Source organism: Pseudoclavibacter sp. VKM Ac-2867 (assembly GCF_015351275.1).
In the GTDB taxonomy this organism is placed as follows: Bacteria; Actinomycetota; Actinomycetes; order Actinomycetales; family Microbacteriaceae; genus Pseudoclavibacter.
Genome location: NZ_JADKSL010000010.1, coordinates 1 through 114,785, shown reverse-complemented (window position 1 = coordinate 114,785; position 114,785 = coordinate 1). Strand labels below are relative to the sequence as shown.

Below are 114,785 nucleotides of genomic sequence, written 5' to 3'. Positions count from 1 at the left end.
TTCGCGAGTGCCGTCCGGACGGAACAGGCGGGGGAGCCTGATGTGCGCTTGCAGGTATCCGAGGATCGCGAGGAGTCGCTCCTCGTCGGTGTCGGGGGCGTCGAGTTCTCCCGATTCACGTCGCTCCCACTGCTGCGGATGGTCGGTCATGAGCATGTGGACCAGCCACGACTGCTCCTCCGTCAGGGTTCTCGACTGGACACGCCGCTTCGCGATCACGGAGCGGAGCCACTGTCCGAGGTGGCACTCTTCGGGCGAGAATCCCGGAGCGATCCTCTGCCGCGGAAGCCCACCGCGGGTGTACGCGAACCCCTGAGCTTTCAGAAGGTGCGCTTCGAAGGATTCGGTGCATCCGCGCTTCGCGTCGGGGCAGTGATTGATCGTCATGCCGGATATATGCGGGCGTGCGGTCTTGAGGCCTCCCATACCGCAGCAGATGCGGAACGACGCGTCTCTCCACGTGGGGAGCGTGTTCAGAACTCTCCGCGCGGGAAATGTCGGTGGCCGCGCTTACCTTCCTGGCATGACCAACATTCGCACGCTCATGCGCCGCCACGAGTTCGACCTCAGAAGGTTCCGCGGCCAACTCCGCGCGTCTGATTCGTCCGACTGGCTCGAGTCAGATGCGCCGGTGTCCCAGGAGACCGCCCCGAAACTGCCTGCCTTGGGGCCGGTTCGCTCGATGACAAACCCGCACGCCAACCTGACGATCGTCGGCCAGGTCACCAGCCAAGCCGCGCACTGCCACGATCCGGAACTGGACGGCTTCGTCGTGACCATCTCCGTGGCGGCACACCATCGACTCCTGGGGACCCGGCTCCCGATCGACGAGGGCGACGCCGCAGTGTGGGTCCGGGCGGCACTCGGCGACGAATGGTCACCGCACGTGTTCACGGCTGGTGCGCTCAGCACGACCACAGACTCGGCGGACACCGAGCGCATCCAGCTGACGACGCGGTTCTACTACGTCTTCCTCGGCAGCGACCGGAAGCCGCAGAGCGCACCCCAGTCGATGACTGTGCCACTCACCGCACTCGCCTGACTGAGTAGGTGCGGGCCCGCCGCGGGCCGAGCACGCCCGGTGGGGGCCCGCGCATATGCTGGCGCGGAACGCGACCGGCGAGGTGTCGAGTCTGCTGATGAAGCCGCCGCGGATCGCTCGTGCCGCGCTCACCGACGGAAGGCCAACGCATGTCCCTGACCGAGCACCTCAAGGATCTGCGTTCACCCCTACGCATTTACCTGGAGCATGTTGCGCCTGAGCTCGGCGAAGTCGAGGAATTCGAGGCTGTGGAGCGGCTTCGTGCCGACGCTTGGGGACTCACCCGCCTCCTGGAGACGCGGACGGTATCGCCGAAGCTCCCGCAGGTGGACGGCCCCCGTGCCGGCACAGCCATCGATCTGCGCATGCGGATGGCACTCGGCGACTTCGACCTGCTGCGGTCAACTGCGCTGGCCGGAGCGGCCGCGCTTCCCGGTCTCGCCCCGGCCGTCACGAACGGGCAGCACCGAGCCGCCGTGCTGCAGGGATCGTTCGAGGTCGCCGAACGCCTCCTCTCGGCACCGTCGGATGAGGAGGACCTCGACCTAGCTGCGCTACTGCTCGCGCAGTGCGAGCAGATCTATCGCGGCGGCACAGGAGTTCTCGCCGGCTCGATCGGGAAGGCCTGTGACCAAGTACAGGACGGCGAGGAACTCGCGGCGCGCCTGGACCCCCTCGCGATCGCGGACATCCGGTCGATGATGCTGGCGAACGAGCAGCCGCTGGCACGGTGGCAACAGGTCATTGCCGACGGCGGCAAATACGTACCTGGTCCGAATTTCGCCGGTGCTCGGCTTGTCGGTGGCGCCGATGGCGACTGGATCGTCAATGGGACGCTGTACGACTGCAAGGCCTACTCGACGCTGAGGTCATCCGACCTCCGCGAGTTCCTCCTCCAGCTCCTCGCCTACGTGCTGCTCGACCTGGACGACGAGCACCGCATTAGAGAGGTCGGGCTGTGGCTCCCGCGCCAGGCAATGACACAGACCTGGCCGGTTGCACGCCTCATCGACGGCGATCCAGAGGTGCTCCTACCGGAACTGCGCAGAGGACTCGCGGAGGCCGTTCGCCGCGACCGCAGCGAGCGGGACTACGACAAGCCGAGCGAAGCCCGACTCAAGATCGTGGTCGCCGAGAATCCTCTGACACGCCCAGCACCGCTCGACTACCTCGCTGATGACGACAGCGAACGTGTGCGCCGTCGGATCGCGCGCAACACCAGCACTGACCCGATTACCCTGCGTCGACTCAGCGCGGACCGGCACTGGACCGTCCGGGAGGGAGTGGCGCTGAACCCCGAAACAGCCTCCGACATCATTGCCGTGCTGCGCGAGGATCGGAGCCGCCTAGTCCGGGAAGCGGCAGAACGACATCCACGAGCGCCTCGGGTGCAGATCGAGAAGCGACCGAGAGGGGTGATGAGCTCGACCCGGGAGGCCAGCCAGGGCGTGGCGGTCCCCGAGACGGTCGTCGCAGAGTCCGCCCTGGACACCCGCAGGACGCTCGCTGAACTTGCTGAACTTCAGCTGAGGCGTCCGGAGATGGGACCGTCACATTGGGTCCACCAGGTTCTCTGGCTCCTGACGTCTCCGAACGCAAGCGTCTTCGAGGGCGGGCTGCTCCCAATCGAGACGATGCGGTGGGAGTGGAAGCGCGGGCGCGCGAATCGTGTGCCGGAGTGGCTCCAGCGTGGCGTTCCGCAAGAGGTCCTCGACGAGTTCTTCAGCCCGGAACAGCCGAGCTGGCTCCGCCGGATCGCCGCACGGTGGAAGTCCGTCGAGGACCACAAAGAATGCCTGGCACTCTTCGGCGACCCCGACCCAGGAGTTCGCGTGGACGCACTGAAGCGCTCCCGCCCACATGACCACGCGGCTCTCCACCCCATCCTGGAGGACCTCGTCGCCTCGTACGACGCGCGTCTGCTCTTCGGTGGACGCGAGGCAGCCGCCGACGTGCTCGAGTTGGCGATCAGCCACGCGGCGACTCCCGTGGAAGCCCTGATGGAACTCGCTGAGGGGGCGACCAGGGCCAGGCGGCAGCAGCTCGCTGTGCATCCGCGACTGAGCGACGACTTCCGCACGGAGCTCGGCCGGAAACTTCTCACGAGCCGCCGCCGCGACGACCGGGTCTTCTTCGCAGAATCACCTCACACGCCCGAACCGATCCTCCGCGACCTGGCCGCTGTGGCCAGTTCCGAAGTCCGAACCGCGCTCGCCTGCAACCCGTCCGCTCCCGCAACCGTCCTGGACGCTCTGAGCGGGTCAACGGACGCGTTCCTGAAGCTCGCATGCCTGGAAAACGCTAACCTACCCCTCGTTCGCGGTGTCGAGGTCGCGGAGGAACTCCTGAGCCTCCGACTGCACGAGCTTTCCTTCCAGGTCCTCGTACTGCTGCAACGGCGCCCCGAGCTCTCACCGCATCGCGCCATCGTCGCCGCGGCCCTGAACGTCGTGTCGAAACGGCAGTCGTCGGACGCAGACGGGCCATGGCTAGCTTCCGAGCACCCATGCACGAGCGAGGAAACCCTGACCCGGCTCGCACGCCACTCGCGCGAGGACGTGCGCGCCCAGGTGGCGAAGCATCCGCAAACTCCGGTCGACATCGTCGAGACGCTGGGCAAGGACTCTCAGGAGGTAGTCCGAGCGTCCGCAGCAGCATCGGGACGGAACTCACTAGTGTCGCTCCACCGCCTGGCCCAGGATCCCCATTGGGCAGTCAGGGCAGCGACCGCGAGCGACACCCGGCTGTCGGACGATGCCCTACGTGCACTCACGCGGGATGACCACTACGCCGTTCGACTCGCTGCGACGCGGAACCCAGCTACCCCGGAAACGCCACCCGCGAGCGACTCGAACGAACTCGAGACAGCGCCTGGAGTTGGAAGCCGTGAACTCGAGGGCCCAGACCAACAACGACGGCTGATCGCGCTGGCAGCTAGCCCCAAAGCGCAAGACCGCCAGGAGGCGGGATACGACGACGAAGCGAGCTTGGGAATTCTCACAGCTCTCGCCGGGGACCCGCGGAGCTACAAGGTTCGTTGCGTCGCCGCCGGGAACCCGAACATGAGCATGGCCCTCCTTCGCTTGCTCGCTGAGGACGACCGCCAGGAAGTCCGCCAGGCGGTCGCTCTCAACCCTGCTGCTTCCACCGACGTTCTCCTTGGACTCGCCTCGCAGGACGCAGACTTCGCACTGCTTGTCGTCTTCAACCCAGATGTACCAACGGACGTGCTCGATGTGCTGGCGGCGGACCACGACAAGCTCATTCGATTCGTCGCAGGTGAGGCGCTCCGAGCCCGTCGACCCTGAAGGGATTTCGCCGTCGCCCCTGACACAAAGCTCGACGTCAACGACACAGATCAGCGCAGGTGTCCGCGAGAACCTCGAACAGGGCGTGGAGTTGACCGGACTCGAACTTGCTCTCACTCGTCTGCTGCCTGTGGGTTGGCCCTCCGGCCTCAGTGAAGTTCTTCGTGCTCCCGCGGCGCGAACACTCAAAGCGCTGAAGGCCCGTAGTCGGCGATCTCGTTCGGTACCTGGTAGCGGCCTCCGCCTGCGTTCAACCTAGAGGCCAGTTCAGTTTTGTTGAATACGCGTCTAGATTGAACCGGCCGACTATCCGCGCCTCGCTCGGTGCGGCTCGATCGCGATAACCGGAGCCGCCGGCGCTTCCAGTTCCTGCTGCTCGAACGCCTCGTCGATGCTGATGCCGATGCGGTCCGCGAGGTCCTGCACGATGAGCTTGGTGAAGATCTCGTCACCATCGGATTCGCCGGGCGTGCGGGGGACCAGGAGGTAGCGGCCGCCGGGGCCCACGAGGTCGTTGAGGATGTCATGCACGGCCGCGTCGAGGTAGGTCGGCGGGAGTTCCCGGCGGGCCGGTGCTGGCCGGTCGATGGGGATCGTCGCGAGCGGCATAGCCGGGTGACGCGCAGGGACGGCGTCCACGAAGTTGACGTACGCCGGGTGCTGCGGCGACGCGGGGCTCTCGGTCCAGAACGAGTCCTCGGCAACGTCGTCATCGACGGGCGCGGGCATCGGTGGGCGCGCGAACACCTCGACGGTGTGGGGTGCGTCGATGGTCGTGGTGCGACGGCGGAAGGGCCACATGGTTGGGGGTCCTCTGATTCGGCGGTGTCTGGTCACCCCTTCTATGCGGGCACGCCGAAGGCCCCAACGATCTGTGCCGTTGGGGCCTTCGAAGCGGAGCGCGCGCGGACTACTCGCTGTCGGTGTCCGCCTCCTGGTGCTTGGCGGCGATCGCCTCGAGTTCCGCGTCCAGACCCGCGGTGAGGAGGTCGATGACGCGGCTCAGCCCGTCGAGGATGACAGGGTAGTCGGCGTCGCCGGCGGCCTCGTGCTGCTCCAGGTAGTCCGCTGTCTGCCCGAAGTGCTGCTCCGCCGGGACCTGCGCGCCACCTTCGATGGCGATGAGGTCCGGCAGGTGCAGGGCCGCGAGGGCCGGTGCGAGGGACTCCGCGAGGAGCTTCGGCTCGGCGGGGGAGTCGTCTCCTGGGGCGACGAGCCCGCGCCCTTCGTTGGCGATGATCTCGCCGAACGTGACGAGACCCATGAGGGTGCGCACGCGGGCGTGGTCGACGGCGAGCCCCGCGGCGACGTCGGACGCCCAGTTCGGGTTCGACGCGGCGTCGTCGGCAGTCGCGAGGATCGGCTGCAGGTCGATGCCGGCGAGCTCCGCATCGTCGGCGCCTGCGAAGAACGCGAGCACGCGCTGCTGCACGGCAGGGTCGTCCGCGTCGAGACCAGCGAAGGTCATGAGCACGTCCAGCCAGGTGCCGGTCTCAGCGTCGTAGAGGCCAGACCCTTCCAGCTCGAGCGCGACGCGCAGACCGAACTCGTCGGTGCCTTCCATCGACAGCTCGCCCGTCACCGGGTGCTTCGACACGGACGGGAGCGACACCTCAAGCGGGAGCCAAAACAGCGGATGCCAGAGCAGACCGCCGCTCATGCTCGGGTACGGGTCCTCATCCGGCCAGTGAGGCGCGAGCGGGAACGCGATCGAGTCCGGGGACACGATCGCGTTCGCCGGAAGGCCGGTCTCGTCGAGGAAGCCCGCGAAACGGGTCATGAGGATGAACGGGTGGGTGGGGGCAGAGGCGAGGTCGACGAGGGATTCACCGGGTTCGGTGACCCAGGAACGACGTGACGGGGTGGGAGTCAAAAGAGGTGTGCTCGCAATCGGGATGAGGTGGGAGTGGTCGGCAGCACCCTCGCATCCGCAGGAAGGGTGCTGCAGGGACACTATGCGGGGACCGCCTAGCTCTCAGTCGCCGAAGGCTCTGGTACGGAGTCGACAACTGCAATGCCGCCTTGATTCACGCAATCGCGTGCGAGCTCGAACACCTGATTTTGCAGGGCAGCTTCAGGCCCTGACACATCGATGGACATATCCACGGGGCTGAAAGATGCCAGGGGGGTGGCTCTGTCCGTCGAGGTGTAACCAAAGCGGTCACGGTCTAAGAGCATGATGGGTGCGTCGCCTCTCCACTCCATGCCGACGCGAATCTCGTACCCTCCCGCTCCTTGGGCGTCTCCAGCGACTTTGGCGAGCGCAATCACGGCTGCGGCGACAGCTTCGAGTGCTGTGCCCTCGACGTGCGACGGGTGCTGGAAAGCATCGTGACCCTTCTTGTGTCCGCCGACAGCCGCTGCAACGGTGACTGCTCCGTCGGCGTACCAGGTCGCCTGAGCGTCCCGCCATTTGTTCGCCTCGCTCAGCGGAATTGGTGCTATCCAACTTCTCAATCCAGGGCGTGGATTGTGAACGTCGGCACTTTTCAAGGGCGCGAATCCTCGGTATCGGTGCAGTCGAGCTGCGAGAACACTTGCATCCGCGAAGAGCTGAGCGGCCTCATGACGCTCAGCACGCTTGGGCGGCCGAGGAATCCGAGGTCGTGCAATCGCTATCGCCCAGGCACGCTGTTCGGTGTCATGGCCACGAGTCGCGACCTCATACTGCCGCTCAAGCCCCTCGTTGGCGTTGCGTCGAGCGTCGAAACGTGCTCGGTACATCCTCTCGATCTGACCCTCACGCATCCACTCGGTGTCTGCGTCGTTGCGTCTGGGGGCACCAAAGTACTCACCTTTGTAGACGAGATGCGGACCGTCGAGGCTTTCCGGCACTTCCACGACGAGCACCCGCGAGCTTGCCGACCCCACCGGGGTGACCTCCAGGTCGAAAATGGGCGGGATGATGGCTGTGACGGCGGCACGGCGAAGCGAGCGCTCGTAAGACTCCGTCAGCTCCTCAACTCCAATGCGTTCCGCAGCGCGCTTTTCATCTGCCCGGACTCCGTACACAAGGATTCCTCCACCCGTATTGGCCATCGCAGCCACATCTTTCGGGAAATCGCTCTTGGGGAGGTGCGTCTCAGGAATGAGCTCTTTCTTCCAGTCGAGGTCAGTAGCCTCGGCAACTCCCTCCGCAACAGCTCCCTCGATCATCTCGTCAGTCAACGGGCCAGGCGGGAGGCCCAGGGCCCGGTGGATTGCAGTAAACGTCATCCCCCGAGACTATGCGGCGCGTCTCAAGTCATGCCATCCGCCCTCGCTCGCGCATAGAAAGGGCATGACCTTTCCGAGTGCCGAGCGCCTCTCCGCCCATTCATCTCTCCTGCACGCCCGTTCCGAGCTCGCCCTTCGAGCCATCCCCGACAACACCTTCGACGCGATCGTCACCGACCCGCCGTACGAGGTGGACTTCGCCCGCCAGGTGAAACAGTCGTGGGACGCGACCGGGATCGCGTTCTCCGTCGACCTGTGGGCGGAGGCGATGCGAACGGTGAAGCCCGGCGGGAACCTCATCGCATTCGGCGCCCCACGCACACACCACCGCTTGGTCACCGCCGTCGAGGACGCCGGCTGGGAGGTGCGAGATGGGATCGTGGCGTGGGTGAAGTCGTACGGGTTCCCGAAGCGGCTGGAGCTGCAGGAGCTGCTCGCCAAGCGCGGACGCCCGGACCTCGCGGAGATGTTCGCGGGGGCACAGAACATCATGAAGCCCGCGTACGAGCCGATCCTCGTGGCCAGGAAACCGCTCGACGGCGACCTGGTCGACAACATCATCAAGCATGGAGTCGGCGGGCTCGGCATCGACGCGTGCCGCGTCCCCACGGACGACGACCGGTCCCGTCCGCCGGGCAAGGCGGTCGCCGGCGACGTCGTGAACATGTCCCGCGGGTCCGCACCCTCCTCGAGCCACCCGGGCGGCCGGTGGCCGACGAACATGCTCATCATCCACGGGCACGACTGCATCGAAGGCGTGCTCTGCGAGGACGGATGCCCCGCTGCGGAGCTCGAGGCACAGAAGCGCGGATCCGCCCGATACTTCCCGCAGTTCCACTACTCGGGACGTGCCACTGGGCGGGAACGGCCGATGGTGGGCCGGGTGCGGCACCACACGGTGAAGCCGGTGTCGGTGATGGAGTGGCTCGTGAAGCTCGCCTGCCCGATCCCCGGCATGAAGATCCTCGACCTGTTCGCCGGCACCGGCGCGACCGCGGAAGCCGCGGAACGAGTGGGCCTGGGCCACGAGACGTTCCTGATCGAGCAGGGCGCGGAACACGTCGAGCTCGCCCGCGAACGGTTCCGGACGTTCGTGCCCGCATAGCCAGGCGACCACCCACTGATCAGACAGGACCCCACGATGACCGAGAGCGCGATCGACGCCGTTGTTGCACGATTCGACCCGGCCCACCAGGGCCGCGTCCGCCACCTCATCGGCACCGACGACGAACTGGCTGGCTACTGGGGAGTCATCATCCCGCAACCGCACCTGGAAACGCTGCCGGAGAAACTGACGCGGAAGTGCTGCACGTACAAGACCTGCGGGAACACGGACCTGGTCCTGTCCAAGTCGTTCCTGAGCGTGCCAGTCAATCCGGACCTGCGTCGCCAGTTCACTGGTTACCTGTCCCTACAGTCCATGCGGTTCGCGTATCGGCGCGCGTCCAACGACGATGTCTTCTTCTCGGGTAATCACACGCAAGCGCTTGAGTTCGCAAATGACCCCTGGTACTTCCCGATCGACGAAGACGCGGACGAGCTCCGACGAGCGGAGATGCAAGCATGACCGGCTTCCCCACCCACTACGAGGTGCTCGGCGTCGACGAGAACGCGACCGAGGCCGACATCAAGCGCGCCTTCCGAGGCCTGATCCGTCAGCTCCACCCGGACACTGGCGGTAACAACCCTGCCCGCGCCGCGCTCGTCACCGAAGCGTTCGACGTGCTCTCCCGCCCCGACTCCCGATACCTCTACGACGCGGACCTGCGCCAAGCGCGCGAACGGACTCAGCCGCGTACCGCTTCGAGCTCGTCGGCTTCGAGGGCAAGAGCGACTTCGAAGCCGGCCGCCCCACAGCCGCAGCCCGACCTCACGCGCTGCGAGGGGCCAACGGATTCGCCGACGCGACTCCCTAAGGATCAGCGTCCCGGGAAGTCCGGGTGGTGGATCGCCGCGATCGCGCTGAACATGCTGATGGTCGTGGTTCCGGTGTTCGCGCTCATGCACGGCGACTGGGCGTTCTGGCCGACCGACATCGCCGTTGTCTCGCACAAGACGACGCTGCTGGCGGCGTGGGCCTTGATCCTCGCCCTGCCGCCCCTGTTCCCCCCTCGCTGGTCGGTCGTCCAGATCGCGACCCCGATCCTGACCGTGCTCATGCTCGCGCTGATGCTGCTGTTCAGCTGGTTCGGGTGGACGCCGATCGTCGAGTTCTTCGCGCTGTCCTCCGAAAAGCCCTGGCTGATCCCGATCGTCGTTGCCCTTCCCACCTACGGGGTGCTGTTCCTGCGCAATGTCACCGTCGGCGGTCTCATGGACGCCCTCGGGTACCGGCACGCGCGCATCAGCATCGAGAGGCGCGACGACGCAGCTCGCAGGTGGGCAGCGTTCGTGAACGAGTACGCGCCGAACGGCGTCGTCGGCCAGGTCATGCAGATCGGCCCGACGGTTCCCGGCAAGCGGGAGCTGCTGATCGTCGGCCTCGACGGGGAGCAAATGTCGGTGCGCGCCTGGATGATGGGCGCCACCCCCGCCCCGGGCGAGTGGGTGCTCGCGCTCAACGACCAGGACACCGAAGTCGCGCGCATCCCTGTCTCTGACTTCACCGCGTGGCTCGAGTGGACCCAGGATCCACGCCGAACGCCGGCTCGCGCATAGGGGAGAGGAAACGACTCTGCGCCGGAGGAGTTGACGACCACCCGCACGCTCTTCGCGAAAGGCTCCCATGTCCACATCCACCTTCACCCGCCAGCGCCGGACGGTCACCGCGCTCGGTGTCGGGTCTGTCGCGCTGATCGCGCTCGCCGCGTGCTCGCCGACCTCGAACGTCGCCGAGAACACCCCGGACCCGACGAAGACGCAGGGCTCGAGCGTGCCGTCCTCGACGACGCCGACCACACCACGTCCGACCGTGCCGCAGGCGGTCAGTGACACACCACCCCAGACCTCACCGACTCCGTCGCCGAACGCGAGCGGCAACACCGATGACACGTACGTTGTCGTGAACCCGAACACGCTGCTTCCACCGGCCAACGGCAATGGTGGGAACACGCGCGTCGACGCGTCGCCGGAGCTTCCCGTGTTCGCGCCGCCGGTCGGTGGCGTCATCACGACCCCGGGTGGAGGTGGCGATGGTGACGGCGGCATAAATCCGGGCAACCCAACGAACCCAGGCATTCCGTCGAACCCAGGGAACCCCACGAACCCAGGCAACCCGACCGATCCGGGCAATCCAACGAACCCGACCGATCCGGGAAACCCCACAGACCCGACCGATCCCACGGACCCCACGGATCCGGGGACTCCCGGATATCCGGTGATTCCCGGACTGCACGAGGCGAACGTGACGCAGGACATGCTCGCGGCGTTCATCGAGCAGTACAACGCCATCCGTGTGGAGAACGGACTGTCCGCGCTCCCCGCTGACCGTTTCCTCGTCGGCACGGATGCGTTCTCGTTCAAGCCGGGGGAGCAGGCAGTCGAACTTAGCCTCGGCACCATGCCAGCCGACCCGCACGCCGGTCAGGTTGTCCCGTCCAACGAGGCGACGTGGCTGAGCACCGCCGCGGGCCCGCTCGAGAGCCTCGGCACCGCGGCCGCGAACACGTGGTGGGAGAACGCCGCCGACCGCGACATCATCTACCAGACCGCTGCTGGCCAGTCCTACGGCGGACCGCTCGACCTGTCCACGTGCCTCGTCATCAACTTCGCCGTCGTGAACACCGGTGGCGCGGGCTCCGCGGCGTGGGTGCCGTGCGGGGACTCGTACACGACCGGCGAAGGCGTCGTCATCCCGCTCGTGCCCGCACCCACCGCCGTCCCTTCGCTGCAGGAGACGACGCTGACGGGCGGGGTGACCGCGCGCACGCAGTCCACCGCAACTTCGACGCTGACAGGAACCGACATGACGACGATCAACGCCCCGGCCCCAGCGGTGACCCCGACCGAAGCAGACACGGCCTACGTGCCCGCGCCGGCCGTGGCCGAGGGGGAAGACCTGAGCTTCTGGCAGCCGCCGGCGCTGGATGCTGAATCAGCGCCCGCCGAAGCGGAGCCGGTCGACGCCACCGAGGTAGCTGAGGTAGCCGAGCCGGTCGAAGTAGAAGCTGAGACGTTCGACGCGGCCGCGGAGGTGGACGTCGTCGAGGCCCCCGACGTCGAGGAGACCGCATCCGTCGTCGACGCGGAGCCCTCGGCCGAAGCCACCGAGTCCGCCGAGGTGGAGACGCCACTGTTCACGCAAACGGCCGCTGACCTCGGCATCGACATCGCTCCCGGCAGCTAGCCGATCGAGCATCCGGACCAGGCCGTCACCGCGGATCGTGCGGTGGCGGCCTGGTCCGGATTTCTGCCGCACACAGTGCAGGGAGAGCACCCACAACCGCCGACAGGAGCACCGTGACGAACTTCGACGCCGACCGGGCCCGCGAGCAGCACCGCGGCCACGGCACCAAGCCAGGCCAGTTCGGCTTCCAGGGGCACACCCCTCCCGCCCTCGACGAGTCCGCGTTCGCGAGCCAGGTCGACAGCTACGACACTGCGGCCGAGGTCATCGACAAGCTCCGTGACGAGGCCGGCGCCACCGACGACCAGGCGCGCATCCTCGAGCTCGCCGCGCTCGGCAACGACGACATCAACCAGGTGCTCGTCGAGAACTCCGCCACACCGGACGACCTCGTCACCGACCTCGTCGAGAGCGACGAGACCGCGGCCATGACGATCGCCGCCGCCCGCCGCGACCACCTGCCCGTGATCGCCTCCGAGGTGATGTGGACAAGCCAGGACCCGTTCCGACGCAAGCATGTCCTCGCGCACCGGTCCTGCCCCGACCACGTCCTCGAGGCCGGCGCTACCAGCCCCGACGCGGACGAGCGCTTCCAGGTCGCCGCGTGGGCCGACCGGCCCCTCCCGGAGGCCGTGCGGGAACGACTCCTCGTGGACGAAGACCCCCGAGTGCTCGCCGCCGCGGCTAGCAACGTCACGCTGACAGCCGAGGACGCCGACGCGCTCAGCCAGCACTCGCTCGCACGAGTGCGCCACTCGGTCGCTGCCAACCAGTCCACGCCTCCCGCGATCATCGAGCGTCTCGCGCTCGACACGGACACGGCCACGAGCACCGCCGCCGCGCGTCGAATGAACGGACACAGCTGATGAGCCAGCTCAGCTCGGACGCGCGAGCACGACGTGAGCGGGCCCGCGGCAACGGCACCGTCGGCGGCCAGTTCGGACATCAGCAGCATTCGGTGCCGGCGGGGGAGCTCGAAGCCACGTCCTCCTACGAGGGGATGACGCCGTTCGACGTTGACACTGAGCTCAACGAGGTGCTGGGTGGTCTCTCGGCCGCTGAGCAGATGAAGGCGGTCGCGCTGCGCCAGCTCACCGTCGTCCAGCAGTCGGACGAACGTCTCCGCTACGGCATGACCCGAGCCCAGCGTCTCGAGGAGGCACAGGCCAAGGTGGAGGAAGCCCGCGCCCTCATCGAACCGTTGCGCGCGCAGATGGACTCGATCGACGAGGAGCACGCTCGCCGGGGTCGCTGGCCGCGCGCGTTCGTCGTCCCGCAAGGCCACGTGCACTCGTCCCTCGGTTGCACGACCTGCTACCCAACCACCCGGTTCCAGCTGCTGCCCGAGTACTCCGGCAAGACGGAAGACGAGCTCGTCGAGGACGCCGGCGACCGCGCGTGCACCGTCTGCCTCCCCTCAGCGCCCGTCGACCGACCGACGAAGATGGAACTCCCCGAGGAACGCCAGGCTCGCGAAGCCCGACAGGCCCAGACGCAGGAGCGCGACGAAAAGAAGCTCGCCGCGGCCGCGAAAGCCATCACCACTCCCGACGGGGAACCGCTCAAGGTCGGCGGGTGGGCGTCGAGGTGGCCGACGACGATCAAGACCGAGCGCGCCGCGATGACGGAAGCGAAGTCGCAGCTGGGGAGCGTCGGCACCGTCCTCTACATTGCCGGCAAGGACGATTGCTCGGCAGAGCACCGGACGAAGATGCTCGCCCACGCGGAAGGCCACGGCGCCGACTTCGGCCGACTCGTCGACGCGATCGCCGCGAAACAGGGCAAGGCACCCGACGAGGTGGTGGCCGAGTTCGCTGGCCGCTGGCGCAAGGACAAGGAGTTCCGCGAGATGACCGAAGACCTCGCAGGTCAGCGCATCCCCGGCACCGACCTGACCTGGCCCGACGCGTAGGCGGCAACCACCCGCAGTGGTTCGCCACCCAGCGAGTCTTCCCTTGCTGGTCTCGTTACCGACGTCCACGGCCCAGCCCTGCACAAGCATCGCGTCCGTGCCGCCGAACCGGGTAGAGAGGGTGAATGTGTCTCTGAAGCACCCCTTCGGAAGCTGGACGCTGTCTTCACGTGCGGTCGTCCGCGCATGGGCGTGATCCAAGTTTGTGAGTCCGGGATGTCGGTCCATCAAGTCCGGCTTCTGCGCAGTCGCGATGAAGTCTGGGGTGGAACGGCTGTGGCTTTGCGCCACGCGAACCCACCGACCAGAGATGCCAGCGCACGAGAGTCCGCGGCTGGTTACGTTCTGGCCATACCTCGGCGCTTAGCCAGGCTTCTGCGGCGGGGGCAATCACGGTGAGGTCGATCGTTTCACCGAAAGCTCCTCCCGTGAAGGGCACGCGAACACCTACGGCAGCGATGACGCCAGGGCCGCGACTACGACGCCTGGCTGCAGCACTGCAATCGCGTTCGACTTCACACCGGATTCTGGGGCGCAACGTATCAGGGCTCGTTCACCAGCTCCCCGGCATGTGCCATAGGGTGCCGCGCGTCTTAGCTGCGCCGAAGGGCCAACTATTCCGTGGGGATGCTGATACGGGCACGCCATTCACCGACGGCCCCGATATCAGTGATCGGAAGCCCAGAGACGCCGGTCTCGAAAAACGATGCCGATGGCACATAGCGCTGGAGGTAGTCGCCAGCAGCAGTCAGGCAAAACAAAAGAGCCTGGACTGAGTCGGCCCCGTAAACTTCGAGCGACTCGATCTCATCCCCGTTACTGTTGAGAATGCGGTACTTGAATGCCGGAGCATCACCACCCTTGGGTATCACCTCTAGTCTCAAGATGCCCGCGTCGGTCTCAAACTCTCGGGTTGCGACTACCTGTTCAGGCATTTCCGGCTCAACCATTCGCGCCGGCCAAGCACGCTGCGTATCTTGTCATGTTCGCAGCATGGCAGAGGGCGGCTGCCTTTCCTCGCAGCTTAACGCAAACCTTGGCGCCGGCGTTCATCTGGCGGTCGCAAGACGCTTTCGTGTGCATGGGGAGCATGTGACTCGCCCCGATTCGTTGTGGAGCAATTCTCGCCGAGTGGAGTCCCTCGCTCATGGCCGACGCGGTCACTCCAGCCTGAACGTTTGTTGTGGACCCCGAGAGTGGTGACCCACCTGTAGGGCCGCTAAACGCTAGACCCAAGCCCAGTACCAGCGCAGTCCAGGAAGTTGTAATTGGCATCATGCCCCCGTAGCCGTTCTGTCTGTTCGGCAATCCTGGCATAACTTCGTAGTTTTTGCACCCTGTTTATGTATATATGCACGCTCAGACAAACTTGCACGTCCACAACAAGCGTCCACTGGTCAGCGGTGTCTCTCCGTGCGACCTCACAGTCGAGAAGATTCCCGTCGCGTGCCGCGTCTCAGTCTCAGACTCCACAACGGTAACGACCTGTCGCGGAGTGGGCAGACCTCTGCTTACCCAACCCCCGAGTGCCACCAATCTCATGACTCATGACGCCTAGGCACTGACCTCCTCTGTAGCTTTGCCAGACCCCTCTGGCAGAGCACCCGCATAGAAGAGCTACACACCACCCTTTGGCCGAAGGAGCCACCCGTGAACCGCACCGCCGCTCTCCCGCGCAAGACCGCCACTGCCGGCGACACCCTCACGAGGCTCCTCACCACCGACCTCACCCGGTTCGTGGAAAGCGCCTGGGGCTTCACGCCTGTCCTGCACGTCACCGCCACCTCCCGGAGCGACGCGAGCATCCACGTCGACGGGGATGTCGCCCGACCAGGAGGAGTCCTCACCCCGGCGCACCGCGCGAGCATCCAGCAGTTCATCGCCAACTGGATCCGCGACGTCAACGAGGCCAGCGCCGTCGCCCTGCGTTCGTTCGCAGTGTCGGTGCCGCGCGCGGCTTAGGCCTGGGCGTCGGCAGTGGCTGACGCGGCGTCCGCGCGCTTCACCGTGCGATAGACAGTCGCCCTCGACACGTCGAACAGTGACGCGATCTCTCCAATGCTCATGCGGCCCTCGCCGAGGAGCTCCACCAGGTGGTGCTGCTTCGACGCGGAGAGCTTCGGCTGCTTTCCCTTGAGCCTGCCCTTCGCTTTCGCGACCGCCATGCCCTCTCGCGTGCGCTGCCGGATCAGGTCACGTTCGAACTCGGCGACCATGGAGAGCACGTTGAACATGAGCCGGCCGACCGGGTCGGTCGGATCGTAGATGGCGCCACCGATGCTCAGGGTCACCTCTTTCGCCATGAGCTCGTCGACGATGTCGCTCGCATCCCTCACGGACCTGGCAAGGCGGTCGAGTTTGGTGACGACGAGCATGTCTCCAGCGCGGCAGACAGCGAGTGCTTTCTCCAGCCCCGGGCGCGATCGGTTGGCGCCGGTCATGCCGTGGTCGAGGTACATGCGATCCTCGGTCACACCGAGACGCTCGAGTGCGTCGGTCTGCGCGGTGAGGTCCTGATCGACGGTGGAGACGCGGGCGTACCCGATTTTGAGCGAAGTCACGCTCCAGTGTGACGTATAGGACCCCTTCACTGCGAGTCCCTACGCACAGGTCTTACGCACACTCGGGGTCGAGCAAACCCGGGCATGACGTCACGACTCCCGCTGGTTGCAAATGACGTTCGGCTTACGGACACCCCGAGCCGCGAGGTTCGCGCCTGTCGCCCCCGGATCGTCCTGGCCAGGTCGACGCCTCTCCGGGGGAGCGCTCGGGCGGCAGCCGCGATTGGCCATTCCCCGCATAGAAGAGGTATCGAGCTGTCGCCGCACACAGTGCCGGTGACGAACACCCGACTTCGGAGGCGACACCCATGACGACTGCAACCGCTCGACGCGAAGCTGCCCGAGGCAACGGTGTCGCATCCGCCGGCCAGTTCGGCCTCCAGACCCATTCGGCGCCGGGCATGTTCCTGCCGGTCGACCGGGTGAAGCAGATGGACGAGCAGATCGCCGCCTACACGAAGGCTCGGGACGACCTCATCTCCACCGGTCAGGTCTACGCCGGCAAGCAGCTCCTCGCCCTGTTTCCGACCGCTGTTCGCGCGGACGTGACCTTCGCCGATCGCATCGGCCGCTACGACGAGCCCGTGGGAGATCCGGACGTCGTGCGAGTTCAGGACTTCGCGATCTTCGACAAGGAACACGTCGACCTGGTGGAGAAGCTCGACGACGACATCGAACAGATCAAAGACACCGCCGCGGGAAAGCATCGCAAGCTCACGAAGGTGGAGCAGAACAAGCTCACCACCCTCGAGACCGACCGGGACCGGTTGCGGGAGCATGCGGCGATCGCGCTCTCCGCGATGGAGTACCAGGCCATGTCGGCGGACTTCGACCGCGAGTACCAGCTGAGCATCTCGAAGGTGGAACTTTCCGTCGATGAAGCGAAGGATCTCCACTTCGAGGCAATGGACCGAGCCCGCGCAGAAGCGCACGCCACCATCGACCTGTACCGACAGGACCTTGCCGCCTACGCCGAGGACTACCGGCTCGACCAGGTGGGCCACGTGGAAGTCCACACTCCCGACACTGACGCGTTCGAGGAGGAACAGGGGAACATCACCGTCAACCGCGTCTTCGACCGCGACGGCGAGGTCATCTACGACTACGCGACCGGTGGCGACAGCGAAGTCGTCGACGAGCTCGTGGAGTTCGCAGAGCGGGGGCTCTACGATCTGAACGCGAAGACGGACGACGCGAACCTGCGTCAAATGTCGAAGCTCGCCCGCGACGCCGCCACCTTCGGGATCGACCCGCAGCACACGTCCAAGGGACTGCCGGCATCGAACGGCACGTTCGGGAAGATGCCGCTGTGGGATCCCAGCTCCGACCCGACGAGCGTCCCCCTGTTCGATGCCTGAGCTGCTTGCCGCTCTCGACTGGCCGTCGTTCTGGGTCGGCGTCGCCGCGGCTGTGACGGCGCCCGCTGTGCTGTTCGGGATCTTCTATGTGGTCGTGTTTGTGTTCGTCTTCGCCTCCAGCCGGAACATCGGCCTCGGCGGATGCATGGTCTGCGATCGGGCGCCGACGTGCGAGGTGGGGGAGAAGACGGAGTTGCAGGTGCTGTTCCCGAAGCTCTGGCACGACCAGGTGCTGGCGCGGATGCCGGCGCACCGGAAGGCGTGGCGCGCGCACCGCTGGCACCCCGACAACATCGCCGCCCGAGCCCGTTGACCACACTCACCGAAGTTTGACGCATATAAGAGGAGTAACTCGCCATGACGACTGCAGCAGCATCACGCCGTGAATCCGCCCGCGGCAACGGCACGACCGGGGGCCAGTTCGGGTTCCAGGACCACACACCGCCCGCCGCTGAGCCGTCTGCGGCCTGGCCGGGCACGAACCGAAACGTGCGCGATCACGATTTCGTTCCCGCCAGCACCGCCGAATGGCCCGGCCTCTACGGCACAGAAGGGCAGGGGTCCGGGCTCGGCGGGAAACAGTTCGTCGCCCACTACTCCGGCCCCGGTACGACTACTGGGTCTGCGAATACGACCCCGAGACCCGCCAGGTGTTCGGCTACGCCCGCATCATCGGCCACGGCGACGGCGAGTACGGGTACGCCGACCTGAACGAACTCGAGTCGACCAAGATCGACGTGTTCAACCCGGCATCCACCGGCTCATCCAACTGGACCGTCAAGACGGCCGCGATCCACCGCGACACCGACTTCGAAGACCTCCCCGCAGAGCAGAGATACGCGCACCAGCACCTCGACAAGTACCGAGGCCAGGTCCTCGACCAGCTCGACCGCGAAGACCGCGATGTTGTCAACGGGAAGGTCGCGGAGCTGCGCGCGGCGGAGACCCGTTACAAGGCGACCGTCGATGGCCCGCGTGGGCACCGCGTCTCCACCGTCGTCGAGCTCAACGAGACCCGTCGACAGTTGAGCGCACTCGCTGCACAATACGGCCTCGGTTTCGATCCCGCGGGTGAGGGAACGTTCACGGTCGCGGCGGTGCCGATCGAAGACTGAAACCTGCTCAGGCACGACGAAGCCGGCCGCCCTGATCGTTCGGGAGGCCGGCTTCGTCGTGCTGGCGGATCAGTGGGCGAGGAACGCAACAGCCCCGAACACGGCGGCCCAGAACGGGACAGCGAAGGCCAGGCCCATGAGGGCGCCGCGCATGGTGTTGACCGACTCGACCCGACCGTTGTCGACGGCGGGACCGCGCTCGATGATCGAAATGAGCTCGATCGGAGCTGGGGCTGCCGGGATGTTGTGCGTCGTCGTGGTCATCTGAGGCTCCGTGGTTCGGCGGGGTGGTGTCACCTACCTATGCGGGGACCACGAACGAACCCCGCCACACGCGATGCGTGACGGGGTTCGAAGAGCTGCTGATCTCGGCTTGCTACGCCTTGCGGCGGTGCTGGAGCACGAGCGCGGTCAGCGCGACCAGCGCTGCGCCGGCCAGCCCCAGCGTCCAGGGCAGTGCCGCATCGCCGGTGGTCGCAAGGACGGGGGACTCAGCCTCGACCTCGGGCGAGGCCTCGGTGGGCGCGACGGCGGCGGGTGTCTCAGCCCCGACCGGAACTGTAGTGCTGGTCGCTTCAGGGGCGGCGGTAACCTGGACCGTCTCGACGGTCGTGGCCGACGGCGCGGTCACGACCGCGCCCGCAGGCAGGGCGCACGAGCTCACCCCGGCGAACGAGACGCCGTTGATGGTGCCGCCGTTGATGATGGCGTCCTGGTCGATGGGGGTGATCGCGAGGTCGTACGCCTTGAGCACGTTCGTCATCTGGGCCAGGTACGTGCAGTGGAAGGCGGTGTTGGTCGGCATCCACTCGGACGCGAGCCGCATGCCCTTGGCTGAGTTGGCCCGCCCCTCGGCGGCCTGCAGGTTCATCGGGTCGTTGGCGAAGGCTTCACGCTTGGTCGCGTCCCACTCGTTCGCGCCACCGGTCCAGGCCGCTGCGAGCGGGATGATGTGGTCAATCTGGACGGCACCGGACGTGGCGACGCCGCGGGTGAAGGGGATCGCCTCGCCCGTGTACGGGTCGTTGAGGGTTCCTCGCTCGACGATGCAGTCGCTGCCGTCGCGGAGGACGACGTTCGTGAGGTCGCGCTGGAGCATGTCGTTGCGGGCGTCACAGCCGTTGCCGTCCGGGTCGGACCAGTGCTTGAACAGGTCGCGGTCGTAGCCCGTCTGTGACGAGTTCACCGTCCGCAGCCCCTCTGCAGCGGCCGCGACCGCAGCGCCGTCGACGTACCAGGCGCCGCCCACCTCGGAAGCGAAGCCGGACTCGACCAGGGGCGCGACGTTGCTCTTCGCCACGTCCAGCGTGATCGGAGCCTGAACGGCCGGAGCTGGGGCGGCGAAGGCGGGGGAGGCGATGGCAGTTGAGGCGATCAGAGCGAGGAACGCGCCAGCGGTCGCTGTGCGGAGAGTGGAGGAGAGAGACATGAGTGCCTTCCAGGCTAGGACGAGCTGACACCTCACCTATGCGGGGACGCGCCGGGGCACCCGCGGTCACCTTCTTCACCGGGTGGGAGGCGCGGATGCCCCCGGCTTTAGCCGTGGGGAGGAAGCGACGTGCGAATCGCGCGCATACTGTTGATCAGGAGTTCGCCTGGCAACAGCGAGTAGCGACGTTCGTTGCGTGTGGCTTCCGCGTTCGAGCGCACTCTGCAGGACCGCTCCTGACGGATGCGCGCATAGGTTAACCATGAAGGTTCGATACACCTACCGGTTGCGCCCAGGCGCTCGCGCGGTCGATCGACTCGTCATGGACGCCGGCCTGGCGAGGTGGGTGTGGAATCAAGCCGTCGCGGCCGCGAAAGCGAAGCAGCCGTGGTGGACCGACAAGACCCTGACAGCTGCCCGCAAGGAGCACGATTGGCTCGCCGCGGGGTCCGTGGTCGTGCAGCAGCAAGTCCTCCGCGACTTCCGCGCGTCCAAACATCGGAAGCGGTTCAAGTCCGTCCGGCGCACGCAACCCTCTCTGAATTACACCCTCCGCGGGTTTTCGCTCCGCGCTCATGACACCGGCCGGGTCCGGCTGATCCTCGCGGGCCGGGTGAGCGTCCCTGTCGTGTGGTCGAGGCCGCTGCCGTCGGTGCCCTCGAGCGTGCGGGTCTACCGAGATGCGCTCGGCCACTGGTGGGCATCCTTCGTCGTCGACATCGACGACGATTCCAATCACCATCCCGAGACCGGCAAGAGCGTCGGAATCGACTGGGGAGTGGCTCGCCCCGCGACCGCAACCGACCGAACATTTGATCTCGAGCACCCGAATCTCGGGCGGAAAGCTGCAGTCAAGCTCGCGGCAGCGCAACGGCGGATGGCTCGACGCAAGCCCAAGCCAGGTGTCCGCGCCTCCCGCGGGTACCAGGCCGCGAAACGTCAGGCCGCGAAGATCCACGAGCGCCTGCGGAACCAGCGCCGCGAGATCTCCCGCGCCTGGGCCGCGAAGGTTGTCGCCAGCCATGACGTGATCGCCGTCGAAGACTTCCGCCCACGGTTCCTCGCGTCCACCACCATGGCTCGCAAGGCCGCGGACGGCGGTCTCGGGATACTCAAACGAGCGCTCATCGAGCAGGGCCAGCGGGCCGGCCGACAGGTGGTGCTTGTGCCGCCCGCCTACACCACCATGAACTGCGCAAACTGCGGGACGAGAGCCAAGACCCGCCTCGCGTTGTCCACACGCACCTACACCTGCGCCACCTGCGGGAACATCGACGACCGCGACCACAACGCCGCCGTCAACGTTCTCCTACGTGCTCAGACTACTCTCGGGGCCGGACTCGACCCCGCTGATGTTGAGGCAGTCAGACACGAACACCCCCGGGTGCTCGCGCATGCTGAGTCAGGAATCCCCCGGCTTTAGCCGTGGGGAGGAATCAACCCGCATAGAACGGTCATGACCACCCGATATGCCAGCCCGCTCCGCTACCCCGGTGGCAAGGCCCGCATGACATCCTGGCTCGCGGATCGGATGCTCTCAAGCCCGTCCATGCTCGACATCGAAGTCTGGATCGAACCGTTCGGTGGTGGCCTAGGAGCTGCCCTGACGGCGCTACTCGACCACGACATCCCGGAGGTGTGGGCGTGTGAGCTCAACCCCGCCCTGCACGCCTTCTGGACATGCGCGCTCGAGAGCGACGACCTCGCCGACCGAGTCGAACGGACGAAGGCGACGCTCGACCTGTTCTGGCGTAGCCGCGATCTCGTCGCCGCATCGCTGGCCGGGGCGCCGGTCCCCGTCGACGAGCTCGGATACGCCGCGTTCGTGCTGAACCGGTGCTCGCGCTCCGGCATGGTGCTCGGCAACGTCGGCCCAATGGGCGGGAAAGCGCAGACCGGGAAGTGGCTCGTGGACGGTCGGTTCGCGCGCCCCGACCGGCTCGCCGACAGGCTGCGCTTGATCGCGGGCCTCGGGCGCTCGCGCCGGCTCATCTTGCAGGGGCATGACGGCATCTCCCGGATCGAGGAGCTCCCGGGATCCGGGGTCGAGCACGAGGTGTTCGTGTTCACCGATCCGCCGTACGTGGGCGTCGGCAACCGGCTCTACGCCGAAGGCATGGACGCAGGCCTGCACCAGCGCCTGGCGACAGCACTGGATCGGTGTCCGGCACCGTGGGCGCTGACCTACGACGAGCATCCGGACGTCGCCGAGCTCTACCGGAGCCATCGCATCGACCGGTTCGAGATTCCGCACTCCGCGCATCACGGGAAGATCGGCGCCGAGTACCTCATCACACCACACTGGTCCGCGCCAGTGCTCACGAATCCGCTCGGGAAGGGCTCGATCCAGCGAGTCGCCGCGGTGGCTCCGTCGGCGGTCCCCGCATAGACCTGCCATGAGCACAGCTGAGGCTACGGCCACCACAGAATCCACCACCATCACCGCCGCCCCGGCGCTGAACCCCATCGAGGTCGCCCGGGCCACTGAGGTTGCCATCCAGGACGGACAGGAAGCGGCCCGCCGCGTTACTGTCCAGGAGACGCTCGTCAAGCTCCTCCAGGGGCCGATCGCGGCAGACCGCAGCAAGGCACTGCTGGCCATGCGCCTGCGCCGGTCCCGCATCGTCGAGTCCGACTACAAGACGAAGACGGCGCACAACAAGGCCCTCAAGGAAGCCAGCACCCTCGAGACGCCCCTCGGCGGACTCTCGTACAAGTCCCCGGGCTCCGCGAAGGCGTCCATCGACGACGCAGCAGAACACCTCACCTGGGCGCTGGAGAACGACGCCGAAAGCGTCGAGGAGTATCAGGAGATCGACGCCGAGCGCATCCACGAGGCGCTGGCGCTCCTCCTCGAGCACAAGCCCGAGCTCGTCCTGACTCGCAAGCGCGTCACAGACGAGGCGACCACCGCCCACCTCGCGGCGGCGGTGCGCAGCGACGACGGCACCGTCAAGCTGCCCGTCAGTAAGGAACCAGTCCTCTCCACGGTCGAGTTCATCAAGTACTCCACCCCGACGGCAGAGAACACCGCCTGGTCCGCATCCAAGTCCAAGTCCGCCGGCGAGGACGTCGTCGACTCGTGGCTGGAAGGCAACCGCGAGAGCATCATCACCGCCATCGCGGGTGTCCTCACTGCTCCGGCCGGGGCTGAGGTGAACGCCTAACTCGACCGGCCCGTTCCGCGCCATCCCGGGAGTGCAGCATCCAGCTTTGCTGCGTTCTCCGGGGTGGCGCGTCGGCGTTGGACCGACAGCCACTGGCCAAGCGGCCCGTCAGAGTAGCGCGGGAGTGCGCCCGTGCTTGCTTGGAGGGCCCGTAGCTCCGCGAGTCGATCATCGAAGCGGGATTTGGAGGTCGACCGCGTTCGCCACGACGGCGCCACGGCATCAAGCGGGTGCGGCTCCCCGTCCGGCGGGATGCGCCGTTGATGGCGAACCCAAGCCGCGAGCGGGCCATCCTTCTGCTTCGGGAGGCGCTCGTGCTCAGCGACGAACGCGCGAACCTGTTCCAACCGCTGCTCCGCCGGCACGATCACGTAGGCAGGCTCATCCCAGCCGGGCACGCGAGCGTCCAACACGGCCCGCTGCTCCGGGCTCGCGAGCCGCCGCCGGTAGAGGATCCATTCCGGCAGTCCGCCCGGTGTTCGCCTGGCAGGCAGGCGCCCGTACTCCGCGACGTAGGCCTCCAGCGAGACGACGCGCGCAAGGAACGACTCGGTGACCTCGCCACCCGTGGAGTCGTTCGTGCCGCGCCATCCGGGGACGCGTTCGTCGAGGGCCTGGCGGTTCTGCGCTGAGCCTCGCCGACGCTCACGAGCATCTCGGTGCTCCGCGTCAATGGCCTCGACGGTTCGGGAAGAGGAGCGAGCATGCGGTCGTGTTCGGGTACAGCCCAGTCAGCGCGAAGGCATCCGCGTAGTGCGCGAGCACGTCACCATGACACGCGGACGGCGAGCAGAAGCACGCAAGACGTTGGCCCTGGAGAGCTGCCGTTTGAGCTAGCAGGTGCGGGGACCCCAGGTAGTCCGCCTCGAAGGCTCGGATTACTCGCTCTCGTTCTGCGTCAGAGCGGTCGCCCATCACGAACGGGTTTCCCCAGATCGAACCACGTCCGATGTACACATCGAAGGGGGCGCGCGATCGCCTGCTTGCGATCGGCGTACTTGCGCTCACCAGAAGATCCCTTCCGCCTCGGTGGTGACGTACGTGAGGATCCCGTTCGCCTGCGCGGCCGCGATGGCCGACTGCGTGCCGCGAGATCCGGGACGTGGGAACGCGAGACACACGTGAGCCCCGAGACCAGCCATGCGCTGGTTTCGGACGGGACCGGCTCGCTTGCCGCCGTCGCGCTTCCATCGCGCGGCGTGGCGTTCCACGTCCCACTCGCGCTCGTAGGCGATCCCGTCCGCGATGAGGTCCGCACCGGTCGGGCATCCACCAAGGACGAGGACCACAGGCAGATTGCTGCCGTTCAGGCGGGCGCACGCCTGATCGATGGCGGCTGCGATGAGAGCCCGGTCCGCCCAGTCTCGGGAGCCCGTGATGAGGATGCGGAAGCGCCGCTCCGTCGGGGGCGACTGCCGGTCGAGTTCGTCGCCGAGGCCGTGGAAGTACCGGCCGAGCGCGTGCGGACGCGACACGTCAGCCTCGGTCAGCGCGTCCGGCGAACCGAGGGTCAGGATCGCCGGGCTCAGCATGTGCCTCTGATGCGTCAGATCGGCGAGGGCGTGGAAGACCTTCGCGACATGCTGCGTGGGCACGCCCGGCACCTGCTGGAGGACGCGCTCGGCGGGGTGCTACCCGTTGAGAAGGTACGGATCATTCATGGGTGGTTCCGTTCTGAGGTGATCGCCCGGTGGGCCGCGGGACGGGGCACTCGGTCGATGCGCACGCACCCGTCGGAGGTAGTCTGCGGGCCGACGCGGACGGCCACATACTTCGGCGCCGACGCTGGCAGGGGAGCAGCGGCAGGGGGAGCGGAGGAGCTTTGAGCGGCGGCCTCGCTCGGATGGGTGTCGCTCGGGGTCATGAGCGGTCCGCCGCTACGAGCACGGCCTGGACGGTGTTGCCGATGCTCCGACCGGTCGCGAGGCACGCGTTGATGTCGTCCATCGCCCGGTGGCCCGTGGATGGTGCGACCCGTTCGACGTCGAGGCCGGAGTAGCGGGCGAGGAACAGCTCGACGCTGGTGAGGTCCACGCTGCGGTGATGGAGCTTCGCGAAGGTCAGCGGGAGGTGCTCGCGCAGGAAGTTTCGATCGAGGGTGATCGAGTTGCCGACGAGCAGCAGTGGGACGCCGTCTGCGTGCGACTCTAGGTAGGCGGCGATGCGCGCGTCCACGTCTGCGACGGGCAGGCTAGCGCGGTCGACGTCTGCGATGAGGCCGCTCTTCGTGTGCATGTCCACGACGAAGTCGTTCATGCGGCCGCGCCACGGGAAGACGGGGAGGATCGAATCCCCGGGGCTCTGCTGGGCGACGACGAGGGATATCCCTTCGTCGACGGGGGAGAGGTCGTTCGTGACGACGCGGGCGGCGCCCTCGAGGACAAGGCCGGTCTGCTCGTCGAGACCGGTGGTCTCCAGATCGATGCAGGCGAGGAGGGACGGGTGCGGGGCGTGAGTGCTCATGCTCCATCTATGCGGGCATGCCCCTTCGACTGCCCACCCGGCCGAGCTATCCCTTCGAGAGGAGTTCGAGCGCGGCGGCCGAGAGTTGGACGCGAGCCCGCATCTCTACCGGTTCAACAGCCTCGGCGTGGACACGCTCGACCGATGCACGGTGCGCGGCGAGTCGCTCGAGTGCGATTTGATCGCTGGCGCCGCCGAGATAGTGGCTGTAGATGTTCATGGTCACCGTGGCGCTGCTGTGCCCGAGCCAGCTGGAGACGGTGGCGACATCGATCCCTGCCGAGAGCCAACGGGTTGCAGCGGTGTGGCGGAGATCATGGATGCGGAAGCCGATGCCGAGTGTCTTCCAGTCGAGGAAGCGTTTGAAATTGGTGCCGTTGAGTCGCCCGCCGACACGGGATGTGAAGATCAGAGCGTCGGATGTCTTGCCACTGATGTGACGCTCGATGATGTCCCGCGCCCGCGGTGAAAGAGGTACTCGACGCACCCGACCGCTCTTCGTTGACTTCGGCTCGTAGCCGTCTGAGGCGCTACTGGACACGGTGATGTATGGCCTGGGGATCGCTTCGTAGCGTGAAACTCGGAGGTCAGCCAGTTCGCCCCAGCGCAGGCCGGTCTCGAGGAAGAACTCGAGGATCTCAGCGTACGGTCCATGCCTTTTCGCAGCGCCAGCCACGACGGACGCGCTCTGCTCGTAGGTCATGGCCCTGATCGGTTCCGGGGATGTCGCGACGGCCGTGGCCACGGACGTTTTCGAGATCGGATCGGCACCCACGAGTTCCTGCGAGATCGCCCAGGTGAACACGGATTTCACTGCCGTTCGCCACCGAACGACGCTGGAACGTTGGTAGCCGGCGGCGAGGAGCTCGTCGTACCACTGGGCGATCATGGGGGAGGTGATGCGGCCGATCGGCAGTTTCGCCAACCGCTCTGGAAAGTAGGTCTCCGTCGCGAAACGGATCGCGTCGAGCGATTGCGGGTTCATGACACCATCTTTCGCCTCGAGGAACGCGACGGCGACGGTCGCGAACTTCGTCCGACCCTTGACCGGCTTGATGAATGTCTGCTCCCGCAGCGCGATCTTCTGCGTCACCTCCCATTCGCGAGCCTGGCTCTGCTGGTTGGGCTCGAAGACCTTCGAAGCGACCTCGACCCCGCCCGTGTAGATCCGAACTCGATGCTTGCCGTTCCCGAGCGTCGTGATCATGCTGCGCTCTCGTTGGAACCGGATAGGAACGTCTTGAGCCAAGCTCGGACTTCTGATTCGAAGAACCGGATCTGCTTACCCATCTTGAGCGGGTTCTTCGGGCCCTTCCCTTCTGAGTTGAAGTGGTAGAGCGTGCTCTTAGGGAGGCCAGTGAGTTCGGCCAGATCCTCCATCGAGTAGAGGCGACCGAGGGGTGCCCCGGCACCGAGCTCGACCGGCTGAGGGGCGCCAGCGACCTTGCGGCTGCGGGTGGACGTGGACGATGCGTTCTGAGTGCTCATGTCACTCCCTATGCGCGAACTCGCGAGGAAGAGCGAAGAAGGGCGCCCGGACCGTTGCGGACCGTGCCGGTCAAGACCGGCATTCCACCGGCACGCGCCACGAGAGAGCCCCGCCCGCTGCGCCGAGGCGACACCGTTCCGTTGCGGACCGTTGCTTGTGCTTGCCGATCCCACCACAAGCACCGCACCCGGTGGCTCCACCGGCATTTGACCGGCATTTGTCGCCATCTGGGTAGCAAAAACCCCCGAAGCAGAAAGAGCGAATGTCTTCCTGACCGGGGGTTTCTCGCGGTGGGTGATGCGGGACTCGAACCCACGACCTCTTCCGTGTGAAGGAAGCGCGCTACCAACTGCGCCAATCACCCGCGACGAGGACTAATCATGCCACAGATTCGGGCTGTGGATGATCACCCACGCGCGCGAGGGTGTTGCGTGTTGCTACTCCGGCAGGCTCTGACCCGCACGGCAAGCTCGCGACGCCTTACGACGGCGTTCGCCCATCGTGCAAGCAGCGGGAGAGCGGTGCAGCTGCGCAGGCGCAATCGCGACCTGCCGACCTGACCAGGACTTTCCTCGAATTACACCGGTGGATTTTGTATCGCGGCCCGAGTTCCTATAGAGTCATTCTCGCGCTGGTCAAGCCGGAACGGAAGTTCCCGAGACAAGCGCAATGCGGATGTGGCGCAGTGGTAGCGCATCACCTTGCCAAGGTGAGGGTCGCGAGTTCGAATCTCGTCATCCGCTCGAGTGTGACTCAGTCTCGTGGTAAACACCAGGAGGAGTTTGCACGGGTTTCAACCCACAACACGGTGACGTGGCCGAGAGGCGAGGCAGCGGCCTGCAAAGCCGTCCACACGGGTTCGAATCCCGTCGTCACCTCGCAATGGGCGATTGGCGCAGCGGTAGCGCGCTTCCCTGACACGGAAGAGGTCACTGGTTCGATCCCAGTATCGCCCACCATTGAGGAGAAGGCCCCTGAGAAATCAGGGGCCTTCTTCGCGTCTCGTCGAAGTCCTGATCGGAAGGCGTGAGGCCCGTGATGAATCCCGAACACGCAGCGACCCGGGTGCTCTCGGCGGCCGGCACCAGCACTGCCCGCCCCGAACTCGAGGAACGCTACTTCCGCCGCATGGCTGCCGCCGTGGACGAGAAAACTCAGCTCACGGACTGGCTGCGCGGCGGCCGGGTCCTCGACATCGGTGCCGGGGGAGGAGAGCTCGCGGCGAGAATCGCAGTGCTCCCTGACATCGAAGAGACCGTCGCACTCGACGACTCCGCCGATGCGATCGCGCATCTCGAGCAGATGCCCGGCATCACGGTGCTCTCAGGCTCCGCGGACCAACTGGAGGTGCTCGGCCTGCGCGATCTGGACGGCATCGTGATGAGCTCGGTCCTGCACGAGATCGCGTCGTACGGCCCGAACGGGCCGGAGAACGGGCGTCAGACCATCGCGGCGAATCTCGCGATCATCGCCGAGGCGCTCAGCCCAGGCGGGGTTCTCGTCATCCGCGACTTCGTGACACCCGCTCGACCGGATCGCCTGACGACGCTCGTCACCCCCGGCCACGACGGCGACGAGCTCCTCAGCGCCTACCTCGACCGCGTTCCCCTCCTCGAGCTGAGGCGCCTCGAGAGCCTCGGCCAGCATCGCTTCGCCGGCACAGCTCGCGTGGTGACGGAGGCGCTGCTGACCGTGAACTGGGGCGCAGAGTCGCTGCCGCGCGAGACGCAGGAGCAGTACTGTCAGTTCGAGCTGGACGAGCTGGTCGACGTCGTCGAAGCGCTTGGTGCCGGCCTGACGCCGGTGCACCGGGAGGCCTGGGTGCAGCCCGGGTACCGACAGCACCTGGCCGCCTGGTCCGTGCTCGAGCAGGACGGCACCCCGTGGTTCCCGGAGACGAAAGCCATCTGGGTCTTCGAGAAGGCGGCCTCGCAAATCCCGCCAAACGCCTGATCGTCGCCACGGTGGCGGAGTCCGCCCGGCGCGAGCCAGCGACCCCCAGTCTCGTGGGGTGCGCAGTCGCTGCCGGACAGAGAAGCGCCCCGTCGTCCGCAGCGAAGGCTGCAGTCGAGGGGCGCCTCGTGGCTGCGTCGCGTCAGCTGGTGCAGAGCGTGTTGAGCTCATTCCCAGAGGTCTGCATCTCCGCGGTTGCAGTGCTCAGCTCTTCAGCCACCGAGGTGTCCTGGTCGATGAGCACCTTCTGCATCAGGTCGCGCACGGTCACGAAGTCCTCGTGGACAGCCGTGGTGGCTGTCTTGACCTCGTCATTGGAGACCGACTCGGCGGCGTCGCCGATACCGTCGACTGTCTCGCTGAACGCGTCGATCGTGGTCTGCGGGTCCGAAGTGGTCGAGGTGATGTCGATCTCAGACAGGGCCGTCGAGGCCGCCTGCATCTTGGTCTGCACGACGGCGCAGGCATCTGCAACCGACTGGTCGCTCGTGGTGCTCTCGGCCGCCGTGCCGGAGTCTGCCGTGCCGCCGGGCTCCGAAGCGGGTGACCCCGAGCAGGCGCTGAGGCCGAGCATGGCGGCTGCGGCGATGGTCAATACGGCGATACGGCGGTTCATGGGGGTCCCTTCGACAGCGATGGCCCGAGCCTTCTGCTCGTCCGACTCTCGCCAGCCGAGGAGGACAGCGCGGACAGGCCGTGATTCGAAACGGGGGAGTTCTCCCCACCAGCGGACGAACAGCGGTCACAGCCGAACCTCAGCTGTTCCACTCCCAGACTGTGGTCCGACCTCGGAGCTTCACCCCAGTGGTGTCAGTGGTGACACGCACGACTCCCGTCCCCTCCAGCCACCGGCGGAAGTTCGGTCGGTCGAAGGGCTCCGCATCGAGCGCTGCCCCGAGCGCCAGAGCCATCCCTGAGGTGAACTTCTCGCCGAGCAGGGCTCGGGTGACGGCCCAGTCGCGCCAGACGATCTCACCGAGCCGCACACGGGCCGCTTCGACGATCTGCGCGTGGTCGAAGGGAAGGTGGGGCGCACTGTCGAGCGGATGCCAGCGCAGCTCCCCGTCGCCCGCCTCCGCGCGCAGGAAGACGAGGCTGGCGAGCGAGATGGTGGCACTGCGCGGGTCGCGCATCGTGCCATCGAACCAGCCGAGCTGGCGCGTCAGCCGCACATCATCGTCCGGTATCCCAGCCTTCGTCCGCATTGCACGCAGCACGGGGCCAGCCCCGTGCTCCCCGGACAGCAGCAGCACGCCGGGGATGGCCTCCACGCCGGCGTGTGGCGCGTTCTCGCGCACCGCGACGCCGAACTCCAGCCGCTCGTCGCGATAGCGCACAGCGAGTGCATCCATCGCGACGAGCGGCTGGTCGTAGGACTCGGTCAACGCAGCACCGTCTGCTTCGCGAGCACCGCCCGAACCTCGGGGAACGTCTGCCGCCGCACGAAGGAGCCATCCTCCCAGATGGGCTGCAGCAGGGACTCCGCCTCCTCAGCAGGCGTGGCCCGCTCTATCAGGCGCATGCGGCCATCGGCGTCGGTCACCACCGCCAGGCGGCCCGTCGCGCTCTTCTTCGTTCCGCTGTCAGTCACAGGGTCCTTCCGGATGTCGACTCCGCGACCGTCGACCTGAATCCACGTCGCCTTGATCGCCGACATGAACGTGTCTCTGGTCTGGTATTGATATCCGAAGCTTCCCATGCCGAAGACGACGTTTCCAGAAGCGAAGCCCTTCGCGGCCAGCCGCTCGGTGATCAGCACCGCCCGCTCGCGGGTGATGGAGTCACCGTAGATGGCCCCGATGTGGGGGTCGAGCTCCTTGTAGCCAGCCGCATTCACCGTTCCGCCGAACGTGTCCCAGAGCAGTTCGATGACACCCTTCCGCTCGGCCGGACCGGCATCCGGAGCACCCTCCTCCACCCCGCAGAGGATGTCGACGGGGTTCCCGGAGTCTGGCCGGATGACGAGCTTCCCGTCCCGAGCAAGGACCTCTTCTCGGAGTGCCGGCAGGTACTCGGTGAGCACTCGCCAGAGATCGAAGGTGTCGGAGACGACGGAGACGATGCCGCTCGGGTAGAGGCCGAGCAGCCCCTCGAAGAGCTCACGCTCGCCGACCGTCGCGATACCCGCACACATGACCGAGTGCTCCGTGGCTGGCACGCTGCCGGCGACGAAGGCTCCGCCGTAGTGACGCTCGATCCAGTCGATGGAGACGAGTGAATCGGTGCCGGTGAAGCTGAGCAGGTGCGCGGCGCCGCTCATCGCGGCGGTCTCGTTGGAGGACATGCCTCGGTAGGAGAAGTCGTGGCCCTGCCAGTCGACAGCCGCCAGGGGTGTCCCCGTTCTCGTCGCCGCTATCTCGAGCGTCTCGCGCATCGCCTTGGCGATCGTCGCGGTCGTCGACGCCTGCCAGATCTCCGCGCTCAGCACCGTCTCGATGTAGTTGGTGAGCCAGAAGAAGTCGGGGTGCGTGTTCTCGATCGTGAAGCTCGGAACACGGAGCGGTACTGCTGTGCCCTCCGGCACGGCACAGAACCGCAGGGGGAGGAAGCCGAGGCGGTGCAGCGCGCGGATGTGGGCGCTGCCGATCGTGTTCGGCCCGAGGATGCTCGCGAGACGGGCCTCATAGGCCTGGCAGACCTGATCCTCGTCGGCGGCGAAGAAGACGCGGAAGCTGTCCGCGTATCGCTCGAGGAACGCCTGGAGTCCGAAGTGCACGACCGCGCCGATGTCCGGAATGCGGGAACCGCGGTTGGTGTAGTTGGAGTAGACGCCGGTGACGTCGCCGGCAAGGCCGTACTGCTGGAGGTGGCCGAGCTTGTAGGCATCGGTCTGGAAGAGGGGAGCAACAGATGTGTAGTCCATGGTCATTCCTTTCGGGGGAGCTTGTGGCGTCGAGGTCGCGTCGGCCGCGACTCAGTACTCGACGTAGGGGGCGAGGATGTTCCGGATCGAGAGCACCTTGGTCGCGACGCCCTCGCGTGCGGAGCCGGGGTGCGAGTCGGTGGTGATGATCTCGCCGAAGTGCTGTCGGAGGGCGGGGGCATCACCCGAGAAGACCCCATGGCTCACGTAGAGCGTCAGGCGCTCCTTCGGCAGTCGGGTGGCTTCTGCCAAGCCCCTGAAGGTGCCGCCCCCGTCACAGATGTCGTCGACGACGAGGAGGCGCCCGTCACGGGGGAGAGCCTCGCAGCTGAAGCCGGAGAGCTTCCCGGTCTCGAAGTCACGGTGCTTCTCGGCGCGGAAGAGAGGGAGGTGCAGCGCGGACGCGGCGGCCTGCGCTCGGCCGACGGCACCTGCATCCGGTGCGAGGACACCGACGTAGTCGTGTGCTGATCCGGCGCGTCCGATCGTCGCTCGCCGCACGTAGGGGGCCGAGCCGACAACCTTGACGTTGTCGATCAGGCCGGGAGCGACCGAGGAATGGGGGTCGAAGACGATCACCTGGTCGAGTCCGAAGCTGTTGATCAGCTCGGCGTAGACCTTGGCGCCGAAGGGCATGCCTCGGTCGGCACGTGCCGCCGGGAGGTAGGGGAGGACTGCAATCGCGCGCTGGCCGAGCTGGTGCGCGTAGTCGGCCCAGAGCCCGAGGGTGATGAGGTCACTCGGATCGGCGCCCGTGACGGTGGCGTAGGCGGGCTTCTCGTCGAGATCCGCGGGGACGACGAGGGTGATCTCGCCTCCGGGAAATCGCAGGATTCGGATGGCGCTTGTGGCCTTCCAGCCGGAAGGCATCTGTGCTTGGAAGTGGATGCTCATGCGTCGACTGTATCAGCTATTCGTAGATTTACGAATAGCTCTCGTCGGGAGATGCAGGCAACACGCAGAAAGGCCCACCCGGATAAACCGGATGGGCCTCTGCGCACGTGTCAGGTCAGACGCGGCGGAACTGATTGACGAGCGGGCAGTCGAAGGGGTCGCGAGCCTGGAGGCCGACCCTGTTGAGGTAGTCGATCACGATGCCGTAGGACTTGATCAGCGTCGTCTCGGTGTACGGGACCTCGAGGTTCTGGCAGTGCTCACGAATGATCTCGCGAGCCCTGGCGAGGTGCGGGCGGGGCATGCTCGGGAAGAGGTGGTGCTCGACCTGGTAGTTGAGGCCACCCATGAGCGCGCTCGCCCACCAGCCACCGCTGACGTTGCGCGAGGTGAGGACCTGCTTGCTGAAGAAGTCCATCTTCACGTCGGCGGGGATGATCGGCATGCCCTTGTGGTTCGGGGCGAACGATGCGCCCATGTAGACGCCGAAGACGGCCATCTGGACGGCGATGAAGGCGAACGCCATGCCGAGGGGGAGCAGCCAGAAGATGGCCCCGAGGTAGATCGCGAAGCGAACCGTGATCATCGTGAACTCGACCCAGCGTCCCTTGATGGGCTGGCGAGTGAAGAGGGACTTGATCGAGCGGAAGTGCAGGTTGTAGCCCTCGAAGGTGAGCAGCGGGAAGAACAGGTAGCCCTGCTTCCGCGTGATCAGTGCAAGAAGGCCGGTCTGCTTCCGAGCATCCTCCTCCGTGAAGGAGATCGTGTCGAAGTCGATGTCGGGGTCTTTGCCCATCTTGTTCGGGTTCACGTGGTGCTTCGTGTGCTTCGTCATCCACCAGCTGTAGCTCATGCCGACGACGCCAGCAGCGAGGAAGCGACCGAGGCGGTCGTTGCCTGGGCCGGACTCGAGCACCTGTCGGTGCGAGGCCTCGTGGGCGATGAAGGCGAATTGGGTGAAGATGACGCCGAGGGCGGCAGCGATGAGCAGCTGGAACCAGCTGTCGCCGAGCAGGATGAACCCGGTGATGGCTCCGCCCAGTGCGAGGATGAGACCAGCGGCCAGCATCCCGTAGAACCAGCGAGTGCGCTTGAGCAGGCCCATCTCGCGGATGACCTTCGACACGGCGCTGTAGCTCTGTGTTACGGACTTCGCTCCCGGGGTGCGGGGCTTGGTGGTGCGGATCCGGCCGATGCCCTGGGGGAGCGCAGAAGATGAAGTCGTAATGTGAGGATCCCCTCGGTCGGCAACCTTTGGTTGTTTCGTTCGCCAAAGGCAGTGCGCCGATCGCTGACTTCAGGCTAGCGGGAGGAGCTGCTTTGTTGGCTGTGTATCTGTGCGAGTCGTCACCCAGCGTCTTCACACGCGATGTATCGCGATAGCGCGTATCTTGATGCAATCACGGATCGCGCCGGTCGGCGCACTTGGAGGAATCATGGCTTCGACGGGCAGCGGCGCAGGCGACAGCACGGGTTCAGCTAGGGGCGAGCGGATGCGTGAGTCTGCGAACTCGGGCGCGCGAGTCCAGGCCGTGCATACGGGCCTGAAGAAGGTCGTGACCGGACGAGAGAGCGTCATCAAGAATCAGGCAGTGAAGCTCGCCGAGAAGCTCGACGTCAAGACCGAGGGCCGACACCACCAGAAGATCCGCCTGGCGCTCCTCGCCCTGAACAGCCTGGTCGACACGCTCGGCAAGGATGGCAAGGCCGAGTCGGAATCCAAGGCCTCAGCCGGCGCCGGCGACGCGAAGTCGGCAAGCGGAGGCCCCCGCCCCTCGGCGACACCCTCCGATTCTGACGCACCCGAGGACATCGGCACGTTCACGCCCCGCGAAGGGCGTCGGAAGAAGTAGGCGTCCCGCTCCTCAGGGAGCGGGTTCTCTGCGCCGAGCGGAGGCAGTCGCGCGATAAAGTGGTCGCTTGTTCATGCCTAACGACAAGGAGCATCGTGACCAGCGATCCCGTTGACCTCGAAACCGAAACCCGCCCGCACGAGAACGGCGGCGCGACGACCACCGGATTCGAGCTCTTCACAGACCGCTCCGTCGTCGCGATGAAGCTCGACGGTGTGCTCGTCGACCTCGCCACGGCGGTGCCGGACGGGGCGATCGCAGAACCAGTGACGATCGACAGCGCCGACGGGCTCAACATCCTCCGCCACTCGGCCGCCCACGTCATCGCGCAGGCCGTGCAGAAGATCAACCCAGATGCACGGCTCGGTATCGGCCCGCCCATCACCGACGGCTTCTACTACGACTTCGACGTCGAGACCCCCTTCACGCCGGAAGACCTCAAGGCCATCGAGAAGGAAGCCCAGCGCATCCAGCGACAGGGGCAGCGCTTCGTTCGCCGGGTCGTGACCGACGATGAGGCACGGGCCGAACTCGCCGACGAGCCCTACAAGCTCGAACTGATCGGGCTCAAGGGCAGCGGCGCGAACGCCGACAACGAATCGGTCGAGGTGGGCGCTGGTGAGCTCACGATCTACGACAACGTCGACGCGAAGACAGGAGAGGTCTACTGGAAGGACCTCTGCCGGGGGCCGCACATTCCCTCGACCCGGATGCTCAGCAACGGCTTCTCGATCCTTCGCTCGGCGGCCGCCTACTGGCGCGGGTCCGAGAAGAACCCGCAGCTCCAGCGCATCTACGGAACGGCCTGGCCGACGAAGGACGAGCTGCGGGCCTATAAGGAGCGCATCGAGGAGGCCATGAAGCGCGACCACCGGCGCCTCGGCCGCGAACTCGACCTGTTCAGCTTCCCGGACGAGCTCGGCTCCGGGCTCCCGGTGTTCCACCCCAGGGGTGGGATCATCAAGCTCGAGATGGAAGAGCACTCGCGAAAGCGCCACGTGCAGGAGGGGTACAGCTTCGTCTCGACCCCGCACATCACGAAGGGGCGTCTCTACGAGATCTCCGGGCACCTCGACTGGTACCGAGACGGCATGTATCCGCCGATGCGTATCGACGAGGAAGTGGATGAGGCGGGCAACGTCACCAAGCAGGGCCAGGACTACTACCTGAAGCCAATGAACTGCCCGATGCACAACCTGATCTACAACCAGGGCGCGCACTCCTACCGTGAGCTGCCACTGCGCATGTTCGAGTTCGGCACGGTCTACCGCATGGAGAAGTCCGGCGTCGTGCACGGCCTGACCCGCGCACGCGGCTTCACCCAGGACGACGCCCACATCTACTGCACGCGCGACCAGATGCGGGACGAGCTGACCCGCACCCTCAAGTTCGTCCTCTCGCTGCTCAAGGACTACGGCCTCGACGACTTCTACCTCGAGCTGTCGACGAAGAACCCCGAGAAGTTCGTCGGCGACGACGCAACCTGGGAGGAAGCGACGCGCACGCTCGAGGAGGTGGCCACCGAGTCCGGACTCGACCTGGTCCCCGATCCGGGCGGAGCCGCGTTCTACGGCCCGAAGATCTCCGTGCAGGCGCGCGACGCGATCGGCCGCACCTGGCAGATGTCGACCATCCAGCTCGACTTCAACCTGCCAGAGCTCTTCGACATGGAGTACGCGGCTCCGGATGGCACGCGCCAGCGTCCCGTCATGATCCACCGGGCCCTCTTCGGCTCGATCGAGCGCTTCTTCGGCGTGCTCGTCGAGCACTACGCCGGCGCCTTCCCGGTCTGGCTCTCGCCCGTGCAGCTCGTCGCCATCCCGGTTGCCGAGCAGTACGGCGACTACCTTCAGGGCATCGTCGACGAGCTGCGCTCCCACGGCGTGCGAGCCGAGCTCGACGCGTCCGACGACCGCATGCCGAAGAAGATCCGCAACCACACGAAGGCGAAGGTGCCGTTCCAGCTCATCGCTGGCGAGGATGACCGCGCCGCGAAGACGGTGTCCTTCCGCTTCCGCGATGGAACCCAGCGCAACGGCGTTCCGATCGAGGACGCGATCCGTCTCGTCCGCGGCGCCGTCGACGAGCACCTGCTCGTGAACACGGCAGAAGACCTGGCATGAGCGCGCTCGGGTTCCCCGAAGGCGAGCTCGACGGCCTCGATATCGAGCGCTCGGCTGACTTCGCCGGGGTGCCCGACTCCTTCCAGCGGCTCTGGACGCCGCACCGGATGGCCTACATCCAGGATGGCCAGGACCCAGCTCAGGATGCCTGCCCGTTCTGCGTCGGGCCCACGATGGACGACGAGAAGTCGCTCATCGTGGCCCGGGGCGAGCACGCGTTCGTGGTCATGAACCTCTATCCGTACAACTCCGGTCACCTGCTCGTGTGCCCGTACCGGCACGTGGCGATGTACGACGAGGCCTCCGAGGCCGAGGTGCTCGAGATCGCGCATCTGACGCAGACAGCGATGCGCGTGCTCCGCGCCGTCTCGAACGTCGACGGCTTCAACATCGGGATGAACCAGGGACGCCTGGCCGGAGCTGGCATCGCCGGTCACCTGCATCAGCACATCGTGCCGCGCTGGCAGTTCGACGCCAACTTCTTCCCGATCATCGCGAAGACGAAGGCGTTCCCATCGCTGCTCGGCGAGACCCGCCAAGCCCTCGCCGACGCCTGGCCGAAGGCCTGACGGACCGCGATTCGATTGGGCAGTCGCCCAATCAAGCCAGGACGCACGCGCGTCTACACTTGAGCCAATTCACCTCCGAACCGCCATGCACTCTCTGCACGCGGAAAGTAAGGACATCATGAGCGAAAGCACTGCACCCCTCGTCGCCGCCGACGGGACCGTAGGCTCCAACCGGGTCAAGCGCGGCCTCGCGGAGATGCTCAAGGGCGGCGTGATCATGGACGTCGTCACCGCAGAGCAGGCGCGCATCGCCGAAGATGCCGGCGCTGTCGCCGTCATGGCCCTCGAGCGCGTCCCGGCCGACATCCGCGCGCAGGGCGGCGTCGCCCGCATGAGCGACCCCGACCTCATCGAGAGCATCATCGCCGAGGTCTCCATCCCCGTCATGGCGAAGGCTCGCATCGGGCACTTCGTCGAGGCGCAGGTGCTTCAGGCGCTCGACGTCGACTACATCGACGAGTCCGAGGTGCTGAGCCCCGCCGACTACGTCAACCACATCGACAAGTGGCAGTTCACGACGCCGTTCGTCTGCGGTGCCACGAACCTCGGTGAGGCGCTGCGCCGCATCAACGAGGGCGCCGCCATGATCCGCTCGAAGGGCGAGGCCGGCACGGGCGACGTGTCAGAGGCGACCAAGCACATCCGCAAGATCCGCGGCGAGGTCGCCGCCCTCACCTCCATGACCCGCGACGAGCTCTACGTCGCCGCGAAGGAGCTCCAGGCTCCCTACGAGCTCGTGCGCGAGATCGCCGAGACCGGCAAGCTGCCCGTCGTGCTGTTCACCGCGGGTGGCGTCGCGACCCCGGCCGACGCCGCGATGATGATGCAGCTCGGTGCAGACGGTGTCTTCGTCGGCTCCGGCATCTTCAAGTCGGGCAACCCGGCCCAGCGCGCCGCCGCCATCGTGAAGGCGACCACCGCGTTCGACGACCCTGCCGTGATCGCTGCCGCATCGCGCGGACTCGGGGAAGCCATGGTCGGCATCAACGTCTCCGACCTCGCGGCCCCGCACCGTCTCGCTGAGCGCGGCTGGTAGCGAGGCGTTGGCGACTCCCGTAGTCGGCGTCCTCGCCTTGCAGGGCGACGTCCGTGAGCACCAGCAGGTGCTCACGGACCTCGGCGCCGAGGTGGTGCTCGTGCGGACCCCGGCGCAGCTCGAGGCTGTCTCGGGACTCGTGATCCCCGGAGGCGAATCGAGCGTCATCGACAAGCTGTCTCGGATCTTCGACATCGCTCAGCCCATCCGGGAGCGAATCGCAGCAGGGATGCCGGTGTTCGGCACGTGCGCCGGCCTGATCATGCTCGCCGACACCGTCGTCGACGCGATCAGGGGGCAGCAGAGCTTCGGCGGCCTCGATGTGTCGGTGCGGCGGAACGCCTTCGGCTCCCAGAACCAGTCGTTCGAGACGCAGATCGAGGTTCCGGAGCTGGGCGGGCCGGCCGTGCACGCCACCTTCATCCGCGGACCCGTCGTGGATGCCGTCGGGAGCCGTGCTCGCGTCATCGCGGCTCTCCCGGACGGTCGAGTGGTCGCAGTCGCGCAGGGCAACCTCCTCGGGACGTCGTTCCACCCCGAGATGAACGGCGAGACCCGGTTCCACAGGTACTTCCTCGACCGGGTCGCCGAGCACGCCGGCTGAACGACGCCACGCACCGACCGATTCGACAGAGAACCAGGAGCAGAACATGGCGAGACGCCGTCCGAGCAAGGCAGCCAGGAGCAAGCAGGTCAGCGAGTCCCTCGCGGCCTTCATCCGCGACGCCCCTTCTTCGTATCACGCGGCGGCTGAGGTCGCCAGGCGGCTCGAGGACGCCGGCTTCACGTCACTCGACGAGCGCGACGAGTGGCCCGAGGAGGCCGGTGGCTACGTCGTCGTCCGCGACGGCGCGGTCATCGCGTGGCGAGTGCCGGAGTCCACCTCGCCGACCACGCCGTTCGCGATCGTCGGAGCGCACACCGACTCGCCTGGGTTCAAGCTCAAGCCGACCCCCGAGTCGACATCGCAGGGCTGGCAGCGCCTCGAGGTCGAGGTCTACGGCGGGCCACTGCTGAACTCCTGGCTCGACCGCGAGCTGCGCGTCGCGGGCCGTCTCGCCCTCGCTGACGGCACCACCGTGCTCGCCGCCTCGGGACCCATCGCGCGCATCCCGCAGCTCGCGATCCATCTCGACCGGGGCGTCAACGAACGCGGACTCGTCCTCGACCCGCAGCGCCACACCCACCCCGTCCTCGGTCTCGAGGCAGCGGGAGGCGTCGTGGCGGCGCTCGCATCCGACGCCGGGGTCGACCCGGATTCGATCACGGGCTTCGACCTCTTCCTCGCAGATGCCCAGGACGCCCAGCTCTTCGGACACGGCGAGGCGCTGTTCGCCGGGGCACGCCTCGACAACCTCGTCAGCGTCCACGCCGCGACGACGGCACTCGTCGAGACCGTGCCGAGCGGCGTGATCCCCGTCATCGCGGCCTTCGACCACGAAGAGGTGGGTTCCGCAAGCCGTTCCGGCGCGGCCGGCCCGTTCCTTGGCGACGTGCTCGCGCGCATCCAGGAGGGCCTCGGCGCGGGGCCCGCCCAGCAGCGGCGCGCACTCGCCGCCTCGTGGCTCGTCTCGAGCGACCTGGGCCACAGCGTCCACCCGAACTACCCGGAGAAGCACGACGACGAGACCCGGCCCATCGCGGGCCGGGGGACGCTCCTCAAGCTGAACGCGAACCTGCGCTACGCGACGGATGCGCGCGGAAGCGCACTCTGGACCGGCGTCTGCCAGAACGCGGGCGTGGCCGTGCAGGCCTTCGTGTCGAGCAACTCGCTCCCGTGCGGTTCGACGATCGGCCCGATCGCGTCCACAGAGCTCGGCATCTCGACCGTCGACGTCGGCATCCCCATCCTCTCCATGCACTCGGCCCGCGAGCTGGCAGCGATCGCCGACATCGAGGCCCTCGAACGCGCACTTGCTGTGTTCCTCGCGGGTGCTTGGCCGGAGCACGCGTAAACTAGACGAAGAGACCGCTCGCCGACGGCGACCAGTGGCGTCCACCTCTCGGGCCACGGTGTCAGCGTGCATACGACCAGCAGCAGGCGCCCACCGCAGGTGAGACGCGCGAGAACAACGGAGAACAGATGTCCGGACATTCCAAGTGGGCGACGACCAAGCACAAGAAGGCCATCATCGACTCGCGTCGCGCGAAGTCGTTCGCCAAGCTCATCAAGAACATCGAGGTCGCGGCGAAGATCGGCGGCGCCGACATCGCTGGCAACCCCACGCTTGCTGACGCCATCCAGAAGGCGAAGAAGACCAGTGTCCCGATCGACAACATCAATCGCGCCGTCAAGCGAGGCGCGGGCCTCACAGGCGAGTCGATCGATTACACGACGATCATGTACGAGGGCTACGGCCCCGGTGGTATCGCGCTGCTCATCGAGTGTCTGACCGACAACAAGAACCGCGCTGCGGCCGAGGTGCGCACGGCCATGAGCCGCAACGGCGGCAACATGGCGGACCCGGGTTCCGTTGCGTTCAACTTCGAGCGCAAGGGCGTCATCGTCGTGCCTCATGAGGAGACCCCCACCGAGGACGACGTGCTCGAGGTCGTCCTCGACGCCGGCGCCGAGGAGGTCATCGACCACGGGCACGTGTTCGAGATCCGCACGGAGGCCAGCGAGATGGTCGGCGCGCGCACGGCCCTGCAGGCCGCGGGCATCGACTACGACTCCGCCGACGCCGAGTTCGTGCCGAACGTCAAGGTCGAGGCCGACGCCGACACCGCTCGCAAGGTGTTCCGCCTCATCGACGCACTCGAGGACAGCGACGACGTGCAGAACATCTTCACGAACATCGACGTCTCCGCCGAGGTGCAGCAGCAGCTCTCCGAAGACGACGAGTAGTCCGAGTGCCGCGGCGAATCCTGGGCATCGACCCCGGCCTCACGCGCTGCGGCCTCGGCATCGTCGACGCGCACGGCCGACAGCGTGTCGAGTTCGTGCACGTCTCGGTGGTCACCTCAGCTCCCGGAGATGAGCTGCAGCGGCGCCTCCGACTCCTCGCAGACGGCATCGAGGCCGTGCTCGACGAGTTCAAGCCGGATGCCATCGCCCTGGAGCGCGTCTTCGCCCAGCAGAACCTGCCGAGCGTCATGGGGGTCGCCCAGATCTCCGGAGTGATCCTCGTCGCAGCGGAACGTCGAGGCATCGCAGCTGTCCTGCACACCCCGTCGGAGGTCAAAGCCGCCGTCACCGGCTACGGCTCAGCCGAGAAGAAGCAGGTCGGCACGATGGTGCAGCGCATCCTCCGACTCGACGACATCCCCAAACCGGCCGACGCCGCCGACGCGTTGGCGCTCGCTATCTGCTCGGCATGGAAATCCCCGCTCGACGCGCTCAAGCCCGCGGGGCGCCAGACGCCAGCGCAGCGAGCCGTCGCGTCAGCCGGGCGGCCCTCGGACGCGCCGACAACCGCGCAGAGCGCGTGGCTCGCCGCCGAGCGTGCCGCGAAATCTCGCGGCCGCCGCGTACGGTAGACCGGTGATTGCTTCCCTCCGCGGCCAGGTGCTGTACCGGACCGCCACAACGGTCACGATCGAGGCCGCGGGTGTCGGCTACCAGGTCTTCGTGACCCCAGCCCATGCCATGCAGCTCCGCCTCGACACCGAGGTGCTGCTGCGCACGCACCTCGTCGTCCGCGAAGACGCCTGGACCCTGTACGGGTTCCAGCGACCCGAGGAGCTCGAGATCTTCGAGCACCTCATCACGGTCACCGGAGTCGGCCCCAAGTCCGCGCTCGGCGTGCTCGCGCATCTCGAGCCGGAGCAGGTCGCCCGCGCGGTCGGTGAAGAGGATGTCAAGGCCTTCACGGCAGTGAGCGGCATCGGCCCCAAGACCGCGAAGCTCATCATCCTCTCGCTCGCGGGCAAGATCGCGCTCGCGCCTGCACCGGGCACGACCACGGGGGAGCCTTCTTCCGACAGCGGGGCCGCAGCGGTGCGCCGCGACGTCGTCGAAGCGCTGCTCGGCCTCGGCTACGCAGAACGGCAGGCTGCGCCTGCGGTCGAGGACGCCGCCAAGGCCCTCGAGGGCGAAGACCAGGACGTCGCGAAGCTGCTGCGGGCCACCCTCAAGCTGCTCGGGCCAGCTGGGAGCCGGTCGTGACCGACGCCTCGCACATCCCGGAAGCACCCGAGTCCGAGGCGGAGATCGCCTTCGAGGGAGCCCTCAGACCGGCGAACCTCGCCGAGTTCGTCGGCCAGGCGAAGGTGCGGGTGCAGTTGGAGCTGCTCCTCAAGGCCGCCGCCCTGCAGAGTCGCACCCCCGACCACATCCTGCTCGCGGGCCCCCCAGGCCTCGGAAAGACGACGCTTGCTCTCATCGTCGCCGAGGAGACGGGGCAGCCCATTCGGCTCACGAGCGGTCCGGCGCTGCAGCACGCGGGCGACCTTGCGGCCGTGCTCTCCAGCCTGGTGCCGGGTGAGCTGCTGTTCATCGACGAGATCCACCGCATGGCGCGCACGGCCGAGGAGATGCTGTACCTCGCCATGGAGGACTACCGCATCGACATCATGGTCGGCAAGGGTGCAGGCGCCACGAGCGTTCCGCTCGAGCTGGCCCCGTTCACCGTCATCGGCGCCACCACCCGAGCGGGCCTCCTCCCGAACCCACTTCGCGACCGCTTCGGCTTCACCGCTCACCTCGAGTTCTACGAGGACGCCGAGCTGGAACGTGTCCTCGCCCGTGCGGCCCGCCTGCTCGATCTCCGCGTCGACGATGCGGCCCTCGCCGAGATCGCGACCCGCAGCAGGGGTACACCGCGAATCGCGAACCGACTCCTCCGGCGAGTGCGCGACTACGCCCTGGTCCACGAGACCGACGCCAACGAGCAGGCCGTGCAGCACGCACTCCTGGTCTACGACGTGGATGCGCTTGGCCTCGACCGCCTCGACCGCGCCGTCCTGCAGGCGCTCATCGATCGCTTCGCCGGGGGACCGGTCGGCGTGAGATCGCTGGCCGTCTCCGTCGGCGAGGAGGCGGAAACCGTCGAGAGCGTGGTCGAGCCCTTCCTCGTCCGTACCGGCCTGGTCACCCGCACGCAGAGGGGCCGCGTCGCGACGCAGCAGGCCTACGCGCATCTCGGCCGCACCCTTCCTGGCGGGGGAGCACCCCAGCGGTCAGCTCTCGACATCTAGGAACCACCATCAACCCTCCAGCTCTTGCTGAGCGACAACCGGACGACCGCGACGTACACTAGATGCGTTTGCCGTCGTTCCGGGCGTGCATAGTCGTAGTACGGACTGCCAGAAAGGCACCCACAATGGATCTCACGCTTCTCCTTCCCCTCGTCCTCCTCGGCGTCATGATCTTCTTCATGTGGCGCAGCAACAAGAAGAGGTCTCAGCAGCAGCAGGAGATGCGCAGCAGCGCGGTCATCGGCGCGGATGTCATGACGCAGAGCGGCGTCTACGGCACGATCGTCGACATCGACGAGGAGAACAACATCACGACGATCGAGTCGGAGCCGGGCACCCGTCTGCGCGTCCACTCGATGACCGTCGCGAACATCCTCACGCCGGCTGTTCCGGACGATGCTTCCGCGCTCTCCGAGCACGAGGCCGTCGAAGAGCGTCCCGAGCTCGAGGCCGAGGCAGAGTCCGAGCGCCGCGACAGCGACAACGGCTCCGAGTCCGGACCGAACATCAACAAGGCGTAGGCGACTCCCTCACCTCTCACGCACGGGCCTCGTCTTGAGGTCAGAAGGCAGAACTCTCTTGGCGAAGTCGACAACGTCATCGGCGCGTCGTGGTCGGGGTGCTGGCATCGTCCAGCGCGCCTGGCGCACGCTTACGTGGCTCTTGATCCTCATCCTTGCCCTCGTGGGCCTCAACTGGCTGGCCGTCGCCACGCAGGGCGGTCAGTGGACGCCTCGCCTCGCGCTCGACCTCGAGGGTGGCACCCAGGTCGTCCTCGCGGCGCAGCTGCCGGAGGGCCAGGCAGACCCGTCGTCCGAGCAGATGCAGCAGGCGGTCTCGATCATCCGCCAGCGCATCGATGCGTCCGGCGTCTCGGAGGCGGAGATCACCACCCAGGGCGGACGGAACATCGTCGTCTCCGTCCCAGGTGAGATGGACCAGCTCACGCGAGACCGCATCGAGAACTCGGCCAAGCTCGAGTTCCGTGCCGTGCTCGTTGCCGACCAGGCCGCGAACAGCCAGGCCATCCCGGCTGACCAGCTACCGGAGGAGCTCTCGACGACGCCCACAGCGGAGCCGACGAACGCGAGCGACATCAACTGGGTCACCGAGCAGATGTACGTCGACTTCCTGCAGTTCAACTGCGCCGACCTCGCACCCGCTGCCGACATCGACCCGACCCAGCCGCTCATCACCTGTGACGACTCCGGGACGGAGAAGTACGTCCTGGGGCCGGTAGAGGTGACCGGTGAGCGCATTGCCGACGCCACCAGCGGCCTCACCACCACGAGCACCGGCGCGACCACCAACCAGTGGGCCGTGAATATCGAGTTCGATGCACAGGGCACGCAGGAGTTCGCTGCCGTGACCGAGCGGCTCGTCGGGTTGACGGAGAACCAGAACCGCTTCGCCGTCACGCTCGACAACCAGGTCATCGTGGCTCCGACCACCAACGCGGCGATCACCGACGGCAAGCCGCAGATCTCCGGAAACTTCAACGAGGAGAGCGCCAAGGCCCTCGCGGACCAGCTCAAGTTCGGTGCGCTGCCCTTCAACTTCGTCGCGCAGTCGACCTCCACGATCTCGGCGACCCTGGGCAGCTCGCAGCTCGTGAACGGCCTCATCGCCGGTCTCATCGGCCTCGCGGCCGTCGTCGTCTACTCGTTGTTCCAATACCGGACGCTCGGACTCGTGACGGTGGCTTCGCTGGTGATCGCTGCGGCCCTGACCTACATCGTCGTCACGTATCTCTCCAACCAGGAGGGGTACAGGCTCTCGCTGGCGGGTGTCGCGGGCCTCATCGTCGCCATCGGCATCACGGCAGACTCGTTCATCGTCTACTTCGAGCGCATCAAGGATGAGCTGAGAGACGGCAAGGGGCTGGTCTCGGCCGTCGAAGGCGGCTGGACACGCGCCATCAGAACGATCCTCGCATCGGACGCCGTCAACTTCCTCGTCGCCATCGTGCTGCTGTTCGTGGCCGTCGGCAACGTGCGCGGCTTCGCGCTGACACTCGGCATCACGACGATCATCGACATCATCGTGGTCACCCTCTTCACCCACCCCCTCATGCGCCTGCTCGCTCGGACCCCGTTCTTCGCGGACGGACACCCCGCCTCCGGCCTCGATCCCAGATCTCTTGGCGCGGTGTACCGCGGGCGCGGCACGTTCCGCACCCCGGAGCAGAAGAAGCGCGGCGCAACACGCGAGGCTGAGCGACGACAGACGCTCGCCGAGCGCAAGGCAGAAGCCGCCAAGAAGGCCGGTGGCGATGACCTCGTGGCGGCCGGGTCGGCCAATGCCGATCAGACGTCGACCACGAGCAATGGGGAGAAGGCCTGATGAGCAAGTTCCAGACCCTGGGCAACGATCTGTACACGGGGGAGCGCTCGTTCAACTTCGTCGGCAGGCGGAAGATCTGGTTCTCCATCGCGGGAATCGCGGTGCTCATCTCGATCCTCGTGCCGATCCTCCGCGGAGGCCTCGAGCTCGGCATCGAGTTCACCGGTGGCTCCGAGTTCCTGGTCTCGCAGCCGGCGACCGACGAGCAGGAGCCGGCCATCGCGGCCGCCGCCGAGTTCACGGCAACCCCCGCGAAGGTCGCCGTCCTCGGCGACGGCGGAATCCGCGTGCAGACCGACGCCCTCTCCGAGGACGCCAACACGGAGCTGCGTGCGCAGCTCGCGGAGGCGTACTCCGTGCCTGTCGAGGACGTCAACCTCTCCACGATCGGTCCATCGTGGGGGCAGGACATCACCCGTCAGATGGTGATCGGACTCGGCGTATTCGTGGCGATCGCCGCCATCCTCATGTCGCTGTACTTCCGCACCTGGAAGATGTCGATCGCGGCACTCGTCGCCCTCGCCCACGACCTCGTCGTGACAGCCGGCGTCTACGCCGTCACCGGCGTCGAGGTCACCCCCGCGGCCGTGATCGGCTTCCTCACCATCCTCGGCTACTCCCTCTACGACACCGTCGTGGTCTTCGACAAGATCCGTGAGAACGCCGAGGACTACAACGCGGAATCCTCCCGGACCTTCGGCGAGCTCGTGAACCTGGCCATCAACCAGACCCTCGTGCGCTCGATCAACACCTCGGTCGTGGCACTGCTCCCGGTCGGAGCGATCCTGTTCATCGGCGCCTTCCTGATGGGCGCAGGCACGCTGCGGGACATCGCCCTCGCACTGTTCATCGGAATCTTCGTCGGAGCGCTCTCGACGATCTTCGTCGCGGGCCCGCTGTACGCGGGGCTGCGTTCACGCGAACCGGAGATCGCGCGCACGGACAAGCGCATCCTCGCGGCTCGCGCACGCACGCTCAAGGAGCGCGACGAGGCCGATGCGGATGCCGAAGACGACGAAGAGGCAGCCGCCTCGGAGTCCGAGCCGGCACCCAGGGCCTCCGCGTCCTGAGGACACCCCGCACGGTGATAACTTGTCATCACCCTGGTCCGCGTACCCACGCAGGCCAGGGTGATGATGCATATGGAGGTGCTGCATGAGTGAGGTCTCCTCGTTGCGCTGGCGAATGCCGCGAATGTTCGCGAAGCAGCCGGTGCACGTCCTCGAGCCGATTCTCAAGTCGCTCAGGAAGCACGACCCTCGAGCGAACACGGCACTCGTGCAGCGAGCCTACGAGGTGGCGAAGGACGCGCACGAGGGGCAGTTCCGCCGCAGCGGCGAGCCCTACATCACGCACCCGGTCGCCGTCGCCAAGATCCTCGCCGATCTCGGCATCGGCTCGATCACCGTGGCCGCCGCGCTCCTCCACGACACCGTCGAAGACACCGACTACACGCTCGACGAGCTTCGATCCGACTTCGGCGACGAGATCGCGATGCTCGTCGACGGCGTGACGAAGCTCGACAAGGTCAAGTACGGCGACAACGCGCAGGCAGAGACCGTGCGCAAGATGGTCGTGGCGATGTCGAAGGACATCCGTGTCCTCGTCATCAAGCTCGCCGACCGCCTGCACAACGCTCGAACGTGGGGCTTCATGTCCCCGGAGAAGGCGAAGAGCAAGGCCAAGGAGACGCTGGAGATCTACGCGCCCCTCGCGCACCGCATGGGCATCCAGGCGATGAAGAACGAGCTCGAGGATCTCTCCTTCGCCGTCATCAATCCCAAGATCTACTCCGAGATCAAGAATCTCGTCGCCCACAGGCAGCCCGAGCGCGAGAAGTACGTGCAGCGGGTCATCGCCGAAGTGCAGTCGGACCTCCGGCAGCTGAAGATGCGGGGCGACGTCTACGGGCGCCCCAAGGAGCTGTATTCGATCTACCAGAAGATGATCGTGCGGGGCCGCGACTTCGACGAGATCTACGACCTCACGGCCATCCGCCTCATCGTCGACTCGGTGCGCGACTGCTACGGCGTCCTCGGTGCCATCCACGCCAGGTGGACGCCCATGCCGGGGCGCTTCAAGGACTACATCGCGACGCCGAAGTTCAACCTCTACCAGTCGCTCCACACCACGGTGATCGGACCGGACGGCAAACCCGTCGAGATCCAGATCCGCACGATCGAGATGCACCGGCGGGCAGAGTTCGGCGTCGCGGCACACTGGATGTACAAGCAGAACGCCCAGTCCGGCAAGCAGGACAAGGCTGACGAGACCCGCACCGAGATGGCGTGGCTCAAGCACCTGAGCGACTGGCAGCAGGAGACCACCGACCCCGGAGAGTTCCTCGACTCCCTGCGCTTCGACCTCGGCGCGAAAGAGGTCTACGTCTTCACGCCCCAGGGCAAGGTCATCGGATTGAGCGCGGGTGCCACACCCGTCGACTTCGCGTACTCGATCCACACCGACGTCGGTCACCGGACCATGGGCGCGAAGGTCAACGGGCGCCTTCTGCCCCTCGACTCGAAGCTGCAGAACGGCGATGTCGTCGAGGTCTTCACCTCCAAGAACCCGGATGCCGGGCCGAAGCAGGACTGGCTGACCTTCGTCGCCAGCGCCCGAGCCAAGAACAAGATCAGGCAGTGGTTCTCGAAGGAGCGCCGAGACGAGGCCATCGAGCAGGGGAAGGACTCCGTCGCCAAGGCGCTGCGGAAGGCCGGTCTCCCGCTCAACAAAGACCACGTCCAAGAAGCGTTCTCCTCGGTCGCCTCGAACCTCCGCTACCTGGACGTGACCGCCCTCTACGCCGCAGTCGGCGACGGGCACGTCTCGACGCAGTCGGTCATGGAGAAGCTGCAGGCCGCCCTCCGCCAGGAGCAGGACGTCCCCGCCGCGGATGAAGCGCCGCAGTTCACCCCCGGCACGACGATCCCGACCACGAGCGACTCCGGCGTCCTCGTCCGGGGTGCACCGGACATCCTCGTCAAGGTCGCGAAGTGCTGCACCCCCGTGCCCGGTGACGACATCCTCGGCTTCGTCACGCGCGGCCAGGGCGTCTCCGTGCACCGCGCGGACTGCAACAACGTCGCCAGCCTCCGGCGCGAGCCCGAGCGCATGATCGAGGTCCAGTGGGCCCCCAGCTCCTCGAGCGTCTTCCTCGTGAACATCCAGGTGGAGGCGCTTGATCGCTCCGGACTGCTCAGCGACGTGACTCGCGTGCTGAGCGAGCACCACGTCAACATCCTGTCCGCAACCGTGCACACCTCGAAGGCTCGCCTCGCCATCAGCAAGTTCTCGTTCCAGATGGGCGACACGACGCACCTCGACCGTGTGCTCAACGCCGTCCGCAGGATCGACGGTGTCTACGACGTGTACCGGGTCAAGACGCAGTAACGCTCGCAGAGCGCGCCAGTGTCGCGCGGTGCCTCGCGAGGGAGACGAATGGTCTCCGGTGGCTGGGATAGTCAGCGAGGAGCTCCACCGGGTCCCTGGCGAGCAGCTGCACCGCGTGGTCGATCGACACCTGGCTGCTCTCCGGGTCATACAGGAGATCCAGGAGCGCGAGATCGGCTCCGACGACCCGGACCCCACCGACGAGCACGACAGCCTCCTCCGGCGGAGCAGTGGATCTGTACCTCACACCCGCCCGTTGCCGCCTCGGCGGTCGCGCACCACGCGGAGATGCCAGGGTGACCTGCTGCGGCGGACGGCCGCCCGCATGCACCCAGATCGCCGACGCGCCACCCACAGCGCAGCTGCCGGTCACGAGACGCGCGAGCGTCGAAGCCCGGTGCTCCGCCGTGAGCTGCCCAGCAATGGAGGCGTATCCCACGGCACACGCGTGCCCGAAACGGAAGATCTCACCGTCCCGCTCCATGACCTGGAGCTCGGCGAAGGGCAGAAGACGAAGTGGGGCAGGATGCACGCTCGCATCCTGCCCCACTTCACGGCTCACACGGCAGACGGTCTCGACTGCTGTGGAGTGACGCTCAAGCTCAGCTGCCGATGGCGGCGAGCCAGACGCGGCGGGCTTCGAGGGCCTCTTCGGCCTCCTTGACTGCCCGCTTGTCACCCCGCGCCTCGGCGTCGGCACGCTCGGCCTCGAGCTTCTCGATGGCCTCGGTCAGCTGGCTGTGCATGCCCTGGCTCCGGGCCTGACGCTCGGGGTTGGACTTCTGCCAGTGATCGTCGTCGAGCTTGCGCACATGCTGCTCGATGGCGCGAAGGCGGTCTTCCGTGGCCTTGAAGTTCTCGCGGGGCACACGCCCGATCTCATCCCACCGACGCTGGATGTCGGCGAGCTTCTCTCGCGCCGCCCGGCGGTCGGTCAGCTGGAGGATCGGGGTCGCCTCTTCGAGCAGCGCAGCCTTGGCTTCGTAGTTGGCGGAGTACTCGACGCTCTCTGCCGCGTCGACCTCGCCCTTCGCCTGGAAGAGCACATCTCCGGCGGCCTTGAACTGGTTCCATAGCGCGTCGTCGTACTTGCGGCCAGCACGGCCCGCGGCCTTCCACTCGTCGAGGAGCCTGCGATATTCAGCGACGCCGTCGGCGCCGCGGGGGGCAAGCGCCTCCGCCCGCTCCAGGATCTTCGTCTTGGCATCGCGAGCCGTCTTGTGGCTGGCATCGAGCTCCGCGAAGAAAGCTCGGCGCTCGCGCTCGAGAGTGCTGCGCGCGCCACGGAAGCGCTTCCAGAGTGCGTTGGCCTCTGCCTTCGGCAGTCGGGGCCCGTCCTGCTGATGGGTCTTCCACTTCGCGAAGAGCTCGTCGATGCTGGCCGTCGTCTGCTTCCACTGGATGGAGGCAGGAGACTGGGCGGCGAGGCGCTCGGCTTCGACCACGATCGCCTCGCGCTCCTGGAGCGCACCTGCGATCTCTTCCTGCTGCGCCTCACGCTGCTGCTCGGTGAGCTCGCTGACGGTGCCGCCGAGCGCCTCGAGACGTGAACGGAGTGCGGCGAGGTCGCCGACCGCGTTCGCGTCGCTCAGCTGTGCGCTGAGGTGCTTGGCGGACTTGGCGATGTCAGAGGCCGGAGCTCCGTTCTTGACGCGCTGCTCGAGGAGAGACACCTGGCCTTCGAGGTCGGAGAACTTGCGAACGAAGTACGCGAGGGCTTCCTCTGTCGTGCCATCGGGGTACTGGCCGACCTTGCGCTCAGTTCCATCTTCGATCACGTACACGGTGCCGTCTTCTTCGACGCGGCCCCACGGATTCTGGGGGAGTGCAGACATGGCGAGTATTCCCTCACGGTAGGCGTTTGCGCAGCTTGCGCGACTGACTCCCCATGCTAGGACACTGCGGGCGTTTCGTTCACCAGGGCATGCCCAGTCTCGCCGTCCCGCTCCGGCAGGCGGCCCGCTCGATCCGCTACTGCAGGGAGAGGGAGGTGATGACGGCGGGTGCCACGGGAGCGCCGTCGCCGCCGCCGGAAGCCGGGTCGACACCCGGCTCGACGATCCCCGTGATGAACTCGTCAAGGCCGCCCGTGACCTTTCCCATGACGGTGTAGCCGCCTGCGGCATCGCCCGGGAGGATGGTGTCCTCGTAGACGATGAAGAACTGGCTGCCCATGCTCTCCGCGTTGCCGCCCTGGCGAGCCATGGCGATCGTGCCAGCGGGGTAGACGCCGTCTTCCGGCGCATTCTCGATGGGGCCCCAGCTGTAGCCGGGCCCGCCCGTTCCCGTTCCTGTCGGATCGCCGCACTGCAGGACGAAGAGTCCCTCGGTCGTGAGCCGGTGGCAGGAAGTATCGGTGAAGTAGTTCTCGCCACTGAGCGAGACCATGTTCGCCACCGCCTGCGGGGCCGCGGCGCCATCGAGCTCGATGCCGAGCGTGAGGTCGTCGTTGAAGGTCATCTCGCCCGTCCAGGTGCGTCCCTCGGCGAGGGCCGGGTCCGGTACCTCACCGGACGGAGTGGCCGCCGGGGACGTCGTGGCGTCTGCAGCGGGTGCCGGCGCTCCGGGACCGCCCGTGAAGTAGAAGACCTGCAGTGCGCCGACGACGAGGGCGACCACGACAAGAGCGATCGTCCACGTGCGGTTGTCGCGGCTGCGACGCCGGACGCCGCGCTCGTGGACAGCGACGCGCGCCTCGTACTCGCGGGTTCGCCGACGCTGTTCGCGGGAGTTCTTGTCCGAAGTTGCCACTGTGCCTCATTCGCTTGTCTTCAGCATGCCGTGCAGGCACCAGAGGGGAGTTTACTAACATCGGGCTTCATGACAGGTGACGCGCCAAGCCTTGCGGGCACAACTGCGCCCCTCGCGGTGCGGATGCGCCCGAGATCCCTCGACGAGGTCGTGGGTCAGCGGCACCTGCTGCGCCCCGGCTCACCCCTGCGCGCGCTCGCCTCACCCGAGCAGGACACTCGCGCGGGAACATCCGTCATCCTCTGGGGGCCGCCCGGCACGGGCAAGACGACCCTTGCCCAGGCCATCGCGCACACCTCCGGCAAACGATTCACGCAGCTCTCCGCGATCTCCGCCGGTGTGAAGGACGTGCGGCAGGTCATGGATGAGGCACTGACCCAACGTGACCTGTACGGCATCCAGTCGGTGCTGTTCCTCGACGAGATCCACAGGTTCACCAAGGCGCAGCAGGATGCGCTGCTTCCCGGCGTGGAGAACGGCTGGGTCACGCTCGTCGCGGCGACCACGGAGAACCCCTCGTTCTCGGTCATCAGCCCGCTGCTCTCCAGGAGTCTGCTGCTCACCCTGCAGCCGCTCGACGAGGGAGACCTCATCGAGCTGCTCGACCGCGCGACCTCAGACAAGCGCGGCCTCGGCGGCGCCTTCGAGGTCGCGGATGACGCCAAGCGCGCGATCGTGCAGTTCTCCTCGGGTGACGCACGGCGGGCACTCACGACCTTGGAAGCGGCAGCGGCCGCCGCTCAGGCCTCCGAGCAGACGACGATCGATGCCGAGATCGTCTCGAGTGCCTCGGACCAGGCGCTGCTGCGCTACGACCGGGACGGCGATGAGCACTACGACGTCATCAGCGCGTTCATCAAGTCGGTGCGAGGCAGTGACCCAGATGCTGCCCTCCACTACCTGGCACGCATGATCGTGGCGGGGGAGGACCCGCGTTTCATCGCCCGCAGGCTCATCGTGCTCGCGAGCGAGGACATCGGCCTCGCCGAGCCGCGGGGGCTCGAGATGGCGGTGGCGGCAGCCGACGCCGTCCAGCTCATCGGCATGCCCGAAGGACGCATCCCGCTTGCCCAGGCGACCGTCTTCCTGGCGACTGCCCCGAAGTCGAACGCCGCCTACTCGGGGATCAACGCGGCGATCGCCGATGTCAAGGCGGGCGGGATCGGCCGCGTGCCGAAGCATCTCAGGGACGCGCACTATGCCGGTGCCAAGCGCCTCGGTCATGGCAAGGGATATCGGTACCCGCACGACGACGCGCGGGGAGTCTCCGAGCAGCAGTACCTCCCGGACGAGCTGAGCCAGCGTGAGTACTACTCGCCGACCCGGTTCGGCGAAGAGCGGGAGATCGCTGCGAGGCTCGAGAAGCTGCGGGCCATCACCAAGCCAGGGCTCTGAGCGCGACTCCAGTTGTGCTAGTCTTTCTCGGTCTACCTCCCGGGGTCGCGTGCGGCTGCGCGTCCGAGAGCAAGGCGTGCAGTCTGTAGCCGACGCACGCGCGACACTGCTCAAGTTTGACGCCGGGGCATGGCCTTGGCGGAGAGCAACTTCATTTCTGCGCGCTCACGCGCGCCAAACTTCGCTCGAAAGGCAATTGTGTCCAAGACCTCACGTTCACGCAGCAAGGTGCGCCTCAGCCGCGCACTCGGCATCGCACTCACCCCGAAGGCAGAGCGCGCGCTCGAGAAGCGCCCGTATGCACCGGGAGAGCACGGCCGCACGCGTCGCAAGACCGACAGCGACTACGCCGTCCGTCTGCGCGAGAAGCAGCGCCTGCGCGCCCAGTACGGGCTCCGCGAGAAGCAGCTTCGCATCGTCTTCGAAGAGTCGCGTCGCGCGGCAGGCCTGACGGGTGAGAACCTCGTCGAGCTGCTCGAGATGCGCCTCGACGCGCTTGTCCTGCGTTCGGGCTTCGCCCGCACCACGGCACAGGCTCGTCAGCTCGTCGTGCACCGTCACATCCTCGTCGACGGCAAGCTCGTCGACCGTCCCAGCTTCCGCGTGAAGCCGGGACAGCTCGTCCAGGTCAAGCAGCGCTCGGAGGCCCTCGAGGTCTTCCAGGTCGCCGCAGCCGGTGGCCACGCGGACGTCCTCCCCAAGGTCCCCGCGTACCTCGATGTCGACCTCGCAACGCTCCAGGCACGCCTCGTGCGCCGTCCGAAGCGCGTTGAGGTCCCGGTGACGTGTGAAGTCCAGCTCGTCGTCGAGTACTACGCTGCTCGCTAGCCAAGCAGGCGCTCCGGTTCGCCGGAACTGGCAGTTCGGGACAGCCCGAGCCGCGAGAGCCAACTAACATAGGGGCGGGTCATCGCAAGATGGCCCGCCCCTTTGTCTGTCCTGCGGCACTGCGCCGCTCGTCTACCCGTGCGGCAGCCCCGTTCGTCTACCCGTGCGGCAGCTCGCTGCACTCAGTAAGGAGCACCATGTCTGGTGGCGACATCGCCGGCCTCATCGCGGCCGGAGTCTTCCTCGTCCTCGTCCTTCTGCTCGCAGTGCCTCTGCTGAAGCTCGGCGGCGTCCTCGACGAGGTGCGCAGCGGCATCCGCGAGTCGGTCGATGCGATCACCCCCACGCTGGCCGAGACGCAGGTCACCGTGCTCGAAGCCAACAAGCAGCTCGCGAAGATCGACAGCATCACCACCCACGTCTCCGAGACGACGAGCAACGTCTCCAGCCTCGTCGCGCTCACCGCCGCCAGTGTCGGCGGCCCCCTCATCAAGCTCGCTGGGTTCTCCGCGGCAGTGCGTGCCGGCATCTCGAGCTTCAAGAGCGACGGACCGACCAAGCCCAAGGCCAAGTCCACGCCGAAGAGCACACCGAAGAAGCCGAAGCCGCGCGCCACGCGCTGACCTGTCCGACCCCCTCACCCCTCTTCACAGGAGTTCGCATGCGCACAGCACTCAGCATCATCGGCGGCATCGCCGCAGGGTTCGCCCTCGCTCACCTCGTCAACTCGACTCCGGCAGGGCGCAAGTTCTTCGCCGGCGTGAACGGCCGCGTCGACGAGTTCACCGAGGCCGTCGCAGAGGGCTACCGCGCCCGCACGCAGGACCTCTCCGCGGCCATCGCCGACATCAAGTAGCGCGACCAGCACATCCCCCGTCGCCTGGGCGGCCTCCGTCGCCCGTCGCCAGAGAAAGAGCCACACCGCACGATGCAAACCGCTGAGATCCGTCGCCGCTACCTCGACTTCTTCGAGAAGCGCGGGCACACCGTCGTCCCTTCCGCGCCCCTCGTCAGCGACGACCCGACGATCATGTTCACGATCGCCGGCATGGTGCCGTTCATCCCGTACTTCACCGGGATCGTGCCGCCTCCGTTCGATCGCGCCGTCAGCGTGCAGAAGTGCATCAGGACCAACGACATCGAAGAGGTCGGGAAGACGCCTCGGCACGGAACGTTCTTCCAGATGTGCGGCAACTTCTCGTTCGGCGACTACTTCAAGCAGGGAGCGATCGAGTTCGCCTGGGAGCTCCTCACATCCCCGGAGAGCTCCGGCGGTCTCGGCTTCAAGCCAGAAGACCTCTGGATCACGGTGTACGAGAAGGACGACGTCGCTCGCGGCATCTGGCGCGAGGTGACGGGCTTCAGCGACGACCGCATCCAAGGCCTCGGGATGAAGGACAACTTCTGGTCCGCCGGAGGCCCCGGCAGCCCCGCTGGCCCCTGCTCGGAGATCTTCTTCGACCGTGGCCCCGAGTACGGTGTCGACGGCGGCCCAGCCACCGACGACGACCGCTACGTCGAGATCTGGAACCTCGTCTTCATGCAGTACGAGCGAGGCGCAGGCACGACGAAGGACGACTACGAGATCGTCGCCGACCTGCCCAAGCAGAACATCGACACTGGCATGGGTCTCGAGCGCATCGCCTTCATCAAGCAGGGCGTCGACAACATGTACGAGATCGACCAGGTCCGACCTGTGCTCGACAAGGCCGCCGAGATCTCCGGCAAGCGCTACGGTGCGGTGCACACCGACGATGTGCGAATGCGCGTCGTCGCCGATCACGTGCGCTCATCGCTCATGCTCATGGCCGACCGCGTCGAGCCGGGCAACGAAGGACGTGGCTACATCCTGCGTCGCCTGCTCCGTCGAGTCGTTCGCGCCATGCGGCTCCTCGGGTTCGAGGGTGCAAGCCTGCCTCAGCTGCTCCCCGCATCCAAGGACGCCATGCAGGACGCCTACCCGGAGCTCGTCGATGAGTTCCCGCGCATCTCGCGCCTCGCGTACGCCGAGGAGGAGACCTTCCTCCGAACGCTCACGGCGGGCACCGCGATCCTCGACACCGCGGTCACCGAGACGCGGGCCAGCGGCGTGCAGCACCTCTCCGGTGAGACCGCGTTCAAGCTGCACGACACCTTCGGCTTCCCCATCGACCTGACCGTCGAAATCGCCGAGGAGGCAGGAGTCAGCGTCAACCGCGAGGCCTTCGAGCGCCTCATGAGCGAACAGCGCACGCGGGCGAAGGCGGACGCCAAGTCCAAGCGCTCAGCCCTCGCCGATGTCTCGGTCTACAGCGAGTTCCGCTCGCTCGGCGAGACGACATTCGTCGGCTACACCGATCTCGCCCATGAGAGCGAGGTCCTCGGTCTCATCGTCAACGGTGTCCCCGCCGTCAGCGCGGGAACGGGGCAGCAGGTGGAGATCATCCTCGCGAGCACCGCACTGTACGCGGAGTCCGGGGGACAGGAGGCCGACTCCGGCCAGATCACCTCCGCGGCCCGCGGGCTCGTCGCCGACGTCGTCGACGTCCAGCGGCCCATCGCCGGACTCGTCAGCCACACCGTCACCGTCGTCTCCGGCGAGGTCGCGGTCGGCGACCGAGTCGAGACGATCGTCGACCCCGCCTACCGACGCAGCGCCAACCAGGCTCACACGGCGACGCACCTGCTGCACGCCGCGCTGCGCGACGTTCTCGGGCCGGACGCCCACCAGTCCGGCTCCTACAACAAGGCCGGCTACCTGCGGCTCGACTTCTCCTGGAGCCAGGCGCTCACAATCGACACGAGAGCCGAGCTCGAGGGCATCGTGAACGACGCGATCCGCGCAAACCATGCCGTCTCGACCCGGGAGATGGACCTCGACGAGGCGAAGTCCCTGGGCGCTCGCGCGCTGTTCGGCGAGAAGTACGGCAGCCGCGTACGGATGGTGGACATCGGCGGGCCCTGGTCGCGCGAGCTCTGCGGCGGCACCCACGTGGGCAGCTCTTCCGAGGTGGGGATCGTGAACCTCATCGGCGAGTCATCCGTGGGCTCCAGCAACCGGCGCATCGAATCGCTCGTGGGCCGCGATGCCTTCGCGGACTTCGCCGTCGAGCGCGCCATCGTCTCGCAGCTCACGAGCAGCCTGAAGGCGCCGCGCGAGCAGCTTGCCGATCGCGTGCAGGACCTCGCCACGAGCCTCAAGACTGCGCAGAAGCGCATCGCGGAGCTCGAGGCGGCGGAGGCCATGCAGCGCGTACCCGCTCTTGCCGCCGAGGCGAGCACCGCTGGAGGCGTCGTGCTCGTCGCGAAGCACCTCGGTGAGGTTCGGAGTGCCGACGAGCTCCGCTCGCTGGCGCTCGCCGTGCGCGAGCAGCTCGGCGAGCGTCCGGCCGTCGTCGCCCTCGGGGCCGCATCGAACGGCAAGCCGATCGTGCTCGTCGCGACCAACGCCGCCGCCCGGGACACCGGGGCAGCGGCAGGCGCTCTGGTCCGCATCGCCGCCCCGATCCTCGGCGGCGGCGGCGGCGGGAAGCCGGATGTCGCCCAGGGCGGCGGCACCGACGTCGATCGTCTCGACGACGCGCTTGCTGCCATCCGCTCAGCACTGGCGAATGACTGAGTTCCGGATCGGCACCCGACTCGGCGTCGACGTGGGCAAAGCCCGCGTCGGCGTCAGCCGGAGTGATCCGCACGGCATGCTCGCCACCCCCCTCGAGACCGTGCCGCGCGACGGCGCCAAGGGCGACGCACACGCCAGACGCATCGCGGAACTCGTCGCCGAGTACGACGCCATCGAGATCGTCGTCGGCCTGCCCCTGTCGCTGTCGGGTGCGGAGACCGCCTCGACCGCCGACGCGAGGGCTGTCGCAGAGCAGATCGCGTCGAGCTCTCCGGTGCCACTCAGGTTGGTGGACGAGCGTCTGACGACGGTGAGCGCAAGCCGCCAGCTCCGAGACGTCGGCCGGAAGGCCTCCAGGTCTCGGCACATCATCGATCAGATGGCCGCAGTGGTCATCTTGCAAACCTCGCTCGACGCGGAGCGCCAATCCGGACGTGCACCGGGTGAGCTCCTCTCCCGAAAGGATCAGGACTCTGTCGGACAACCAGACCCCCAGTAGCCACGACGGACGAAAGCGCTTCACACCGGACGACCCATTCGGTGATCTCTTCTCCGACGAGGCGGCCCCGGCGACGGATGCCGTTGGTGCCAGCCCGAGGAGGGCAGGCGGCAACCGACGGCGCGAGTCGACTGCGGCACGCCGTGGCAAGCGGAGTCTGCTCGTCATCCTCGTGCTCGTCGTCGTCGTCGCCGTGAGCGCGGCAGTCGTGTGGTTCGGTTTCGGCTCGCAGCTGCGCAGCATCTTCGGGGGCGGGGCCGCCTCCGCCGACTTCGAAGGGTCGGGAAACGGCACGGAGCTCGCCTTCACGATCGAGTCCGGCGACACCGGGACCTCGATCGGTGAGCGCCTCGCCGACGTGGGCATCGTGAAGACCTCCGGTGCCTTCGTGGATGAGGTGCTGGCTCAGCCCGAGGACCCGGTGTTCATCCCGGGCAGCTACGGCATGCAGGAGGAGATGAGCGCTGAATCAGCGCTCGTGTCGCTCCTCGACCCTGCGAACCGTCAGGAGTCGACGGTCGTGATCCCGGAGGGGACCGCCCTCCAGGACGTCTACGCCCTCATCGAGGGCGGCGTCGGCATCCCCGTCGCCGACCTTGAGGCCGCCGCGGTTCCCGCGAACTTCGGTCTTCCTGCCGAAGCCACGACCCTCGAGGGTTTCCTGTTCCCGGCGACCTACAGCTTCGATCCCGGCGTCGACGCCACGACGGTGCTCAAGACCCTGGTTGACCGCATGTTCCAGTCGCTCGACGAGCACGGGGTAGCTCCGGAAGCCCGCTGGGACACGGTGCGCCTCGCCTCGCTCATCCAGAAGGAAGCCGGGCTCAGAGAGGACTACTACAAGGTCTCGAGGGTCTTCCTGAACCGACTCGACATGGGCATGCTCCTCCAGTCGGACGCCACGGTGGCCTACGGAACGGGCAACACGCACCGGGTCTCGACGAGCGATGCCGAGCGCGCCGACGCGGCGAACGCCTACAACACCTATGTGCATCCCGGGATGGTGGTCGGCCCCATCTCGAACCCCGGCGACATCGCGATCGACGCGGCGGTGAACCCTGCAGACGGCCCCTGGGTGTACTTCGTGACCTGGAACCTCGACACGGGGGAGACCATCTTCTCCGAGACGTTCGAGGAGCACGAGGTCGCGGTCGCCAAGTGGCTGGCGTGGATGGCCGAGCACCCCGAATATGGGTGAGGCTTCGACGAGGCTCGCCGTCCTGGGGTCTCCGATCGGACACTCGAAGTCTCCAGCGATCCACTCGGCCGCGTACGAGGTCCTCGGTCTCGACTGGAGCTACGAGCGCTTCGACGTTCCGCAGGGCGGGCTTGCAGATTTCCTCGCCTCAAGGGGGCCGGGATGGCGCGGGTTCTCCGTGACCATGCCCCTGAAGCACGAGGCTCGCGCGTTCGCCTCGACGCTCGCCCCCGCCGCAACGGAGATCGGCGCCGTCAACACGCTGGTCTTCGACGGGGCGGACGCGGGCGCCCCGTCTCGAGGGTGGAACACGGATGTGACGGGCTTCGTCGCGGCGCTCAATGAGGCTGGCGTTGACTCGGCTCCTCGGGTGCGACTGCTGGGCGCTGGCGGCACGGCGGCCGCCGTCATCGCCGCGCTGCCCTCGCTGGCAGCGACCGAGCTCTCCATCGTCGTCCGATCGCCGGAACGAGCGCAGGGCATGGTGGCGCTCGCGCGCTCGCTGGGGGTCGAGGTCGAGGTGCTGACCTTCGCTGAATTCGACGCGCGTCCTGCCAAGGCGCGCGCCGCGGAGCTCGTCGTCAACACCGTGCCGGGAGACCGGGACCACATCGGCATCGATGCATCGTGGGTGCAGGGGGCGGTGCTGTTCGACGTGCTCTACGACCCGTGGCCCACGAAGCTCGCGACGCGCTGGCAGGCCGCCGGTGGTCAGGTGGTCTCGGGACTCGAGCTCCTCCTGGCCCAGGCACTCGTGCAGGTTCGGCTCTTCACCGGCCGCGATGAGTCGGAAGTCCTCCCCAGGGAGGCCGAGGTTCGCTCGGCGATGCGAACCGCCGCGCTGCGCGTGTCAGAATAGTCCAATGCTTCGATGGCTCACGGCCGGGGAATCCCACGGCCCAGAACTCCTTGCGATCCTCGAGGGACTCCCAGCTGGTGTCCCACTTTCCCTCGACGATCTCCGCACCGACCTCGCCCGCCGAAAGCTCGGCCATGGCAGAGGCGCACGAATGAAGTTCGAGCAGGACGAGCTCACGCTGTCCGCCGGCGTCAGGCACGGTTTCACGATGGGGTCGCCGATCGGCATCCGCATCGGCAACACCGAGTGGCCCAAGTGGGTCGAGGTCATGAGCCCCGAGCCGGTCGACGCGGCTGTGTTCGACACGGGACGCGGTGCGAAGCTCACGCGTCCGCGACCGGGGCACGCCGACCTCATCGGCATGCAGAAGCACGGCTTCGACGAGGCGCGCCCGGTCCTCGAGCGCGCGAGTGCACGCGAGACGGCGGCGCGTGTCGCGCTCGGCGCGATCGCGAAGCGCTTCCTCTCCGAACTCGGGATCACGACGTTGAGCCACACGCTCGCCATCGGGACGGTCCGTGTGCCCGAGGACGCGCCGCTGCCCGCCTACGGCGACCTGGCCGCCATCGACGCGGATCCGGTTCGCGTGTTCGACGGGGAGACCTCCGCTGCCGCGGTCGCCCTCATCGATGAGGTCCGCAAGAGCGGCGACACGCTCGGCGGCGTGACCGAGGTGCTCGTCTGGGGCCTGCCACCCGGCATCGGCTCCTACGTGCACTGGGACCGCCGCCTCGACGCGCGACTCGCGAAGGCGCTCATGAGCGTTCAGGCGATCAAGGGGGTGGAGGTCGGCGACGGCTTCGAGACCACACGTCGTCCAGGCACCGCGGCGCACGACCCGCTGTACGTCCGCGACGGCTCCATCGTGCGCTCGAGCGACCGTGCGGGTGGCATCGAAGGCGGCATGGCGACCGGCACGGTGCTCCGAGTCCGGGCCGGCATGAAGCCGATCGCGACCGTCCCGAAGGCCCTGCACACCGTCGATGTGGCGACGGGCGCGGATGCGGCTGCGCACCACCAGCGTTCCGACGTCTGCGCGGTCCCAGCGTCCGGTGTCGTCGTCGAGGCGATGGTGGCTCTCACGATCGCCGACTCCATCCTCGAGAAGTTCGGCGGCGACTCCGTCGGCGAGACGAAGCGGAACATCGAGAGCTACCTCGCGAGCATCCCGCCGCTGCTGCGCACGTCGAGCGAGTCCGTCTCCGAGGCCGACCTGCAGGCCGGCCCCGTCGACGAGACGCCGATGGGGGACTCGCTCAGCGAGTGGCGAGTATGAGCGTCGTGCTCATCGGCCCGCCTGCCGCGGGCAAGTCGAGGGCGGGCCGACGCCTGGCCAAGGTTCTGGACGTGAGCTACGTCGACACCGACAAGGTGATCGTCGCGCGCCACGGCGCGATTCCCGAGATCTTCGTCGAGCACGGAGAGACCGAGTTCCGGCGTCTCGAGCGGGACGTCATCGCCGAGCACCTCGAGACCACCGAGGTCCTGTCGCTCGGTGGTGGTGCCGTGATGGATGCGCAGACCCAGTCCCGCCTCGGCGGGCACACGGTCGTGCTCCTGACGGCGACTCCCGCCGCGATCGCCGAGCGCATCACCGGCAACGCGAAGCGCCCGCTCATCACGGGCATCGAGAGCTGGACCCAGATCTACGAAGCACGCCGCGAGACCTACGAACGTCTCGCGGATGCGACGTTCGACACTTCATTCCGGCCCATGGTCCGCGTCGTCGAAGACATCGTGGAGTGGCTGGAGCAGCAGACCAAGGAAGGACCAAGCGACGTTGCCTGAGATCATCGAGGTTCCCGGCGCCCATGGCGACATCATCATCGGGGCTGGCCAGTTCCGCGAGGCGGCTGCGGTCATCCCCGGCCTGCTCGGGGAAGGCGTCGCCAAGGTCCTGATCGTGCACGCGCCCCACCTGGCGGATGTCGCCGAGCGGGTGCGCGAGCAGCTCGTCGGCGAGTACAACCAGGTACTCATCGCGGAGATCCCGGATGCCGAGGGGGCGAAGCGCATCGAGGTCGCGGCGTTCTGCTGGCAGATCCTGGGCCAGGCCGACTTCACGAGGTCCGACGCGGTCATCACGATCGGCGGGGGAGCGACGAGCGACATCGGCGGCTTCATCGCCGCGACGTGGCTGCGTGGTGTGAAGGTCGTGCACATGCCGACGACGGTGCTCGCCATGGTGGACGCGGCCATCGGCGGCAAGACGGGCCTCAACACGAACGAGGGCAAGAACCTCGTTGGCTCCTTCCACCCGCCGGCGGGGGTTGTCATCGACCCGGAGATCCTGGCTGGACTCCCTCGCAATGAGCTGCTGGCTGGCTTCGCCGAGGTCGTGAAAGCCGGCTTCATCGCCGAGCCCGAGATCCTCGACATCATCGAGCTCGACCCGGAGCGGGCGACCGACCCGACCACGCCCGAGTTCCTGCGGGTGCTCGAGCTCGCGATCCGAGTCAAGGCGCGGGTCGTCGGCGAGGACTTCACCGAGCAGGGCCTGCGCGAGATCCTCAACTACGGGCACACGCTCGGCCACGCCATCGAGAACGCGGAACGGTACCAATGGCGTCATGGCGCCGCCATCTCCATCGGCATGGCGTTCGTCGCCGAGCTGGCCCGCCTCTCGGGGCGCCTCGACGACGCCACGGCGGATCGACACAAGTCGATCCTCGAATTGCTCGGCCTGCCCACGAGCTACCCGGCCGGCCGCTGGAAGACGCTCCTCGCGACAATGCGTCGGGACAAGAAGGCTCGCGGAGCAATGCTGCGCTTCGTTGTGCTCGACGGGCTCGGTCGTCCGACGATCATGCAGGCGCCGGACGAGAGCCTGCTGTTCGCCGCGTACCAGGAGATCGCCAGCTAGATCGGCGTCGGCCGCCGGTCAGCAGCAGCTCACGCGCTCCGGCGCCTGCAGGTAGGTGAAGGAGCCCAGGGCTGTGAAGCCTGCTCGGTGGAACAGCCGCCGGGAGACGGCGTTGCTCTCGACCACCATCGCGAGGCAGGAGGTCGCGCCGCGCTGAGCCGCTTCCTGCTGGGCGTGGTGCAGGAGCAGCCGACCGTGGCCGCGCCCTCGGTGTGCGCTCTGGGTGACCAGGCAGTCGATGACCCCGGTGCCGTCGATCACCGTGACCCGAGCGAGCGCCACAAGGGTTCCCTCCTGCCGGACGCCGAGGAAGCTCGAGGCTCCGGAGCTGAGGATGAGCGGGGCGAGGCGCCGGTCGCGCGCCAGTCTGCGCTCGCTCCAGCTGAGCCAGGCGTCGAGCCAGTCCGGAGGGAGTTCGGGACCAGCCTGCGTGACCGCGACGAGGTCGCCGCCCGACGCGCCTTCGAGACCTGCCGGCTCTTCGCCGCCAAGCGAGCGGCAGAGGATCCTGCCCGTGAGAGTGGGGGAGTAGCCGAACGCCTCGAGGGCGGCGACGTCGCGGGGATCCGCGGTCTCCGTCGCGAGGAACTGGCTGGGGAGCCCACGCACGCGGTATGCCTCCTCGACGGCGCCGAGTGCGAGCTGCGTGTCCTCGGCGGGGCCGAGCATCCACACGCTGTTGGCGCGCCTCGTGAATCCCTCTGCGAATCCGAGGCGCCACCCGCCGATTCTCCGCTCGTCCAGAGCGGGCCAGCTCGCCATCAGCACCGAGGTGGCCTGCGCGACCGTCGGCAGCAGCGCTGGCGCCTCGGCGGTGGGCCCTCGTTCCACGGTCATGGATTCGAGGCTACGGGCAGGCGAGCAGCCGCGCCAGCATGCTCGGCCGGGACCGCTCGCGACATCGTCTAGCCTGGACGGCGGAGCTGACGGCATGCCTCGCTCTCGCGGGACGCAGACGCAGTGACCGCATGCATCGAGCAGGAGGATCCACAGTTGACCAGGCGCATCGTCTTCCTCGACATCGACGGCACGCTCATCGACGAGCAGGAGCACATCCAGCCCTCGACCGTCGAAGCCGTGTCCCGAGCCAGGGAAGCGGGACACCTGCTCTTCATCTGCACCGGCCGGTCCCGCAGTGAGATCTACCCGCAGATCCTCGATCTCGGCTTCGACGGGATCGTGAGCGCAGGCGGGAGCTTCGTCTGGCTCGACGGCGAGACCCGCGTCTCGCAGACCATGTCACTCGAGGACGCCGCGTTCGCCATCGACTTCTTCACGGGCGCCGGCATCGACTTCTACGTGCAGAGCGACGCCGCCGTCGTCGCCAGCCCGGGGTTCCGCGCGCACCTGCGCCAGCTCCTCGCGGCCGAGGTCGCCGACTCGAACCGGGTCGAGTCTGACGGCGAGCTGCAGTTCGAGAAGTTCTTCGACGATGGAGGCGAGGTGCTGCGCGACGACATCGGCAAGATGTGCTTCCTGAGCGCGGACACGTCGATCGCCGAGATCCGCGCGGCATTCGCGGGCCGCTTCGACGTCATCAACGCCACCGTGCCGGTTCTCGGTCCCCAGAGCGGAGAGCTCCTGCAGCTCGGCGTCAACAAGGGGAGCGCGATTCTCGAGGTCTGCCGGATCCAGGATCTCAACCCGGCGAACACGATCGGCATCGGCGACAGCATCAACGACGTCGAGATGCTCCAGGCCACGGGCATCGGCATCGCCATGGGCAACGCCCCGGACTCCATCAAGGCCCACGCGGACCAGATAACGACGGGCGTCGACGACAACGGGGTGTGGAACGCGTTCGTCCGCAACGGCCTGATCACCGCAGACGCCTCGGTGGCGCCGACCGCCGCGTACGTCTGAGGCCGATCGCTAGACTGGCCGGCATGCGCATCCTCGTCCTCGGCGGCCCGAATCTCAACCGGCTCGGCACCCGCGAGCCCCAGACCTACGGCACCCAGACCCTGGACGACATCATCGAACTCCTCCGCAAGCGAGCGGGGAGCAGCGTCGAGATCGATGCCCGCCAGTCGAACTTCGAGGGGCAGCTCGTCGAGTGGCTGCACGAGGCGGCCGATGCACGCACCCCGGTCATCCTGAATCCCGCAGCACTCACGCACTACTCGATCGCACTGCGTGACGCGGTCTCCATCGTGACGGAGACCGGCACCCCGCTCATCGAGGTGCACCTCTCGAACCCCCACGCTCGTGAGGTCTTCCGCCACACGAGTGTCATCTCGCCGGTCGCGACCGGCGTCGTCGCAGGGCTCGGTGCGGGTTCGTACCTCGCCGCGCTCGAGGGCATTCGGGCGATGATCGAGGCAACGCGGCCCTCTCCAGAGACCCTGCACTAGACTTCTCCGGGGCCGCTGGGGCAAATGCCTCGCGCCGACAGCTCGCGCGTACCTCAACCAGGTGCCAATAACTGAAGAATCCCGCAGCACCGCGGGATGGACACGGAGAAACTTCCATGGCAACTACGGCAGACATCAAGAACGGCGTTGTACTCCTCATCGAGAAACAGCTCTGGCAGGTCATCGACTTCCAGCACGTGAAGCCCGGCAAGGGTGGTGCGTTCGTGCGCACCAAGCTCAAGCAGGTCGTCAGCGGCAAGACCGTCGACCGCACGTTCAACGCTGGCGCCAAGATCGAGACCGCGACCGTCGACCGGCGCGACTTCCAGTACCTCTACCGCGACGGAGACGGCTACGTCTTCATGGACCAGAGCGACTACGACCAGATCACGCTCGACGAGAAGATCGTCGGCGACGCTGCGAAGTACATGCTCGAGCAGCAGAGCGTGCAGATCGCGCTCAACGAGGGCGAGCCGCTCTACATCGAGCTCCCGCCGTCCGTGGTCCTCGAGATCACGTACACGGAGCCGGGCCTCCAGGGCGACCGCTCGAACGCCGGCACGAAGCCTGCGACCGTCGAGACGGGTGCCGAGATCCAGGTCCCGCTCTTCCTGAACGCCGGCACCAAGGTCAAGATCGACACCCGCACGGGCGACTACCTGGGCCGCGTCAACGACTAGTGAGCGCGCGCACGAAGGCGCGCAAGCGCGCCATGGACATCCTGTTCGCGTCGGATGTACGGGGGACCCCGATTCCGGAGCTCCTCGGACAGGAGGCAGAACGGGCAGCGGATGAGCCCGACCGCGCCGCGAGCTGGCGCTACGCCAGGGAGATCGTGCTCGGCGTCATCGAGCACGCTGACGAGATCGACGGCTACATCGTCGAGACGGCCCGCGACTGGACGCTCGAACGCATGCCGGCACTCGACAGGTCGATCCTCCGGGTCGCCATCTGGGAGCTCAAGTACAACGACGAGATCCCCGCTGCGGTGGCCATCACCGAGGCGGTCAGCGCAGCTGGCGAGTACTCGACGGATGCCTCGGGCAAGTTCATCCACGGAGTGCTCGGCCGCATCAGCGAGCAGTAGCCCGGTGCTAGGCTGGTGGCCTGGGTCGATGCCGCGAGAGCGGTGGAGACCCAGGCCCCAGTCGGGTTCCGGCCGACCGGATTCCCTGCAGCTCGCCTGCAGTCCCGGCGGCTTCAGTCCAGACATCCTTTAACACCGTCCAGTGAGGCGGGGAAGGAGGTCGACGTGTCCCAGCGAACCGTGCTGAATCACGACGACGTTCACAGAGCCCTCGTGCGCATCGCGCACCAGATCCTCGAGCAGAACCGCGGGTCGAAGGACCTGCTCCTGCTCGGCATCCCGAGCCGCGGAGTTCCCCTCGCGAAGCGCCTCGCCAGCCTCATCGCTGGCTTCGAGGCCTCCAACGGAACCCACGTCGAAGCCGGCGACATCGCCGGTGCTCTCGATGTCACGATGTATCGCGACGACCTGCGGAGGGGCCCGGCGCGCGTCTCGCAGCCGACGCACATCCCCGTGGGCGGCATCGACGGCAAGACGATCGTGCTCGTCGACGATGTGCTCTTCTCGGGTCGGACCGTGCGCGCTGCGCTCGACGCGCTGAGCGACACCGGCCGCCCGCGCGCTGTGCAACTGGCCGTGCTCGTCGACCGAGGCCACCGGGAGCTGCCCATCCGCGCCGACTACGTGGGCAAGAACCTGCCATCCGCACGGAGCGAGCGAATCGGCGTGGAGCTCACCGAGCTCGACGGCGGCGACCGCGTGGTCATCACGGACGGAGCTCGCGCATGAAGCACCTGCTCTCCACGAAGGGCATGTCGCGCGACGATGCCATCATGCTCCTCGACATGGCCGAGGACATGTCCGACGTCGGCGACCGCGAGGTGAAGAAACTCCCCGCCCTGCGCGGCATCACCGTCGTCAACCTGTTCTACGAGGACTCGACGCGCACACGGATCTCCTTCGAGGCAGCCGAGAAGCGCCTGTCCGCCGACGTCATCAACTTCGGGGCCAAGGGCTCGAGCGTCTCCAAGGGAGAATCGCTCAAGGACACGGCCCAGACCCTCAAGGCCATCGGTGCCGATGCCGTCGTCATCCGGCACCCCTCGAGCGGGGCGCCGCAGCTGCTGGCCGAGCGCGACTGGATCGACGCCCCCATCCTCAACGCCGGCGACGGCATGCACGAGCATCCGACGCAGGCCCTGCTCGACGCCTTCACGCTGCGTCGACGCGTCCACGGGCGCGCCGCGGCACGGGGCAAGGGCCTCGATGGCTGCCACATCGTGATCGTCGGCGACATACTGCACTCCCGTGTTGCCAGGTCGAATGTCTGGCTCCTGACCACGCTCGGCGCCGAGGTCACGCTCGTCGGACCCCCGACGCTCGTCCCGGTCCGCACGGAGGCCTGGCCAGCGACCATCACGAGCGACCTCGACGGTGCGCTCGCGACCAAGCCAACCGCGGTCATGCTCCTGCGCATCCAGGCAGAGCGGATGCACGACGCGTTCTTCCCGAACACCAGGGAGTACGCGAAGAACTGGGGCCTCGGTGAGGCCCGCTTCCGAGGCCTGCCCGAGACTACGATGGTCATGCATCCGGGCCCGATGAACCGCGGCCTGGAGATATCCTCCATCGCCGCCGATTCACCGCAGTCGACAGTGCTCGAGCAGGTCGCGAACGGCGTCGCCGTCCGCATGGCAGCGCTCTACGTGCTCTGCTCGGGCGAACGCGCGGGGAGCGGCTCGTGAACCAGGGCCAAGGAAACGAGAGAGGCACCATGACCACGCTGTACCGAGGCGCCCAGCTGCTTGGCGTCGACCCCGTCGACGTGCTCGTCAGCGGGACGACGATCACCGAGGTCGCGCCGGCAGGCACGATCGGCCTCGAGGGCGTGGAGAACGTGATCGACGTCGAGGGACTCGTCGTGCTCCCCGGGCTCGTCGACCTCCACACCCACCTGCGCGAGCCGGGCTTCGAGTCGAGCGAGACGGTCCTGACCGGGACGCGCGCAGCAGCCTTCGGCGGCTACACCACGGTGTTCGCCATGGCGAACACCTCACCGGTGCAGGACACCGCAGGTGTCGTGGAGGCGGTAGCAGCGCTCGGCCGATCCGCCGGCTACGCAGACGTGAGACCGATCGGTGCCGTCACGGTCGGGCTCGGGGGAGAGCAGCTCTCGGAGATCGGGGCGATGGCCCAGTCGAACGCCGAGGTCCGGGTGTTCTCGGATGACGGCAAGTGCATCTTCGACCCCCTGATCATGCGCCGCGCACTCGAATACGTGAAGGCCTTCGGCGGGGTCGTCGCACAGCACGCGCAGGACCCGCGCCTCACCGCCGGCGCGCAGATGAACGAGGGCGCCCTCTCCGCAGAGCTCGGTCTCGGCGGGTGGCCCGCCGTCGCCGAATCGTCGATCATCGCGCGCGACGCGCTCCTCGCCGACCACGTCGGGTCGCGGCTCCACGTCTGCCACGTCTCGACCAGGGAGGGCGTCGACGTCGTCCGCTGGGCCAAGTCGCGAGGCATAGACATCACGGCAGAGGTGACGCCGCACCACCTCCTGCTGACCGAGGAGCTCGTCCGCGGCTACGACGCGAGGTTCAAGGTCAACCCGCCGCTGCGCACCCAGGACGACGTGATCGCCGTGCGCGAGGCGCTCGCCGACGGCACGATCGACATCGTCGCGACCGACCACGCGCCGCACCCGGTGGATGCCAAGGAGACCGAGTGGGATCAGGCTGCGATGGGCATGGTGGGCCTCGAATCAGCCCTCCGCGTCGTGCAGCACACCATGGTCGACACCGGCGCGCTCACGTGGGCCGACGTCGCCCGGATCATGTCGGAGACCCCAGCCCGAATCGGCGGCGATGCCATCTCAGGCCGCCCAGTCGCGGCCGGCGAGCTCGCCAGTCTCGTCTTCTACGATCCCGCTCCCACCGCCGACTTCACGACGGACTCGCTCGGCGGGAAGAGCATCAACTCGCCCTTCCTCGGCATGCCGCTGCCCGGCCGGGTCGTCCACACGGTCTACCGGGGCACACGCACCTTGGACGATGGCGCGCTGCTGTCCGCCGAGGGTGCTGCCGCCGCCGCCAAGGCCAGAGCGAAGGACATCGCCTGATGGACGATCGCGTACTCCCCGCGACGCTCACGATCGTCGCCTTCCTCATCATCGTCGTGCTCATGTGGCTCGGCTGGCGCCGCCGCGTTCGAGGGCAGGCCGGCATCTCGACGCCCCTCGAAGCACCCCACTCGACGCAGCAGCCGCTCGGACACTGGCATGACGTCCACTACGTGTCGACTAGCCGCACGGGCGACGCGCTTGACCGGATCGTCGTACCGCCGCTCGGCTTCCGAGGACGAGCGGAGGTCACCGTCCTCCGCGAGGGGCCAGTCGTCCAGATCGCCGGTGAGCGCGCCTTCTTCATCCCAGCGGGAGACATCGAGGCGACGATCGACGGAACGGTCACGATCGACCGTGTCGTCGAGAACGGCGGCCTGACGATCATCCGCTGGCTCCTGCCCGCCGACGAGCACGCGAACCCCCGCGTAAGCGTCGAGACTTCACTCCGAGTTGTCGACGCCACTGCGCGCGAACAGCTCAAGACCGCGCTGCACTCGCTGCAGCTGACACCAGCCCCCACGACCGAGGAGTCCTCATGACGCCACCAATTCCCGCCGTGCTCGTTCTGGAGGACGGCACGCGATACGAGGGCGACGCCTACGGCGCCGTCGGTGAAACGCTTGGCGAGGTCGTCTTCTCGACAGGCATGACCGGCTACCAGGAGACCCTGACCGACCCGAGCTACGCGGGCCAGATCGTCGTGCAGACGGCTCCGCACATCGGCAACACGGGCGTCAACGACGAAGACATGGAGTCGCGCCAGATCTGGGTCGACGGCTACGTCGTGCGCGACCCCTCCCGCGTCGTCTCCAACTGGCGGGCAGAGGACACCCTCGAGAACGCGCTGACGTCGACGAGCATCGTCGGCATCTCCGGTGTCGACACTCGGGCGCTCACGCGCCGCATCCGCAGCGAAGGCTCGATGCGAGGCGGCATCTTCTCGGGAGACGCGGCCGCGGCCGACGACGACACCCTGCTCGAGAAGGTGCGCTCCCAGCCGACCATGGCGGGACGCAACCTCAGCGACCTGGTCTCCACGCCGGAGGCCGTCGTGCACCCCTCCACGGGAGCCGAGCCCATCGGATCCGTCGCGATCATCGACCTCGGCATCAAGACCGCAACGATCAAGGCGCTCGCCGAACGCGGCTTCGACGTGCACGTGCTCCCGCACGCCACGACGATCGAGCAGCTCCGCGAGCTCGCACCGACCGCCGTCTTCTACTCGAACGGACCGGGAGACCCTGCCTCGAGCGAAGCCCACGTCGAGCTGCTCCGCAACGTCCTCCGCGACGGAACGCCCTTCTTCGGCATCTGCTTCGGCAACCAGCTGCTCGGCCGCGCACTCGGGTTCGACACCTACAAGCTCCCCTTCGGGCACCGCGGCATCAACCAGCCCGTCGTCGACACGTTCTCGGGACGCATCGAGATCACCGCGCAGAACCACGGCTTCGCGGTCCAGGCGCCGCTCGACGGGCCCGTCGAGACGCCAGCAGGCTTCGGGCGCGCCCAGGTGAGCCACATCGGACTCAACGACCAGGTTGTCGAAGGCCTCCGCTGCCTCGACATCCCGGCCTTCAGCGTGCAGTTCCACCCAGAGGCGGCGGCGGGCCCCCACGACTCCGCGCCGCTCTTCGACCAGTTCAGGGAGATGGTGCTCGAGCACCTCGCCTCCCCATCCACCCACACCAACGGCCAGGAGAACGCGTAAGCATGCCAAAGCGCTCAGATATCTCAAGCGTCCTCGTCATCGGCTCCGGCCCCATCGTCATCGGCCAGGCTGCCGAGTTCGACTACTCGGGCACGCAGGCCTGCCGAGTGCTCCGCGAGGAGGGCGTCCGCGTCATCCTCGTGAACTCGAACCCGGCGACGATCATGACCGACCCGGACTTCGCAGACGCCACCTACGTCGAGCCGATCACCCCCGACATCATCGAGTCGATCATCATCAAGGAACGCCCTGATGCGATCCTCCCCACCCTCGGCGGGCAGACCGCGCTCAACGCCGCCATCGCCCTCCACGAGCAGGGCATCCTCGAGCGCCACGGCGTCGAGCTCATCGGCGCCAAGGTCGAGGCCATCCGCCGCGGCGAAGACCGCCAGATCTTCAAGGACCTCGTCATCGAGGCCGGCGCAGAGGTCGCGCGCTCGCACATCGCGACGAGCGTCGAGCAGGCCATCGGCTTCGCCGATGACCTCGGCTACCCGCTCGTCGTGCGGCCGTCCTTCACGATGGGCGGCCTCGGTTCGGGCTTCGCCTACAACGAAGAGGACCTGGTCCGCTTCGTCGCCGACGGAGTCCAGTCGAGCCCGACCGGCGAGGTGCTCCTCGAGGAGTCGATCCTCGGCTGGAAGGAATACGAGCTCGAGCTCATGCGCGACACGGCCGACAACACGGTCGTCGTCTGCTCCATCGAGAACGTCGACCCGGTGGGCGTCCACACGGGAGACTCCATCACGGTTGCGCCGGCTCTCACGCTCACCGACCGCGAGTACCAGCGCCTCCGCGACATCGGCATCGCGATCATCCGCCTCGTCGGCGTCGACACGGGCGGATGCAACATCCAGTTCGCCATCGACCCCTCGAACGGTCGCATCATCGTCATCGAGATGAACCCGCGCGTCTCCCGCTCGTCGGCGCTCGCTTCGAAGGCCACAGGCTTCCCGATCGCGAAGATCGCCGCCAAGCTGGCGATCGGCTACCGACTCGACGAGATCCCCAACGACATCACGAAGGTGACGCCCGCCAGCTTCGAGCCGACGCTCGACTATGTCGTCGTCAAGGTGCCGCGCTTCAACTTCGAGAAGTTCCCGGCCGCCGACACGACGCTGACGACGACCATGAAGTCGGTCGGCGAGGCCATGGCCATCGGCCGCAACTTCTCTACGGCGCTGCAGAAGGCACTGCGGTCGCTGGAGAAGCGAGGGTCCTCCTTCACCTGGGCTGCCGACGAGGCCTCCGTCGAGGAACTGCTCGAGATCATCAAGGTCCCGACCGACGGCCGAATCGTCAACGTCCAGCGCGCGCTCTGGAAGGGTGCGACGCCCGAGCAGGTCTTCGAGTCCACGGCGATCGACCCCTGGTTCATCGACCAGATCGTGCTCATCAACGAGGTGGCCGATCAGATCGCCTCCGCCGACGTCGTCGACGCGCGACTCCTCCGCAACGCCAAGCGACACGGGTTCTCGGACACGCAGATCGCCGAGCTGCGCGGGCTCAGCGAGGACGAGGTCCGCGCCATCCGTCACAACTTCGGCGTGCGCCCGGTCTTCAAGACGGTCGACACGTGCGCCGGGGAGTTCCCCGCGTTCACGCCGTACCACTACTCCAGCTACGACCAGGAGTCAGAGGTCACCCCGAGCGACCGGCGGAAGGTCATCATTCTCGGCTCCGGCCCGAACCGGATCGGCCAGGGCATCGAGTTCGACTACTCGTGTGTGCACGCCTCGTTCGCTCTCTCGGACGCCGGCTTCGAGACCATCATGATCAACTGCAACCCGGAGACGGTCTCGACCGACTACGACACGAGCGACCGGCTCTACTTCGAGCCGCTCACCCTCGAGGACGTGCTGGAGATCGTCGAGGTCGAGCGCGGAGCCGGCGAGCTGCTCGGCGTCGTCGTGCAGCTCGGCGGTCAGACGGCACTCGGCCTCGCGAAGGGCCTCGAAGCCGCTGGCGTGCCGATTCTCGGCACCAGCCCCGCCGCCATCGACCTCGCCGAGGAGCGCGGTCTGTTCTCGGGTGTCCTCGACCGCGCCGGCCTGATCTCCCCGGAGAACGGCACGGCGACCGACCTCGACGGTGCGCTCGATGTCGCCACCGGCATCGGCTACCCGGTCCTCGTCCGCCCGAGCTTCGTGCTCGGTGGCCGAGGCATGGAGATCGTCTACGACGCCGAGCAGATGCGTGACTACTTCTCGCGCATCGAGGGCCAGGCAATCGTCGGGCCCGCCCACCCGCTGCTCGTCGACCGCTTCCTCGACGAGGCGACCGAGATCGACGTCGACGCGCTGTTCGACGGCGACGAGCTGTACATCGGCGGCATCATGGAGCACATCGAGGAGGCGGGCATCCACTCGGGCGACTCGGCCTGCACGCTGCCTCCCGTCACGCTCTCGAGCGCTGTCCTCAACAACGTCCGGGACGCGACACTGGCCATCGCGGAGGGTGTCGGCGTTCGCGGCCTGCTCAACGTCCAGTTCGCCCTCTCCGGAGGAAAGCTCTACGTACTCGAGGCCAACCCGCGTGCATCCCGGACCGTGCCGTTCGTCTCCAAGGCGCTCGGAACCCAGCTCGCCAAGGCCGCCGCGCGCGTCATGACCGGCGTGAGCATCGCGGAGCTCAAGGCGGAAGGTCTCCTGCGTGAGCAGGACGGCACGCACCAGCCTGCGTCGAGTCCCGTCGCGGTGAAGGAGGCAGTGCTGCCGTTCAAGCGCTTCCGCACGAAGGACGGCCGCATCGTCGACTCGCTGCTCTCCCCGGAGATGCGCTCGACCGGCGAGGTCATGGGCATCGACACGGACTTCCCGACCGCGTTCGCGAAGAGCCAGCTCGCGGCCTACGGTGGCCTCCCGAAGTCGGGCACGGTCTTCGTGTCCGTCTCCGACCGCGACAAGCGCGCCATCGTCCTGCCCGTCGCGAAGTTCGTGGAGCTCGGCTTCTCGATCGCCGCCACCGAGGGCACGGCTGCGGTCCTCGCACGCCACGGCATCTCGGCGAAGGTCGTCGGCAAGTTCACCCCGGACTCTCCGGATGGAACGACGCCGGGCCAGGACCGCAACATCGTGGACATGATCCACGGGGGAGAGGTCGACATGGTCATCAACACGCCATCCGGCCGGGCGTCTCGAGCCGATGGCTATGAGATCCGCATGGCTGCGGTCTCCGCCGATCTGCCGATCTTCACGACGATCTCGGAGCTCTCTGCCGCCGTCGGTTCCCTCTCTGCTCTCCGCAGCGGGTTCACCGTCACGAGCCTGCAGGAGTACAACACCCAGAGGGGGGAAAGCTAGTTGACTGCAGCGATGGCGTCGCGTGCTGGAGTGGGCGGGTTCGGCCCCCGACTCCAGCACGCCCTGGAGGAGCGGGGCCGGCTCTGCGTCGGCATCGATCCGCATGAGTTCCTGCTCACCTCGTGGGGGCTGCCCGACACCGCGACCGGAGCCGAGGAGTTCGGCCTTCGCGTCATCGAGGCAGCAGCCGGGCGCGTCGGCGTCGTCAAACCGCAGATCGCCTTCTTCGAGCGCTTCGGCTCGGCTGGCTTCGCCGCGCTCGAGACAGTCTTCGCTGCGGCTCGGGACGCGGACCTGCTCGTGATCGCCGACGTCAAGCGCGGCGACGTCGGCACGACCCTCGAGGCCTATGCGAAAGCGTGGCTCGAAGCGGGGTCTCCGCTTGAGGCCGACGCCATGACGGTGAACCCCTACCAGGGCTTCGACTCGCTCGCCGCGGCGCTCGAGCTCGCCGAGCGGCTCGGGAAGGGACTGTTCGTGCTCGCTGCGACGTCGAACCCCGAGTCGACCTCGATCCAGACGGCTCGACGTGATCGCGGGACGCAGCGCGGCGAGACGGTCGCGGGAGGCATCGCCAATCGTGCGGTCGCCTGGAACACGCAGCACGCGAGCGGCGACTTCGGTTCGATCGGGGTCGTCCTCGGCGGCACCGTCGACTTCGACGCCCTCGGCGTCGACCTTCCCGCCCTCGGCGGCGCACCCCGCACCCCGATCCTCGCTCCGGGCTTCGGCCACCAGGGGGCTGAGTTCGCGCAGATCAGAAGCACGTTCGGTGCAGCCACCGAATCGCTCATCGTGAACGTCTCCCGGAGCGTCCTGGCCGCAGGACCCAACGGCATCGCCGACGCCATCGACCAGCAGACCGCAGAGCTGGAGAACGCCCTCTCATGACCCAGGTGCCACCCCCCGTCGACCGCATCGCAGCCTCCAGGGCTGCGGTCCTCGCCCGCCAGGCCCGAGCCGAGGTCAAGCGAGCGCTCGCGACCGGCGCTCGCAGCCCCATCTCGGTGCTCGATGCGAGCCAGTCCCCGGAACACGCAGCCGAGCACTCGCTGCGCGTGACCCAGTTCCTCCTGAGCATCCCGCACATCGGAGCCACCAAGCAGGCCCGCATCCTCGAGGAGCTGGCCATCTCCCCGTCCAAGCGCCTCGGTGGGCTCGGACGCAACCAGCGCATCCGCCTCCGCGCCTTCCTGGAGGAACGACTCGGTGCGCAGAGCACCGGGAATCGCCTCGTCGTCCTGGCTGGCCCCACGGCAGTCGGCAAGGGCACGGTCGCCAACTACATCCGCGAGCACTACCCCGAAGTGGAGCTCTCCGTCTCCGCCACGACGCGCTCACCCCGGCCCGGCGAGGTCGACGGGGTCAACTACCACTTCACCGACGACGCCGGCTTCGACCGGCTCGTCGACCAGGAGCAGCTGCTCGAGTACGCGACCGTCCACAACGCCTTCAGGTACGGCACCCCGCGCGGACCAATCGATGAAGCCATCTCCTCCGGCCGATCCGTCCTGCTGGAAATCGACATTCAGGGCGCCAGACAGGTCAGATCGCGCATGCCTGAGGCTAGACTGGTATTTTTGTTGCCTCCGAGCTGGGACGAGCTTGTGCGGCGCCTCGTGGGGCGCGGCACAGAATCACCCGAAGAACAGGCTCGGCGCCTCGAAACCGCGAAGATCGAACTCGCCGCCCAGGACGAGTTCGATGCACTGGTCGTCAACGACTCCGTGCCTGAGGCTGCGGCACGCGTAGTCGAACATCTGGGACTGAACAAGGAGCACGCATGATTGAGAAGCCCAAGGGCATCATTGACCCGCCCATGGACGAGCTGCTGCAGCGCGTCGACAACAAGTACCAGCTGGTCATCTTCGCATCGCGTCGCGCGCGTCAGATCAACGACTACTACTCCGATCTGCACGACGGTGCGATCTACCAGAACGTCGGCCCGCTGATCGACTCCTCGATCGACGACAAGCCGCTCTCGATCGCGTTGCACGAGATCAACGAGCAGAAGATCGTCATGGTCGAGGCGCGTCCGCTCGAGACGCCGGACGACGTCATCGTCTTCGACGACGAGATCAACTTCGAAGACGACGCACCGCAGGCATAGCACGACCGTGAGCGAGATCGCTGGCGCGCATCCGGCTGCCGCCCCCCAGACCGATGCGTCTGACGGGCAGCCGATGCGCGTCGTCATCGGCGTGACGGGCGGTATCGCCGCCTACAAGGCGGTCCAGGTCATCCGCGATCTCGTTCTTCTCGGACATCACGTCGACGTCGTGCCCACTGAGTCCGCGCTGCGGTTCGTGGGGCGTCCGACGTTCGAGGCCATCTCACGCAACCCCGTTCGAACCGACGTCTTCGATGACGTCGCTGAGGTTCGGCACGTCGCGCTCGGCCAGCAGGCTGATGTCATCGCCGTCGTGCCGACGACCGCGAACTCCATGGCGAAGATCGCCGCAGGCCTCTCGGACGACCTGCTCGGCACGACGATCCTGGCGTCGACGGCTCCGCTGATCCTCGCACCAGCCATGCACACGGAGATGTGGCTCAACCCGGCGACGCAGGCCAACGCGGCGCGTCTCGACGCGCGCGGAGTGGTGCTCGTCGGTCCGGCCGACGGCCAGCTGACCGGCAGCGACTCCGGACCAGGTCGCCTGGCGGAGCCCTCCGAGATCGTTGCGACGATCCTGAGCGCCGGACGCGGCGAACGCCGACGCCGCCGCGACGCGGAACTGTTGAGCGACCTCCGCGGGAGGCGCGTCCTCATCACAGCGGGAGGCACCCGCGAGCCGCTCGACCCTGTGCGGTTCATCGGCAACCGATCGAGCGGCAGGCAGGGCTTCGCGCTCGCCGAGCGTGCCCTCGCGCGTGGAGCTGAGGTCACCCTGGTCGCGGCCAACGCGGAGGTCCGGCCACCCGACGGGGTCAAGCTCGTCACCGTCTCGAGCGCGCAGCAGCTCGCGCAGGCCTGCGCCGAGATCGCCCCACGTCACGATGTCGTCATCATGGCCGCGGCGGTCGCGGACTACCGTCCGGTGACCGTTGCCGAGGGCAAGATCAAGAAGGAGCAGGCGGGCGAAGAGCTGACACTCACCTTCACCCGCAATCCCGACATCCTGCAGGATCTGTCCGCGTCACGTGGTGCCGATCAGGTCATCATCGGCTTCGCGGCCGAGACCGAGTCCGACGATGCTGCGCTCCTCGAGCTCGGTCGGGCCAAGATCGCGAGGAAGGGATGCGACTACCTCGTCGTCAACAGGGTCGGCTGGAGCCTCGGCTTCCAGTCGGACGACAACTCCGTCTTCATCCTCGCGGCGTCTGGCGACGTTGTCTCGCGTCACACTGGCGACAAGATGTCGGTGGCCGATGTCATCCTGGATCTGCTCGCCAACGTCTAGTCACGCCGGCGTCGCCAACCAGCAGCCGCAACACTCACCGCAAGGGGTTCTTCTTGTCTTCTCTTCGCCTGTTCACCTCTGAGTCGGTCACCGAGGGTCACCCCGACAAGATCTGCGACCAGATCTCCGACCGCATCCTCGACGACCTCCTGACACAGGACCCGGCGTCCCGCGTCGCCGTCGAGACGCTCGTGACGACGGGCCAGGTGCACGTCGCCGGTGAGGTCACGACCAAGGCCTACTCCGACATCGCCGGCATCGTCAGGCGCACCATCAGCGAGATCGGCTACACGTCGAGCGACGTCGGCTTCGACGGCTCCTCGTGCGGTGTCTCGATCTCGGTCGGAGAGCAGTCTCCCGAGATCGGCGAGGGCGTCACGACCTCGCTGGAGCACCGCTCCGAGAGTTCGGAAGACGCGATCGCCAAGCAGGGTGCGGGAGACCAGGGCATCATGTTCGGCTACGCGACCCGGGAGACCGAAGCCCTCATGCCATTGCCGATCCACCTCGCGCACCAGCTCGCGCAGCAGCTCGCGGCCGTCCGGAAGTCCGGCGAGGTCGCCTACCTGCGCCCAGACGGCAAGACGCAGGTCACCGTCGGCTACGAGGGGAGCGTGCCCCGTTCCATCGAGACCGTCGTGGTCTCCACGCAGCACGACCCTGGCCTCGAGCAGGCGCAGATCCGCGAAGACGTCATCAGGCACGTCGTCCGCCCGGTGCTGGAGCGCAACGGGTTCGCGGATGCCGAGCCCACCTTCCTCGTCAACCCGTCCGGCAGCTTCATCGACGGAGGGCCCCGCGCCGATGCGGGCCTGACCGGACGCAAGATCATCGTCGACACGTACGGCGGCATGGCGCGCCACGGTGGCGGCGCCTTCAGCGGCAAGGACCCCTCGAAGGTCGACCGCTCGGCCGCGTACGCCATGCGTTGGGTGGCGAAGAACGCTGTCGCGGCGGGGCTCGCCGATCGCCTCGAAGTGCAGATCGCGTATGCCATCGGCAAGGCTGAGCCGGTTGGCCTCTACGTCGAGAGCTTCGGCACCGGCAGGGTGGCGGACGCCACGATCATCGAGGCGATTCTCTCGACGTTCGATCTCCGCCCAGGTGCGCTCGTCGAGGACCTCGACCTGCGTCGCCCGATCTACGCCCAGACCTCCGCCTACGGCCACTTCGGTCGTGAGCTGCCCGACTTCACGTGGGAGCGCACCGACCGGGCCGAGGAGCTCCGCCGAGCCGCTGGCCTCTGATCGCAGAGCCAGCTGTGGACGACACCCTGCCGAGGGTCGCGCGCGTCGTCGTCGCCTCCCCGCTTCCGCAGCTCGACCGGGAGCTCGAGTACGAGATCCCCGTCGAGCTGCGCGGGAGCATCGGCGTCGGAATGAGGGTTGCGGTTCCGCTTCGCACGTCGAACCGCCAGTTGCAGGGGTTCGTCGTGGCCGTCGAGCGAGTCGCTGAGTACACGGGCAAGCTCGCGCCGATCATCGAGCTCGTCTCGACGGCCAGGGTGCTCACGCCCGAGATCGCTGGCCTCGCCCGGGCCGTCGCCGACCGGCAGGCCGGATGCGCGGCGGACGTGCTGCGCCTCGCCATCCCGGCGAGGTCCGTGCGCGTCGAGCAGCGGTGGCTGGAGGCACGCGCCCAGGCAGCTCCAGCGACGGCGGAATCTCCTGGCGGCGAGGACGCGCCGTCGAGCGATGCCGACGAGCCCGCGTCCACAGCGGACGAGGTCCACGATGCCCCGGAAGCGACGCTCGTTCCCATGTATGGGGCAGAGGCAGCCGAGCTCCTCGGGCGGGGCCCAGCGGCGCGGTTCGCGGTCGACGCCCCGGTCGGCGTCGACGCGGGAGTTCCCCGCTCGCTCCTCGCCCTTGCAGCGATCTCAGCGGTTCGCGTCGCCGCCGGGCAGTCCGTCATCCTCGCGGTCCCCGACTACCGAGACGTCGAGCTGGCCCTCCGCGCGCTCAACAGGTTCCTCGATGCCGGTCAGGTCCGCCGACTCGACACCCGCGCCAAGCCCGCCGACCGCTACGCGGCGTTCCTCGCCTGCCTCGACCAGACACCGGGTGTCGTCGTGGGCACGAGGAGCGTCATCTACGCTCCTGCCTCGAACCTCGGCGCCTTGCTCGTCTGGGACGACGGCGACGAGAGCTTCACGGAGCAGCTCGCTCCCTACGCCAGCACCCGTGACGTCGCCCTGCTCCGCGCTGAACGCGAGTCGCTCACGCTCATCTTCGCGGCGCACACCCCGAGCCTGGAGGTCGCCCGCCTCGTGGGCATGCGGTGGCTCACTCCGGTGCCCCTCGCGCGACCGGAGGCTCCCAAGGTCATCTCGGGCAGCCAGGCACTCGCCGAGGAGACCCCGGCGGCGCACGCGCGCATCCCCGCGCTCGCCTGGCAGGAGGCGAGGCGCGCGCTCGAGCACGGGCCGGTGCTGCTCCAGGTCGTGCGTGCCGGCTACATCCCGAGCCTCAGCTGCGCCAGGTGTCGCACGCCAGCTCGCTGCACGGTCTGCGGCGGAGCCCTCGAGTACTCGCGCCCGGGAGCGCCCCCTTCCTGCAGGGTGTGCGACGCCCTCCATCCCGAGTGGCAGTGTCCCGAGTGCGACGACCGGCGCCTCCGGAACACGTCACTCGGCGCGGAGCGGACCGCAGAGGAGCTCGGACGCGCCTTCCCCGGCACTCGTGTCGTCGTGGCCGATGGAGCCTCAGAGACCGTGACGATCGACGACCGCCCCTGTCTCGTCGTGGCAACGCGCGGCGCCGAGCCGGTTCCGAGCTCCGGCTACGCCGGCATCGTCCTGCTCGACACGGAGCGCTCGCTCGCTCAGGAGCGCCTCGATGCTGGCGTCGACGCGCTCCGCGGATGGTCGAACGCCGCGGCGCTGGCGTCGGGCGGCGCCAAGGTCGTCATCGTCGGAGCCGACAATCCGGCAGCGCACGCGCTCCGCACCTGGCAGCAGCCGGCCTTCTCGACGCGCGAGCTCGAGGAGCGGCGCGATCTCCACTTCCCACCGGCGATTCGCGTCGCCGCCATCTCCGGGAGCGACGAGGAAGTCCGCCACGCCATTGCGACCGTCGAGGCCTCCGCCGAGCTCAAGCAGGCTGGGGCCATGCAGATCCTCGGACCGACGCCCCAGGAGGTCGGAAGCCGAGCAGTTCTCAAGTTCAGCTACTCGCTCGGCGCCCCGCTGGCGAAGCTGCTGAAGAGCGAGCTCGTCCGAGCGGCAACTAGCCGGCGCCCGCGCGTCGCGGGTCGCGGCGGCGGGCACGCCTCGACCCTGCGCGTACGATTTGACCCGCCGGGCATCTTCTGACCCGCGCTCCAGCACCACACTCGCACCAACCTCGAGAGGCACCAGCTATGCGGCTCGTCTTCGCCGGCACCCCATCCACCGCCGTCCCCAGCCTTGAGGCGCTGGTGGACGACGGTCACGAGATCGCGGCGGTCCTCACTCGCGACGATGCCAAGGTGGGTCGCTCGAGGGCGCTCACGCCATCCCCGGTGGCGGCCCGCGCGGCGGAGCTCGGCCTTCGGGTGATCAAGAGCAACCGCATGTCCCCGGACGTGACCGCTGAGCTCGCGAGCCTCGACGCCGAGCTCGGCGTCATCGTCGCCTACGGGGCGCTCATCGACGCCGCGACGCTCGATGCGCCCGAGCGCGGCTGGATCAACCTGCACTTCTCGTTGCTCCCCGACCTGCGCGGCGCCGCCCCGGCCCAGCGTGCCGTCATGCGTGGCGACTCGTCGACGGGTATGACCATCTTCCAGCTGACGGTCGGCCTCGACGAGGGGCCGGTCTTCGCGACCCAGGCTTCGCCGATCGGCGAGACCGAGACCTCGGGGGAGCTCCTCGAGCGCCTCGCGGGGGAGGGAGCGGCCTTCCTCGCGGAGACGGTGCAGGGGATCAGCGAAGACGCGCTAAGCGCCAAGCCGCAGGTCGGCGAACCCACCACCGCGGCGAAGCTGCGGAAGCAGGATTCCGCAGTCGACTGGGCGGCTCCGCTCGTGAGCGTGGACGCGCACATCCGCGGCGTGACTCCAGAACCGGGCGCGGTCGCGCACGTCGACGGACAGCCATTGCGCATCCTGCGCACCTCACGCCCGAGCGAGGCGATAGACGCGCCGCCGCTTGCACCGGGGCAGCTCGCCGTCGTCGGCCAGGACGTCCTCGTGGGCACGGGCACGCAGCCCCTGCAGCTCCTCACCGTCCAGCCCGCCGGGAAGAAGCCGATGCCAGCGCGAGATTGGCTCCGCGGCAGGCGCGATGCCGAGACGCTGGTGCTCGCATGAGCCCGGCGGGTGCAGGAGGACGTCGCGGGAACCGCCCCTTCGAAGGCAGGCGACGCCCTGACCAGCCGACAGCCGGTCGCTCCGTCACGCGCTCACGCCAGGTGGCGTTCGAGGTTCTCAGAGCGGTCGACGAAGACGACGCCTACGCAAACCTCCTGCTTCCGCACCGGATCTCGGCGGCACGGCTCTCCCCGTCGGATGCGGGCCTTGCGACCGAGCTGACCTACGGGACGCTTCGTCGTCGAGGCACGTACGACGCGATCATCGCCGAGGCGTCCGGACGCGACGTCCGCGACATCGACCCGCCGATCCTCGATGTCCTTCGGCTGGGCGCGCACCAGCTGCTGAGCATGCGCACGCCGAGTCACGCTGCGGTCAACGAGTCGGTCGAGCAGGCCGCCCGCATCGCGTCCAGAGGCGCTTCCGGGTTCGTCAACGCCATCCTTCGGAAGATCTCGCGCACCGGACTCGACGAATGGCTCGACGAGATCACGACGGGGCAGAGCGAGGAGCGGACTCTCGCGGTCCGGCAGTCGCATCCGGACTGGATCGTGCGCGCACTGCGCGACTCGCTCGCCGCGGAAGAGCGCGGCGACGAGCTCGCCGCGACACTCGCCGCTGACAATGAGTCGCCAGCCGTCAGCATCGTGTCCCTCCCCGGCTTCGACACGCCCGGCGAGCTCATCGAGACGAACGCCGACCTCCTCGCGCCAGGCCGAGTCTCGCCTCGCGGGTTGACGCTCGCCTCGGGCGACCCGTCCTGGGTCCCTCAGGTCAAGGCGGGCAGGGCACGCGTCCAGGACGAGGGCTCGCAGCTCGTCACGCTCGCGCTGCTCGAGGCGGCGCCGGTCCTCGCCGGCGAGCGCTGGCTCGACATGTGCGCCGGCCCCGGGGGCAAAGCTGCCCTGCTCGCTGCCAGCGCCACCGAGCTCGGTGCCAAGCTCACCGCCAACGAGCTCGTGCCGGCTCGCGCCGGGCTCGTCCGCACGGCGCTCGCCCCGCTCGCGGCTCCCGTCTCCGTCACCAACGAGGACGGACGCTCATTCGCCGAGAGCCACCCTGGCGAGTTCGATCGTGTCCTCCTCGACGCCCCCTGCACGGGCCTCGGCGCACTGCGCCGCAGGCCGGAGGCACGCTGGCGGAAGCAGAGCAGCGACGTGAGCGAGCTCGTCCAACTGCAGGAGCAACTGCTCGAGGCGGCGCTCGCCACCGTGAAGCCAGGCGGCATCGTGGCTTACGTCACCTGCTCGCCCCACCAGGCAGAGACGACCGGTGTCGTGCGCCGCGCGGTTCGGCTGTCGGGCGCTGAGGTGCTGGATGCGGCCGCGATCATGAACCGTGCCTCGACGACCGGTGAACTGGACCTCGGCGAACGTCCCCTCGGCGACGGCACGCTCGTGCAGCTCTGGCCCCACCGCCACGGCACCGACGCCATGTTCCTCGCTCTCCTGCGCCGAGCACCAGCTCAGCAGGAGACCCCGACCCCGTAGGATCGCCCCGTGAACGCGCGCATCAACCCCAGCATCCTGGCCGCCGACTTCGCCAACTTCGAGAGAGATCTCGGCCGCATCGCCTCAGCCGATGCGGCGCACGTCGACGTCATGGACAACCACTTCGTGCCGAACCTCACGTTCGGCCAGCCGATGGTGGAGCGTCTGCAGGAGATCAGCCCCGTGCCGCTCGACCTGCACCTCATGATCGAGGACCCGGACCGCTGGGCTCCCCAGTTCGCGGAGATGGGCGTGTTCTCGGTGACCTTCCACGCGGAGGCCGCGACGAGTCCCGTGACCCTCGCCAAGCGGTTGAAGGAGCGAGGCGCGCGCGCTGGCATCGCCATCAACCCGGCGACGCCCCTCAGCGCCGTCGAGGAGATCCTGCCCCACTTCGACCAGCTGCTCATCATGACCGTCGAGCCCGGCTTCGGCGGTCAGTCCTTCATGGCGGACATGATGCCGAAGCTGGCGAGGGCCGACAGACTCAGGAAGTCGCACGGCCTCGAGACCTGGCTCCAGGTCGACGGTGGGATCTCGCTCGACACGATCGAGCTCGCGGCAGCGAACGGCGCCGATACCTTCGTCGCCGGATCGGCCGTGTTCCGCGGTGATCCCGGTGAGCAGATCGCGGCGCTGCGCGCCGCTGCAGCGGATGCCCGGCACGCGCACTAGGCGCCAAGCGACTACGCTGTGCCTGTGAAATCCTTCGACACGCTGTTCGCAGAGCTCTCCGAGAAGATCGCCTCCCGACCAGAGGGTTCAGGCACGGTCCGAGAGTTCGACGCGGGCGTGCATACGATCGGGAAGAAGATCGTCGAGGAGGCCGCTGAGGTCTGGATGGCCGCCGAGTACGAGAGCGACGAGGAGACGGCTGAGGAGATCTCGCAGCTGCTCTACCATCTGCAGGTCCTCATGCTCGCCAAGGGCCTCACGCTCGACGACGTCTACCGCAACCTCTAGCAGGCACGAGCTCGGCGCCGTCGAACGGCCCGCGCGACACGTGCGCCGACGCCGGTGAGGTCACCAGGCAGCGCGCACCCATCCCGATTCATGACTCCCAGAACCAAGGACGTTCCAACAATGCTTCGCATCGCCGTGCCAAACAAGGGCATGCTCGCCGAGACGGCCAACGAAATGCTGCAGGAGGCCGGCTACCGCGGCCGTGGCGACAGCCGTGAGCTCGTCGCCATCGACCCGATCAACGATGTCGAGTTCTTCTACCTTCGGCCTCGTGACATCGCGACCTACGTGGGCTCGGGTGTCCTCGACGCTGGCATCACGGGCCGCGACTTCCTCTTGAACACCGAGTCGGCCGCCAAGGAGGTCCGTGCGCTGGACTTCGGCGACTCCACCTTCCGATTCGCGGGCCCCGCCGGCGAATTCACCGATGTCAGCCAGTTGCAGGGCAAGCGGGTGGCGACGAGCTACACGGGCCTGCTCGGCTCCTGGTTCGCCCGGGCGGGCATCGAGGCTGAGCTGGTGCCCCTGGAGGGGGCGGTCGAGTCGGCCATCCGGCTTGGCGTCGCGGATGCCGTCGCCGACGTCGTCTCAACGGGCGGCACGCTGCGCAAGGCGGGCCTCGAGGTCTTCGGGCCGGTCATCCTCGAATCCACGGCGGTCCTCATCTCGACGCCGGAGAAGGAGCACGCTGCGCGTCGCCTCCTCGGTCGACTCGACGGCGTGCTCGTCGCGCGACGCTACGCGATCATGGACTACGACATCGAATCGTCGAAACTCGACGCGGCTCTGGCGATCACGCCTGGCTTCCAGTCGCCGACGATCTCGCCGCTGCGCGACTCGGACTGGGTCGCGGTGCGCTCCATGGTGCCGCAGAACGAGCTCAACCAGGTCATGGACCAGCTCCAGGACGCGGGGGCCAAGGCCATCATCGTGACGGCGCTGCAAGCCGTCCGGGTGTGATGACGATGACCGTCTCCTCATCCGCCCAGAAGTCCACGGGGCTCGCAACGCGCGTCATCCCCTGCCTGGACGTGGCCGAGGGGCGCGTCGTCAAGGGGGTCAACTTCCTGGATCTCCAGGATGCGGGCGACCCCGTCGAGCTCGCGGCGCTCTACGCCGAGCAGGGTGCGGACGAGCTCACCTTCCTCGACGTGACCGCCTCGAATGAGGGGCGAGGGACCACCTACGACCTCGTCACACGGACGGCGGAGCAGGTCTTCATCCCGCTCACCGTCGGCGGTGGGGTGCGCAGCGTCGAGGATGTTCGCGTGCTGCTCGCGTGCGGCGCCGACAAGGTCGGCGTCAACTCCGCGGCTATCGCGCGGCCGGCGCTCCTCGACGAGATCTCGTCGACGTTCGGCAAGCAGGTCCTCGTCCTCTCGCTCGATGTGAAGCGTTCGCCATCGACGGAGTCCGGGTTCGTCGTGACGTCCCACGGTGGGCGCACGGACACCGGGATCGACGCGCTCAGCTGGGCCCGCGAGGCCATCGAGCGCGGCGCGGGGGAGCTTCTCGTCAACTCCATGGACGCTGATGGCACGAAGGCCGGCTTCGATCTGGAGCTGACCCGCCTGGTCCGCGAGCTGGCGACGGTCCCCGTCATCGCGTCCGGCGGAGCTGGTGCGCTCGAGCACTTCGCGCCCGCCGTCGAGGCTGGCGCGGACGCGGTGCTGGCTGCGAGCGTCTTCCACCACCGGCAGTTCACGATCGGCCAGGTGAAGGATTCTCTGGCCGAAGCAGGAATCACCGTCAGGCGGAGCGTCCGATGACGGCCTCCACTTTCCCTGTCTCCGCGCTGCAGATCGACGAGATCCTCTCGCGGGTCTCGTTCGACGACCGCGGCCTGGTTCCGGCGGTCGTGACGCAGCACGACACCCGCGAGGTGCTCATGCTCGCCTGGCTGAACGCGGAGTCGCTGCGGATGACCCTGACCGAGGGGCGCGTCGTCTACTGGTCGCGCTCTCGTTCGGAGCTGTGGCGCAAGGGCGACACCTCCGGCAACACGCAGCGCCTCGTGAGCTTCGCGCTCGACTGCGATGCAGACACGATCCTCCTCGGCGTCGACCAGCACGGCCCCGCCTGCCACACCGGTACCCGAACCTGCTTCGACGGCGACGACCTCGCGCTCGAGTTCCCGGCCCATGACGTCGCCTGACGCTGCGGGCAAGCGCGGCAAGCGCGCCACGCTCCTGGCGATCGTCGTCGGCGCGGGTCTGGCGATCCTCGCCTGGTCGCAGGTGTGGTTCTCGTTCGAGCTGTCCCTCGGGGCGCAGACATTCGCGGGCGAGGTCCGCGGAGACGTCGCGGCCCCCGCTGTCATGGCGCTCGCACTGGCGGCCCTCGCAGTCCTCGCGGCGCTGGCCCTCGCAGGAGTCGTGTTCAGGTTCGTGCTCGGCGGGCTGCTCACGCTCGTCGGCGCGGTCCTGGTGCTGCAGGCCTTCATCGCGGTCGGCAACCCGGCCCCGGCCATCGCACCTGAGGTGACGGCGGCGTCGGGACTCGCGGGCGAGCAGACGATCGCGGATGCGGTCGCCGCCGGAGCGGTCTCTGTCGCCTTCTGGCCATGGCTGGCCGTCGTCGCCGGCGCCGTCCTCGCCTTCGCCGGCGTGCTCACCATCGTCACGGCCCGCCGATGGCCGACGAGTGGACGGCGCTTCTCGACGACTTCACTGGAAGCCGCCGACGAGATGCCCGAGAATGGACAGCCGACGGGTGCCGTTCACGCGGATGCCCCGACGGACAGCGATCAACGTGTCGAGCAATGGGATGCGCTGAGCCACGGCGACGACCCCACCGACGCGGGTGGCTCGCGAGCATCCAGCTAGACTTATCCCAGCGCACGTGACAAGGAGCACCCTCATGACTGAACTGGCCGCGAAGACGTCCCACGAACCCACGAGCATCGAAGAGGCAGAAGAGGTCCAGGAGGCCCCGCTGCAGGAGCCCCACGAGAGCCACGGCCATTCGGTTGCCGCGTGGACCGGTGTCCTCATCATGCTCGTCGGCTTCACCGTCGGGACGCTCGGCATCTGGTTCGACCAGAACATCGTCACCTGGGTCGGCGTCGTCGCGATCGTGATCGGGGCCATCGCCTGGCCGCTGCTCGCTCGTCTCGGCTTCGGGCCGAAGGCGCACTAGCTTGCTCGAGTCGCTGTACCACGGCGCTCTCGAGGACGCGGCTGAACGGCGGGAGCGCACTCCCTCGAGCGTTCTCGAGGCTCGAATCTCCGACGTCGCCCCTGCGCTTGACGCGTACGGGGCACTCGCCCGCTCGGAGCGCGTCAACATCATCGCGGAGGTCAAGCGAGCCAGCCCGTCTCGGGGTCGCCTCGCTGATATCCCCGACCCCGCTGTGCTGGCGGCTTCCTACGAACGTGGGGGAGCGGCCGCGATCTCCGTGCTCACGGAGCAGCGCAAGTTCCTCGGCTCGCTCGACGACCTCCGCGCCGTGCGCGACACGGTCGCCGTCCCAGTGCTCCGCAAGGAGTTCATCGCTGAGGAGTACCAGCTGCTCGAGGCCCGCGCGTGCGGGGCCGACCTGGCCCTGCTCATCGTCGCGGGGCTCGACCAGTCGACGCTCGTCCGCCTCGCGGAGTTCACCGAGCAGCTCGGCATGACGGCGCTCGTCGAAGCCCATTCGAAGGACGAGCTGCTGCGCGGTCTCGACGCCGGCGCGAGGATCCTCGGTGTCAATGCTCGCAACCTCGCGACCTTCGAGCTCCACCCGGAGCTCTTCGGGGAGCTTGCTCCCCTCTACCCGAACGATGTCGTCAAGGTCGCCGAATCGGCGGTCCTCGAACCAGCTCACGTGCGCCGCTACCGCGACGCCGGCGCAGACGCCGTTCTCATCGGGGAGGCGCTCGTGACGGGCGGCAACCCGGAATCTACTTTGGAGACCTTCCACCTCGCATGAGCACCTTGCCCCCAGACACCACATCGCTGCGGAACGCCTCTGGCCCCTACTACGGGGAGTTCGGCGGCCGCTTCGTCCCGGAGAGCCTCATGGCGGCTCTCGACGAGCTGTCGAGCGCCTGGGAGGCCGCGAAGGCTGACGACGAATTCTGGGCTGAGCTCTCCCGGCTGCACCGCGACTACTCGGGTCGCCCCTCGATCATCACCGAGGCACCGCGGTTCGCCGCGCACGCTGGCGGCGCCCGCATCATCCTCAAGCGCGAAGATCTCAACCACACGGGATCGCACAAGATCAACAACGTGCTCGGGCAGGCTCTGCTGACGAAGCGCATCGGAAAGACGCGGGTCATCGCCGAGACAGGCGCAGGCCAGCACGGCGTCGCGACTGCGACTGCGGCGGCCCTCTTCGGCCTCGACTGCACGATCTACATGGGTGCCGTCGACACTGCGCGCCAGGCGCTGAACGTCGCGCGGATGCGGCTCCTGGGGGCTGAGGTCGTGGCCGTCGAGTCGGGTTCGGCGACGCTCAAGGATGCGATCAACGACGCCATGCGCGACTGGGTCGCATCCGTCGACACGACGAACTACGTGTTCGGCACTGCCGCTGGCCCGCACCCGTTCCCCGCGCTGGTTCGCGACCTCCAGGCCATCATCGGCGAGGAGGCGCGCCAGCAGGTGCTCGACCTCACCGGTGCCCTGCCGGACGCCGTCGTCGCGTGTGTCGGAGGTGGATCCAACGCGATCGGCATCTTCAGCGCGTTCCTCGACGACCCCACAGTTGCGCTCTACGGCTACGAAGCCGCTGGCGACGGCGTCGACACGCCACGGCATGCCGCGACGATCGGCGCCGGTCGCCCTGGCGTGCTCCACGGCGCTCGCACCCTGCTCCTCCAGGACGTCGACGGACAGACCATCGAGTCGCACTCGATCTCGGCGGGCCTCGACTATCCGGGCGTCGGACCAGAGCACGCGCACCTCGCCGCCGTCGGTCGAGCAACGTACCTCCCGGTGACGGATGCGGCGGCCATGGAGGCCTTCCGACTGCTCTCACGCACCGAGGGCATCATTCCTGCCATCGAATCCAGCCATGCCCTCGCCGGCGCGCTCGAGCTCGGCAAGGAGCTCGGTCCGGACGCGACGATCCTGGTCTCGCTCTCGGGTCGCGGCGACAAGGACATGGAGACCGCAGCCGAGTACTTCGGTCTCGGCAACCCGGACCGCACCGAGGGAGAAGTCAAGTGACCTCAGCATCGACCACCGCGGCTTCCCCGATCCCGTCCGCGACGTCTGCCCTCGAGCAGGTCATCGACACGGCGAATAGAGACCGCAGGGGTGCGCTCGTCGCCTACCTGCCCGTCGGATTCCCGGACTTCGACACCTCCGTGGCCGCGGCTATCGCGGTCGTCAAGGCTGGCGTCGACGTCATCGAGCTCGGCATGCCGTACTCGGACCCGGTCATGGACGGCCCCGTCATCCAGGCTGCGGCCGTTCAGGCGCTCGAGGGCGGCTTCCGGACAGAGCACGTCTTCGAGGCCATCCGCCAGATCCGTGCCGAGGTGGACGCGCCCATCGTCGTCATGACCTACTGGAACCTCGTCATGCAGTACGGCGTCGACGCGTTCGCCCGCGACCTCGCCGCAGCGGGTGGCAACGGGCTGATCACACCCGACCTCGTCCCTGACGAGGGCGGCGAGTGGATCGCCGCCTCGCAGGCGCACGAGCTCGACCGCGTCTTCCTCGCGGCCCCCAGCTCGAGCGACGCTCGCCTCGATCTGGTCATCAACTCCAGCAGTGGCTTCGTGTACACGGTCTCGACCATGGGCATCACGGGAGCCAGGGCGGACGTCGACCAGGCCGCGCGCTCACTCGCGGACCGACTCCACGCGCACGGCTGCACACGAGCCTGCGTCGGCCTCGGTATCTCGACCGCAGAGCAAGTCCGCGAGGTGCTCGAGTATGCGGAGGGCGCCATCGTCGGATCCGCGCTTGTGAAGGCTCTCGCCTCCGGCGGCGTGCCCGCGGTCGCCGAGGTCGCCGCCCAGCTCGCGACCGGAACCGCACTCCACGCTCCATCTTCGAAGGAACAGGCATGACGCCACTGACCGGAATCCCCAGCCCGCCCCTCGACTGGGCGAGCTTCGAGGTCGGGCCGCTCACGGTGCACCTCTACGCGCTCTTCATCGTGGCGGGCATGATCCTCGCCGTGCTGTGGACGGACCGGCGCCTCACCGCGCGTGGCGGTGAGAAGTGGATCACGGTCGACTTCGCCATCTGGGCAGTGCTGCTCGGGCTGCTCGGCGCGCGTCTGTACCACGTCTTCACGCACCCGGCCGACTACTTCTTCGAGGGCGCCAACTTCTGGCGGATCTTCTTCATCTGGGAGGGTGGCAACGCCATCATCGGCTCCCTCATCGGCGGAGCGATCGGCATCTTCATCGCGAGCCGCATGACGGGCATCCGCATGCTCGCGTTCTCGGACGCGCTCATCCCGGGCCTCCTCCTGGCACAGGCCGTCGGGCGTCTCGGCAACTACTTCAACCACGAGCTCTACGGCTGGCCCACCGACCTGCCGTGGGGCCTGCAGATCGAGGCGAGCAATCCAGCCTTCCCCGTCGGCTTGCCGGAGGGGACGCTCTTCCATCCGACGTTCCTGTACGAGATGCTCTGGAACCTCGCCGGCATCGCCCTCATCGTGCTCCTCGAGCGCATGTTCAGGTGGCGCACGGGCAAGACGCTCGCCGCCTACCTCATCTGGTACGGAACCGGACGCATGTGGATCGAGTCCATCCGCGTCGATTACTCCGAGGTGATCCTCGGGATGCGCTCGAACGTCTTCGGGGCCCTGTGCCTCGTCATCGTCGGCGTCGCGCTCTTCATCTACGTCTCACGCCTGCCGGTCTCGCAGCTGAGCACGAGCATCTACCTTCCCGGACGCGATCCGGAGTCCGAGGCAGCCAGGGCCGCCGAGACTGCTCAGGGTGCTGAGGCTGACGAACTCGACGGGGACGACGAGCCCGACGGCGACGACGAACTCGATGCAGACGGAAGCGAGCTCGACGCCGACGAGGAAACCTCCGCGCAATCTTCGGTTCACGACGAGGAAACTTCCGAAGCCAAGCCTAACTCAGGCGCTGTGGAAAATACCCCTGATGAGAGCGAAGAAGTCTCTACCTCTTCGAAGAACTGACGCGAAACACCCCACCCCTCTCGGGCCTTGCTCGTGCACCTCGAAACACAGAAGTAACACAGCGGTCGTAATCTGCTGAATGGACCGACGGACGCCTGTAGGCACCCGCCCCGAACGGGCTCCGTCAACATCAGTCTTCTGTCGAGTCCGCCAAGCGACCCATGGCACCACCGACGAGGGGACGAGTTATGACCTCCGCCGCCTTTCCAACGAATGGCTACCCAGCAGCAGCCGGTCTGTATGACCCTGCCAACGAACGCGATGCCTGCGGGCTCGCGATGGTCGCCACCCTGCGTGGCACGCCGGGTCACGACATCATCGACCACGCGCTCGACGCGCTCCGCCACATGGAGCACCGCGGCGCCGTCGGCTCGGATGCGGGCACCGGTGATGGCGCCGGAATCCTGACGGCCATCCCGGATGACTTCTTCCGCGCGGTCAGCGGCTTCGATCTGCCTGCCGATGGCCGGTACGCGGTCGGCAACGCCTACCTCCCGGTGGACGCGGACGAGCGGGCCAGGGTCAAGGCTGGCATCGCCAAGCTCGCGGCAGAAGAGGACCTCCGCGTCATCGGCTGGCGAGAGGTTCCCGTGCAGCCCGATGAGCTCGGCAAGCTGGCGCGAGCCGCGATGCCCGTCATCGAACAGCTCTTCGTGCGCAGCGAGCGCCAGAACTTCCGAGGGAACCCGCGCAAGGGCGCGTCCCTCGACCGGCAGTGCTACCGCATGCGCAAGCGCGCCGAGCATTCGCTCGGCGTGTACTTCATGTCGCTCTCGTGCCGCTCGATCACCTACAAGGGCATGGTCACGACGCTGCAGCTTGAGCCGTTCTACCCGGACCTGAGCGATGAGCGCTTCGCCTCCAAGCTCGCGATCGTGCACTCGCGCTATTCAACGAACACGTTCCCGTCGTGGCAGCTCGCGCAGCCGATGCGCATGATGGCGCACAACGGCGAGATCAACACGGTTCGTGGCAACCGCAACTGGATGCGCGCCCGGCAGTCGCAGCTGCGCTCTGAGATCCTCGGCGACGTCGCGGACCTGTTCCCGATCGTCACCGAGGGCGCCAGCGACTCGGCCTCCTTCGACGAGGTGCTGGAGCTCCTGACCCTCTCGGGCCGCTCCCTCGCGCACGCCGTGCACATGATGGTGCCGGCAGCGTGGGAGACCGCAGAGGACCTGAGCGCTGAGGTGCGTGACTTCTACGAGTACCACTCGCTCATCATGGAGCCGTGGGACGGGCCTGCGGCTATGGCGTTCACCGACGGCCGCTACGTGTGCGCGACGCTCGACCGGAACGGGCTTCGCCCCGGCCGCTTCGTGCAGACGGCCGACGGCCTGATCGTGCTGGGCTCCGAGGTCGGCGTCGCGAGCCTCGACCCCGCGACCGTCATCCGCAAGGGGCGTCTGCGCCCCGGCCAGGTGCTCCTCGTGGACACCGAGGTCGGCCGCCTCATCGAGGACGATGAGGTCAAGCACGACCTCGCGGAGCTGCAGCCGTGGGGGGACTGGCTCGACGAGGGTCGTATCAACCTCGCTGAGCTCCCGGAGCGCGAGCACGTCACGCACACTCCGGCCTCTGTCGAACGCCGCCAGCGCACCTTCGGCTACACCGAGGAGGAGCTGCGTATCCTGCTCGCCCCTATGGCGAAGAACGGTGCTGAGCCGATCGGCGCCATGGGGACGGACACGCCCATCGCGATCCTCACGGACCGACCACGGCTCGTCTTCGACTACTTCACGCAGAACTTCGCGCAGGTGACGAACCCGCCGCTCGACTCGATCCGCGAGGAGGTCGTGACAAGTCTCACGACGAGCATCGGGCCGCAGGAGAACCTCCTCAGCGCTGGCCCCGAGCACGCGCGTCAGGTCGTGCTCGACTTCCCGGTCATCGACAACGACCAGCTCGCGAAGATCCAGCACATCGAGCAGCGCCCCGGTATCGACGCGGCGGAGACCCTCCGCGGCTGCTACCGGGTCGACGACGGCGTGGAGGGGCTGCGCAAGCGCCTCGAGGAGCTGTGCGAGGAGGCCGACCGCGCGATCGACGCCGGCGCCGGCTTCATCGTGCTCTCCGACCGCGACTCGAACCGCGACTACGCGCCCATCCCCTCGCTGCTCATGACGAGTGCCGTGCACCACCACTTGATCCGCACGGAGCGCAGGATGCGCGTCGGCCTGGTCATCGAGGCGGGTGATGTCCGCGAGGTGCACCACGTCGCAGTGCTGCTCGGCTACGGTGCTTCCGCCGTCAACCCGTACCTGGCGATGGAGTCCTGCGAGGACATGGTCCGTCAGGGCAAGCTCACCGGAGTCTCCGAAGAGAAGGCGGTCGCCAACCTGATCAAGGCGCTCGGCAAGGGCGTCCTGAAGATCATGTCGAAGATGGGCATCTCCGCGGTCTCCTCCTACGCGGGTGCGCAGTGCTTCGAGGCCGTCGGCCTCTCGAACGAGCTCGTCAGCGAGTACTTCACGGGCACGGCGAGCAAGATCTCCGGAATGGGGCTCGAGGGCATCGCCCGCGAGAACCAGCTCCGCCACCGCCACGCGTACCCGGCTCAGGCTGCTCCCGCGTCGCACCGTCCACTCGACATCGGTGGCGAGTACCAGTGGCGCCGTGAGGGGCCACCGCACCTCTTCAACCCGAACACGATCTTCCGTCTGCAGCACTCGACGCGCGAGGGCCGCTACGACATCTTCAAGGAGTACACGAAGCTCGTCGACGACCAGGCCGCGGAGACCATGACGCTGCGTGGACTCTTCAAGTTCAAGGTGGGCGACCGGACTCCGATTCCGATCGACGAGGTCGAGCCGGCTTCCGAGATCCTGAAGCGGTTCCAGACCGGAGCCATGAGCTACGGCTCCATCTCGAAGGAAGCCCACGAGACGCTCGCCATCGCGATGAACCGCATCGGGGGCAAGTCGAACACGGGTGAGGGCGGCGAGGACGTGGAGCGCCTCCTCGATCCTGAGCGACGCAGCGCCATCAAGCAGGTTGCCTCGGGCCGGTTCGGCGTCACGAGCATGTACCTGACTCACGCGGATGACATCCAGATCAAGCTGGCGCAGGGTGCGAAGCCGGGCGAAGGCGGGCAGCTGCCTCCGACGAAGGTCTACCCGTGGGTGGCTCGGACGCGCCACGCGACGCCTGGCGTCGGTCTGATCTCCCCACCCCCTCACCACGACATCTACTCCATCGAGGATCTCAAGCAGCTGATCTTCGACCTCAAGCGAGCGAACCCGTCGGCGCGCATCCACGTGAAGCTCGTGAGCGAGAACGGCATCGGCGCAGTCGCGGCCGGTGTGACGAAGGCACTTGCCGACGTCGTCCTCGTCTCGGGCCACGACGGCGGCACGGGCGCCTCGCCGCTCAACTCCCTCAAGCACGCGGGAACCCCGTGGGAGCTCGGTCTTGCCGAGACGCAGCAGACGCTCATGCTCAACGGTCTGCGCGACCGCGTGGTCGTGCAGGTGGATGGTCAGCTCAAGACGGGCCGAGACGTCATCGTCGGCGCCCTGCTCGGTGCCGAGGAGTTCGGCTTTGCGACCGCTGCGCTGGTCGTCTCTGGCTGCATCATGATGCGCGTCTGCCACCTCGACACATGCCCGGTCGGTGTCGCCACGCAGAACCCTGAGCTGCGCGCACGCTACACGGGTCAGGCCGACCACGTCGTGAACTTCTTCGAGTTCGTGGCGCAGGAAGTCCGCGAGTACCTCGCGGAGCTCGGCGTGCGCTCGCTGGACGAGATCATCGGGAAGCGCGAGCTCCTCGAGGTCGACGAAGCGATGCATCACTGGAAGACCGAGGGGCTCGACCTCTCTCGCGTGCTCACCGGCCACGAGTTCGGCGATGCGCCGACTCGGAGTCTCGTCACCCAGGAGCACGAGCTCGACCAGCACTTCGACCAGAAGCTGCTCACGCTCGCCGAGCAGGCGCTCGAGCGCGGCGAGTCCGTCAAGGTCTCGATGGATGTCATCAACACCGATCGCGCCGTCGGCACGATGCTCGGGCACCACGTGACCCTCAAGCACGGGGAGCACGGCCTGCCCGCAGGCACGATCGACATCGAACTGCGCGGGACCGCGGGGCAGTCGCTGGGCGCGTTCCTGCCGAACGGCATCCGCATCCGGCTCGTCGGCGACTCGAACGACTACGTCGGCAAGGGGCTCAGCGGTGGTGAGATCATCCTCAGGCCCGACGAGCGTGCGCCGTTCAAATCGCACGAGAACGTCATCGCGGGCAACGTCATCGGCTACGGCGCGACGAGCGGAACCATGTTCCTGAGCGGCGTCGTCGGCGAGCGCTTCCTCGTCCGCAACTCCGGCGCCACCGCAGTGGCGGAGGCCGTTGGCGACCACGCGCTCGAGTACATGACCGGCGGACTCGCCGTGATCCTGGGGGAGACGGGCAAGAACTTCGGTGCGGGCATGTCCGGCGGCATCGCCTACGTGCACAAGCTCGACCCGAAGCTCGTCAACCCCGACATGGTCTCGACGGGTGAGCTCGGTCTGACGACGCTGACCAGCGCCGATGCCGACATCCTGCGCGACATCCTCGAGCGCCACTACTCGGAGACCGACTCGCAGCTCGCTCGCGAGATGCTCGATGACTTCGACGCGGTGTCGAAGGAGTTCACGAAGGTGCTCCCGCGTGACTACGCGAAGGTCACCGAGATCCGCAACGCAGCCATCGAACGCGGTGGCGACCCCGACGACAGCACGACCTGGCACGAGATTCTGGAGGCGACCCGTGGCTGACCCGAGAGGATTCCTCACCAATCGCGAACGCGAGCTCCCCAAGCGTCGGCCCGTTCCCGTGCGCATCATGGACTTCAGCGAGGTCTACGACCCGCAGGAGCCGACCCAGCTGCGCCGGCAGGCTGGGCGCTGCATGGACTGCGGCGTTCCCTTCTGCCACCAGGGCTGCCCGCTCGGCAACATCATCCCCGAGTGGAACGACCTGACGTTCCGCGGTGACATGGCGGGCGCGAGCGAGCGCCTGCACGCCACGAACAACTTCCCGGAGTTCACGGGACGCCTGTGCCCGGCCCCGTGCGAGTCGTCGTGCGTGCTCGGCATCAACCAGCCGGCCGTCACGATCAAGCGCGTCGAGCAGTCCATCGCGGACACGGCCTTCGCCGAGGGCAACGTTCGTCCGCACCCGCCCGAGCGGCTCACGGGCAAGACCGTCGCCGTGGTCGGATCGGGGCCAGCGGGCCTCGCCGCCGCCCAGCAGCTGACACGCGCCGGCCATACCGTCGCGGTGTTCGAGCGTGACGACCGCATCGGCGGGCTGCTGCGCTACGGCATCCCGGACTTCAAGATGGAGAAGTCCGTGCTGGATGCACGTCTCTCGCAGATGCGTGCCGAGGGCACTCGCTTCCGCACCGGCATCGAGATCGGTCGCGACATCACGTGGGATAACCTCCGCCAGCGCTACGACGCCGTCGTAGTCGCCACCGGAGCGCTGGTCCCGCGCGATCTCCCCGTGCCCGGCCGCGAGCTCAAGGGCGTCCACTACGCGATGGACTTCCTGACGCAGTCCAACCGCGTGGTCGCGGGCGATGACCTCGCCTCGCAGATCCACGCCGAGGACAAGCACGTCATCGTCATCGGCGGTGGAGACACCGGTGCAGACTGCATCGGCACCTCGCACCGCCAGGGCGCGGCCTCGGTCACGAACCTCGCCATCGGCAAGGAGCCGCCGACCGAGCGTCCCGCGCACCAGCCGTGGCCGACGACTCCGACCCTCTTCGAGGTCTCGACCTCGCACGAGGAAGGCGGCGAGCGCGCCTTCCAGGCGTCCACGGTCGAGTTCATCGGCGACGAGTCCGGCCGGGTCCGCGCGATCCGCCTCGCCGAGACCGAGTTCCGCGCTGACGGCTCACGAGGCCCGAAGGCGGGCACGGAACGCGAGCTTCCCGCCGACCTGGTGCTCCTGGCCATGGGCTTCACGGGCCCGGAGCGGCACACGATCGAACCTCAGCTGCAGCTCCCGTTCACCTCACGGGGAGCCCTCGACCGCACTGCCGAGTACGAGACGGAGCTCCCTGGAGTGTTCGTCGCGGGCGACGCGGGCCGCGGTCAGTCCCTCATCGTCTGGGCGATCGCCGAGGGACGTGCGGCAGCCGCCTCCGTCGACCGGTATCTTGAACAGTCGACGGAGCTTCCGGAGCCGATCCTCGCCACCGAGCGCGCGATCTCCCTCTGAACCCGCCACCACGCGCCTCTCGGCGCACCACAGTTTCGACGAACCGGAGTTAATGCATGAGCCGTAGAGCGAAGATCGTCGCCACCCTCGGTCCAGCCGTCAACACCCCTGAAGGGATCCGCGCCCTCATCGGCGCCGGCGTCAACGTCACGCGCTTCAACCTCAGCCACGGCGACCACGCCGTGCACACGGAGAACTACACCCTCGTCCGGGATGCCGCCGAGGAGCTCGGCGTTCCCGTCGCGATCCTGGTCGACCTGCAGGGACCGAAGATCCGTCTCGAGAAGTTCGAGGACGGCCCCCACCACCTCGCGGTCGGGGACATCTTCAAGATCACCTCCCAGGACGTGCCCGGCACGAAGGACCTCGTCGGCACGACCTACAAGGGCCTGCCCACCGACGTGAAGCCGGGCGACCCGCTGCTCATCGATGACGGCAAGGTGCTCGTGCGCGTCGTGGAGACCGACGGCGTGACCGTCACGACCCGCGTCGAGGTGCCAGGCAAGGTCTCGAACAACAAGGGCATCAACCTGCCCGGCGTCGCCGTGAACGTGCCGGCGCTCTCCGAGAAGGACGAGGACGACCTCCGCTGGGGTCTGCGCATCGGCGCCGACATCATCGCCCTGTCGTTCGTGCGCTCGGCGGAGGACATCAACCGCGTCCACGCGATCATGGACGAGGAGGGCATCCGCCTTCCCGTGATCGCGAAGATCGAGAAGCCGCAGGCCGTCGAGAACCTCAACGAGATCGTCGACGCGTTCGACGGCATCATGGTCGCCCGCGGCGACCTCGGCGTGGAGCTTCCCCTCGAGCAGGTCCCGATCGTGCAGAAGAACGCGATCCAGCAGGCTCGCCGCTGGGCGAAGCCCGTGATCGTCGCGACGCAGATGCTCGAGACGATGATCGAGAACCCGCGCCCCACCCGCGCGGAGGCATCCGACTGCGCCAACGCCGTCCTCGACGGCGCCGACGCGCTCATGCTCTCCGGTGAGACCAGCGTCGGCGCGTTCCCGATCGAGGCGGTGCGCACCATGGCCCGCATCATCGAGTCGACCGAGACGCACGGACTGGACCGCATCCCGCCACTGGGCACGAAGCCCTTCACGCAGGGCGGAGCGATCACCCTCGCCGCGTCGGAAGTGGGCGAGTTCCTCAAGGCGAAGTACTACTGCGTGTTCACGGAGTCCGGTGACTCCGTGCGCCGCATGGCTCGCCTGCGCACCGAGATCCCCGTGCTCGGGTTCACCCCGTCGCCGCACATCGCTCGTCGCATGAACCTCTACTGGGGCGTCACGGCCGCCATCGTGGAGCGCGTCACGCACACCGACGAGATGATCGGGCAGGTCGACAAGTACCTCATGGAGAACGGCCTCGCCCAGGCGGGCGACGTCGTCGTGGTCGTCGCCGGCATGCCCCCGGGCCGCGCTGGCACCACCAACGACCTCCGCGTGCACCGCGTTGGCGTCGATGACGACCGCGTCGTCCCCGCGTACGAGGGCAAGCACACCCGCTAGCCGCACGCTGCCGCCGAGAGGCCGGTCAGGACCCCCACGGTCCTGACCGGCCTCTTGTCGTCGGTGAGAGCCCGCGGCGGCCCCCGGTTGGGTATCGTTTCACCATGTCGATAGCCAAGACGCGGAGCGAGTCGTGAGTCCGGTGCAGGGGTCCACCGAGCTGGATGTCAGAGACGCGCTTGTCGCGGCGACGGAATGGCGACCGGATATCCTCGGTTCCGGCTTCTCGGCACTCGATCTGACGCTCAAGCCCGACCACGAGGGCCCGGTCGTCGCAACGCTCGTGCGGGGGCCTCGGGCAGACCGCTTCGCGCGGGGCCCAGCGCGTGGAGCTGACGTCCTCTACGTGCACGGCTGGTCCGACTACTTCTTCCAGAAGCACCACGCGCACCACTGGGCGAGCGAAGGCGCACGGTTCTTCGCGCTCGACCTCCGCAAATACGGCCGGAGCCTCCGCGACTATCAGACGCCCGGATTCGTCACCGATCTCGCGACCTACGACGAGGAGCTGGAACGTGCCCTCGAGGTCATGGGGCATGGGCCAGGCGGGCACCGCCGGGGTCGGCATCCGCTCATCCTGATCGGTCACTCCACGGGCGGCCTCACGCTGAGTCTCTGGGCGGACCGGAACCCCGGTCGAGCGGATGCGCTCATCCTGAACAGCCCGTGGCTCGAGCTGCAGACCAGAGCGGCGGTCCGCACGGCGCTGACTCCGCTCATGACGCTCGCGGCCCAGCTCCGCCCCACGGATACGTTCAACAACATCGACTTCGGCTTCTACACGCGGGCTGTGAAGAAGGAGCTGGGTGGCGAGTGGGAGTTCGACGACCGCTGGCGGCCGACGCCGAGCTTCACCGTGCGAGCTGGCTGGCTCCACGCCATCCTCGCCGGACACGCAGCGGTCGCCGTAGGGCTCGACATCCGGGCGCCCGTCCTGACGCTCCTCTCGTCGCGGAGTACGCTGTCGCCGATCTGGCATGAGTCGATGCGCACCTCGGATTCCGTGCTGCGCGTCGACGACATCGCCCGGCGTTCACTCAATCTTGGTGACACGGTCACGGTTCGTCGCCTGGACGGCGCGCTGCACGACGTTCTGCTCTCCGCCCCGCCTGTGCGTGCCGAGGCGTTCGCGGCCATGTCGCGGTGGCTGAAGGCGTACCTCCGCTGATCGGCAGCGGGAACAACAGCGGCCGTCTCGCTGTTGGACCGCGTGTGCCCCAACGTCGAAAGGTCAGCATGAGCCGTCTCCTGTCACCCGTCACCCTGCCGAGCGTGGAAGGTGGCGGCCTGCGCTTGCGCAACGCGACGTTCCTCGCGCCGATGTGCCAGTACTCGGTGACGCGCCGAGACGGTCTTCCCACGTCCTGGCAGCTCGTGCACCTGGGAGCGCGGGCGAGCGGCGGGTTCGGGCTGGTCTGGACGGAGGCGACAGCGATCGTCCCTGAGGGCCGCATCTCGCCGGAGGACACGGGAATCTGGAGCGACGAGCACACGGAGGCGTGGCGACCCATCGTCGACTTCCTGCGTGAGCAGGGCGCTGCTGCGGGCATCCAACTCGGCCACGCCGGAGGCAAGGCATCCGCCTACCCGGCCCTGCCCGAGACGGCGCGAGGTACCGTTCCGGCAGACGAAGGCGGTTGGAGCGCTCAGGCTCCTTCGAGCACCGACGTCTTCGGACTCGCCGTCCCTGCCGCGCTCACGGTCACGCAGATCTCGGACCTCGTGACGGATTGGGGCAGAGCGGCCCGCCGCGCGGACGCTGCCGGCTTCGACGCGCTGCAGATCCACGCGGCTCACGGCTACCTGCTTCATGAGTTCCTGTCGCCGCTCTCGAACGAGCGGAGTGACGAGTACGGCGGCTCGTTCGAGAACCGCACCCGCTTCGTCCTCGAGGTCGTCGCAGAGGTGCGGCGCAACTGGCCAGCCGAGAAGCCTCTGGCGATTCGCTTCTCCGGTGAAGACTGGGTGGAAGGCGGATGGACGATCTCCGAGACCGTCGTGCTCGCGCAGCTCGTGCACGAGCTGGGCGTCACCGTGTTCGACCTCTCCAGCGGCGGCATCGGCGCCTTCACTGGCCCGGTCGGCCCCGGCTACCAGGTGTCGCTCGCCCGGGCGGTCCGCGAGGCGCTCCCCGCGGAGACCGCATTTGTGACGGCGGTCGGCCAGATCACGGAAGCGCGCCACGCCGAGGCGATCCTGGTGGGCGGCGATGCCGACGGGATCACGGTCGGCCGAGCCGCACTCGCCAACCCGAACTGGCCGGTGCACGCCGCAGTGCAGCTGGGAGACGGGCAAGTCGGCTTCGTGGCACCCCAGTACTGGCGCGCGACCATGGGCTAGACGCGCTGACCCGGATCACGCCGTTCCATTCTTCATCGGTGCGGACGTGGCGGCCGAAGTCCGTACGCCGACGTCACGAGTGTTTGCATGCCTCCACTGACCGTCCGAGCCAAGGGCATCACGGGAGCCGACCGATGTGAGTGCGAAGCGCGTCAGCGGCGAATCCTGCGGCTTCCCTGCTTCCGAAACTCACGTGGAAATCCGGATCCGACTCGTACTGGTCCGCGATACCGAGCACCATTGCGGTGGACCTCTCCGTGTCGCCGGCATGCGTTGGTGTTCCAGGGATCTGGGCGAACCAGTCCAGGTGAGAGCTCGCCTGTGTCTGGGCCGCTGCGGAATCGGGCTCATGACCTTCTTCTTGCAGTTCTCGCCAGCGCGCCAGAAGAGCCTCCGTTTCAGCTTTCCACGCGCGTTGTTCGCGAACGGACTTGCCATGCCACCACTGATGCGAGGCGTCGAACGCGTCGCGCCCCCAGCGCTCGACGACCTCGGCTTCGTAGGCGTCGTTGAAGCCTTGAAGCATGATGTCCATGCGAGGCTCACGGCCTTCCTGGCGCATCGCCAACGTGTGCTGAACCGCGGCAATGCGTCGCTCAAGCGTCGCCTTGTCCGCGTTCAGCTGCTCCAGGTGGGTCTGCAGCGCTTCTCGCTCGGCGATCGGTGTCTCCGGCGCATCCAGCACTGCAGCGATCTCAGTCAAGGCCATCCCCGTCTCTCGAAGCAGAAGGAGACGCTGCAGTCGTGCGACCGAAGCGGGCCCGTAGTAGCGATAGCCGTTCGACCCGACGCGGTCGGGATGGAGCAACCCGATGCGATGGTAGTGGCGCAATGCAGCGCCGCTTATCCCCGCTCTCTCGGCGAGCTCCTTGACCGTCCATTCCATCCGCACTCCTCAGCGTCTCTCGACCGTCAACTCCGCTCGGAACCTTCAAGGCCGAGGCAAGGCAGAACCCGCAGCAAGATCTCCGCCGCAGGGGTCCGAACGTTCTGCGCCGCCGTCGTGCCTGTGGCCTCGACGTACGCTGCAACGAGTCGCGCTCCAGCGGCGTAGCCCGCTCCAGTGGGCAGACCCACCGGTGAGCCACCCATCAGTCTCGCCGTGGCGTCACCGAGAACCCAACCGGCGAAATCCTGCATCCCGGTGACTTCAAGCCCGGTCGCGACCTTCGCGAGCACTTGGTCATCGGAGCGAGTCGCGTCGGTGACGAAATGGGTGTGTCCAGCGCCACCGTAGAGTTCCATCGCGAAGGTGTCCGCGAGTCCTTCGGAGATGACGTGCTCTCCAACCGTCACCGTGGCAGGGTTCCAGGCGATACCGCCTGGCGAGTAGCGGATATTGTGATGGAGTTCATGGACGGCGATGGCTTCGAGTCGGTCGAGGACACGCTGAGTGGGCCACACGGTGATAACTATGTAGCCGCTGATCCCGCCGAACCCCGACAAGCCCTGAACCTCGTTGAGGAAATGCTCGCTAGTGGGATCGCCGAGCAGGAGCAACACCGTGAGATCCGGCACGAGCACGCTCGGGTCGGCGGCCTTCAATGCGGCTGCTCCCGCCTCAAGGGCCTCGGCGACACGGGTCCACGCAGCAGCATCCACCAGCATCTGCAACCCCTCGCGCAGCTGGTCCGAGGACTCCTCCCAGTCGAATCCGAAGTTCTGACGGTGAATCGAGGCCATGTCCAGTTGGGCTGGAATGAAGTGGTACATGCCCGCCATTGGCGCCCACATCTCGCGCACGAGATCCGCACGCTTATGGGGGGTCGCATCCAGAACCCGCGCCATCGCGGAGGCGCTGTCAATCAGTGAAATGGTCATGGCATTCGACTGTAGACATTGACCTAGGTGCAAGGTCAACCATCGCGTCGATGCGTGTCCCCGGCCGGTGCTCCTCGGTCGTGTCTGAGATGTCGAGCTAGCTGCGAGGCTCGCGCGCCCCCTCGGCCCTGGCTGTCGTCGAGTCGTCGAGAAGCCGGGTGAGCGTGTCTTTGAGCGCCTCGAGTTCGGGGAGGGTCCACCCGAGCTCCGCGACGACCTTGACCGGCACCTCCTCGGCCTTGGCCCGCAGCTCGAGGCCCGGGGGAGTGAGTCGAATCTCGACGGCTCTCTCGTCGTCTGGTCGTCGGCTGCGGGTGACCAGGCCGGAGGTCTCGAGTCGTTTCACGAGCGGGCTGAGCGTGGCAGGCTCCAGATGAAGGGCCCTCGCGAGTTGACCGAGTGTCTGTCCGTCGTTCTCCCAGAGCCCGAGCATCACCAGGTACTGCGGATGCGTGAGGCCGAGCGGCTCGAGGATGGGTCGGTAGAGCGAGATGACGCTCCGACTGGCCGCGGCCAAGGCGAAGCAGAGCTGCTTGTCGAGTGCGAGGAGATCCACGGGTCCAGACTAGTCGCGCACACAGACCACGAATAGTTAGTACACTAACGATTATGGCCAGCGACAGACTCCCGAACCCCTACAAGGGTCAGCCCGGATGGTGGAATCGGCTGAACCAGCTACTGTTCCCATTCATGGGGCCGGCACAGGTGGGCACCGGGGGAGTCGCGCGAACGGATCCCGTCCGAGCACCCGCGTCCTGCCGGGACTGCGGACACCCGTACTCCGAGCACGAGATCCGGCGAGGCGTCGGCGCCAATCAGCCGAGCAGCATCCTCTGCCCGAGCGAGGAGCGACGCGAGTCGGGCTCGACGCGGACCTCCGCCTAGTCACTCCCGGCAAGCACAGATCGCGTCAAACGCCCCGCGGACGTCCGCGGAGAGCGCTTCGGGGTCAGAGGTGCCACCGGCGGCCGCTGTGAAGAGCAGCCCGATGAACGCGAAGTACAACGCCCCCGCCCGCGCGGCGGCGTCGCCCTCGGCGGTGCATCCGCGCTCGGTGATCACGGTGCGGAATTTCTCAGTGAGACTGGTCGCCAGGTCCGAGAAGAGTCCCGCTTCGCGCCCGCCCGAGATGAGGATGGACGCGTAGGCGCGCGCAAGCTCGTCGTGACGCGTGAACAGCGCGACGAGCGGTGCCGTGAGGCCCACGAGCCTGTCCGGGCAATTGCCCCCGATTCTGCCAGCCCCAGGGCCCAGTCCGGCGATATCAGCAGATGCAGCCCGCTGGGCAACCTCGGGACTGGTCTGATCGACGACAGCCGCCCGCTTGGCGAGCTCCGCCTCGACGAGGAGGTCGAAGACACGCACCAGCAGCGCGCTCTTGTCGCCCACGGACATGACCGTGCCGACACTCACGCCCGCCGCCTGGGCGATTCCGCGGATGCTCGTGCCAGCGAACCCCTCCTCAACGAAAAGGTGTGCCGCGGCGTCCACTACGCGGGAGTGCGTGAGCTGCTTGATCACTGCGCGTGGTGTCGACATGCCCGAAAGGCTACCTCGAACAAGTTCAGTGAACGCGTTCATACGCGCCCATGCAAGGGCCAGGCGAGGTCATTCGAGCACCTCACACCTGCCTCACGCAGCGGGCAACGACTCCAGCATGTGCTCCCAGGCGCGATGCACGTCGGCCGAGACCAGCCCGAGCTGCGTCACCACGGCGACGCAGCGGGCGCGCTCATCGTAGAGCTCCAGCGTCGACGTGCGACCCCGCGGCCCGCAGGCCGCCACGAGCAGACACGAGCGCACCGCGCTGAGATCGAGCTCGATGACGCCATCCCCAAGCGAGACGACCAGGAGCGCACCAACACGTTCCACGAGGTGCACCGGCCCCGCGCTCAGCTGCAGCACAGCACTGGACGCAACACCCACGCAGACCGGCAATCCGACTGAGCTCAGGTGCTCGAACACCGCGGGGAGCAGCGAGGAATCCACGGGGCGGCTGTTCCCGACGCCACCGACACCCCAGACACCGCGAGCAGCGCTCCCTCGCACCAGCGCAGCGTGTCGATCGGATCCACCCGCGTCGAGAATCGCGTCCAGCTGCGCGAGCTGATCGCCGTCGCGCCAGTCCGCTGCAACTTCCCCGGGCAGCTGCAGGTTGCGCAGCTGCGCCTCGCTCGGCGGCCGAGAACGTCCGAGGTTCGCGAGCAGCCCGGCGTCCTGGGCAGAGTGGACAAGCACCCGATGCACGAGTCGCCCGCCGCTCGAATAGACGTACAGGCCGGGGAGCGCGCCCTGCAGGCCCTCCTCGTGGGCGATCACCGCGACGCCGAGCGACGCCGGACGAACCCGCAAGGTGATCCAGGCGGAGGGCGCGAGGAGCGCCCGACCGCACGCCGTCGGCAGGTCGTAGCTGCCGATCTGGTGGATCGTGCACGCGCCATTGCTGGTGGTTGCCGTCGCCGTGCCGAACCCGACAAGACCGTAGGCGAGCGCCTCCGGCGACAGCGTCACCTTGCGGAGCATGGTGTGCGGGGACGAAAGCAGCCGATCGAGCGTCCCAGCGTTGAGCGCGCTCACCTGCCGGGAGTGGCCCGCACGGACTGCGCCATCCCGCCCGAGACCTCGGAGCCCACCGCCGCGACGCCGCGCGCACGGGCAGTCCCCGCCCGCCCCGCAGACCTCATCCCGGCCCGCGGTGTCCTCCGGCAGCATGGCTCAGTACACGTCCCTCACGTAGCGCTTCTGGCGCTTCAACGCGGCGACGTACTCAGCCGCGCCTTCGGCCGTCACTCCTCGCTCCTGCGCGACCACCGTGTGGAGAGCATCGTCGACATCCCTCGCCATGCGCGATGCGTCACCGCAGACGTAGAAGCACCCACCCTCTTCGAGCCAGGCGTAGAGCTCGGTGCCGTGCTCGAGCATGCGCGTCTGCACGTAGATCTTCTCCGCCTGGTCGCGCGAGAACGCCAGGTCGAGGCGGTCGAGGACACCGCGCTCGCTGAGCCCCGCGAGTTCCTCCTCGTAGATGAAGTCGCTGTCGCGGTGCTGGTCGCCGAAGAGCAGCCAGTTGCGTCCGGATGCGCCGCGCGCCTCACGCTCGTGCAGGAAGCCGCGGAACGGGGCGATCCCCGTGCCTGGGCCGACCATGATCATGGGGGCGTCGTCATCCTCAGGCACGCGGAACGCCGCGTTCGGCTGCAGGAACAGGTGTACGGGGTCGAGGTCGCCGACACGGTCCGCGAGGAACGTGGAGCACACGCCGCCGTACCGGCGGGCCTCGTTTCCGTAGCGCACCGAGGCGACGGTCAGGTGGATGCGGTCCGGGCTGGCAAGCGGGCTCGACGAGATCGAGTAGGCGCGGTGCTGCATGGGCCGTAGCAGCGACGCGAACTCATCCGCGGTGAAGATCACTCCCTGCGCCGCCCGGAGCACGTCGAGCGTGTCCCTGCCCCACAGCCAGCTGTCCAGCTGCGCCTTGTCGCCGCGTTGCACGAGCTCCGCGACAGCTCCGCTCGGCTCCCGCGCGGAGAGCTCCGCGAGCAGGTCCTTTGAGGGGGCCGTGATGTCGAGCTCTCGCTCGAACGCCGTGCGCAGCATCGAGCCGCCCTCGAGCATTTCGTCGCCGGAGAAGCCGAGGTGCCCGAGCAGCTCGTCGACGAGACCGGGCTCGTTGACCGGCACGACGGCGAGGGCGTCGCCCGCCGCGTACGTGATGCCGCTGTTGCCGAGATCGAACTCATAGTGGCGAATCTCCTTCGAGCTTCGTGGCCCGGAGAGGACGCGGTTGACGGCGAGGCGCGACGGGTACGGCGTCTTCTTGTTCCACGGCGAGCGCACTCGGGCCGGCGCAGCGGCACCGGCTGGCGCTGGAGCGGCGGTGTTCGGCTGGAGGGCCGCGAAGTGCTCGACCACCTCCGCGATCCACTCGGCGGCTGCATCCTCGTAGTCGACGTCGCAGTCCACGCGCGGCACGACACGAGTCGCCCCGAGCTGCTCGAGGCGCGTGTCGATGAGCTTGCCGGCCTGGCAGTAGTCGTCGTAGCTGCTGTCTCCGAGCGCGAGGACAGCGAATTTCGCCGACTCGAGGCGCGGAGCACCGTCAGCGGACAGCTCCTCCCAGAACAGCTCGGCGTTGTCCGGCATCTCACCCTCGCCGTACGTGGACGTGACGACGACGATGTTGCGTTCGCCGTTCAACGCCTCGGGGGAGACCGAGTCGAGCGGGGCGAGCGTCGCCGCGAGCCCCGCGGCTCGCGCCGCCGCCGCGAGGTCCTCAGCAACGAACTCGCAGTTCCCGGTCTGCGTGCCGATGAGGATCTCGAGCGTCAGCGTCGCGGCCTGCACCTCCTTGTCGGCGGTGGGGATCGCGGCGAGTCCCGCCATGAACCCGGAGAGCCAGGCCTGCTGCTCCCGGGTGAAGGGGGCGTCGACGGGGATGAACGGCGCGCTCATGCGAGGCCACCCGCCGTCGGAGCGAGGCCAGCGGCCGCGGCCGTCGGCTGCTGGCGCTTCTCGGTGACGACGAGCTCGCGGGCGATGTCGACCATCGCCGCGGTCGCGAGGATCTCATCGGTGCCCACCGACTGGAGGAGCCGGCGGTTCTTCACGTTCTGGTGCATGATCCACCCCGTCGTTCCTGGCGCGTCGATGCTGCGCACGTTGCGCAGGCGGAGGGCGTCCTTGTAGTCCTCGAGGCGCTTCGCGGCGATGAGGGCAGCGAGCTCCGCGTCCTCGAACCGGTCGAGTTCGCCGCGCAGGTACTTGTTCACGCGCTGCATGACGAAGAAGTCCTCGGTGAGGATGAGCTTCCGGACGGCGTCGACCACCCTGGGGTCGTCGGGCCCGCTGGCGTCCGGCACTCGGGTGAGCGCGATGTCCTGCGAGATGTTGAGCACCGCGTAGGAGGCGAGCAGGGCAAACCTGTCGTCACGGTCCGACTCCGAGCCGCCCGGGGTGCGCCCGCCGATCACCGGGTGACCGCCGCGGTAGGCCTCCTTGAAGAGGCGGATGCGCTGGGTTGCGATGGAGGTGGAGAGCTCGTCGAGCAGCTCCTTGCGTCCCTTCGCGGCGAGGATCTTGTCGGCGTCCTGGTAGAGCAGCAGCGCGCGCGGCATGCCGCAGAAGAACCTGCTGCGCTCAGACTCCCAGTCCTGGAGGATCTGAGCGGCGAGCGGCGAACCGGTCGCGTCGAGGTGCCACTGCAGGAGGAGCTTGACTGCGGCCTCGTGGAAGTCGCCGTGGCTCGTGTCGGTGATGGGGAACACCAGCAGGGAGTCGGCGCTCACGTTCTCGCGCGTCGAGCCGTCGGCGTCGTACTGGTAGACGAATCCGCCGCTCATGCCGTTGCCGAGGCCCTTGCCTGCACTCCCGAGGTTGAGGACGGCCCCGTTGGTCATGTACTCGCAGCCGAAGTCGCCGATGCCCTCGACGACCGCTGTTGCGCCGGAATTGCGCACTGCGAAGCGGTCGCCCGCCTCGCCCTGCACGAACGTGCGTCCGCCCGTCGCGCCGAAGAGCGCGAAGTTGCCGATGAGCACGTTCTCGCCGGGCTCCGAGCCGCCGCCGCCGGGGGAGAGCACGACGATGGTTCCGCCGCCCTGGCTCTTGCCGACGCCGTCGTTCGCGGTTCCCGTGTGCACGAGGCGCATGCCGTCGTTGCTGAAGGCGCCGTAGGACTGCCCGGCGGATCCCTGCGTCGTGACGGTGATGCTGCCGTCCACGAGCGAGCGCCTGCCTCGCTCGTCCTCGACGACTGCGGGGAGCCCGGCGACCGTCTCAGCGTCGAGCTCGTAATTGAGCATCCGCTCGATGTCGATCGAGAGCTGACCGCCGACGGACTTGAAGCGGTTGCCCATCTCGACGCCCTCGATGAGGATCGACGGCTCCGCTCGGTCGACGAGGGCGGCTCGGATCTGGTCGACGAGTGAGTCGTCGATGCTGAAGTCCTTCTCGAGGTAGATGGGGTTGGCGACGATCTTCTCGGGAACCTTCGCGAGCATGTCGCGAACGTCGAGGTCGCCGACGCTCGCGGGGTGCGCGAGGAGCTGCAGCAGGTCGCCGCGCCCTCGTGCTTCCCCGAGCGAGCGCAGCCCCAGCGAGGCGAGGATCTCCCGCACCTCGTGCGAGATGTTGAGGAGGTACTGGGCGAGCGCGCGCGGGTCGCCGTCGAACACCTCGGGGTTGGTCGTGAGTCCGGCAGGGCACTTGATGTTGCAGTTCTTCGCCATGACGCAGCCGAGCATCATGAGCGCCGTCGTGCCGAATTCGAAACTGTCGCCGCCGAGAAGCGCGGAGGTGACGACGTCGCTTGCCATCTGGTGGGCACCGGAACAGCGCAGGACGACCTTCTGCCTGAGTCCGTTCGCGAGGAGTGCCTGGTGGACTTCAGCGACGCCGATCTCCGCCGAGCGTCCTGCGTACTTGAGGCTCGTGACGGCGGCCGCACCCGTGCCTCCCGTGTTGCCTGCGACGTTGATCACGTCGGCGCCCGCCTTGGCGACGCCGACGGCGATCGTGCCGATGCCCTCCGACGAGACGAGCTTCACGACGACCCGCACCCGTGCTGCCTTGCAGTCGTGGATGAGCTGCGCGAGGTCCTCGATGGAGTAGGTGTCGTGGTGCGGCGGCGGCGAGACGAGCTCGACGCCTGGCGTCCCACCTCGGGCCGCGGCGATGTCGACCGTGACCTTCGGCGCCGGCAGCTGGCCGCCTTCGCCGGGCTTCGCGCCCTGGCCGATCTTGATCTCGAGCTCCTGCAGCATCGGGTCGGCGAGGTAGCCGGCCCAGATGCCGAAACGGCCGGACGCGAACTGCTTGATTCGCGAGCCGCGGATCGTGTTGTAGCGGGTGATGTGCTCGCCGCCCTCGCCGCAGTTCGACATGCCGCCGACCATGTTCGTGCCGTGCGCGACGGACTCGTGGGCGGTCGCGACGAGCGCCCCGTGGCTCATGGCGCCGGATGCGAGGGTGCGGGCGATCTCGTGCGCGGGCTGCACCTCATCGAGCGAGATGCTGTCCGGCGCTGTCCTGAGGAGGCTCAAGATGCTCGGTGCGCCCGGGGCGATGCGCACCTCGAGCTTCGAATCCGTCGCGGTCGTCTCGGTGATGGCGTCGCCGTCGAGGGCCGTGAGGACCTGCGCGAGCGCGTCGTAGCGGGTCGAGTCGTCGTCCAAGGGGCCGGTGAGCTTCAGCTCGTAGGTGGAGTTCTCCGTGTGCCCGATCTCGAGGCCGCGGACGCGGACGTCGCTGTTCCCCTCGAGCGAGAAGCGGCTGAGCTCGCGCGCGAACTCGGAGGGCGTCGAGGCGAGGCGGACGTCTGCGGGCAGCGAGAGCACGTCGCGGAGCGCCGAGGGACGCCGCGTGCGCTCCTGGATGGTGTTCGTGACGAAGTCCCGGTAGCCGGGGGTGATCTCGAACGCGTCGATCTGCTCCGGCGTGAGTGCGCCGTAGCCGCTGTACGTGTACGCCTTGTCGTCGAGCCCGAACGCGTCGCCGAGCTGGCCGAGGGTGAGGAGTCGCAGCGAGTCGTGACCTGGGTGCGGCTCTTCGCTCGCGGCGGGCCCCTCCGGTGCCTTCGTCGTCTCGAGGATGCGCGGCTCCTCGGTCATGTCGATGAACCCGCGCACCGCGGTGGTGCCGAACGAGTGGCCGGCTCCTTCCTGGCGCTCCTTGAAGAGGCCGAGGAGGGGGATCTGCTTCTCATCGGCGACCGCGACGGCCCGCTCGTGCCACTCGGCGACCGCGAGGGCGATACGCTCGAAGCGCACGCCGCCGACCGGGGCAGCCAGGTGGGGGAAGTAGTCGGCGAGGACGGGGTCCTTCGTGTCGAGGTAGTTGGGCTCGAAGAACTCGCCGCCGATGTAGCTCTCGACGGTGCACAGGCCGACACGGCCCATGGTCTTCATGAGCGACTTCTCTGCTGCCTTCGCGAAGCGGGCCACGGCGAGGTCGGTGTCCGTGATCGTGTCGATCGAGGCGGCGCCGCTCGGGTAGCGCTCCTCGGCGCGCAGGCGCACGCAGAGCGGGTAGACCGCGGCGGCACCGAAGCCGAGCGCGGCGGCGATGTGGTGCGACGAGGGCAGCTGGCCGCTCTCCGCGATGATCGACACCCGCAGGCGCAGGCCCTCACGGATGAGTCGCTGGTTGACGGCCGCGATGACCAGGATGAGGGGGATCGCGGCCAGCTCACGCGACACGTTGCGGTCGGTGAGCACGGCGATGCCGCCGTGCGTGCGCGCAAACGCGGTCACGGCGTCGCACACGCGCTCGACGGCTTCGCGAAGCGAGGCGGCGTTGGCGGGGGCGTCGCCCTGCACGGGCGTGTAGAGGATCTCGAAGCGCTCGAGCGGCGCGAGGCGCTGCTCGCGGAGCGCGACCATGTTGAGGTGGCTGAGGATGGGCGAGGGCACGACGATCTGCCGCGTCTGGTTGCCGCCGTCGGGCTTCGCGCCGAGTGCGACGCGCAACGTCATGCCGTCGGCCTCCCGGATGCTGTCGAGCGGCGGGTTCGTGACCTGCGCGAAGCGCTGCGAGAAGTACTTCGCGAGCCCGCCCTCCTGGTCGGAGAGCGCGTTGATGGCGTTGCCGTAGCCCATGGCGGAGATGCGCTCGGTGCCGTTGGCGAGCATCGGGTCCATCATGAACTTGAAGCTCTCCTGGTTGAGCGAGTACGCGACGTACCTGCCGGCGGGGGAGAGGTCCCCGTCGTAGCCGAGCGTGTTGCTGCCCCGGTCGATCTCGGGCAGCTCGATGTCCTCGATATTGACGCGCGCGGCCTCGAGGTCTGCGCTGTAGTCGCGGCGCAGAGCGAGCTGCTCGAGCGCCTCCCACGTGCGGAAGCTGCGCCCCTGCGTGTGGTCGAAGTAGAGCATGCCGCCCGCTTCGATGCGACCGCGGCGCACGATGCTGCCCGGTGCGAACTGGATCTGCCCGGCCTCGGAGCTCACCACGAGGTACTCGTCGGTCTCGACGGTGCGCAACGGGCGCAGCCCGAGGCGGTCGAGCCGCGCGCCGATGATGTCGCCGTTGCTGAAGACGAGTGCTGCCGGTCCGTCGTTCTTCTCCTCGTAGAGGGAGAAGAACTCGAGCATATCCCGGACCTCCGGGGTGAGCGTGCGGTCGTTCTCCCACGCCGGCGGCATGGTCGAGACGACGGCCTCGACGAGCTCGAGCCCGTCATCGAAGACGCGGCTCTGCAGGGTCTGGTCGAAGCGGCTGCTGTCCGACTGTCCGGGTGGATGCACGATGACGCGGCCCCGCGCGGTCGCGAGCGCGTTCTCGGAGAGGCGGTTCTTGCGGTCGGTGTTGAGCTCTCCGTTGTGCGCCAGCATGCGGAACGGCTGCGCCATGCTCGGGTGCGGTTCCGTGTTGGTCGAGAAGCGAGTGTGGAAGAAGAGCGTGCGAACCGACTGGCGCTCGTCGAGCAGGTCGGTGAAGTAGGGGATGACCTCGTTCGAGTTGAGGCGGCCCTTGAGCGTCTGCGTGCGGGCGCTCAGCGACAGCGGGTAGAGACCCTGGAGTGCTGCGTTCGAGTAGGCGATGCCCTCGATGTCGAGGAGGGCGGCGTTGGCTGCGGCGTCCATCTCGGCACGGGTCCAGCCCTCGTCCGCGACGAAGATCCACTGGACGATGGGCAGCTGGTAGTGGGCCGCCGCGGGGCGTGCGACGGTGGCGTCGACGGGCACGTCGCGGACGAGGACCGGCTCGATGCCGTGCGCGCGCAGCGTGCTGGAGATGAGCTCGTGCGCGATGTCGAGCTGCTCGACGTCGCTCGGCATGAAGAAGTTGCCCACGCCGAAGAGGCCCGACTCGAGCTCGCGCTCGACGAGCGAGCTGAAGAACTCGACCGACAGGTCGACGTTGATGCCGGCGCCGTCGCCGACACCTTCGGCGGACATTCCTCCGCGGTGGGGGATCGCGCAGAGCGCCTCGTTTCCGAGCCGGATCACATCATGGTGCTGCACGCCGTCCTTGCGCGTGATGAAGCCGACGCCGCAGTCGCTCTTCTCGAGCTCGGGACGGTACAGACCAACGGTTTTTTGCGACACGAAGATGCCTCCAAGGGACAGCAGCGAGGGGAAAGGCGACGCGAACACTGCAACATTGGAGGTTTCGTCAGCGGGAGTCGTCACTTGGTGCGGTGCGGGGTTCCCAGCGGCATAGCGGTATACGTACGGTAAGGGTTGCCTAAAGCTGACGCAAGGCCACGCGCCGATGATTGGTCGACAGATTCTGCGCCCATTGCACTCGGACGGGCGGCTCCGGCAGCCGGCGTCCGCCCCTGCATCCGCGTCCTTGTTCTCCGGCTGAGATGATGGAGGCATGAGCGACGTCAAGACATACATGCGAACTGCCTCCGCTGAGGCCGACGCCGGCGAGGACACCCTCGCGGAGGTCACCGACAGGCTCGTGCAGCGCCTTGTGGAGGCCGCTGCCGCCGACGGCATCACGATCCCGGAGGGCGAAGTCCAGGTCGACGTGCTCGTCGACGACACGCTGAACCTGTGGGACGCGACCGCGAGCTGGTCCGGAACCGGTGACAGCGCCGCGGATGCTGAGGCGACGGTCACCGACATCGGCTAGCGCCGAAGACGAGCACCGCGCACGAGCGAAGCCCCGGTTCGGCCAGTGATTCACTGGCCGAACCG

Annotated in this window: 106 protein-coding genes and 4 tRNA genes (1 of these 110 running past the window's edge); 80 read left to right on the top strand and 30 right to left on the bottom strand. The window is 67.6% G+C overall.

Annotated features, from left to right (window positions below; translation table 11 throughout):
• Nucleotides 1–387: the 5' portion of a hypothetical protein gene (locus ITJ67_RS11645; protein WP_194677713.1), read on the bottom strand. The gene continues 186 nt to the left of window position 1, outside the view; only the first 387 of its 573 coding nucleotides appear in the window; the start codon lies at nt 385–387; the stop codon falls past the left edge of the window.
• 136 nt (nt 388–523) lie between these two features.
• On the opposite strand from ITJ67_RS11645, the gene ITJ67_RS11640 reads away from it, so the two are divergent.
• Nucleotides 524–1,042 (top strand): hypothetical protein, encoded by a 519-nt coding sequence (locus ITJ67_RS11640; RefSeq protein WP_194677712.1) that lies wholly within the window; start codon nt 524–526, stop codon nt 1,040–1,042.
• Nucleotides 1,043–1,191: 149 nt separating this feature from the next.
• Nucleotides 1,192–4,350: a hypothetical protein gene (locus tag ITJ67_RS11635; RefSeq protein WP_194677711.1), complete on the top strand. Its 3,159-nt coding sequence runs from the start codon at nt 1,192–1,194 to the stop codon at nt 4,348–4,350.
• Between the two features lie 306 nt (nt 4,351–4,656).
• On the opposite strand, the gene ITJ67_RS11630 is transcribed toward ITJ67_RS11635, so the two are convergent.
• The 3 genes from ITJ67_RS11630 to ITJ67_RS11620 all read right to left on the bottom strand — a co-directional run bounded on the left by ITJ67_RS11630 (nt 4,657) and on the right by ITJ67_RS11620 (nt 7,566).
• The gene (locus ITJ67_RS11630; protein ID WP_194677710.1) at nt 4,657–5,151 is read right to left on the bottom strand and encodes a hypothetical protein; all 495 of its coding nucleotides are present in this window, start codon (nt 5,149–5,151) and stop codon (nt 4,657–4,659) included.
• Nucleotides 5,152–5,260: 109 nt separating this feature from the next.
• Complete coding sequence (locus ITJ67_RS11625; RefSeq protein WP_194677709.1) at nt 5,261–6,223, bottom strand: hypothetical protein; 963 nt, start codon at nt 6,221–6,223, stop codon at nt 5,261–5,263.
• Nucleotides 6,224–6,318: 95 nt separating this feature from the next.
• Nucleotides 6,319–7,566 carry an ATP-binding protein gene (locus ITJ67_RS11620; RefSeq protein WP_194677708.1) on the bottom strand — a complete coding sequence of 416 codons (1,248 nt, stop codon included), beginning with the start codon at nt 7,564–7,566 and terminating at the stop codon, nt 6,319–6,321.
• Between the two features lie 64 nt (nt 7,567–7,630).
• On the opposite strand from ITJ67_RS11620, the gene ITJ67_RS11615 reads away from it, so the two are divergent.
• The 6 genes from ITJ67_RS11615 to ITJ67_RS11590 all read left to right on the top strand — a co-directional run bounded on the left by ITJ67_RS11615 (nt 7,631) and on the right by ITJ67_RS11590 (nt 13,763).
• Nucleotides 7,631–8,671: a DNA methyltransferase gene (locus ITJ67_RS11615; RefSeq protein ID WP_194677707.1), complete on the top strand. Its 1,041-nt coding sequence runs from the start codon at nt 7,631–7,633 to the stop codon at nt 8,669–8,671.
• Nucleotides 8,672–8,707: 36 nt separating this feature from the next.
• Nucleotides 8,708–9,133, top strand: coding sequence for a hypothetical protein (locus tag ITJ67_RS11610; RefSeq protein ID WP_194677706.1), 426 nt, complete (start codon nt 8,708–8,710; stop codon nt 9,131–9,133).
• Nucleotides 9,130–10,224, top strand: a complete 1,095-nt coding sequence (locus ITJ67_RS11605; RefSeq protein WP_194677705.1) for a J domain-containing protein — start codon at nt 9,130–9,132, stop codon at nt 10,222–10,224. The genes ITJ67_RS11610 and ITJ67_RS11605 overlap by 4 nt, the downstream gene beginning before the upstream one ends.
• A 67-nt stretch (nt 10,225–10,291) precedes the next feature.
• Nucleotides 10,292–11,851, top strand: coding sequence for a hypothetical protein (locus ITJ67_RS19740; protein WP_228502693.1), 1,560 nt, complete (start codon nt 10,292–10,294; stop codon nt 11,849–11,851).
• A 113-nt stretch (nt 11,852–11,964) separates the two neighbouring features.
• Nucleotides 11,965–12,717 (top strand): hypothetical protein, encoded by a 753-nt coding sequence (locus ITJ67_RS11595; protein ID WP_194677704.1) that lies wholly within the window; start codon nt 11,965–11,967, stop codon nt 12,715–12,717.
• Nucleotides 12,717–13,763: a hypothetical protein gene (locus ITJ67_RS11590; RefSeq protein WP_194677703.1), complete on the top strand. Its 1,047-nt coding sequence runs from the start codon at nt 12,717–12,719 to the stop codon at nt 13,761–13,763. The genes ITJ67_RS11595 and ITJ67_RS11590 overlap by 1 nt, the downstream gene beginning before the upstream one ends.
• Before the next feature lie 614 nt (nt 13,764–14,377).
• On the opposite strand, the gene ITJ67_RS11585 is transcribed toward ITJ67_RS11590, so the two are convergent.
• On the bottom strand, nt 14,378–14,698 hold the full coding sequence (locus ITJ67_RS11585; protein ID WP_194677702.1) for a hypothetical protein: 321 nt from the start codon (nt 14,696–14,698) through the stop codon (nt 14,378–14,380).
• Between the two features lie 715 nt (nt 14,699–15,413).
• Here ITJ67_RS11585 and ITJ67_RS11580 point away from each other — a divergent pair.
• Nucleotides 15,414–15,725: a hypothetical protein gene (locus ITJ67_RS11580; RefSeq protein WP_194677701.1), complete on the top strand. Its 312-nt coding sequence runs from the start codon at nt 15,414–15,416 to the stop codon at nt 15,723–15,725.
• Here the strand turns inward: ITJ67_RS11580 and ITJ67_RS11575 are convergent.
• Nucleotides 15,722–16,324, bottom strand: coding sequence for a recombinase family protein (locus ITJ67_RS11575; protein WP_194677700.1), 603 nt, complete (start codon nt 16,322–16,324; stop codon nt 15,722–15,724). The genes ITJ67_RS11580 and ITJ67_RS11575 overlap by 4 nt on opposite strands.
• A 308-nt stretch (nt 16,325–16,632) precedes the next feature.
• Between ITJ67_RS11575 and ITJ67_RS11570 the strand changes: the two genes are divergently transcribed.
• The 3 genes from ITJ67_RS11570 to ITJ67_RS11560 all read left to right on the top strand — a co-directional run bounded on the left by ITJ67_RS11570 (nt 16,633) and on the right by ITJ67_RS11560 (nt 18,797).
• Entirely contained in the window at nt 16,633–17,682 is a 1,050-nt protein-coding gene (locus ITJ67_RS11570; protein ID WP_194677699.1) for a hypothetical protein, read from the top strand.
• Nucleotides 17,675–17,995, top strand: a complete 321-nt coding sequence (locus tag ITJ67_RS11565; RefSeq protein WP_194677698.1) for a hypothetical protein — start codon at nt 17,675–17,677, stop codon at nt 17,993–17,995. Before ITJ67_RS11570 ends, ITJ67_RS11565 begins: the two co-directional genes overlap by 8 nt.
• Nucleotides 17,996–18,332: 337 nt before the next feature.
• The gene (locus ITJ67_RS11560; RefSeq protein ID WP_194677697.1) at nt 18,333–18,797 is read left to right on the top strand and encodes a hypothetical protein; all 465 of its coding nucleotides are present in this window, start codon (nt 18,333–18,335) and stop codon (nt 18,795–18,797) included.
• Between the two features lie 69 nt (nt 18,798–18,866).
• Here the strand turns inward: ITJ67_RS11560 and ITJ67_RS11555 are convergent, their stop codons facing one another.
• Complete coding sequence (locus ITJ67_RS11555) at nt 18,867–19,061, bottom strand: hypothetical protein (RefSeq protein WP_194677696.1); 195 nt, start codon at nt 19,059–19,061, stop codon at nt 18,867–18,869.
• 112 nt (nt 19,062–19,173) lie between these two features.
• Nucleotides 19,174–20,226: an HNH endonuclease family protein gene (locus tag ITJ67_RS11550; RefSeq protein WP_194677695.1), complete on the bottom strand. Its 1,053-nt coding sequence runs from the start codon at nt 20,224–20,226 to the stop codon at nt 19,174–19,176.
• Between the two features lie 262 nt (nt 20,227–20,488).
• Here ITJ67_RS11550 and ITJ67_RS11545 point away from each other — a divergent pair, with 262 nt between their 5' ends.
• From ITJ67_RS11545 to ITJ67_RS11535, 3 genes are read left to right on the top strand one after another with little or no spacing between them, the layout of a single operon-like run.
• Complete coding sequence (locus ITJ67_RS11545; RefSeq protein WP_194677694.1) at nt 20,489–21,649, top strand: RNA-guided endonuclease InsQ/TnpB family protein; 1,161 nt, start codon at nt 20,489–20,491, stop codon at nt 21,647–21,649.
• Between the two features lie 33 nt (nt 21,650–21,682).
• Nucleotides 21,683–22,615, top strand: coding sequence for a DNA adenine methylase (locus ITJ67_RS11540; protein WP_194677693.1), 933 nt, complete (start codon nt 21,683–21,685; stop codon nt 22,613–22,615).
• 7 nt (nt 22,616–22,622) lie between these two features.
• Nucleotides 22,623–23,393, top strand: a complete 771-nt coding sequence (locus ITJ67_RS11535) for a hypothetical protein (protein ID WP_194677692.1) — start codon at nt 22,623–22,625, stop codon at nt 23,391–23,393.
• A 669-nt stretch (nt 23,394–24,062) separates the two neighbouring features.
• On the opposite strand, the gene ITJ67_RS20435 is transcribed toward ITJ67_RS11535, so the two are convergent.
• The 6 genes from ITJ67_RS20435 to ITJ67_RS11510 all read right to left on the bottom strand — a co-directional run bounded on the left by ITJ67_RS20435 (nt 24,063) and on the right by ITJ67_RS11510 (nt 27,709).
• A complete protein-coding gene (locus ITJ67_RS20435) occupies nt 24,063–24,401 on the bottom strand; it encodes a DUF4326 domain-containing protein (protein ID WP_416362320.1) in 339 nt (112 codons plus the stop codon).
• Nucleotides 24,398–24,988 carry a DUF2493 domain-containing protein gene (locus ITJ67_RS11530; protein WP_323741452.1) on the bottom strand — a complete coding sequence of 197 codons (591 nt, stop codon included), beginning with the start codon at nt 24,986–24,988 and terminating at the stop codon, nt 24,398–24,400. Before ITJ67_RS11530 ends, ITJ67_RS20435 begins: the two co-directional genes overlap by 4 nt.
• A 265-nt stretch (nt 24,989–25,253) precedes the next feature.
• Complete coding sequence (locus ITJ67_RS11525; protein ID WP_194677691.1) at nt 25,254–25,856, bottom strand: exonuclease domain-containing protein; 603 nt, start codon at nt 25,854–25,856, stop codon at nt 25,254–25,256.
• Between the two features lie 46 nt (nt 25,857–25,902).
• Entirely contained in the window at nt 25,903–27,063 is a 1,161-nt protein-coding gene (locus ITJ67_RS11520) for a tyrosine-type recombinase/integrase (RefSeq protein ID WP_194677690.1), read from the bottom strand.
• Nucleotides 27,060–27,344, bottom strand: coding sequence for a helix-turn-helix transcriptional regulator (locus ITJ67_RS11515; protein ID WP_181062923.1), 285 nt, complete (start codon nt 27,342–27,344; stop codon nt 27,060–27,062). Before ITJ67_RS11515 ends, ITJ67_RS11520 begins: the two co-directional genes overlap by 4 nt.
• A gap of 292 nt (nt 27,345–27,636) precedes the next feature.
• A tRNA-Val gene (locus tag ITJ67_RS11510) sits at nt 27,637–27,709 on the bottom strand.
• Nucleotides 27,710–28,016: 307 nt separating this feature from the next.
• Between ITJ67_RS11510 and ITJ67_RS11505 the strand changes: the two genes are divergently transcribed.
• From ITJ67_RS11505 to ITJ67_RS11490, 4 genes are all read left to right on the top strand, one after another.
• A tRNA-Gly gene (locus ITJ67_RS11505) sits at nt 28,017–28,088 on the top strand.
• A 64-nt stretch (nt 28,089–28,152) separates the two neighbouring features.
• Nucleotides 28,153–28,223: transfer RNA gene (locus tag ITJ67_RS11500), tRNA-Cys, on the top strand.
• Between the two features lie 6 nt (nt 28,224–28,229).
• Nucleotides 28,230–28,304, top strand: a tRNA-Val gene (locus ITJ67_RS11495).
• A gap of 79 nt (nt 28,305–28,383) precedes the next feature.
• Entirely contained in the window at nt 28,384–29,298 is a 915-nt protein-coding gene (locus tag ITJ67_RS11490) for a methyltransferase domain-containing protein (RefSeq protein ID WP_416362322.1), read from the top strand.
• 142 nt (nt 29,299–29,440) lie between these two features.
• On the opposite strand, the gene ITJ67_RS11485 is transcribed toward ITJ67_RS11490, so the two are convergent.
• From ITJ67_RS11485 to ITJ67_RS11465, 5 genes are all read right to left on the bottom strand, one after another.
• Complete coding sequence (locus ITJ67_RS11485) at nt 29,441–29,914, bottom strand: hypothetical protein (RefSeq protein ID WP_160071815.1); 474 nt, start codon at nt 29,912–29,914, stop codon at nt 29,441–29,443.
• Between the two features lie 139 nt (nt 29,915–30,053).
• Nucleotides 30,054–30,683 carry a hypothetical protein gene (locus ITJ67_RS11480; RefSeq protein ID WP_160071814.1) on the bottom strand — a complete coding sequence of 210 codons (630 nt, stop codon included), beginning with the start codon at nt 30,681–30,683 and terminating at the stop codon, nt 30,054–30,056.
• Nucleotides 30,680–32,161: a nicotinate phosphoribosyltransferase gene (locus ITJ67_RS11475; protein WP_228502690.1), complete on the bottom strand. Its 1,482-nt coding sequence runs from the start codon at nt 32,159–32,161 to the stop codon at nt 30,680–30,682. The genes ITJ67_RS11480 and ITJ67_RS11475 overlap by 4 nt, the downstream gene beginning before the upstream one ends.
• 51 nt (nt 32,162–32,212) lie before the next feature.
• Nucleotides 32,213–33,055, bottom strand: coding sequence for a phosphoribosyltransferase family protein (locus ITJ67_RS11470; RefSeq protein WP_194677687.1), 843 nt, complete (start codon nt 33,053–33,055; stop codon nt 32,213–32,215).
• Nucleotides 33,056–33,170: 115 nt separating this feature from the next.
• Nucleotides 33,171–34,250: a fatty acid desaturase family protein gene (locus ITJ67_RS11465; protein ID WP_236558553.1), complete on the bottom strand. Its 1,080-nt coding sequence runs from the start codon at nt 34,248–34,250 to the stop codon at nt 33,171–33,173.
• Nucleotides 34,251–34,491: 241 nt separating this feature from the next.
• Here ITJ67_RS11465 and ITJ67_RS11460 point away from each other — a divergent pair, with 241 nt between their 5' ends.
• From ITJ67_RS11460 to ITJ67_RS11400, 14 genes are all read left to right on the top strand, one after another.
• Nucleotides 34,492–34,908 carry a hypothetical protein gene (locus ITJ67_RS11460; protein WP_160071811.1) on the top strand — a complete coding sequence of 139 codons (417 nt, stop codon included), beginning with the start codon at nt 34,492–34,494 and terminating at the stop codon, nt 34,906–34,908.
• Between the two features lie 200 nt (nt 34,909–35,108).
• Complete coding sequence (thrS, locus tag ITJ67_RS11455; protein ID WP_194677758.1) at nt 35,109–37,031, top strand: threonine--tRNA ligase; 1,923 nt, start codon at nt 35,109–35,111, stop codon at nt 37,029–37,031.
• A complete protein-coding gene (locus ITJ67_RS11450) occupies nt 37,028–37,600 on the top strand; it encodes an HIT family protein (protein ID WP_104241301.1) in 573 nt (190 codons plus the stop codon). The genes thrS and ITJ67_RS11450 overlap by 4 nt, the downstream gene beginning before the upstream one ends.
• A 118-nt stretch (nt 37,601–37,718) precedes the next feature.
• Nucleotides 37,719–38,636 (top strand): pyridoxal 5'-phosphate synthase lyase subunit PdxS, encoded by a 918-nt coding sequence (gene pdxS / locus ITJ67_RS11445; protein WP_104241300.1) that lies wholly within the window; start codon nt 37,719–37,721, stop codon nt 38,634–38,636.
• A 7-nt stretch (nt 38,637–38,643) separates the two neighbouring features.
• Nucleotides 38,644–39,240: a pyridoxal 5'-phosphate synthase glutaminase subunit PdxT gene (gene pdxT, locus ITJ67_RS11440; RefSeq protein ID WP_194677686.1), complete on the top strand. Its 597-nt coding sequence runs from the start codon at nt 38,644–38,646 to the stop codon at nt 39,238–39,240.
• 46 nt (nt 39,241–39,286) lie between these two features.
• On the top strand, nt 39,287–40,591 hold the full coding sequence (locus tag ITJ67_RS11435) for a M18 family aminopeptidase (RefSeq protein ID WP_194677685.1): 1,305 nt from the start codon (nt 39,287–39,289) through the stop codon (nt 40,589–40,591).
• Between the two features lie 128 nt (nt 40,592–40,719).
• Nucleotides 40,720–41,484 (top strand): YebC/PmpR family DNA-binding transcriptional regulator, encoded by a 765-nt coding sequence (locus tag ITJ67_RS11430; RefSeq protein ID WP_104241297.1) that lies wholly within the window; start codon nt 40,720–40,722, stop codon nt 41,482–41,484.
• A 5-nt stretch (nt 41,485–41,489) separates the two neighbouring features.
• Nucleotides 41,490–42,116 carry a crossover junction endodeoxyribonuclease RuvC gene (gene ruvC / locus ITJ67_RS11425; protein ID WP_160071808.1) on the top strand — a complete coding sequence of 209 codons (627 nt, stop codon included), beginning with the start codon at nt 41,490–41,492 and terminating at the stop codon, nt 42,114–42,116.
• Nucleotides 42,117–42,120: 4 nt separating this feature from the next.
• Nucleotides 42,121–42,744 (top strand): Holliday junction branch migration protein RuvA, encoded by a 624-nt coding sequence (ruvA, locus tag ITJ67_RS11420; protein ID WP_194677684.1) that lies wholly within the window; start codon nt 42,121–42,123, stop codon nt 42,742–42,744.
• A complete protein-coding gene (ruvB, locus tag ITJ67_RS11415; RefSeq protein WP_104298771.1) occupies nt 42,741–43,775 on the top strand; it encodes a Holliday junction branch migration DNA helicase RuvB in 1,035 nt (344 codons plus the stop codon). Before ruvA ends, ruvB begins: the two co-directional genes overlap by 4 nt.
• Nucleotides 43,776–43,900: 125 nt before the next feature.
• Nucleotides 43,901–44,296 (top strand): preprotein translocase subunit YajC, encoded by a 396-nt coding sequence (gene yajC / locus ITJ67_RS19735; RefSeq protein WP_181057836.1) that lies wholly within the window; start codon nt 43,901–43,903, stop codon nt 44,294–44,296.
• 58 nt (nt 44,297–44,354) lie between these two features.
• Nucleotides 44,355–46,118, top strand: coding sequence for a protein translocase subunit SecD (secD, locus tag ITJ67_RS11410; RefSeq protein ID WP_228502687.1), 1,764 nt, complete (start codon nt 44,355–44,357; stop codon nt 46,116–46,118).
• On the top strand, nt 46,118–47,188 hold the full coding sequence (secF, locus tag ITJ67_RS11405; RefSeq protein WP_160071804.1) for a protein translocase subunit SecF: 1,071 nt from the start codon (nt 46,118–46,120) through the stop codon (nt 47,186–47,188). Before secD ends, secF begins: the two co-directional genes overlap by 1 nt.
• 85 nt (nt 47,189–47,273) lie before the next feature.
• Entirely contained in the window at nt 47,274–49,508 is a 2,235-nt protein-coding gene (locus ITJ67_RS11400; protein WP_104241291.1) for a RelA/SpoT family protein, read from the top strand.
• Here ITJ67_RS11400 and ITJ67_RS11395 read toward each other — a convergent pair.
• The 3 genes from ITJ67_RS11395 to ITJ67_RS11385 all read right to left on the bottom strand — a co-directional run bounded on the left by ITJ67_RS11395 (nt 49,495) and on the right by ITJ67_RS11385 (nt 52,259).
• Nucleotides 49,495–50,070: a hypothetical protein gene (locus ITJ67_RS11395; RefSeq protein ID WP_194677683.1), complete on the bottom strand. Its 576-nt coding sequence runs from the start codon at nt 50,068–50,070 to the stop codon at nt 49,495–49,497. The genes ITJ67_RS11400 and ITJ67_RS11395 overlap by 14 nt on opposite strands.
• A 40-nt stretch (nt 50,071–50,110) precedes the next feature.
• On the bottom strand, nt 50,111–51,343 hold the full coding sequence (locus ITJ67_RS11390) for a DUF349 domain-containing protein (protein ID WP_194677682.1): 1,233 nt from the start codon (nt 51,341–51,343) through the stop codon (nt 50,111–50,113).
• A gap of 136 nt (nt 51,344–51,479) precedes the next feature.
• Nucleotides 51,480–52,259: a peptidylprolyl isomerase gene (locus tag ITJ67_RS11385; protein ID WP_194677681.1), complete on the bottom strand. Its 780-nt coding sequence runs from the start codon at nt 52,257–52,259 to the stop codon at nt 51,480–51,482.
• 69 nt (nt 52,260–52,328) lie between these two features.
• Between ITJ67_RS11385 and ITJ67_RS11380 the strand changes: the two genes are divergently transcribed.
• The 11 genes from ITJ67_RS11380 (at nt 52,329) to aroB (ending at nt 63,499) form a co-directional block, all read left to right on the top strand.
• Entirely contained in the window at nt 52,329–53,654 is a 1,326-nt protein-coding gene (locus ITJ67_RS11380; protein ID WP_194677680.1) for a replication-associated recombination protein A, read from the top strand.
• Between the two features lie 198 nt (nt 53,655–53,852).
• Complete coding sequence (gene rpsD, locus ITJ67_RS11375; RefSeq protein WP_104241286.1) at nt 53,853–54,482, top strand: 30S ribosomal protein S4; 630 nt, start codon at nt 53,853–53,855, stop codon at nt 54,480–54,482.
• Between the two features lie 197 nt (nt 54,483–54,679).
• Nucleotides 54,680–55,105 carry a DUF948 domain-containing protein gene (locus tag ITJ67_RS11370; RefSeq protein WP_194677679.1) on the top strand — a complete coding sequence of 142 codons (426 nt, stop codon included), beginning with the start codon at nt 54,680–54,682 and terminating at the stop codon, nt 55,103–55,105.
• A 38-nt stretch (nt 55,106–55,143) separates the two neighbouring features.
• Nucleotides 55,144–55,338, top strand: coding sequence for a Na+ dependent nucleoside transporter N-terminal domain-containing protein (locus tag ITJ67_RS11365; RefSeq protein WP_104241284.1), 195 nt, complete (start codon nt 55,144–55,146; stop codon nt 55,336–55,338).
• Between the two features lie 72 nt (nt 55,339–55,410).
• A complete protein-coding gene (gene alaS, locus ITJ67_RS11360; RefSeq protein WP_194677678.1) occupies nt 55,411–58,080 on the top strand; it encodes an alanine--tRNA ligase in 2,670 nt (889 codons plus the stop codon).
• Nucleotides 58,073–58,579: a Holliday junction resolvase RuvX gene (gene ruvX, locus ITJ67_RS11355; RefSeq protein ID WP_104241282.1), complete on the top strand. Its 507-nt coding sequence runs from the start codon at nt 58,073–58,075 to the stop codon at nt 58,577–58,579. The genes alaS and ruvX overlap by 8 nt, the downstream gene beginning before the upstream one ends.
• Nucleotides 58,524–59,777 (top strand): endolytic transglycosylase MltG, encoded by a 1,254-nt coding sequence (gene mltG, locus ITJ67_RS11350; RefSeq protein WP_194677677.1) that lies wholly within the window; start codon nt 58,524–58,526, stop codon nt 59,775–59,777. The genes ruvX and mltG overlap by 56 nt, the downstream gene beginning before the upstream one ends.
• A complete protein-coding gene (locus ITJ67_RS11345; RefSeq protein WP_194677676.1) occupies nt 59,770–60,636 on the top strand; it encodes a shikimate dehydrogenase in 867 nt (288 codons plus the stop codon). Before mltG ends, ITJ67_RS11345 begins: the two co-directional genes overlap by 8 nt.
• 4 nt (nt 60,637–60,640) lie before the next feature.
• The gene (gene aroC / locus ITJ67_RS11340) at nt 60,641–61,912 is read left to right on the top strand and encodes a chorismate synthase (RefSeq protein ID WP_194677675.1); all 1,272 of its coding nucleotides are present in this window, start codon (nt 60,641–60,643) and stop codon (nt 61,910–61,912) included.
• Nucleotides 61,909–62,424, top strand: a complete 516-nt coding sequence (locus ITJ67_RS11335; RefSeq protein WP_160071796.1) for a shikimate kinase — start codon at nt 61,909–61,911, stop codon at nt 62,422–62,424. The genes aroC and ITJ67_RS11335 overlap by 4 nt, the downstream gene beginning before the upstream one ends.
• Nucleotides 62,417–63,499: a 3-dehydroquinate synthase gene (gene aroB, locus ITJ67_RS11330; protein WP_228502686.1), complete on the top strand. Its 1,083-nt coding sequence runs from the start codon at nt 62,417–62,419 to the stop codon at nt 63,497–63,499. Before ITJ67_RS11335 ends, aroB begins: the two co-directional genes overlap by 8 nt.
• Before the next feature lie 18 nt (nt 63,500–63,517).
• Here aroB and ITJ67_RS11325 read toward each other — a convergent pair whose 3' ends face one another.
• Nucleotides 63,518–64,336: a GNAT family N-acetyltransferase gene (locus ITJ67_RS11325; protein ID WP_194677674.1), complete on the bottom strand. Its 819-nt coding sequence runs from the start codon at nt 64,334–64,336 to the stop codon at nt 63,518–63,520.
• A 156-nt stretch (nt 64,337–64,492) separates the two neighbouring features.
• Here ITJ67_RS11325 and ITJ67_RS11320 point away from each other — a divergent pair, with 156 nt between their 5' ends.
• The 34 genes from ITJ67_RS11320 to ITJ67_RS11155 all read left to right on the top strand — a co-directional run bounded on the left by ITJ67_RS11320 (nt 64,493) and on the right by ITJ67_RS11155 (nt 102,318).
• Nucleotides 64,493–65,362, top strand: coding sequence for an HAD family hydrolase (locus ITJ67_RS11320; protein ID WP_194677673.1), 870 nt, complete (start codon nt 64,493–64,495; stop codon nt 65,360–65,362).
• Between the two features lie 23 nt (nt 65,363–65,385).
• Nucleotides 65,386–65,853 (top strand): type II 3-dehydroquinate dehydratase, encoded by a 468-nt coding sequence (gene aroQ / locus ITJ67_RS11315; RefSeq protein WP_194677672.1) that lies wholly within the window; start codon nt 65,386–65,388, stop codon nt 65,851–65,853.
• Between the two features lie 116 nt (nt 65,854–65,969).
• Nucleotides 65,970–66,533, top strand: coding sequence for an elongation factor P (gene efp, locus ITJ67_RS11310; RefSeq protein ID WP_104241274.1), 564 nt, complete (start codon nt 65,970–65,972; stop codon nt 66,531–66,533).
• Entirely contained in the window at nt 66,533–66,940 is a 408-nt protein-coding gene (nusB, locus tag ITJ67_RS11305) for a transcription antitermination factor NusB (RefSeq protein ID WP_068484434.1), read from the top strand. The genes efp and nusB overlap by 1 nt, the downstream gene beginning before the upstream one ends.
• A gap of 165 nt (nt 66,941–67,105) precedes the next feature.
• Nucleotides 67,106–67,669 carry a bifunctional pyr operon transcriptional regulator/uracil phosphoribosyltransferase PyrR gene (gene pyrR, locus ITJ67_RS11300; protein WP_104241273.1) on the top strand — a complete coding sequence of 188 codons (564 nt, stop codon included), beginning with the start codon at nt 67,106–67,108 and terminating at the stop codon, nt 67,667–67,669.
• Nucleotides 67,666–68,625, top strand: coding sequence for an aspartate carbamoyltransferase catalytic subunit (locus ITJ67_RS11295; RefSeq protein WP_160071791.1), 960 nt, complete (start codon nt 67,666–67,668; stop codon nt 68,623–68,625). Before pyrR ends, ITJ67_RS11295 begins: the two co-directional genes overlap by 4 nt.
• A 29-nt stretch (nt 68,626–68,654) precedes the next feature.
• A complete protein-coding gene (locus ITJ67_RS11290; RefSeq protein WP_194677671.1) occupies nt 68,655–69,998 on the top strand; it encodes a dihydroorotase in 1,344 nt (447 codons plus the stop codon).
• The gene (locus ITJ67_RS11285) at nt 69,998–70,540 is read left to right on the top strand and encodes a hypothetical protein (protein WP_160071789.1); all 543 of its coding nucleotides are present in this window, start codon (nt 69,998–70,000) and stop codon (nt 70,538–70,540) included. Before ITJ67_RS11290 ends, ITJ67_RS11285 begins: the two co-directional genes overlap by 1 nt.
• Nucleotides 70,537–71,709, top strand: coding sequence for a glutamine-hydrolyzing carbamoyl-phosphate synthase small subunit (gene carA, locus ITJ67_RS11280; protein WP_160071788.1), 1,173 nt, complete (start codon nt 70,537–70,539; stop codon nt 71,707–71,709). Before ITJ67_RS11285 ends, carA begins: the two co-directional genes overlap by 4 nt.
• A gap of 2 nt (nt 71,710–71,711) precedes the next feature.
• Nucleotides 71,712–75,011, top strand: coding sequence for a carbamoyl-phosphate synthase large subunit (carB, locus tag ITJ67_RS11275; protein ID WP_194677670.1), 3,300 nt, complete (start codon nt 71,712–71,714; stop codon nt 75,009–75,011).
• A 12-nt stretch (nt 75,012–75,023) separates the two neighbouring features.
• Complete coding sequence (gene pyrF / locus ITJ67_RS11270; protein WP_160071786.1) at nt 75,024–75,902, top strand: orotidine-5'-phosphate decarboxylase; 879 nt, start codon at nt 75,024–75,026, stop codon at nt 75,900–75,902.
• A complete protein-coding gene (gmk, locus tag ITJ67_RS11265) occupies nt 75,899–76,798 on the top strand; it encodes a guanylate kinase (protein ID WP_160071785.1) in 900 nt (299 codons plus the stop codon). The genes pyrF and gmk overlap by 4 nt, the downstream gene beginning before the upstream one ends.
• The gene (gene rpoZ, locus ITJ67_RS11260) at nt 76,795–77,121 is read left to right on the top strand and encodes a DNA-directed RNA polymerase subunit omega (RefSeq protein ID WP_068484449.1); all 327 of its coding nucleotides are present in this window, start codon (nt 76,795–76,797) and stop codon (nt 77,119–77,121) included. The genes gmk and rpoZ overlap by 4 nt, the downstream gene beginning before the upstream one ends.
• Before the next feature lie 73 nt (nt 77,122–77,194).
• Complete coding sequence (gene coaBC, locus ITJ67_RS11255) at nt 77,195–78,412, top strand: bifunctional phosphopantothenoylcysteine decarboxylase/phosphopantothenate--cysteine ligase CoaBC (protein ID WP_194677757.1); 1,218 nt, start codon at nt 77,195–77,197, stop codon at nt 78,410–78,412.
• A gap of 53 nt (nt 78,413–78,465) precedes the next feature.
• Entirely contained in the window at nt 78,466–79,659 is a 1,194-nt protein-coding gene (gene metK, locus ITJ67_RS11250) for a methionine adenosyltransferase (protein ID WP_160071784.1), read from the top strand.
• 14 nt (nt 79,660–79,673) lie between these two features.
• Nucleotides 79,674–81,725, top strand: coding sequence for a primosomal protein N' (locus tag ITJ67_RS11245; protein ID WP_194677669.1), 2,052 nt, complete (start codon nt 79,674–79,676; stop codon nt 81,723–81,725).
• A gap of 47 nt (nt 81,726–81,772) precedes the next feature.
• On the top strand, nt 81,773–82,702 hold the full coding sequence (fmt, locus tag ITJ67_RS11240; RefSeq protein ID WP_194677668.1) for a methionyl-tRNA formyltransferase: 930 nt from the start codon (nt 81,773–81,775) through the stop codon (nt 82,700–82,702).
• A 101-nt stretch (nt 82,703–82,803) separates the two neighbouring features.
• Nucleotides 82,804–84,192: an RsmB/NOP family class I SAM-dependent RNA methyltransferase gene (locus tag ITJ67_RS11235; RefSeq protein WP_416362319.1), complete on the top strand. Its 1,389-nt coding sequence runs from the start codon at nt 82,804–82,806 to the stop codon at nt 84,190–84,192.
• 9 nt (nt 84,193–84,201) lie between these two features.
• Nucleotides 84,202–84,867, top strand: a complete 666-nt coding sequence (gene rpe, locus ITJ67_RS11230) for a ribulose-phosphate 3-epimerase (RefSeq protein ID WP_104241261.1) — start codon at nt 84,202–84,204, stop codon at nt 84,865–84,867.
• A 24-nt stretch (nt 84,868–84,891) separates the two neighbouring features.
• Complete coding sequence (locus ITJ67_RS11225) at nt 84,892–85,155, top strand: phosphoribosyl-ATP diphosphatase (RefSeq protein WP_104241260.1); 264 nt, start codon at nt 84,892–84,894, stop codon at nt 85,153–85,155.
• Nucleotides 85,156–85,275: 120 nt separating this feature from the next.
• On the top strand, nt 85,276–86,115 hold the full coding sequence (gene hisG / locus ITJ67_RS11220) for an ATP phosphoribosyltransferase (RefSeq protein ID WP_104306636.1): 840 nt from the start codon (nt 85,276–85,278) through the stop codon (nt 86,113–86,115).
• Between the two features lie 5 nt (nt 86,116–86,120).
• Entirely contained in the window at nt 86,121–86,924 is an 804-nt protein-coding gene (gene hisF / locus ITJ67_RS11215) for an imidazole glycerol phosphate synthase subunit HisF (RefSeq protein ID WP_194677666.1), read from the top strand.
• Entirely contained in the window at nt 86,921–87,310 is a 390-nt protein-coding gene (hisI, locus tag ITJ67_RS11210) for a phosphoribosyl-AMP cyclohydrolase (protein ID WP_194677665.1), read from the top strand. The genes hisF and hisI overlap by 4 nt, the downstream gene beginning before the upstream one ends.
• Complete coding sequence (locus tag ITJ67_RS11205; protein WP_160071778.1) at nt 87,297–87,980, top strand: Trp biosynthesis-associated membrane protein; 684 nt, start codon at nt 87,297–87,299, stop codon at nt 87,978–87,980. The genes hisI and ITJ67_RS11205 overlap by 14 nt, the downstream gene beginning before the upstream one ends.
• Before the next feature lie 34 nt (nt 87,981–88,014).
• Nucleotides 88,015–88,293: an HGxxPAAW family protein gene (locus tag ITJ67_RS11200; RefSeq protein WP_146080203.1), complete on the top strand. Its 279-nt coding sequence runs from the start codon at nt 88,015–88,017 to the stop codon at nt 88,291–88,293.
• A gap of 1 nt (nt 88,294) precedes the next feature.
• Nucleotides 88,295–89,068: an indole-3-glycerol phosphate synthase TrpC gene (gene trpC / locus ITJ67_RS11195; RefSeq protein WP_160071777.1), complete on the top strand. Its 774-nt coding sequence runs from the start codon at nt 88,295–88,297 to the stop codon at nt 89,066–89,068.
• Complete coding sequence (trpB, locus tag ITJ67_RS11190; RefSeq protein WP_160071776.1) at nt 89,065–90,309, top strand: tryptophan synthase subunit beta; 1,245 nt, start codon at nt 89,065–89,067, stop codon at nt 90,307–90,309. The genes trpC and trpB overlap by 4 nt, the downstream gene beginning before the upstream one ends.
• A 29-nt stretch (nt 90,310–90,338) precedes the next feature.
• Nucleotides 90,339–91,160: a tryptophan synthase subunit alpha gene (gene trpA, locus ITJ67_RS11185; RefSeq protein WP_194677756.1), complete on the top strand. Its 822-nt coding sequence runs from the start codon at nt 90,339–90,341 to the stop codon at nt 91,158–91,160.
• The gene (lgt, locus tag ITJ67_RS11180; protein WP_194677664.1) at nt 91,157–92,254 is read left to right on the top strand and encodes a prolipoprotein diacylglyceryl transferase; all 1,098 of its coding nucleotides are present in this window, start codon (nt 91,157–91,159) and stop codon (nt 92,252–92,254) included. The genes trpA and lgt overlap by 4 nt, the downstream gene beginning before the upstream one ends.
• A 188-nt stretch (nt 92,255–92,442) precedes the next feature.
• Nucleotides 92,443–97,011 (top strand): glutamate synthase large subunit, encoded by a 4,569-nt coding sequence (gene gltB / locus ITJ67_RS11175; protein WP_228502682.1) that lies wholly within the window; start codon nt 92,443–92,445, stop codon nt 97,009–97,011.
• The gene (locus ITJ67_RS11170) at nt 97,004–98,464 is read left to right on the top strand and encodes a glutamate synthase subunit beta (protein WP_104241252.1); all 1,461 of its coding nucleotides are present in this window, start codon (nt 97,004–97,006) and stop codon (nt 98,462–98,464) included. Before gltB ends, ITJ67_RS11170 begins: the two co-directional genes overlap by 8 nt.
• 56 nt (nt 98,465–98,520) lie before the next feature.
• The gene (gene pyk / locus ITJ67_RS11165) at nt 98,521–99,978 is read left to right on the top strand and encodes a pyruvate kinase (RefSeq protein ID WP_194677662.1); all 1,458 of its coding nucleotides are present in this window, start codon (nt 98,521–98,523) and stop codon (nt 99,976–99,978) included.
• Nucleotides 99,979–100,111: 133 nt separating this feature from the next.
• Nucleotides 100,112–101,146, top strand: coding sequence for an alpha/beta hydrolase (locus ITJ67_RS11160; protein ID WP_323741451.1), 1,035 nt, complete (start codon nt 100,112–100,114; stop codon nt 101,144–101,146).
• 68 nt (nt 101,147–101,214) lie between these two features.
• Nucleotides 101,215–102,318, top strand: coding sequence for an NADH:flavin oxidoreductase/NADH oxidase (locus tag ITJ67_RS11155; protein WP_194677661.1), 1,104 nt, complete (start codon nt 101,215–101,217; stop codon nt 102,316–102,318).
• Between the two features lie 118 nt (nt 102,319–102,436).
• Here ITJ67_RS11155 and ITJ67_RS11150 read toward each other — a convergent pair whose 3' ends face one another.
• The 3 genes from ITJ67_RS11150 to ITJ67_RS11140 all read right to left on the bottom strand — a co-directional run bounded on the left by ITJ67_RS11150 (nt 102,437) and on the right by ITJ67_RS11140 (nt 104,695).
• Complete coding sequence (locus ITJ67_RS11150) at nt 102,437–103,204, bottom strand: MerR family transcriptional regulator (RefSeq protein WP_194677660.1); 768 nt, start codon at nt 103,202–103,204, stop codon at nt 102,437–102,439.
• 26 nt (nt 103,205–103,230) lie between these two features.
• Entirely contained in the window at nt 103,231–104,139 is a 909-nt protein-coding gene (locus ITJ67_RS11145; protein WP_194677659.1) for a DUF2268 domain-containing protein, read from the bottom strand.
• A 97-nt stretch (nt 104,140–104,236) separates the two neighbouring features.
• A complete protein-coding gene (locus ITJ67_RS11140) occupies nt 104,237–104,695 on the bottom strand; it encodes a MarR family winged helix-turn-helix transcriptional regulator (protein ID WP_104241249.1) in 459 nt (152 codons plus the stop codon).
• Between the two features lie 53 nt (nt 104,696–104,748).
• On the opposite strand from ITJ67_RS11140, the gene ITJ67_RS11135 reads away from it, so the two are divergent.
• Complete coding sequence (locus ITJ67_RS11135) at nt 104,749–105,024, top strand: hypothetical protein (protein WP_194677658.1); 276 nt, start codon at nt 104,749–104,751, stop codon at nt 105,022–105,024.
• Here ITJ67_RS11135 and ITJ67_RS11130 read toward each other — a convergent pair whose 3' ends face one another.
• The 4 genes from ITJ67_RS11130 to ITJ67_RS11115 form a co-directional block, all read right to left on the bottom strand.
• Complete coding sequence (locus ITJ67_RS11130; protein WP_194677657.1) at nt 105,025–105,678, bottom strand: TetR/AcrR family transcriptional regulator; 654 nt, start codon at nt 105,676–105,678, stop codon at nt 105,025–105,027. It lies immediately after the preceding gene.
• A 93-nt stretch (nt 105,679–105,771) separates the two neighbouring features.
• Nucleotides 105,772–106,716: a hypothetical protein gene (locus ITJ67_RS11125; RefSeq protein ID WP_194677656.1), complete on the bottom strand. Its 945-nt coding sequence runs from the start codon at nt 106,714–106,716 to the stop codon at nt 105,772–105,774.
• 138 nt (nt 106,717–106,854) lie between these two features.
• On the bottom strand, nt 106,855–108,591 hold the full coding sequence (locus tag ITJ67_RS11120) for a diflavin oxidoreductase (RefSeq protein WP_194677655.1): 1,737 nt from the start codon (nt 108,589–108,591) through the stop codon (nt 106,855–106,857).
• A complete protein-coding gene (locus ITJ67_RS11115; RefSeq protein ID WP_323741450.1) occupies nt 108,588–114,185 on the bottom strand; it encodes a glutamate synthase-related protein in 5,598 nt (1,865 codons plus the stop codon). The genes ITJ67_RS11120 and ITJ67_RS11115 overlap by 4 nt, the downstream gene beginning before the upstream one ends.
• 274 nt (nt 114,186–114,459) lie before the next feature.
• On the opposite strand from ITJ67_RS11115, the gene ITJ67_RS11110 reads away from it, so the two are divergent.
• Nucleotides 114,460–114,720: a hypothetical protein gene (locus ITJ67_RS11110; RefSeq protein WP_194677653.1), complete on the top strand. Its 261-nt coding sequence runs from the start codon at nt 114,460–114,462 to the stop codon at nt 114,718–114,720.
• Nucleotides 114,721–114,785 lie beyond the last annotated feature (65 nt).

Excerpts from the sequence above, each read along its gene's own strand:
- ITJ67_RS11295 (WP_160071791.1), top strand. The coding sequence starts at position 67,666 with ATGAAGCACCTGCTCTCCACGAAGGGCATGTCGCGCGACGATGCCATC.
- ITJ67_RS11610 (WP_194677706.1), top strand. The coding sequence starts at position 8,708 with ATGACCGAGAGCGCGATCGACGCCGTTGTTGCACGATTCGACCCGGCC.
- ITJ67_RS11585 (WP_194677702.1), bottom strand. The coding sequence starts at position 14,698 with ATGCCTGAACAGGTAGTCGCAACCCGAGAGTTTGAGACCGACGCGGGC.
- ITJ67_RS11540 (WP_194677693.1), top strand. The coding sequence starts at position 21,683 with ATGACCACCCGATATGCCAGCCCGCTCCGCTACCCCGGTGGCAAGGCC.
- ITJ67_RS11640 (WP_194677712.1), top strand. The coding sequence starts at position 524 with ATGACCAACATTCGCACGCTCATGCGCCGCCACGAGTTCGACCTCAGA.
- pdxS (WP_104241300.1), top strand. The coding sequence starts at position 37,719 with ATGAGCGAAAGCACTGCACCCCTCGTCGCCGCCGACGGGACCGTAGGC.
- hisG (WP_104306636.1), top strand. The coding sequence starts at position 85,276 with ATGCTTCGCATCGCCGTGCCAAACAAGGGCATGCTCGCCGAGACGGCC.
- hisF (WP_194677666.1), top strand. The coding sequence starts at position 86,121 with ATGACCGTCTCCTCATCCGCCCAGAAGTCCACGGGGCTCGCAACGCGC.
- ITJ67_RS11525 (WP_194677691.1), bottom strand. The coding sequence starts at position 25,856 with ATGAGCACTCACGCCCCGCACCCGTCCCTCCTCGCCTGCATCGATCTG.
- ITJ67_RS11485 (WP_160071815.1), bottom strand. The coding sequence starts at position 29,914 with ATGAACCGCCGTATCGCCGTATTGACCATCGCCGCAGCCGCCATGCTC.
- ITJ67_RS11200 (WP_146080203.1), top strand. The coding sequence starts at position 88,015 with ATGACTGAACTGGCCGCGAAGACGTCCCACGAACCCACGAGCATCGAA.
- ITJ67_RS11555 (WP_194677696.1), bottom strand. The coding sequence starts at position 19,061 with ATGACCACGACGACGCACAACATCCCGGCAGCCCCAGCTCCGATCGAG.
- ITJ67_RS11570 (WP_194677699.1), top strand. The coding sequence starts at position 16,633 with ATGACGACTGCAACCGCTCGACGCGAAGCTGCCCGAGGCAACGGTGTC.
- ITJ67_RS11635 (WP_194677711.1), top strand. The coding sequence starts at position 1,192 with ATGTCCCTGACCGAGCACCTCAAGGATCTGCGTTCACCCCTACGCATT.
- ITJ67_RS11335 (WP_160071796.1), top strand. The coding sequence starts at position 61,909 with ATGAGCGTCGTGCTCATCGGCCCGCCTGCCGCGGGCAAGTCGAGGGCG.
- fmt (WP_194677668.1), top strand. The coding sequence starts at position 81,773 with ATGCGGCTCGTCTTCGCCGGCACCCCATCCACCGCCGTCCCCAGCCTT.
- ITJ67_RS11475 (WP_228502690.1), bottom strand. The coding sequence starts at position 32,161 with ATGGACTACACATCTGTTGCTCCCCTCTTCCAGACCGATGCCTACAAG.
- ITJ67_RS11370 (WP_194677679.1), top strand. The coding sequence starts at position 54,680 with ATGTCTGGTGGCGACATCGCCGGCCTCATCGCGGCCGGAGTCTTCCTC.
- ITJ67_RS11155 (WP_194677661.1), top strand. The coding sequence starts at position 101,215 with ATGAGCCGTCTCCTGTCACCCGTCACCCTGCCGAGCGTGGAAGGTGGC.
- efp (WP_104241274.1), top strand. The coding sequence starts at position 65,970 with ATGGCAACTACGGCAGACATCAAGAACGGCGTTGTACTCCTCATCGAG.
- ITJ67_RS11435 (WP_194677685.1), top strand. The coding sequence starts at position 39,287 with ATGGCGAGACGCCGTCCGAGCAAGGCAGCCAGGAGCAAGCAGGTCAGC.
- secF (WP_160071804.1), top strand. The coding sequence starts at position 46,118 with ATGAGCAAGTTCCAGACCCTGGGCAACGATCTGTACACGGGGGAGCGC.
- ITJ67_RS11345 (WP_194677676.1), top strand. The coding sequence starts at position 59,770 with ATGGGTGAGGCTTCGACGAGGCTCGCCGTCCTGGGGTCTCCGATCGGA.
- ITJ67_RS11380 (WP_194677680.1), top strand. The coding sequence starts at position 52,329 with ATGACAGGTGACGCGCCAAGCCTTGCGGGCACAACTGCGCCCCTCGCG.
- ITJ67_RS11535 (WP_194677692.1), top strand. The coding sequence starts at position 22,623 with ATGAGCACAGCTGAGGCTACGGCCACCACAGAATCCACCACCATCACC.
- ruvX (WP_104241282.1), top strand. The coding sequence starts at position 58,073 with ATGACTGAGTTCCGGATCGGCACCCGACTCGGCGTCGACGTGGGCAAA.
- coaBC (WP_194677757.1), top strand. The coding sequence starts at position 77,195 with ATGCGCGTCGTCATCGGCGTGACGGGCGGTATCGCCGCCTACAAGGCG.
- trpB (WP_160071776.1), top strand. The coding sequence starts at position 89,065 with ATGAGCACCTTGCCCCCAGACACCACATCGCTGCGGAACGCCTCTGGC.
- ITJ67_RS11520 (WP_194677690.1), bottom strand. The coding sequence starts at position 27,063 with ATGATCACGACGCTCGGGAACGGCAAGCATCGAGTTCGGATCTACACG.
- gmk (WP_160071785.1), top strand. The coding sequence starts at position 75,899 with ATGACCCAGGTGCCACCCCCCGTCGACCGCATCGCAGCCTCCAGGGCT.
- ITJ67_RS11450 (WP_104241301.1), top strand. The coding sequence starts at position 37,028 with ATGAGCGCGCTCGGGTTCCCCGAAGGCGAGCTCGACGGCCTCGATATC.
- ITJ67_RS11135 (WP_194677658.1), top strand. The coding sequence starts at position 104,749 with ATGGCCAGCGACAGACTCCCGAACCCCTACAAGGGTCAGCCCGGATGG.
- gltB (WP_228502682.1), top strand. The coding sequence starts at position 92,443 with ATGACCTCCGCCGCCTTTCCAACGAATGGCTACCCAGCAGCAGCCGGT.
- ITJ67_RS11110 (WP_194677653.1), top strand. The coding sequence starts at position 114,460 with ATGAGCGACGTCAAGACATACATGCGAACTGCCTCCGCTGAGGCCGAC.
- ITJ67_RS19740 (WP_228502693.1), top strand. The coding sequence starts at position 10,292 with ATGTCCACATCCACCTTCACCCGCCAGCGCCGGACGGTCACCGCGCTC.
- yajC (WP_181057836.1), top strand. The coding sequence starts at position 43,901 with ATGGATCTCACGCTTCTCCTTCCCCTCGTCCTCCTCGGCGTCATGATC.
- ITJ67_RS11470 (WP_194677687.1), bottom strand. The coding sequence starts at position 33,055 with ATGAGCATCCACTTCCAAGCACAGATGCCTTCCGGCTGGAAGGCCACA.
- alaS (WP_194677678.1), top strand. The coding sequence starts at position 55,411 with ATGCAAACCGCTGAGATCCGTCGCCGCTACCTCGACTTCTTCGAGAAG.
- ITJ67_RS11565 (WP_194677698.1), top strand. The coding sequence starts at position 17,675 with ATGCCTGAGCTGCTTGCCGCTCTCGACTGGCCGTCGTTCTGGGTCGGC.
- hisI (WP_194677665.1), top strand. The coding sequence starts at position 86,921 with ATGACGGCCTCCACTTTCCCTGTCTCCGCGCTGCAGATCGACGAGATC.
- ITJ67_RS11630 (WP_194677710.1), bottom strand. The coding sequence starts at position 5,151 with ATGTGGCCCTTCCGCCGTCGCACCACGACCATCGACGCACCCCACACC.
- rpoZ (WP_068484449.1), top strand. The coding sequence starts at position 76,795 with ATGATTGAGAAGCCCAAGGGCATCATTGACCCGCCCATGGACGAGCTG.
- ITJ67_RS11515 (WP_181062923.1), bottom strand. The coding sequence starts at position 27,344 with ATGAGCACTCAGAACGCATCGTCCACGTCCACCCGCAGCCGCAAGGTC.
- ITJ67_RS11590 (WP_194677703.1), top strand. The coding sequence starts at position 12,717 with ATGAGCCAGCTCAGCTCGGACGCGCGAGCACGACGTGAGCGGGCCCGC.
- thrS (WP_194677758.1), top strand. The coding sequence starts at position 35,109 with ATGAAGCTCGACGGTGTGCTCGTCGACCTCGCCACGGCGGTGCCGGAC.
- ITJ67_RS11290 (WP_194677671.1), top strand. The coding sequence starts at position 68,655 with ATGACCACGCTGTACCGAGGCGCCCAGCTGCTTGGCGTCGACCCCGTC.
- carA (WP_160071788.1), top strand. The coding sequence starts at position 70,537 with ATGACGCCACCAATTCCCGCCGTGCTCGTTCTGGAGGACGGCACGCGA.
- ITJ67_RS11460 (WP_160071811.1), top strand. The coding sequence starts at position 34,492 with ATGGCTTCGACGGGCAGCGGCGCAGGCGACAGCACGGGTTCAGCTAGG.
- ITJ67_RS11390 (WP_194677682.1), bottom strand. The coding sequence starts at position 51,343 with ATGTCTGCACTCCCCCAGAATCCGTGGGGCCGCGTCGAAGAAGACGGC.
- ITJ67_RS11365 (WP_104241284.1), top strand. The coding sequence starts at position 55,144 with ATGCGCACAGCACTCAGCATCATCGGCGGCATCGCCGCAGGGTTCGCC.
- ITJ67_RS11130 (WP_194677657.1), bottom strand. The coding sequence starts at position 105,678 with ATGTCGACACCACGCGCAGTGATCAAGCAGCTCACGCACTCCCGCGTA.
- ITJ67_RS11285 (WP_160071789.1), top strand. The coding sequence starts at position 69,998 with ATGGACGATCGCGTACTCCCCGCGACGCTCACGATCGTCGCCTTCCTC.
- ITJ67_RS11605 (WP_194677705.1), top strand. The coding sequence starts at position 9,130 with ATGACCGGCTTCCCCACCCACTACGAGGTGCTCGGCGTCGACGAGAAC.
- ITJ67_RS11205 (WP_160071778.1), top strand. The coding sequence starts at position 87,297 with ATGACGTCGCCTGACGCTGCGGGCAAGCGCGGCAAGCGCGCCACGCTC.
- ITJ67_RS11545 (WP_194677694.1), top strand. The coding sequence starts at position 20,489 with ATGAAGGTTCGATACACCTACCGGTTGCGCCCAGGCGCTCGCGCGGTC.
- ITJ67_RS11145 (WP_194677659.1), bottom strand. The coding sequence starts at position 104,139 with ATGACCATTTCACTGATTGACAGCGCCTCCGCGATGGCGCGGGTTCTG.
- ITJ67_RS11430 (WP_104241297.1), top strand. The coding sequence starts at position 40,720 with ATGTCCGGACATTCCAAGTGGGCGACGACCAAGCACAAGAAGGCCATC.
- ITJ67_RS11615 (WP_194677707.1), top strand. The coding sequence starts at position 7,631 with ATGACCTTTCCGAGTGCCGAGCGCCTCTCCGCCCATTCATCTCTCCTG.
- pyk (WP_194677662.1), top strand. The coding sequence starts at position 98,521 with ATGAGCCGTAGAGCGAAGATCGTCGCCACCCTCGGTCCAGCCGTCAAC.
- ITJ67_RS11150 (WP_194677660.1), bottom strand. The coding sequence starts at position 103,204 with ATGGAATGGACGGTCAAGGAGCTCGCCGAGAGAGCGGGGATAAGCGGC.
- ITJ67_RS11325 (WP_194677674.1), bottom strand. The coding sequence starts at position 64,336 with ATGACCGTGGAACGAGGGCCCACCGCCGAGGCGCCAGCGCTGCTGCCG.
- carB (WP_194677670.1), top strand. The coding sequence starts at position 71,712 with ATGCCAAAGCGCTCAGATATCTCAAGCGTCCTCGTCATCGGCTCCGGC.
- ITJ67_RS11490 (WP_416362322.1), top strand. The coding sequence starts at position 28,384 with ATGAATCCCGAACACGCAGCGACCCGGGTGCTCTCGGCGGCCGGCACC.
- ITJ67_RS11620 (WP_194677708.1), bottom strand. The coding sequence starts at position 7,566 with ATGACGTTTACTGCAATCCACCGGGCCCTGGGCCTCCCGCCTGGCCCG.
- aroC (WP_194677675.1), top strand. The coding sequence starts at position 60,641 with ATGCTTCGATGGCTCACGGCCGGGGAATCCCACGGCCCAGAACTCCTT.
- pyrF (WP_160071786.1), top strand. The coding sequence starts at position 75,024 with ATGGCGTCGCGTGCTGGAGTGGGCGGGTTCGGCCCCCGACTCCAGCAC.
- aroQ (WP_194677672.1), top strand. The coding sequence starts at position 65,386 with ATGCGCATCCTCGTCCTCGGCGGCCCGAATCTCAACCGGCTCGGCACC.
- ITJ67_RS11400 (WP_104241291.1), top strand. The coding sequence starts at position 47,274 with ATGAGTGAGGTCTCCTCGTTGCGCTGGCGAATGCCGCGAATGTTCGCG.
- lgt (WP_194677664.1), top strand. The coding sequence starts at position 91,157 with ATGACGCCACTGACCGGAATCCCCAGCCCGCCCCTCGACTGGGCGAGC.
- ITJ67_RS11550 (WP_194677695.1), bottom strand. The coding sequence starts at position 20,226 with ATGTCTCTCTCCTCCACTCTCCGCACAGCGACCGCTGGCGCGTTCCTC.
- ITJ67_RS11120 (WP_194677655.1), bottom strand. The coding sequence starts at position 108,591 with ATGAGCGCGCCGTTCATCCCCGTCGACGCCCCCTTCACCCGGGAGCAG.